The organism is Pedobacter xixiisoli, from assembly GCF_900215335.1.
Lineage (GTDB): Bacteria > Bacteroidota > Bacteroidia > Sphingobacteriales > Sphingobacteriaceae > Pedobacter > Pedobacter xixiisoli.
The window spans coordinates 980,414-1,095,756 of the sequence record NZ_OCMT01000001.1; the positions used below are offsets into that span (position 1 = coordinate 980,414).

87 protein-coding genes and 3 tRNA genes (1 of these 90 cut by a window edge) are annotated in these 115,343 nt (G+C 36.7%); 59 read left to right on the plus strand and 31 right to left on the minus strand.

What is annotated here, in order from left to right:
* Positions 1-780, plus strand: partial view of a YeiH family protein gene (locus tag CRO54_RS03785; RefSeq protein ID WP_097128867.1) — the 3' portion only. The gene continues 483 nt to the left of window position 1, outside the view; only the last 780 of its 1,263 coding nucleotides appear in the window; its start codon lies off the left edge, out of view; it ends in the stop codon at positions 778-780.
* A 98-nt stretch (positions 781-878) separates the two neighbouring features.
* Here the strand turns inward: CRO54_RS03785 and CRO54_RS03790 are convergent, their stop codons facing one another.
* Entirely contained in the window at positions 879-1,442 is a 564-nt protein-coding gene (locus tag CRO54_RS03790; RefSeq protein WP_097128869.1) for a biliverdin-producing heme oxygenase, read from the minus strand.
* Between the two features lie 380 nt (positions 1,443-1,822).
* Here CRO54_RS03790 and CRO54_RS03795 point away from each other — a divergent pair, with 380 nt between their 5' ends.
* The 4 genes from CRO54_RS03795 (at position 1,823) to CRO54_RS03810 (ending at position 7,162) form a co-directional block, all read left to right on the plus strand.
* Positions 1,823-3,664 carry a carbon starvation CstA family protein gene (locus CRO54_RS03795; RefSeq protein ID WP_097128871.1) on the plus strand — a complete coding sequence of 614 codons (1,842 nt, stop codon included), beginning with the start codon at positions 1,823-1,825 and terminating at the stop codon, positions 3,662-3,664.
* Positions 3,665-3,861: 197 nt separating this feature from the next.
* Positions 3,862-4,671, plus strand: a complete 810-nt coding sequence (locus CRO54_RS03800) for a mechanosensitive ion channel family protein (protein WP_097128873.1) — start codon at positions 3,862-3,864, stop codon at positions 4,669-4,671.
* Positions 4,672-4,761: 90 nt separating this feature from the next.
* On the plus strand, positions 4,762-5,397 hold the full coding sequence (locus CRO54_RS03805; RefSeq protein WP_097128875.1) for a response regulator transcription factor: 636 nt from the start codon (positions 4,762-4,764) through the stop codon (positions 5,395-5,397).
* Positions 5,375-7,162: a sensor histidine kinase gene (locus CRO54_RS03810; RefSeq protein WP_097128878.1), complete on the plus strand. Its 1,788-nt coding sequence runs from the start codon at positions 5,375-5,377 to the stop codon at positions 7,160-7,162. The genes CRO54_RS03805 and CRO54_RS03810 overlap by 23 nt, the downstream gene beginning before the upstream one ends.
* Before the next feature lie 9 nt (positions 7,163-7,171).
* Here CRO54_RS03810 and CRO54_RS03815 read toward each other — a convergent pair whose 3' ends face one another.
* Positions 7,172-7,813: a TetR/AcrR family transcriptional regulator gene (locus tag CRO54_RS03815; protein ID WP_097128880.1), complete on the minus strand. Its 642-nt coding sequence runs from the start codon at positions 7,811-7,813 to the stop codon at positions 7,172-7,174.
* Positions 7,814-7,971: 158 nt separating this feature from the next.
* Here CRO54_RS03815 and CRO54_RS03820 point away from each other — a divergent pair, with 158 nt between their 5' ends.
* The gene (locus CRO54_RS03820) at positions 7,972-8,181 is read left to right on the plus strand and encodes a DUF6965 family protein (RefSeq protein WP_097128882.1); all 210 of its coding nucleotides are present in this window, start codon (positions 7,972-7,974) and stop codon (positions 8,179-8,181) included.
* Here the strand turns inward: CRO54_RS03820 and CRO54_RS03825 are convergent.
* On the minus strand, positions 8,176-8,883 hold the full coding sequence (locus tag CRO54_RS03825; protein WP_097128885.1) for a GNAT family N-acetyltransferase: 708 nt from the start codon (positions 8,881-8,883) through the stop codon (positions 8,176-8,178). The genes CRO54_RS03820 and CRO54_RS03825 overlap by 6 nt on opposite strands.
* Positions 8,884-9,111: 228 nt before the next feature.
* Between CRO54_RS03825 and CRO54_RS03830 the strand changes: the two genes are divergently transcribed.
* Positions 9,112-9,564, plus strand: coding sequence for a ferritin-like domain-containing protein (locus CRO54_RS03830; protein ID WP_097128887.1), 453 nt, complete (start codon positions 9,112-9,114; stop codon positions 9,562-9,564).
* Position 9,565: 1 nt separating this feature from the next.
* On the opposite strand, the gene CRO54_RS03835 is transcribed toward CRO54_RS03830, so the two are convergent.
* Entirely contained in the window at positions 9,566-10,285 is a 720-nt protein-coding gene (locus tag CRO54_RS03835) for a DUF481 domain-containing protein (RefSeq protein WP_097128889.1), read from the minus strand.
* A gap of 107 nt (positions 10,286-10,392) precedes the next feature.
* Between CRO54_RS03835 and CRO54_RS03840 the strand changes: the two genes are divergently transcribed.
* Positions 10,393-10,584 (plus strand): hypothetical protein, encoded by a 192-nt coding sequence (locus CRO54_RS03840; RefSeq protein ID WP_097128891.1) that lies wholly within the window; start codon positions 10,393-10,395, stop codon positions 10,582-10,584.
* Positions 10,585-10,592: 8 nt separating this feature from the next.
* On the opposite strand, the gene CRO54_RS03845 is transcribed toward CRO54_RS03840, so the two are convergent.
* The gene (locus CRO54_RS03845) at positions 10,593-11,522 is read right to left on the minus strand and encodes a YihY/virulence factor BrkB family protein (protein ID WP_097128893.1); all 930 of its coding nucleotides are present in this window, start codon (positions 11,520-11,522) and stop codon (positions 10,593-10,595) included.
* A gap of 9 nt (positions 11,523-11,531) precedes the next feature.
* Positions 11,532-11,945, minus strand: a complete 414-nt coding sequence (locus tag CRO54_RS03850; RefSeq protein ID WP_097128895.1) for a hypothetical protein — start codon at positions 11,943-11,945, stop codon at positions 11,532-11,534.
* 410 nt (positions 11,946-12,355) lie between these two features.
* On the opposite strand from CRO54_RS03850, the gene CRO54_RS03855 reads away from it, so the two are divergent.
* The 17 genes from CRO54_RS03855 (at position 12,356) to CRO54_RS03935 (ending at position 31,502) form a co-directional block, all read left to right on the plus strand.
* The gene (locus CRO54_RS03855) at positions 12,356-15,523 is read left to right on the plus strand and encodes a PAS domain S-box protein (RefSeq protein WP_097128897.1); all 3,168 of its coding nucleotides are present in this window, start codon (positions 12,356-12,358) and stop codon (positions 15,521-15,523) included.
* Between the two features lie 96 nt (positions 15,524-15,619).
* The gene (locus tag CRO54_RS03860; protein WP_097128898.1) at positions 15,620-16,651 is read left to right on the plus strand and encodes a helix-turn-helix domain-containing protein; all 1,032 of its coding nucleotides are present in this window, start codon (positions 15,620-15,622) and stop codon (positions 16,649-16,651) included.
* A gap of 103 nt (positions 16,652-16,754) precedes the next feature.
* Positions 16,755-19,151 carry a TonB-dependent receptor gene (locus CRO54_RS03865; RefSeq protein WP_097128900.1) on the plus strand — a complete coding sequence of 799 codons (2,397 nt, stop codon included), beginning with the start codon at positions 16,755-16,757 and terminating at the stop codon, positions 19,149-19,151.
* A gap of 280 nt (positions 19,152-19,431) precedes the next feature.
* On the plus strand, positions 19,432-20,145 hold the full coding sequence (locus CRO54_RS03870) for an HAD family hydrolase (RefSeq protein WP_097128903.1): 714 nt from the start codon (positions 19,432-19,434) through the stop codon (positions 20,143-20,145).
* Positions 20,120-20,980 (plus strand): phosphoribosyltransferase family protein, encoded by an 861-nt coding sequence (locus tag CRO54_RS03875; RefSeq protein WP_097128905.1) that lies wholly within the window; start codon positions 20,120-20,122, stop codon positions 20,978-20,980. Before CRO54_RS03870 ends, CRO54_RS03875 begins: the two co-directional genes overlap by 26 nt.
* Positions 20,949-21,503, plus strand: coding sequence for a TerD family protein (locus tag CRO54_RS03880; protein ID WP_097128907.1), 555 nt, complete (start codon positions 20,949-20,951; stop codon positions 21,501-21,503). Before CRO54_RS03875 ends, CRO54_RS03880 begins: the two co-directional genes overlap by 32 nt.
* A 3-nt stretch (positions 21,504-21,506) precedes the next feature.
* Positions 21,507-22,115, plus strand: coding sequence for a TerD family protein (locus tag CRO54_RS03885; protein WP_097128909.1), 609 nt, complete (start codon positions 21,507-21,509; stop codon positions 22,113-22,115).
* 1 nt (position 22,116) lies between these two features.
* Positions 22,117-23,205: a toxic anion resistance protein gene (locus tag CRO54_RS03890; RefSeq protein WP_097128912.1), complete on the plus strand. Its 1,089-nt coding sequence runs from the start codon at positions 22,117-22,119 to the stop codon at positions 23,203-23,205.
* A gap of 242 nt (positions 23,206-23,447) precedes the next feature.
* Positions 23,448-24,212 carry a hypothetical protein gene (locus tag CRO54_RS03895; protein WP_205943947.1) on the plus strand — a complete coding sequence of 255 codons (765 nt, stop codon included), beginning with the start codon at positions 23,448-23,450 and terminating at the stop codon, positions 24,210-24,212.
* A gap of 1 nt (position 24,213) precedes the next feature.
* A complete protein-coding gene (locus CRO54_RS03900) occupies positions 24,214-24,768 on the plus strand; it encodes a TerD family protein (RefSeq protein ID WP_097128914.1) in 555 nt (184 codons plus the stop codon).
* A 27-nt stretch (positions 24,769-24,795) separates the two neighbouring features.
* A complete protein-coding gene (locus CRO54_RS03905; protein WP_097128916.1) occupies positions 24,796-25,455 on the plus strand; it encodes a TerD family protein in 660 nt (219 codons plus the stop codon).
* A gap of 3 nt (positions 25,456-25,458) precedes the next feature.
* Entirely contained in the window at positions 25,459-25,872 is a 414-nt protein-coding gene (locus tag CRO54_RS03910; protein ID WP_097128918.1) for a hypothetical protein, read from the plus strand.
* A 10-nt stretch (positions 25,873-25,882) separates the two neighbouring features.
* Positions 25,883-26,518, plus strand: a complete 636-nt coding sequence (locus tag CRO54_RS03915) for a vWA domain-containing protein (protein WP_097128920.1) — start codon at positions 25,883-25,885, stop codon at positions 26,516-26,518.
* A gap of 11 nt (positions 26,519-26,529) precedes the next feature.
* Positions 26,530-27,579 carry a TerY-C metal binding domain-containing protein gene (locus CRO54_RS03920; protein WP_097128922.1) on the plus strand — a complete coding sequence of 350 codons (1,050 nt, stop codon included), beginning with the start codon at positions 26,530-26,532 and terminating at the stop codon, positions 27,577-27,579.
* Positions 27,579-28,973, plus strand: a complete 1,395-nt coding sequence (locus tag CRO54_RS03925) for a PP2C family serine/threonine-protein phosphatase (RefSeq protein ID WP_097128924.1) — start codon at positions 27,579-27,581, stop codon at positions 28,971-28,973. The genes CRO54_RS03920 and CRO54_RS03925 overlap by 1 nt, the downstream gene beginning before the upstream one ends.
* A gap of 9 nt (positions 28,974-28,982) precedes the next feature.
* Positions 28,983-30,503 carry a helix-hairpin-helix domain-containing protein gene (locus CRO54_RS03930; protein ID WP_097128926.1) on the plus strand — a complete coding sequence of 507 codons (1,521 nt, stop codon included), beginning with the start codon at positions 28,983-28,985 and terminating at the stop codon, positions 30,501-30,503.
* Positions 30,504-30,518: 15 nt separating this feature from the next.
* Positions 30,519-31,502, plus strand: coding sequence for a TerC/Alx family metal homeostasis membrane protein (locus CRO54_RS03935; RefSeq protein ID WP_097128928.1), 984 nt, complete (start codon positions 30,519-30,521; stop codon positions 31,500-31,502).
* Between the two features lie 382 nt (positions 31,503-31,884).
* Here CRO54_RS03935 and CRO54_RS03940 read toward each other — a convergent pair.
* Positions 31,885-31,957: transfer RNA gene (locus CRO54_RS03940), tRNA-Lys, on the minus strand.
* 223 nt (positions 31,958-32,180) lie between these two features.
* Here CRO54_RS03940 and CRO54_RS03945 point away from each other — a divergent pair.
* The 4 genes from CRO54_RS03945 (at position 32,181) to CRO54_RS03960 (ending at position 36,608) form a co-directional block, all read left to right on the plus strand.
* On the plus strand, positions 32,181-32,747 hold the full coding sequence (locus CRO54_RS03945) for a UbiX family flavin prenyltransferase (protein ID WP_097128930.1): 567 nt from the start codon (positions 32,181-32,183) through the stop codon (positions 32,745-32,747).
* A gap of 111 nt (positions 32,748-32,858) precedes the next feature.
* Positions 32,859-34,181 (plus strand): tRNA (N(6)-L-threonylcarbamoyladenosine(37)-C(2))-methylthiotransferase MtaB, encoded by a 1,323-nt coding sequence (mtaB, locus tag CRO54_RS03950; RefSeq protein WP_097128932.1) that lies wholly within the window; start codon positions 32,859-32,861, stop codon positions 34,179-34,181.
* A 474-nt stretch (positions 34,182-34,655) separates the two neighbouring features.
* On the plus strand, positions 34,656-35,810 hold the full coding sequence (locus CRO54_RS03955) for a prolipoprotein diacylglyceryl transferase (protein WP_097128936.1): 1,155 nt from the start codon (positions 34,656-34,658) through the stop codon (positions 35,808-35,810).
* Between the two features lie 3 nt (positions 35,811-35,813).
* The gene (locus CRO54_RS03960; protein WP_097128938.1) at positions 35,814-36,608 is read left to right on the plus strand and encodes an inositol monophosphatase family protein; all 795 of its coding nucleotides are present in this window, start codon (positions 35,814-35,816) and stop codon (positions 36,606-36,608) included.
* A 217-nt stretch (positions 36,609-36,825) separates the two neighbouring features.
* Here the strand turns inward: CRO54_RS03960 and CRO54_RS03965 are convergent, their stop codons facing one another.
* The 4 genes from CRO54_RS03965 to CRO54_RS03980 form a co-directional block, all read right to left on the minus strand.
* The gene (locus CRO54_RS03965) at positions 36,826-37,374 is read right to left on the minus strand and encodes a NifU family protein (protein WP_097128940.1); all 549 of its coding nucleotides are present in this window, start codon (positions 37,372-37,374) and stop codon (positions 36,826-36,828) included.
* A gap of 135 nt (positions 37,375-37,509) precedes the next feature.
* Positions 37,510-38,856 carry an adenylosuccinate lyase gene (purB, locus tag CRO54_RS03970; RefSeq protein WP_097128942.1) on the minus strand — a complete coding sequence of 449 codons (1,347 nt, stop codon included), beginning with the start codon at positions 38,854-38,856 and terminating at the stop codon, positions 37,510-37,512.
* Between the two features lie 126 nt (positions 38,857-38,982).
* Positions 38,983-39,180: a hypothetical protein gene (locus tag CRO54_RS03975; RefSeq protein WP_097128944.1), complete on the minus strand. Its 198-nt coding sequence runs from the start codon at positions 39,178-39,180 to the stop codon at positions 38,983-38,985.
* Between the two features lie 158 nt (positions 39,181-39,338).
* Positions 39,339-39,977, minus strand: coding sequence for a DUF4142 domain-containing protein (locus CRO54_RS03980; RefSeq protein WP_097128945.1), 639 nt, complete (start codon positions 39,975-39,977; stop codon positions 39,339-39,341).
* 154 nt (positions 39,978-40,131) lie between these two features.
* Here CRO54_RS03980 and CRO54_RS03985 point away from each other — a divergent pair, with 154 nt between their 5' ends.
* Positions 40,132-41,667, plus strand: a complete 1,536-nt coding sequence (locus CRO54_RS03985) for a L,D-transpeptidase family protein (protein ID WP_097128947.1) — start codon at positions 40,132-40,134, stop codon at positions 41,665-41,667.
* A gap of 6 nt (positions 41,668-41,673) precedes the next feature.
* On the opposite strand, the gene CRO54_RS03990 is transcribed toward CRO54_RS03985, so the two are convergent.
* The 10 genes from CRO54_RS03990 to CRO54_RS04035 form a co-directional block, all read right to left on the minus strand.
* Positions 41,674-42,450, minus strand: a complete 777-nt coding sequence (locus CRO54_RS03990; RefSeq protein WP_097128949.1) for a murein L,D-transpeptidase catalytic domain family protein — start codon at positions 42,448-42,450, stop codon at positions 41,674-41,676.
* Positions 42,451-42,767: 317 nt separating this feature from the next.
* A complete protein-coding gene (locus CRO54_RS03995; protein WP_097128951.1) occupies positions 42,768-45,422 on the minus strand; it encodes a zinc-dependent metalloprotease in 2,655 nt (884 codons plus the stop codon).
* A gap of 320 nt (positions 45,423-45,742) precedes the next feature.
* Positions 45,743-47,914, minus strand: a complete 2,172-nt coding sequence (locus tag CRO54_RS04000; protein ID WP_097128953.1) for a S9 family peptidase — start codon at positions 47,912-47,914, stop codon at positions 45,743-45,745.
* Positions 47,915-47,951: 37 nt separating this feature from the next.
* The gene (locus CRO54_RS04005) at positions 47,952-49,817 is read right to left on the minus strand and encodes an LTA synthase family protein (protein ID WP_097128955.1); all 1,866 of its coding nucleotides are present in this window, start codon (positions 49,815-49,817) and stop codon (positions 47,952-47,954) included.
* Positions 49,818-49,897: 80 nt separating this feature from the next.
* Positions 49,898-50,575: a DUF4412 domain-containing protein gene (locus CRO54_RS04010; protein WP_097128956.1), complete on the minus strand. Its 678-nt coding sequence runs from the start codon at positions 50,573-50,575 to the stop codon at positions 49,898-49,900.
* A 23-nt stretch (positions 50,576-50,598) separates the two neighbouring features.
* Positions 50,599-51,375, minus strand: a complete 777-nt coding sequence (locus CRO54_RS04015) for an enoyl-CoA hydratase/isomerase family protein (RefSeq protein WP_097128959.1) — start codon at positions 51,373-51,375, stop codon at positions 50,599-50,601.
* A gap of 3 nt (positions 51,376-51,378) precedes the next feature.
* Entirely contained in the window at positions 51,379-53,466 is a 2,088-nt protein-coding gene (locus CRO54_RS04020) for a ComEC/Rec2 family competence protein (protein ID WP_097128961.1), read from the minus strand.
* A gap of 143 nt (positions 53,467-53,609) precedes the next feature.
* Positions 53,610-55,652, minus strand: coding sequence for a helix-hairpin-helix domain-containing protein (locus CRO54_RS04025; RefSeq protein WP_097128963.1), 2,043 nt, complete (start codon positions 55,650-55,652; stop codon positions 53,610-53,612).
* Entirely contained in the window at positions 55,642-56,445 is an 804-nt protein-coding gene (locus CRO54_RS04030; protein ID WP_097128965.1) for a PorV/PorQ family protein, read from the minus strand. The genes CRO54_RS04025 and CRO54_RS04030 overlap by 11 nt, the downstream gene beginning before the upstream one ends.
* A 77-nt stretch (positions 56,446-56,522) precedes the next feature.
* A complete protein-coding gene (locus CRO54_RS04035) occupies positions 56,523-56,858 on the minus strand; it encodes a MerR family transcriptional regulator (RefSeq protein ID WP_097128967.1) in 336 nt (111 codons plus the stop codon).
* Positions 56,859-57,075: 217 nt separating this feature from the next.
* Here CRO54_RS04035 and alaS point away from each other — a divergent pair, with 217 nt between their 5' ends.
* Together alaS and CRO54_RS04045 are read left to right on the plus strand one after the other, a co-directional pair.
* Positions 57,076-59,709, plus strand: a complete 2,634-nt coding sequence (alaS, locus tag CRO54_RS04040; protein ID WP_097128969.1) for an alanine--tRNA ligase — start codon at positions 57,076-57,078, stop codon at positions 59,707-59,709.
* 106 nt (positions 59,710-59,815) lie between these two features.
* Positions 59,816-60,364, plus strand: a complete 549-nt coding sequence (locus tag CRO54_RS04045) for a hypothetical protein (protein ID WP_097128971.1) — start codon at positions 59,816-59,818, stop codon at positions 60,362-60,364.
* An 80-nt stretch (positions 60,365-60,444) separates the two neighbouring features.
* On the opposite strand, the gene CRO54_RS04050 is transcribed toward CRO54_RS04045, so the two are convergent.
* Positions 60,445-61,683 carry a hypothetical protein gene (locus CRO54_RS04050; protein WP_138765743.1) on the minus strand — a complete coding sequence of 413 codons (1,239 nt, stop codon included), beginning with the start codon at positions 61,681-61,683 and terminating at the stop codon, positions 60,445-60,447.
* 110 nt (positions 61,684-61,793) lie between these two features.
* On the opposite strand from CRO54_RS04050, the gene CRO54_RS04055 reads away from it, so the two are divergent.
* The 6 genes from CRO54_RS04055 (at position 61,794) to CRO54_RS04080 (ending at position 71,109) form a co-directional block, all read left to right on the plus strand.
* On the plus strand, positions 61,794-64,145 hold the full coding sequence (locus CRO54_RS04055) for a TonB-dependent receptor (protein ID WP_097128975.1): 2,352 nt from the start codon (positions 61,794-61,796) through the stop codon (positions 64,143-64,145).
* A 176-nt stretch (positions 64,146-64,321) separates the two neighbouring features.
* The gene (locus CRO54_RS04060) at positions 64,322-66,376 is read left to right on the plus strand and encodes a hydantoinase/oxoprolinase family protein (RefSeq protein ID WP_097128978.1); all 2,055 of its coding nucleotides are present in this window, start codon (positions 64,322-64,324) and stop codon (positions 66,374-66,376) included.
* Between the two features lies 1 nt (position 66,377).
* On the plus strand, positions 66,378-68,045 hold the full coding sequence (locus tag CRO54_RS04065; protein WP_097128980.1) for a hydantoinase B/oxoprolinase family protein: 1,668 nt from the start codon (positions 66,378-66,380) through the stop codon (positions 68,043-68,045).
* A gap of 56 nt (positions 68,046-68,101) precedes the next feature.
* Positions 68,102-68,440 (plus strand): hypothetical protein, encoded by a 339-nt coding sequence (locus CRO54_RS04070; protein ID WP_097128982.1) that lies wholly within the window; start codon positions 68,102-68,104, stop codon positions 68,438-68,440.
* Complete coding sequence (locus tag CRO54_RS04075) at positions 68,437-69,522, plus strand: DUF917 domain-containing protein (protein WP_097128984.1); 1,086 nt, start codon at positions 68,437-68,439, stop codon at positions 69,520-69,522. Before CRO54_RS04070 ends, CRO54_RS04075 begins: the two co-directional genes overlap by 4 nt.
* A gap of 3 nt (positions 69,523-69,525) precedes the next feature.
* Positions 69,526-71,109 (plus strand): hydantoinase/oxoprolinase N-terminal domain-containing protein, encoded by a 1,584-nt coding sequence (locus CRO54_RS04080; protein WP_097128986.1) that lies wholly within the window; start codon positions 69,526-69,528, stop codon positions 71,107-71,109.
* Positions 71,110-71,188: 79 nt separating this feature from the next.
* On the opposite strand, the gene CRO54_RS04085 is transcribed toward CRO54_RS04080, so the two are convergent.
* The gene (locus CRO54_RS04085) at positions 71,189-71,536 is read right to left on the minus strand and encodes a hypothetical protein (RefSeq protein WP_097128988.1); all 348 of its coding nucleotides are present in this window, start codon (positions 71,534-71,536) and stop codon (positions 71,189-71,191) included.
* A 244-nt stretch (positions 71,537-71,780) separates the two neighbouring features.
* Here CRO54_RS04085 and gatB point away from each other — a divergent pair, with 244 nt between their 5' ends.
* From gatB to CRO54_RS04100, 3 genes are all read left to right on the plus strand, one after another.
* The gene (gatB, locus tag CRO54_RS04090) at positions 71,781-73,247 is read left to right on the plus strand and encodes an Asp-tRNA(Asn)/Glu-tRNA(Gln) amidotransferase subunit GatB (RefSeq protein WP_097128990.1); all 1,467 of its coding nucleotides are present in this window, start codon (positions 71,781-71,783) and stop codon (positions 73,245-73,247) included.
* A gap of 82 nt (positions 73,248-73,329) precedes the next feature.
* Positions 73,330-74,445 (plus strand): TlpA disulfide reductase family protein, encoded by a 1,116-nt coding sequence (locus CRO54_RS04095; protein WP_097128992.1) that lies wholly within the window; start codon positions 73,330-73,332, stop codon positions 74,443-74,445.
* A gap of 99 nt (positions 74,446-74,544) precedes the next feature.
* Positions 74,545-75,234: a response regulator transcription factor gene (locus CRO54_RS04100; protein ID WP_097128994.1), complete on the plus strand. Its 690-nt coding sequence runs from the start codon at positions 74,545-74,547 to the stop codon at positions 75,232-75,234.
* Positions 75,235-75,652: 418 nt separating this feature from the next.
* Here the strand turns inward: CRO54_RS04100 and CRO54_RS04105 are convergent, their stop codons facing one another.
* Positions 75,653-76,768: a helix-turn-helix transcriptional regulator gene (locus tag CRO54_RS04105; protein WP_097128997.1), complete on the minus strand. Its 1,116-nt coding sequence runs from the start codon at positions 76,766-76,768 to the stop codon at positions 75,653-75,655.
* Positions 76,769-77,734: 966 nt separating this feature from the next.
* On the opposite strand from CRO54_RS04105, the gene CRO54_RS21435 reads away from it, so the two are divergent.
* The 5 genes from CRO54_RS21435 to CRO54_RS04135 all read left to right on the plus strand — a co-directional run bounded on the left by CRO54_RS21435 (position 77,735) and on the right by CRO54_RS04135 (position 83,594).
* Positions 77,735-78,832, plus strand: a complete 1,098-nt coding sequence (locus tag CRO54_RS21435; protein ID WP_097129001.1) for a slipin family protein — start codon at positions 77,735-77,737, stop codon at positions 78,830-78,832.
* A gap of 182 nt (positions 78,833-79,014) precedes the next feature.
* Positions 79,015-79,776, plus strand: a complete 762-nt coding sequence (locus CRO54_RS04120) for a nucleotidyltransferase domain-containing protein (RefSeq protein WP_097129003.1) — start codon at positions 79,015-79,017, stop codon at positions 79,774-79,776.
* Positions 79,766-80,833, plus strand: coding sequence for a DNA polymerase beta superfamily protein (locus CRO54_RS04125; RefSeq protein ID WP_097129005.1), 1,068 nt, complete (start codon positions 79,766-79,768; stop codon positions 80,831-80,833). The genes CRO54_RS04120 and CRO54_RS04125 overlap by 11 nt, the downstream gene beginning before the upstream one ends.
* 2 nt (positions 80,834-80,835) lie before the next feature.
* Positions 80,836-82,266 (plus strand): RtcB family protein, encoded by a 1,431-nt coding sequence (locus CRO54_RS04130; protein WP_097129008.1) that lies wholly within the window; start codon positions 80,836-80,838, stop codon positions 82,264-82,266.
* A gap of 143 nt (positions 82,267-82,409) precedes the next feature.
* Positions 82,410-83,594: an oxygenase MpaB family protein gene (locus CRO54_RS04135; RefSeq protein WP_097129010.1), complete on the plus strand. Its 1,185-nt coding sequence runs from the start codon at positions 82,410-82,412 to the stop codon at positions 83,592-83,594.
* Between the two features lie 114 nt (positions 83,595-83,708).
* On the opposite strand, the gene CRO54_RS04140 is transcribed toward CRO54_RS04135, so the two are convergent.
* Positions 83,709-84,566 (minus strand): hypothetical protein, encoded by an 858-nt coding sequence (locus CRO54_RS04140; protein ID WP_097129013.1) that lies wholly within the window; start codon positions 84,564-84,566, stop codon positions 83,709-83,711.
* A gap of 297 nt (positions 84,567-84,863) precedes the next feature.
* Here CRO54_RS04140 and fabF point away from each other — a divergent pair, with 297 nt between their 5' ends.
* Complete coding sequence (gene fabF / locus CRO54_RS04145; RefSeq protein ID WP_097129015.1) at positions 84,864-86,105, plus strand: beta-ketoacyl-ACP synthase II; 1,242 nt, start codon at positions 84,864-84,866, stop codon at positions 86,103-86,105.
* Between the two features lie 107 nt (positions 86,106-86,212).
* On the opposite strand, the gene CRO54_RS04150 is transcribed toward fabF, so the two are convergent.
* The 5 genes from CRO54_RS04150 to CRO54_RS04170 form a co-directional block, all read right to left on the minus strand.
* On the minus strand, positions 86,213-88,429 hold the full coding sequence (locus tag CRO54_RS04150; RefSeq protein WP_097129017.1) for an oligopeptide:H+ symporter: 2,217 nt from the start codon (positions 88,427-88,429) through the stop codon (positions 86,213-86,215).
* 86 nt (positions 88,430-88,515) lie between these two features.
* Positions 88,516-89,448, minus strand: a complete 933-nt coding sequence (locus CRO54_RS04155) for a hypothetical protein (protein WP_240775013.1) — start codon at positions 89,446-89,448, stop codon at positions 88,516-88,518.
* Positions 89,449-89,457: 9 nt separating this feature from the next.
* Complete coding sequence (locus tag CRO54_RS04160) at positions 89,458-90,636, minus strand: acetyl-CoA C-acyltransferase (protein WP_097129019.1); 1,179 nt, start codon at positions 90,634-90,636, stop codon at positions 89,458-89,460.
* Between the two features lie 89 nt (positions 90,637-90,725).
* Positions 90,726-90,905 (minus strand): type II toxin-antitoxin system antitoxin, encoded by a 180-nt coding sequence (locus CRO54_RS04165; RefSeq protein ID WP_097129021.1) that lies wholly within the window; start codon positions 90,903-90,905, stop codon positions 90,726-90,728.
* A 50-nt stretch (positions 90,906-90,955) separates the two neighbouring features.
* Positions 90,956-91,813, minus strand: coding sequence for an SPFH domain-containing protein (locus CRO54_RS04170; protein WP_097129024.1), 858 nt, complete (start codon positions 91,811-91,813; stop codon positions 90,956-90,958).
* A 141-nt stretch (positions 91,814-91,954) separates the two neighbouring features.
* Here CRO54_RS04170 and CRO54_RS04175 point away from each other — a divergent pair, with 141 nt between their 5' ends.
* The 3 genes from CRO54_RS04175 (at position 91,955) to CRO54_RS04185 (ending at position 94,284) form a co-directional block, all read left to right on the plus strand.
* A complete protein-coding gene (locus CRO54_RS04175) occupies positions 91,955-94,030 on the plus strand; it encodes an HD family phosphohydrolase (RefSeq protein ID WP_240775014.1) in 2,076 nt (691 codons plus the stop codon).
* A 67-nt stretch (positions 94,031-94,097) separates the two neighbouring features.
* A tRNA-Ser gene (locus CRO54_RS04180) sits at positions 94,098-94,184 on the plus strand.
* Between the two features lie 26 nt (positions 94,185-94,210).
* Positions 94,211-94,284, plus strand: a tRNA-Pro gene (locus CRO54_RS04185).
* A gap of 501 nt (positions 94,285-94,785) precedes the next feature.
* On the opposite strand, the gene CRO54_RS04190 is transcribed toward CRO54_RS04185, so the two are convergent.
* On the minus strand, positions 94,786-95,814 hold the full coding sequence (locus CRO54_RS04190; RefSeq protein WP_240775015.1) for a winged helix-turn-helix domain-containing protein: 1,029 nt from the start codon (positions 95,812-95,814) through the stop codon (positions 94,786-94,788).
* Between the two features lie 313 nt (positions 95,815-96,127).
* On the opposite strand from CRO54_RS04190, the gene CRO54_RS04195 reads away from it, so the two are divergent.
* The 9 genes from CRO54_RS04195 (at position 96,128) to CRO54_RS04235 (ending at position 114,878) form a co-directional block, all read left to right on the plus strand.
* Positions 96,128-98,635 carry a beta-glucosidase gene (locus tag CRO54_RS04195; protein WP_097129028.1) on the plus strand — a complete coding sequence of 836 codons (2,508 nt, stop codon included), beginning with the start codon at positions 96,128-96,130 and terminating at the stop codon, positions 98,633-98,635.
* A 59-nt stretch (positions 98,636-98,694) separates the two neighbouring features.
* On the plus strand, positions 98,695-101,838 hold the full coding sequence (locus tag CRO54_RS04200; RefSeq protein ID WP_097129030.1) for a SusC/RagA family TonB-linked outer membrane protein: 3,144 nt from the start codon (positions 98,695-98,697) through the stop codon (positions 101,836-101,838).
* A gap of 25 nt (positions 101,839-101,863) precedes the next feature.
* Positions 101,864-103,471: a RagB/SusD family nutrient uptake outer membrane protein gene (locus tag CRO54_RS04205; RefSeq protein WP_097129032.1), complete on the plus strand. Its 1,608-nt coding sequence runs from the start codon at positions 101,864-101,866 to the stop codon at positions 103,469-103,471.
* 26 nt (positions 103,472-103,497) lie between these two features.
* Positions 103,498-104,376, plus strand: a complete 879-nt coding sequence (locus tag CRO54_RS04210; protein WP_171047818.1) for a DUF5017 domain-containing protein — start codon at positions 103,498-103,500, stop codon at positions 104,374-104,376.
* A gap of 15 nt (positions 104,377-104,391) precedes the next feature.
* Positions 104,392-107,016: a glycerophosphoryl diester phosphodiesterase gene (locus CRO54_RS04215; protein ID WP_240775016.1), complete on the plus strand. Its 2,625-nt coding sequence runs from the start codon at positions 104,392-104,394 to the stop codon at positions 107,014-107,016.
* A gap of 2 nt (positions 107,017-107,018) precedes the next feature.
* Positions 107,019-110,477: a hypothetical protein gene (locus CRO54_RS04220; RefSeq protein WP_138765745.1), complete on the plus strand. Its 3,459-nt coding sequence runs from the start codon at positions 107,019-107,021 to the stop codon at positions 110,475-110,477.
* A gap of 95 nt (positions 110,478-110,572) precedes the next feature.
* Entirely contained in the window at positions 110,573-111,928 is a 1,356-nt protein-coding gene (locus tag CRO54_RS04225) for an SGNH/GDSL hydrolase family protein (protein WP_171047819.1), read from the plus strand.
* A gap of 121 nt (positions 111,929-112,049) precedes the next feature.
* On the plus strand, positions 112,050-113,000 hold the full coding sequence (locus CRO54_RS04230) for a DUF4886 domain-containing protein (protein ID WP_240775017.1): 951 nt from the start codon (positions 112,050-112,052) through the stop codon (positions 112,998-113,000).
* A 192-nt stretch (positions 113,001-113,192) separates the two neighbouring features.
* The gene (locus tag CRO54_RS04235) at positions 113,193-114,878 is read left to right on the plus strand and encodes a sodium:solute symporter family protein (RefSeq protein ID WP_097129040.1); all 1,686 of its coding nucleotides are present in this window, start codon (positions 113,193-113,195) and stop codon (positions 114,876-114,878) included.
* The last annotated feature ends 465 nt before the right edge of the window (positions 114,879-115,343 follow it).

The window sequence follows — 115,343 nt, forward strand, 5'->3', positions numbered from 1 at the left end:
TTAAAGGCAGGCTCTTTAGGTTTGATACAGGCGCTCGTAGTGGTGCTTTCGGTTTGGTATTTCGCTTTTTGGCTTTGTAAAAAGTTAAAGGTAGATAAAGAACTAACCATGATGATTTCAAGTGCAGTATCTATTTGTGGTGTTTCGGCAGCCATTGCCACTTCTGGTGCCATCAAAGGCGATCCTAAAAAGCTGTCGTATGTCATTTCAATGGTGTTAATTACAGCTATTCCGATGATGATATTTATGCCCTACATTGCACATTACTTCAATTTTAGCGAAGAAGTAACGGGAGCGTGGCTAGGTGGTAGTATCGACACCACTGGCGCTGTAGTCGCTTCTGGTTCTTTGGTGGGCGAAACAGCCTTGAAAATCAGTACTATTGTTAAGTTTTCGCAAAATGTATTATTAGGAATTGCCGCTTTTGCCATCTCTGTATATTGGACTTACACCCAAAATCCACAGGCTAAAGAAGAAGGCAGCAAACCAACTTTGAAGGTCATCTGGGAACGATTTCCAAAGTTTGTTATTGGTTTTGTGGGAGCTTCGGTATTGTTTAGCTTCTTCCTTTCTCAAGAAGCAATTGGTGCAGTAAAAGATAGCTTAAAGAATTTGCAAGGAGTATGGTTTGCTTTGGCTTTCACCAGCATAGGTCTAGAAACAAAATTCTCTGAACTATTCGATAAGAATAGTAAAAAACCATTTTATGCCTTTGTAATTGCACAATTATTCAATATTGTGATTACGTTGGTAATCGCCTATTTTTTATTCGGATCTTAATTTAGTCAAGCATTATTTAAATTAAACCAGCTAAATCTTAAACATAAAAAAAACGCCCGATTAGCTAGTCGGGCGTTTTTTTATGTTGTTGTTAATATTTAACCAGTAACCGTTACTTCGCCAAATACATCACCAAAACGTGCGAAAGTTTGGTTGGCAGCTTGCAACACTTCACTTTCTTCTTCCTCGTTTTTAGCAATGGTATTAAGTACACTCGTAAATGCAGCCCATTTTGAACCAGATGATTCTCCATAACCACTAAAAAATGAAAATCCATTGTTTAAACCTACCTTTTGAAGCATTTTAACAATGTATGGACCTCCCATAATAGAGCCTTCTAGAACATATAATGCACCCATAGCTTGGGCTAAATTCGTTACTTCTGGAGCTACAGCATTTGGTAAATCATCAATAGTGTAACCTAAAGTTTCAATATCATTTTTAATATAAGATGAATTACGGCGCTCTGCTGTATCTGGAAGTATTTGCGTGGTAATATATGGGGTAATTATATTTTCTACTGCATTGAAATAAGCGTAGAAATGCTTTAGCAGATCGGCATAATCTGCCTCATTACGAATAGATTTTATGCGAAGTACCACTTTTTTTTCTACTTCTTGGTGGGGCTTTTTAGTAGCTTCTTTAATTGTTGCGCTTAACATATGTGGGTTATAATTTTTAAAAATTGAACGATGATAAACTATTTTACTACCATTTCTATTCACTGAAAATAGTTTTATCAGGGTTTCAGAAGCAAATATCAACTAATTGATTGAATAAATTGCTTTAAAATAGAAGTGTCTTTTCAACGTCCCGTCATAGTAATTCATTAACGATAAATATGGGTATCTATTTTCTAAAATTTGAGAAAAATCCAATAATCAATTGATAAAATATTGTTACTTACATAAAAACAGTAGAAAATTAATTTCGACTTTTCGGCGAATGTTTATCTTCGCATTATGGCGAGAAACGTCAAGGGCATTAGTTATAAATGTGGTAAGGCTCTATCTAAACCAACTAAAATAGTATAAAAACCATTATGGAATTCTTGAATGGCGTAAATGCCTTAACGCTTGTATTTGTGTCGCTGCTAGTGTTTGCGATAGCTTACCGTACCTACGGTATTTTTATGGCCAATAAGGTGTTGAAACTGAATGCAAACAATGTTACACCCGCTATAGAATTTGCGGATGGAAAAGACTACGTGGCTACCAATAAAAACGTACTTTTTGGGCATCATTTCGCAGCTATTGCAGCAGCAGGTCCATTGGTTGGGCCGGTATTGGCAGCCCAATTTGGTTATTTGCCTGGCACACTATGGATATTAATTGGTTGCGTATTGGGAGGCGGTGTACATGATATGATTGTACTTTTCGCATCGGTACGCCATAAAGGCGAAAGCTTAGCCACCATAGCCAGCAAGGAAATTGGAAAGGGAACAGGTATTATAGCCGGTTTTGCAATTCTGTTCATCCTTATTTTAACCTTAGCAGGACTTTCGTTGGCTTGTATCAGTGCCATGCATGAAGCTTCTTGGTCGTTATTTACGGTAATTGCCACTATGCCTATTGCGGTAATTATGGGGCTGATTATGCGTTACAAAAAAAACAGTGTCACCATTGCGAGCATCATTGGTGGTGTTTTGCTGATTGCTAGTATCATCGGTGGGCATTCACTAATGCAGATTAAAGAAATCAGTGATATCTTTCATTGGAACATCAAGACTATTTCTATCTCCATCACCATTTACGGATTTTTAGCATCGGTTTTACCCGTTTGGCTGCTTTTGGTACCGAGAGATTATTTATCAACTTACCTAAAAATTGGAACCATTTTGATGTTGGCCGTTGGGGTAATATTTGTGCACCCAACCTTACAAATGCCAGCCATCACCGAATTTATTAATGGTGGCGGTCCAGTAATTGGCGGACCAGTATTGCCATTTATTTTTATCGTTATTGCTTGTGGCGCTATTTCTGGTTTCCATGCAGTAATTGCAACAGGTACCACGCCGAAAATGCTAAATAACGAAAAGGAAATCCTTTTTGTAGGATATGGTGCGATGTTGGTGGAAGGTTTTGTGGCATTGATGGCTTTAATTGCAGCTTGTACATTAGTGCCTGGCGATTACTTTGCTATCAATACACCTAAGGAGTTGTACGATTCTTTTTTAGCACAAAATCCTAGTTTACATGCTGTGGACTTGGCTCATTTTAGTGAGAAGATTGGCGTAGATCTGCATGGTAGAACTGGCGGAGCGGTGTCTCTTGCCGTTGGTATGGCACATATCTTTAATAAAATCCCCTTTATGGATGATGTGATGGCTTATTGGTACAATTTTGCCATTATGTTCGAGGCCGTATTTATCCTTACCGCTATTGATGCAGGCACTAGGGTTGGTCGTTTCTTCCTACAAGAAATGATAGGTACTGTAGTTCCTAAGTTCAATGATAAGAATTGGATGCCTGGAATTATCATTTGCAGTTTTATTTTTACTTTCTCTTGGGGATATTTGGTTTACACCGGAAATGTAAGTAGTATTTGGCCTCTTTTCGGTATCAGTAACCAATTGTTGGCTGCCTGTGGATTGATTGTGTGTACCACTATGCTAATCAGGCTGAATAGAAAGAAATATGCATTATGTTCGGCAATTCCGGGGGTATTTATGGCCGTCATTACTTTTTGGGCTGGTTACGAGCAAGTGGTAAATATCTATCTTCCAAAACAGCAGTACCTTTTAGCTTCGTTAGCTATTTTGGCAATGATATTGATGTTCATTGTGTTCATTAACACCTTTAAGAGATGGAGCAAGTTGCTGAAGATGGAGGGAGCATATACCGATCACTATGGAGATACGGTGAAAGAATTGGTAGAAAGATAACAGCATTTCTTCAATGTTTTGTAAGCCTCTAGCCTCAAACTAGAGGCTTTTTGCATTTCAGTTATTTATCTTCTAATTTTTACACAGCTGATTTATAGTTAGGGCTTGGTTCTCCTCTCAGCCTTAGTTAAGGTAGTTGTAAAACATCTTTGTTACTCATGTTGTTGTCTTAAACATATTTGATAAGAAAATCAGTTATGAAAGTAGATGCTAAAGATATTGATCGTTTTTACGATAAAGCTTACGATTGGATTATTCAAACAGGGCCCTCTTTATTATTAGGTTTAGTCTTGTTATTTGGCGGCATGTGGTTGATTAAAATATTTAGTCGTTTTCTGAAAAAGAAATTACTTAAAAACAAGATTAATCCATCATTGGCTCCATTTTTACTTAGTTTAGTTATTACAACGCTAAGAATATTACTCATTTTAACGGTAATGCAGATTATTGGCATACAGTTAACTTTTTTAACAGTGCTGATTGGTGGTTTGGGTGTGGCAGCTGGCTTGGCACTTTCTGGTACCTTGCAGAACTTTGCTAGTGGTGTATTGATTTTATTGCTTAAACCTTTCGTAGTTGGCAATAATATCATTGCTCAAAACCAAGAGGGTACGGTAATGTCAATCCAAATTTTTTATACCATTATAAAGACCTTCGACAATAGGACGGTAATCATTCCAAATGGAAAGCTTTCTAACGAAGTAATCATCAATATCAGTAGAGAAGGAAGTAGGCGATTGGATATCGAGATAAAGTTCAGCTACGGAATAGATTATGATAAGATTGTTGAAGTTTTTAATAAGACCGTTGACGATTTTGAAGGATGTTTAAAAACTCCGGAACGCCGTATCGGAGTATCTGTACTAGAAGAAAGTGGCTATAAAGTAACCATGAATGTATGGTTGGAGGCTCACGGCTTTATCGATAATAAATTTTTGTTTCAGCAAAAGCTGATGCAAAATCTAAAAGCAAGTGGCATAAAATTGCCTGGAACCGGAGATAAATAGAGCAGCTGTAGATTTTTCGTTTCTAAAACTAATTGTTGTAGATATTGAAACAAAATCCTAGTTTTAGACAATAGCTTTTCGCGTCAAATTATGTCCAAGCATATTGTTATTTGTGATGATCACCAGCTTTTTTTAAATGGAATTGCCGAACTATTTAAAAATACTGGACGTGATTATCGTATAGCTAAATTCAACAACGTAACCGCCTGTAAGGAATACATCAGTAATCACGCAGTTGATGTATTTATCTGCGATTTAAATATTGATAGTGCCGATGGTTTTTTATTACTTGATGAATTGAAACATCAGTTAAAGAATACAAAAAAAATTATACTCACAGCTTATTACGAAGATTTTCTTATCCAAAAGGCAAGGAGAATGGGAATGGATGCCTTCTTAAAAAAAGAAACCACTGCAGAAGAGTTGATGAATGTAATTGAAGCTGATTTGAATGGAGCGTTTTATGTCAACGGGAAAGATAGCAAAAGCGTAGGTATTTATAGAGAGATAGATGTCCCTATTATCAATAAATTCCGGATTTCTAAGCAGGAAAAAGAGGTAATTAAATTAATTATCAAAGGACTAACCAGTAAGGAAATTGCCGATGCTCTTTTTGTTAGTAAAACAACGGTAGATACTCATCGGAGAAATATCCATAAGAAACTAGAAATTACGAATAGTAGTTCGCTCATCAAGTTTGCCCATGAGAACAATCTACTTAGTTAGTTTTCTTCTTCTAGGCTTTTTTAGCAGCATGAAAGCTGCTGGTATCCAAAAAATCACTACTCGCTCTGGATATATTCTTGATAAAGGTTCGAAATGGCAATTAACCGCTATTCAAAAAAAAGAGTTTAAATTTTTTCGAGAAAAGCAAGACCTCAATATTGGATACAATAAATACGACGCCGTTTGGTGCTACTTTAGTTTCAAGAACCCGTCTTCATCGCAAACTGCAAAAACGTGGCTGTGTTTCGATAATTATCATATCGATAGTTTAACATTTTTTGATTATAAGAAGATTCGTTTACTTGGCGACCGTACCGCTAATCAAAGTCCTTTTCTTAGCACTTTAGCGTACGAAATAGAAATTGAACCGGGCGAAGAAAAAATAGTTTGGGTTCGACTTAAAAAGCAAACTTCTTTCTTCGAATTTTCTTATCATCTAGATAATTCTGTATCTCTTGAAACTAAGTCATCCAGAAAAATAGCTTTGGTAGCATTTTTTATTGGTATTGCTTTTTTTCTATTGATGATCAACGGAATCCTCTACTTAATGACCAAAAAGCGGCTCTACATTTACTACATCGGTTACTCTTTATTAACCGTGCTTTATGTAATGATATCTACCAATTTTGCTAAACATTTGCTGTTTCCACAGTTTTTGTTCTTTAGTGAAGCAAGGGTTTTTACTGGAGCGTTGTGGTACATTGCACTAAGCTACTTTTTAAGCTGCTTCTTACGCTTAAAGGAAAATCAATTTTTTAAATACAAGCTGATTTCTATTTTGTGTGGCATTAATCTTCTCCTTGTATTTCTATCTATTTTCTTCTTAGTGATTTCACCAGATTTAGATTTTAGGCCGTTTTTTGTTTTAGGTTATATCATATTTATGTTAGCTATAGTGACCTTATTCTGGGCCGCTATAACACATTTAAAAATAGAGAGGAAACAAGCAATTTATGCGCTACTTGCTTTTGCACCCCAATTGATTTGGGGCGCTTGCTTAATTCTTAAAACTTTCGAAGTTATTCCAAAATCTTTAGGAGACCAATGGATGGTTTATGCTAGTTTGTATGAAGTGTTTTTATTTGGAGTGGTGTTGTCTAGAAATTACGTAGAGGTTTTTTTGAGGAATAGCGAATTGATGCAGGAGGTAATACGAGAGAAAGAAAACTCATTGAGTGCTATCAATACTGTGCAATTAAGAGAACGTAGAAATATAGCAAACATCATACATGATAACGTAGGCAGTAAAATAGCTTATATCTTACACCTGTTTGATATGAAAAATTCAAGATTGGCAAAAGAAACCATCACAGAGCTTGCAAGTGATATCCGAGATATTTCACATAAAATTCTCCCGAAAGCGCTTGATGAAGGTGCTTTGCTTTCAAGCTTGCGAAGTCAGATCGCAATACTTAACGATGGGATCGAAAACACAGAGATTGAGCTCTTTTGCTACGATTTTCCAGAAAGAATTAATGAGAAATGGATTTACGATATCTATCTAATAGCATTAGAACTAATTAACAACGCCATTAAACATGGTAAAGCCAAACTGGTTACCATAGAGTTTTACGGATATGATGATCATTACCATTTCCAATTTACCGATGATGGGCTCGGTTTTAATGTAGATGAAACTGAAAAAGGTTTTGGTTTAGAAAATATAGGAGAACGAATACACCATTACAAAGGCGATTTTGAGATAAGCAGTGCGGTAGGCCAGGGCACAATTGTATTAATTGATATTCCGATTAAAAATAATTAATCTTTTATTCTATAAGTTGTCATAAGTCTGCTCTACAATAAAATCAATAGCCTTTTTAATTTGATTTCTTCCTTTCTTATCTTCTAAATCAATTCCACAAAACGTTGTGCTGTTATGTGCAGTGCTCATATTAAGGTAATACAAACCAGAAACGAGTATAGCACAAATAGCTCGGAAAGTTTCAGATTTGCCATTAAAATGAGGGTCTACCATACTGGCAAAAATTTGCTCACCAACATTTTCCTGCTCTTTTGTAAGCTTAGTAAGCGAATTGCGCTGCTGCGAAAGCCTCCAAAGCAGAATTTTTTGCAATTCTATGTTATGCTCCAAAGTATCAAATTGATTTTGGAACATTTGCTTTAAGAAGTCCTTGCCACCATCTTCAATTATAGAAGGAACTTTTTCTCCCTTAACGTTGCTCCAGAAATCTTTAGAAAGCACATATTCATCTAGCAATTGGTCAAAGCCGCCGAAATAACGATAGATCAGTTTCTTGTCTAATCTTGCAGTAGCAGCAACATCATTAATTTTTAGTGCTGCGTAACCTTTGGTTTGTAGAATTTCACCCACAGCATTAAGAAATTGCTCTTTGCTTTTTTCTTTGTTTTTTTCTCTAGCTGGTTTAATTTTTTCGTTGGATTTTTTTTCCATATAACTTAATGGCGCAGTTAATTGCACAAAAGTAAAAGAATTTAGGATTACTTGGATGCTATCTGATATTCAGTGACATATCGCTTTTACCTACATTGTGCAAATTTTTCATTGCGCTTAATCATCAATTGATGGAAAGTTTACTTTATTTTTGAACCATGACGATTGAAGAGCTTGAAGAGTGGTACAAAAATGCTCCTGCACCACAAATGCCCGTACATTTAGATGAAGCAAACACCGTACACGACTATGCACTGTTCGTGAATTCTCATTTCGAAGGATTAAAATTTGCGAAGGTAGAACTCACCAAATCTCCTTTAATGACAAGGCTTCTTAAGATGAAATTACTGATTGAGGCTAATTTATAGCTTTTCGTAATTCCAAAAGCTTATTTTTCTTCTGAAGGTAAAGCCAAGTTTTTCATAAAGTTTAATTGCGCCCATATTTGTAGCTGCAACATGTAGAAAAGGCAATTTTTCTTCGTTTAGTATTCCGTTGGCTACATGAGCTACCAATTGTTTGGCATAGCCGTTTCCTAAATGTTGCGGATGTGTAACTACTGCGCTAACTTCGGTAGCTCCATTTATCGCCATACGTTCTCCCGTAACCGCTACTAGTTTATTGTCTTTAAAAATGCCATAGTAGTTTCCTAATAGAGAGGTTTTGCTTCTGTAATAACCAGGCATGACCAAAGTAACTAGATCAGTCAATTCTTTTTGATGATTCTCATTTAATAACACAATTTCGTCTTTAAAATCAACTGATGCGTGCTGCAGCAATAGCATTTGGTCGCAAACTAATTCCCCAACTAGTTTTATATTTTCTGGGCGAGCATCTGGTTTGTTACCTACTACGAAAAATTTGTTTGCTAGCTCTGCATAGTCCTCTAATGCTTTTAGGTCAACCTTTTGTTCTAGGAATGTTCCAAATGGGCAATATTCTGGATTGAAAAAACGAAAGCCGCCTAAATTTAGACAGTGTTGTTGGTGTGTTTCTGCTAAGGAACTCCAAACTGGATTATCAAGTTTATTAATTATAGTTTGGTCTAATCTAGGATATTTTGTAGTCATTGTTTTCTGTGTGTGATCTAGCTAAAATATACATTCAGCTACAGGTTTGGCGAAACAACTCATTAATATTACACCACTCGGACAAGAAGCCTGCGTATGTTTTCGCTAACCTAATTTTTATTTATTGGCTGATTTTTATTACAAATAAACTTTAAGTTCTTACAGTTGTTTATTTTCAAAAGCATCTGGTGCTGAAAACGAAAATCAAGCATCTCTAATTTGAAAATTATGACGACAAAAATTCACTTATTAAACGAGCTTATTGAGCTTAATAACGACAGAGCAGCGGGATTTCACAAAGCGATAAAAAACATTGATGATGAAATGGATAACGGAGATTTAAAAGTGCTTTTTGAAGAATTCGCCTTGCAGAGCGATAAATTTGCGGAAGAACTGACATTGATTGTCGCAGCTAATGAAGGCGAACCAGAAACTGGAAATAGTGTAACAGGCAGTTTGCATCGTGCTTGGATTGACGTGAAATCGTTATTTGGTGGTACTGACCGAGAAAGTATTCTTTCTGAAGCGGAAAGGGGCGAGGATATCATCAAAAACGCCTATCATTCAGTTATACAACAGAATAGGCTTAGCGGAATTGCTCATGATACGGTAAGTGCTCAGTCTGTGCAATTAGATAAGTCTCATGATAAAATCAAGGAACTGAGAAATTTGGCTCGATAAATCAGAAGTATTTGTCGAGCGTAATGCCGTAGGTAAGGTTTAGGTTTTCGCTTCGTGTGATATTCATTCGGTTATAATTGAGAGAGGTGGTTAAGCTAATCCACTTCTTCAATTGTATACCCAATTTGTTTGTACTGCGAATAATGTAATCATCGCCTTTGGCAAAAGAATTTTGAATGAAATTACTTCCTTCAAACAAAATCAATTCCTTTATCTTAATTCGATACTGCAGTCGAAGTGAGTTTCGATAGGTATCGTATTTGGTGTCCGAAAGCAAGTTACTCGTATCATATACTACACCATCGCTAATATTAACATAGAAATTTTCTTTATCTATAATATTGTAGGCAATACCCAAACCTGCTTGTACTTGGTGGTTGATTTTTAATGAATAGCTGGTGGCATAATTCAATAATCCCCAGTAATAAAAGTGAGGTAGGCTCTTGTAAAGGTTAAAGTTAAGTGTAGACGAAAAGTCATTGTTGCTTAGCAGACTGTTTTGCTTGCCATATAGCCAATTGGTTGCCGAATTGAGTACGATGTCTTTTTTCTTAATGCCGAAGTTTAAACCATTGTTTAGCAGGTAAGCATTTCCAGTGCTGGTTTCATTTAAAGAGCCCGTTGCGGTAAGTGCTACGTGGTAAAAGGTACTGTCGTTATATTGCGCTTTCATGATGACGCAATTAAATACGATAATTAAAACGAGTATCCATTTCTTCATGTTTTAAAAAACAGTTAAATGGGCTAAAGGTTCATTTTTTGGGTTTTTCGCTCCAACAAAGTGTGTTTTCGGTTGTTTAGATTTCATCACTCAAAATCATTACTAACATGGAAAAGAAAAAAATAATCTCTGGACAACGGCCTGAAGGCACCACCGATAAGTCTTACGAAATGAACGGCAGCCATACGTTTAGTTCTCCTTCTGAGAAAATAAACATTAAAAGTTCGGAAGAGTTAGCTGACCATTACGACCGCGACGAAACCTGCAACAGTAAATACGATAAGGGCGAAAAACACTAACGTTTGCCTTATTCAACAGGTTTATTGCCAGTTTCAATTTCTACCTGTTTAGTACTTACCGCATAATGCGAAGGTCTTATTTCTGAACCGTATGCAATGGCGTAAGCTTTGGTGAATTCTGCTCCAAAATAAAGGATGATAGAAGAATAGTAGGTCCAAAGCAGTAAAATAACCAATGACCCAGCTGCGCCATAGGTACTGCCAACATCGCTTTGCCCAATGTAAATAGATATGGCAAACTTGCCAATCATGAACAATATTGCGGTTACCAAGGAACCTAAAATCACATCACGCCACTTAATCTCGGCATCGGGTAATACCCTGAATATTACCCCAAATATTACTGCAATCACTACTAAAGTTACTATTTGGTTAATGATATAGAAAAATACCACAGAAACATCAGAGAAGCGTATTTCTAGTTGTTTGCTGAAACCATCTAATAGGGAAGTTACTACTAAGGAAACCAATAAAAGAAAACCTAAACTAATGATAACAGAGAAGGACAGGAATCTATTTTGCAGCAGCTTTAACCAACCTCTTTTAGGTTTCGGCTTAATGCCCCAAATAGTATTGATAGAATCCTGAATGTCTGCAAATACTGTGGTAGCACCCACTAAAAGGGTAACGATACCAATGATAAAGGCAATATTTCCTTTGTTACCTATGGCAGCTTTCTTAACAATTTCTTGTAACTGTAAAGCAGTTTCTTTTCCCATAAAGCCGCTCAGTTGCTGATAAATCTGTCCTTCTGCAGCCTCTTGACCCAGAAAAATTCCACATAGTGATATAATCACAACCAATAATGGAGCCATAGAAAAAACAGTGTAGTAAGCTAACGAACCGCTTAACTTAGTTACATTATGGTCACTAAAACCACTAAAAGTAGCTTTCAATACTTTAAAAATGCCCTTAAAAGTTAATTTGTTTTTTTTCATAGGATACTTTTATCTAGCGTTTCTGTAAAAATCAAATGATTTCCTTTTGTCTGCTAAGTTTTCTTCATTTGCTGCTCTTCGTTTTTCAAAATATCTGGCAATGGTTAAACCTGCAAAATAATTTTCTACCTTTTTACGCTTCCATAGCACAAGTAATGCAGCTAAGGTTAGGGTAAGGGTAGCAGCTAAAAATCCTAAAACGTGACTCCCAAAGAATACTGATAAGGAGAAAGATAAGGTAATGCTGGTAAGAAAGATAACTAGCAGCAAGCAAACAACAATCGAAGCATTGGTAATTAAGTCGGCTAAAAGTTTAAAAATAGCAAGTACTACTTTGTACTTTTGTGCTTGTATTCTTGCTTTAGCGTGGTTTTTTGCGGTATTCCAATAATTAACGAAAAGTTGTCGTAGTTTTTTCTGCATAGTATTAAATTGAATAAGTCTAACCCTGTAACCGCAAAAAATGTTTGTAAAAACTTCATTTTGAAGAAATGAAGATGGTTTTAGGTCGAGTCAGATAAGGTTTTTTGAGCTCAGGCTTTTGCTTTTGAACAATAAATTTTCGTTGTAATAATTGGTCTATTTTTTGCTTTTTAAAACTATATGGAATGATTGCCTCTAAAATCACAAACAGTTTAACGAGGTTCATTTCAATACATTTGGATTTTTTTAGAAGTTTTAAGTGCGTAATCAGCTCTATAACAATGTCAAAAGCTTTTTACTTTTGAATATTAATGTATTTGGTTGAATAATAAAAGTTAAGTAACTAGTTATACATGATTTGTTTTTAAGTCTAAAAAAAGACACGCTTTATTAACCGTAAACCAGCAATCTTGAAAAATAATATTAACATCTCTACAACTACCGAGAAAATTAACTTCCCAAGTTTGCTATCTGCCTACAAAATTATAGGGACTGCTAACGAAGAAGAATTCGATCGAATTGCTAAGCTGGCCTCAATTGTTTGCTCAACTCCAATTGCGTTAATTTCTTTTGCAGATACACAAAGGCACTGGTTTAAATCAAAAATTGGAATTCAATTAAACGAAGTTCCTATTGAATTAGATTTGTTTAATGATCTGAAAACAAAAGAAGTATCTGAATTTAGCTTAGACGATGACTGGCAAAGTAAGCGAGCGCTAGCAATCCCAGAAATTGCTGATATCCGTTTTTATGCTGGCTATCCTTTAATAGATGCCGAAGGTGTTGCCTTTGGCACATTAACCGTGATGGATTATCGTTCAAGAAGCCTAAATAAAGAACAACGTACAGCGTTGGGCTTACTTGCTGAAAGCTTAATGACGCTACTGCTCGAACGTAAGAATAAAGAAGACTTAAGCTCTTTTGAGAAACTTTTTGAACTTTCTGGAGACATGTTGAGTTGGATTGGTGCAGATGGTTTGTTCAAAAAGGCAAATCCAGCTTTGCTTGATATGGTTGGCTTAACCCAAGAGCAAATGTGTGCGATTTCTTTGTTTGAGTTCATGCATCCAGACGACCACGAACATGCAATGACTTATCTCGAACGCATCAAGGCTGGAGAATCTGTAGTGAAATTTATATTTCGTGGAAAACATAAGACTGGAGAATATCGCTATGTACAGTGCACATGTAGTCCAGACCCCGAATCTGGTCAGTTTTTTACCTTGGCTCGTGATGTTACACAGGAAGTTTTAAAAGATAAGCAGATTGAAGAAAGCGAAGCAAGATTTAGAACTGTATTTGAGGGGTCTCAATCTATGATTGCTACCCACGATTTGGATGGAACTTTGCTGTCCCTTAATCCCGCAGGTGCGGCAATGCTAGGTTTTAATGCCGATGAAATAAAAGATAAGACGCTTTTTGATGTTTTTCCTTCCACAGAATGGGAGCGGTTACGCACATATTTGGAAGCTATTGCTATAGACGGAAAACGCCAGAACCAGTTGACTTTCAATTTGCCTAACGGCGATAGAAGAAGCATCATTTTTAATCATTTACTGCATTTATCTGCCAAAGGCGACAGGTATGTGATTTCTAATGGAACTGATATTACAGAAAGGTACCTGATTGAAAAAGAACTTGAACTGGCTAGGAATATGTTGGAAGAAACAAGTTCTGTCGCTGGAATTGGTGGATGGCAACTTAACGTCGAAAAACAGCAGCTTCACTGGAGCACCATCACCAAAGACATTCATGGCGTACCACAGTCTTATGAGCCTACTTTGGAATCTGCCATCCATTTTTATACTGAATCAAGTAGAGAGTTGATCCAAACTGCTGTAGATGCAGCAATGAAAGACAATAAAAAATGGGATTTAGAATTACAGATTACCACTGCGCAAGGTAAAACAATATGGGTTAGAGCGTTGGGGAAAGCTGAATTCGAAAATGGTGTCTGTAAAAGACTTTACGGTACTTTTCAAGATATTGATGAGAAAAAAACAATACAGCTGGAGATGCAAAAATCCCAGGCGATACTGTCTGCTTTTGTGCAACACACGCCAGTAGCAGTTGCTATGTTAGATAAACAAATGAATTACATTGCCGCCAGTAACCGTTGGATATCAGATTTTTCATTGGAAGATTCTTTTGCTTTAGGGAAATCTTACTACGAACTTTTCCCTACACTTTCTGATGAAGCAAAAGCTCGACACCAACGTGTATTGGCAGGTGCTTTAGAGGCATCTGCAGAAGATAAAACTACACTTGCTGATTTTGCTAAAGTTCGTCACGTAGCTTGGGAAATGCGACCTTGGTTTGAGTTTGATGATGCTATTGGTGGCATGATGATTTCTGCACAGGATGTGAGTGATTTGGTAGAGCAACGAGAGGAAATAAAAAAGGCAAAACTAATAGCTGATGATGCTAATAGAGCTAAATCTGAGTTTTTGGCCAACATGAGCCATGAAATTAGAACGCCACTTAACGGTGTGATTGGTTTCAGCGATTTACTTCAAAAAACGGAACTTTCCACAACTCAACAGCAATATGTCAGCATTGTTAACCAGTCGGCATCGGCGTTGTTAACTTTGATAGACGATGTATTGGATTTTTCGAAGATAGAAGCAGGGAAGTTGGAATTGGATATCGAGCCTTGTGATATCGTTGAAGTAGCACATCAGGCAGCAGATATTCTCACTTATCAAGTGCAGAAAAAAGGATTGCAGATGAAACTGGGCTTAGCCGATGATTTGCCAAAAACCGTGCTTGCAGATGGGAGTAGGCTGAAACAGGTCTTACTCAATTTATTGTCTAATGCTTCGAAATTCACAGAAGAAGGAAGTATAGAACTAGATGTAGCTTTACAATTTGCTACAGCTACCGAAGTTACACTTCGATTTTCAGTTCATGATACGGGCATAGGTATCAGGAAAGAGCACCAACATAAAATATTCGATGCTTTTACACAGGAAGAGCGTTATACGGCCAAACGTTATGGAGGCACTGGGCTAGGTCTATCGATCTCGAATAAATTATTGGCAATGATGGGGAGCAAGCTGCAATTAGAAAGTGAATTAGAAAAGGGGAGTATCTTCTTTTTCGATTTGAAGCTTCCGTTGGCTAAATCTTCAAAAAAACCGGATCGTGTTGATATGAAGTTTAACTTGGATAAACAACAAACCATCGATAGTTTAATGGGAAGTAAGCTTCACATATTAGTTGCAGAAGATAATGCCATTAATATGATGTTAACTGCAGCCATGTTAAATAGAATTGTACCAAATGCACAATTAACGAAAGTAACTAACGGAAAAGAGGCGCTGGAAGCTTGTAAGTTGAGCATGCCCGATTTAATTTTAATGGACTTGCAAATGCCCCTAATGAATGGCTACGAAGCTACAAACGAAATACGACAGCTGGAAAAAGGAAATACAGTGCCTGTAATTGCGCTAACAGCAAGCCATACTATGAATGAAGTAGATAAATCAAAGAAAAATGGAATGAACGATTTCATAGCAAAGCCCATCGTTGAGAAAACTTTTTCGGCGGCAATCTTAAAATGGATTAAAAAAGACTAATATATTTTATATTCGCTTCATCATTTAATTTCTCGTTGAAGATTGAAATATTGATTACGTTTGTGAACCCTTAAATAACTATCTCACCTTTTGCTAATGACTGGATATCATCAGTTGCTTTTCTTTTTTAGTGCTTTGGGCGCTTTTAATGGCTTTTTACTTTCGATTTACTTCGCCGTTAACGCTAAAAAGAAACATTTTGCAAACTATTTTCTGTCTCTCTTGCTGTTGGTTTTAAGCGTTCGAATTGTCAAGTCGGTATTTTTTTATTTTAACCCCAATGTTTCTAATGTTTTTATCCAAATTGGACTTTCTGCCTGTGCACTAATCGGACCCTTTCTTTTTTTATACCTTAAATCTTACACTACAAATGAAAAAATAAATTGGGTAAAACATATATTGCCTTATGCCTTCATCGTTACCGTGTTGGGTGTTGTTTATCCTTACTTTGAAAATAATAACTTGTGGGTTAGATGGATTATTAATGGCATATACGCACAGTGGTTCATTTACATCGCTTTTTCCTTTAAATACATCCGCCCAATTGTTAAAAAAATAAAGGAAAAAGAAAGTTTAAAGAAGATAGATGTTTGGTTCCTTAGCATTTATTTAGGCATTGCATTTATATGGCTAGCTTATGCAGTTGCAACTTACACCTCCTACATCGTTGGCGCTTTATCATTCTCATTTATACTCTATTTAGTTATTTTACTTTTCATTTTTAGAAATAGTAAAGAATCTACTTTCTTAATAGAAAAGGAACGGTATAAAAACAAAGAAATCGATAAGGAAACAATGGCTTTAATTGACCAAAAACTTTCTATTATTATTGAAAAAGAATTGTTCCTTAATTCAAATTTCTCGCTTGAAGATGCTTCCAAAGAACTAAAGGTGACGAAACATTTGTTGTCGCAATATGTAAATGAAGTACTAGGGAAGTCTTTTTCCAATCTGATTAAAGATTATAGAATCGAGAAAGCGAAACGTTTGTTAGAAACCGAGAAAAACTACACCATCGAAAGCTTAGGCTACGATAGTGGATTCAATTCTAAATCAACTTTCTTTACTGCATTTAAGAAAAACACAGGCTTAACGCCAGCAGAATATCAAAAAGCACACTCCAAATAAGTTCAATTTTATAAAGCAGAACTTCAATTCTATCAACTAGAAATCTTTAAAATATCGGCTCATTGATATTTGCACTCATTATTAAAAAGATAAAATTTTAAAAATGAGAAAAGCGTTTTTATTGATGGTGTTTATGGTATTTGCTTTCTGCAATGCATTAAATGCTCAAATTAAAATTTCGGGCAAAGTACTTACGCTCGAAAAAAATCCCTTAGAATATGCAGAAGTTGCGCTGCTGTCTGATAAAGCTATACCACTTGTAAGTCACATAACAAATGAGAATGGAGAATTTGTGATTGACTTTAAAAAAGGGGTCTACAAATTAGAAATTCGCCAATTTAAACAGGTGCTATATACAAAAGATATAGAACTGAATTCCGATTTTGATGCAGGAACTATCACAGTTGATGTTACAAGTATTTTGGGAACCGTTACAATTTACAAAAAGAAAGAACTAGTAGAAAGAAAAATTGATAGGCTCGTTTTTAATATAGAAAACACGATTAGCGCTGTTGGCGGAGATGCGTTAGACGCATTAAAAATAACACCTGGAGTATCGGTTAGAAACGAAAATATCACCATCGTTGGTAAACAATCAATTAGGGTAATGGTTGATGATAAGATATTGGAGCTTGGAACGGAAGATTTGGCAAGTTTCCTAAGGTCAATTCCAGCAGATAATATCAAAAACATAGAAGTAATTACTACTCCGCCTGCTAAATATGATGCTGCAGGTGGCAGTGGGCTTATTAATATCAAATTGAAAAAGGCGCAGTCAGATGCTTGGAGTCTATCTTTAGGAAGTACTTATCTGCGAAGATACAATGAGGGGGAAGGAGCTGTAACAAGTAACTTCATGTACAGCAAGAATAGGTTAAGTCTTTCGTCTTCATTTAATTATAGAGACGGCGGCGAAACATTTGATTATCAGGATTACAACTCTTTTCCAGATGATATATGGAATACAAAACAAGTGTTTAACCGGAAGTTCAAAAGATTTAACGGCGTATTAGGAATGCAGTATTCGGCAACTGATCATTGGATGTTAGGCTTTCAATATATCGCTAACTTGAATAAAACACATACCAACCGACCTGCAAAATCATCAGTTTTTAATTATAATAACGATATACCTTTTAACGAAATCTTATCACTTAATACTGCCGGCCAAAAGCCGCAATTTAATTCTATAAATTTATTTAATGAGTTTAAGCTTGATTCTGCTGGGAAAAAGATAATCCTGAATTTAGATTACTTTAATTATGCAAATAATGATACAAGACCATATGAAGGGACTTCAGTAATGAATAATCCTTATGCTATTCAATATTTCAAAGGAATTAATGATAATGAGCAAAAAACCAATAATTATTCAGGTAAAGTTGACGTCGAATTGCCAACAAAATTCGCTAATTGGAGTACGGGAGCAAAGGTTTCTGTTTCTAACACAGCAAACAACATCTCTGCTTTTAATAGCGGTTTGGTAAATAGTCCGATAACGAGTATGCCACAAACGAGCCATCAATTTAATTACAATGAAGATGTGCAGGCACTTTATTTTTCTGGGAGCAAGAAATTAAAGAATAATTTAGAAGCTCAGATTGGGCTTAGAATGGAAGCTACGCAAACGAAGTCTTACAATGGAAATTCAAATCAATCTTTGAGTTACAATTACGCCAAGCTATTTCCTACTGTTAATTTAGCCTATGCTCCGGCTGGAAATTCAACTTATAGGTTTAGCTACGGCAGAAGAATAGCTCGACCTAATTTTGCAGAACTGAATCCAAATGTGACCTACATCACCCAATTTCTAACCATAGAGGGTAATCAAGTGTTAAGACCTTATTTTATAGATAATTTCGAATTTATTTATTCTTACAAAAAACTTGAAAGTAAGTTATATTACAGCATAGAAAACGATGTATTTAACCAATTAGGATTACCGGATGTAAATACCAACCGCATTCGTTTGATTTATAAAAACATCTTTAACCTGAAGAGATATGGTTTTTCAGAATCGTTTACCTTCGATAAAATTAGCTGGTGGAACAGTACCAATATGCTAAATGTGAATTATACAACTGTACAAACTATCGATTCGTCAGCAAAGGGTGCAGATGGTTTTACTTCATTTTTCACCACTAATAACGACTTTACTTTAAATAAAGCTAAAACGGTATCCTTTAATCTAGGTTTCGATTATTATATGTCTGGTGCATACGGCATAGATAGAATCAAACCATTTACTTCCACTTCGGTTGCTATTCAGTACCTGTTGCTCAATAAAGATTTAAGGATAAACCTAAGAGCCAATGATATTTTCAGATCAGACAGATTTAGGTTCAGCTCAACTGTGAACGGGGTTCATAGAAGTTCTAACTATTATTTTGATACCAGATTGTTTCAATTGTCGGTAAACTACAAATTCGGCAGTAATAAAATCGATGTTAAAAAGAGGCGAACTGGAAACGAAGAGGAGAGGGCAAGGACTGGAAATTAATAGAAATAAATTAAAATATAACAAAAACGAAAAGCTTTGCAGAAATGTGAAGCTTTTTTTGGTTTAGGTAAGGAATGAAATATAACTCCGTCCTAAAATCCGTTGTTTAGCAAATACTTGGCACAGTTGCAGGAATGGTATCTACGGTGACTTTTCGCCTAAAATCCTTTAATTTTAAACTTAATTAGAGATTTGTGGTTTAAGAATTTATAAAAACTTAAACTAATTAAGTTGCTAAGGGAAGTATTAAATTTTATATTTACGCTTATTTGAACGTATAATGTTTAACGAACAGCTATTACAAGATTTCAGTAAATACAGACATATTTCATTTGATTTATGGCTTACGCTCATTAGGTCAAATCCAGAATATAAACCTAAAAGAAACCAGCTTTTTAGAGATTTTTTTGCGATAGATAAACCTATCGAGGAAGTTGCCGCTGTCATTAGAAAATTCGATATCCTTACCAATGGTATCAATGAAAAGGTAAATCGAAATTTTGATACTTACGAAATCTATTGCTTAATTCTCGATGCCTTAGAGGTCAAATTGGAGAGTTATCAGCGTCAACAACTAGAAGATTTTTACAAACATACCGAAGAATTGATGATGCAGTACAAACCATTACTGCTAGACGATAACTTGCCTAAGTTTTTAAAGCAATTGCACGATGATGGCAAAACCATGAACATCTTGAGCAATACCGCTTTTATTAAAGGCAGTTCATTGCGCCACATTATCGCACATTATCAACTCGATAGCTATTTCGCATTTCAGGCTTTTTCAGATGAAACTGGCTTTTCAAAACCTGGGCTAGCAATGTACGAATACGCCTATCAAAATATCAAACTATTAGCGCCAATAGAAAAGCATGAAGTACTCCACGTGGGAGATAATGTAGTGTCCGATTATAACGGAGCGCTTGCTTATGGATTTGATGCTTATCTAATCACACACAAAACAACAGATGAATCTAAGTTACAGCCGCTATAAAATTACCGACAAAAATAATTGTCCTTTCTCAGAAAGCGAATACAGTAAGTTTAAGTTTGGAGATAGTGCTATCGCCAGAAAATTTGCCGACGAATTATTCGATGGTTTCATTGCAGAACATAAAGACCTCATTTTATCGAATGAAGAAATTGTAATTCTGCCAAGCCCTTATCATTCTATACCTACGGCATCAAATTACCTTAGTTTCTATTTTAAAACTAAAATGAATACCTTTCTTTATGAGCATAACAGAAAGGCATTGGTAGAATCTAAAATTTATCGAAATCAAACCTATACCACCGATTATGGTAATCTAGATTATGAACAAAGGGTAAAACTAATTGCCAATGATACCTATTACATCGATAGAAATTTTATAGATGGCAAGCTGTGTCTGTTTTTAGATGATATTAAGATTACCGGTAGTCACGAGCATATCGTAAAAAAGATATTGGAACAGTACAATGTTCAGGGAAAATTTGTATTTATGTATTATGCTGAACTGAAAAATAGCGATATACACCCTAATATTGAAAATTATTACAATTATTTTTACGTTAAGGATATTGAAAGTCTAAGCACAATTATTAACGCTCAGTCATTTGTGTTCAATACCCGTACGGTAAAGTACATTTTAAAACTAGAAAAAAGTGAGTTGTTGCTGTTGGTAGCGCAAGTTGAAGATACGTTGTTAGAGCAACTTTTTCATCTGGCGGTAAGCAATAATTACCATACCATAGCAGATTACCAAGAAAATCTCGCTTATATTAACCAAAGTATAAAAAATAAAATAACGCATAATTATGGCTATCAATTTACAGAAGGGTCAACGTGAGACTCTTAATGCACCAAAATTCACGATAGGTTTAGGATGGGATACTAACGCAACTTCTACAGGAGCTGCTTTTGACCTTGATGCATCGGTATTTATTCTTGGCGAAAACAAGAAAATTATTGCCGATGAGTTTTTTGTGTTTTACAACAACCTTAAATCTCCAGATGAAGCGGTAGAGCACACCGGAGATAATCTTACAGGAGACGGCGATGGTGATGACGAGCAAATCAATGTTGATTTATCTAAAATAGATCCTAGGGTAACTGAAATCTGTATTGTAGTGACTATTCACGATGCTGACGCTAGAAAGCAAAACTTTGGGCAGGTAAGAAACTCATTTGTACGTATTGTAGATTCTGTTACTGGTAACGAATTGGTGAAATACGAATTGGAGGAAGATTTCTCAATTGAGACTGCGGTTGAATTCGGCAGGATTTACAAAAGAAACGACGAGTGGAAGTTTGAGGCCGTAGGTGCTGGCCAACGTGGCGGATTAGAGCAATACGTAACTAAATACAACTAAAACATGGCTATCAATTTAGAAAAAGGACAGCGCATTAACTTAGAAAAAAGTAATGGTGCTAAGTTGCAAAGTATATGTGTAGGTATCAACTGGGGTGCTATTGTAAAAAAAGGTTTATTCGGAAATAAAAAAGAACCGGTAGATCTTGATGCAAGTTGTGCAATTTATGACGAGAACAAAAGAAATTTAGATACAGTAAGCTTTAGACAGTTAAAATCTAGAGATGGTGCCATTAAACACAGTGGTGATGATTTAACAGGCGATCTTAATGGTGACGATGGCTTGGACAATGAAGTAATTACGCTTGATTTGAGCAAGTTAAACCCTGCAGCAAATTATGTAGGTTTCTTCATCAATAGTTTTCGTGGGCAAGATTTTAAAGATATCCCTTTTGCTTCGATTAGAATTTATGAGGGCACACCTACCAGAGTTAACGAAGTTTTTGCCAAATACGATATAGCAAACGATAGTGCTTTTGCAGGTAACGTTTCTATGGTTTTAGGCGTGTTTTACAAAAGAAACGGCGATTGGAAATTCAACGCTATCGGTCTTCCTACAGCCGACAGAAACTTGGAACAAACTGTAGTAACCATTCAACAAAACCATTTATAACATGGAAAATAATGAACTTAGCTTAACTGCTACCGCATCTCCGATAGACAAAGAAGGAAATGTAACTTTAGAGAACATCAAAGAAGCAGACTTAGCGACTTATAAAAACATCTCTGATAAGCTTTCGGAAAAGGATACAAATTCTATTCTGAACTTTGGTGCCGAAATACAGAATTCTATTTCTCGTCAGAGTGATACCTTTTTAACCAACGTTAGAGCGCAACAAGGTGGGGAAGTAGGAGGGTTAATCAACGAACTATTAGCCGAGTTGAATTATATCGACGTTAATGAGCTTAACCAAAATGCGTTTCAAAGGTTTATCTCAAATGTTCCTTTTCTTAAAAGGTTGGTTGTTGACGTAAAGAAACTGTTTCAGAAATACGATAAAATTACCGCTAACGTAGACAAGATTAGCAACAAGGTTAAAGCAGGGATGATTAACTCTGTGAAAGATAACACCTCGTTGCAAACCATGTTTGATAGCAATGTTAGCTTAATTAAAGAGCTTGAAAATTACATTGTAGCAGGTCAGTTAAAGTTTAAAGAACTAACTGAAGAGCTAGCGGTAATGGAAGGCAATCCGGCTAACTATCAAGATTATGAAATCGCTGATAAAAGAACTTTCATCAATAGGTTAGATAAAAGACTGGCTGACATGAAGATTGTTCGTTTCATCCTGTTACAATCTTTGGCGCAAATACGTGTGGTGCAAAACAACAATACTTCTATTGCAGAAAAAGCACAGAGTATTTTAACCACCACCATGCCGGTTTGGAAAAACCAGTTGACTTTGGCTGTTGCATTGCAAAGACAGAAGCAAAACATTGAAGTACAGCGAAAAGTTTCGGAAACTACCAATACCATTTTGCGTAAAAATGCCGAAATGTTGCAACAAAACAGCATTGAAGTAGCCAAAGAAAATGAGAACACGGTGGTATCTTTAGAGACATTGCAAATGACTACCAAATCGTTGATAGATACACTTAATGAAGTGAAACAAATTCACGAACAAGGCACGCAAAAGAGAAGAGAATTAGATGCCGGATTACAAAGTTTAGAAGCTGAATTAAAAAAGGGAGTAGTTAACTAAAAACTCCCGTATGGTAACATGAGATGGTGGAAGGGTTGGAAGAAATATATGCTCAGATAATTAAGGACAGTGCCAAAAGGCTACGGGTTGTAAAAATGTTATCCAACTTTTTTAACCATAAGGATCTCTTTGCAGTTTACATTCGCACAAAGGTGATTCATAACCTTTTTGAGTCTAATAAAAATCTAGATATAAATAAGCTGGAACTGTTTCATATACAATATACCAGTAGCTTAATTGAATTGTTCCAGAAACTTAAGAAATCTAAAGAGCAGCAATATTTATTAATTACCGATGAGATTTATATCAACGATGATCTCATCAAAAAACTAGAACAGGAGACAGAAGGCAGCAATTTTCAAATTGCGGCTAAAAAGCATGGTACGCTTATGTCTAGCAAACTTCGGGAGATTTATACCATGCTAGATGCTGGCACTGCTTCTCCCACGTTTGGCTGGGGCGACATCATGGTGTTTTCTGCTCGTAAGGGTAAGGAGTTTTTTAGAGAGTTGCCAGGTGGCGAAGCTTTTTTACAACTCACAGAATGCGCTGGAAAAAAGACCTATCAAGCAGAGTATGCTGTAATTGAGAAAAAGCTAATAGGTAAACTTAATAAGCTGAATTTCAGAGTGAAGTTTGCCTGCGGCTTAAGGTTTGAAAATGAATATGTAGAGGTTTTTGATTTTGTAGACTCGAACGATCAGTTTATATTTATTAATAGTATTAAAACATTTTACCTGCTCGACGAGATAATGTCTGAAGGTTTAGATTTATCGAGAAACAGTTCTGATAAGGCAACAATTGTATTTGAATTGAGAAGCAAAAATGTTTTGTTGCGAGATAAGTTGACTACCGTTAAAACATCACTTCCCGAAAGTGTAGAAGAAGTGTTAGCAGGTTATCTGGCAAAGATATCGGGAGTTGATTTTCTAGAAGAACTGCAAAATGTAGACGAGCAGACCAATATTTTACGAGCAATGTTAAACATCAATATCAACACAAAATAAAATGGCAATAAATTTAGAAAAAGGACAAAGACAAAATATCAGTGCCCCAAAGTTTACCGTAGGTTTGGGTTGGGACGCTAATTCAAGCAGTACTGGCGAAGCATTTGATTTAGATGCATCTGTATTTGTTTTGGGTGCAAATGGCAAATTAATTAGCGATAGCCACCTCATCTTTTACAATAACCTAAAATCACCAGATGAGGCGGTAATACATGCAGGAGATAACCTAACTGGAGCAGGCGATGGCGACGATGAGCAGGTAATTGTAGATCTATCAAAAATTGCAGATGCCGTAAATGAAATCTGTTTCGTTGTAACCATTCACCAAGCAGAAGCTAGAAGACAAAACTTTGGTCAGATCAGAAATTCATTTATCCGTATTGTAGATGGCGCTAACAATGCTGAATTAGTAAAATACGAATTAGATGAAGACTTCTCTATTGAAACTGCGGTAGAATTCGGAAGACTTTACAAAAGAAATAACGAGTGGAAATTTGAAGCGGTAGGTTCGGGATTAAAAGGAGGACTTCAAGATTTCTTGAATAAATACAACTAAACTTAACCAAAATAAACAGATACTACTATGGCAATTAATTTATCTAAAGGTCAAAAAATCGATCTTAAAAAAAGTACGGGCGAAACACTTACCAATTTTTGTGTTGGCGTTAACTGGGGCGCAATTGAAACAAAAGGTTTCTTAGGGCTGAGCAAAAAAGTACAAAATATAGATCTTGATTTAAGCTGCATACTTATTGATGAGAACAACACTATTTGTGATCATTTATATTCGCCACTTTACCGTGTAGAGGTTTTACAGCAATTTGGTTTGCCAAAAGGTAAGCTGGTTACTGTCGATAATGCAATGAGACACACAGGAGATGATTTACAGGGAGACTCTGGTGGCGACGATGGCTTAGACAATGAAATCATCACCGTAGATTTAAGTAGAATTTCACCTAACGTTGCGCAGATATTCTTTTTCTTAAACAATGCGGGTAGCGAAGATTTCTCACAAATTCCTTACTCAAAAATTAGAATGTACGAAGGTACACCTACTCATGTAAAATCTGAGTTTGCGTCTTACAATGTTTCTGCTGAGTCGCAATATGTGGGTAAACAATCTATCATTATGGGTAAATTGTACAAACGCAACAACGAATGGAAATTTAGTGCTATCGGCGATCCAACAGAAGATACTTTCTTAGGTCAGACGATACATCGTATTGTTCAGTCTTATTTGTAAGCGATGAAAATCAAGAATATCGATGGCTTAAGTGTATCAGAGATACAAGCCATTGTAAACGACGGAGGCAGGTTTGTGTTTTTTCCTTACACTGTTTCCGTGGTTCTTGCCACTTTTAAAAGAGCTTCGTCTATCTACCTCATCAGACCTTATGAAAAATCTATCAAGTACTCTTACAAGCATGTAATTACCAATGCTGTGGTAGGTTGGTGGGGTATTCCTTGGGGGCCGATCTATACCATCGGATCAATTTATGATCACATGAAGGGTGGCAAAGATGTAACAGATATTGTGATGAGCGAACTGTTACAAAACGATCCCGAAGCAAATACCAGCACTTACAATATTGGAGGTGTAGTATCATCTAACGCGGTACAAAGAGACGATCAACCGCCAACGTATAATATTCCAAGGTAAACGATAAGCTATGAGAAGACTACCAGTTTATTTTCTACTTGATACTTCTGGGTCTATGTATGGCGAGCCCATACAGGCGTTAAATAATGCGCTGAGCGGAATGATAAACACCTTGCGTAGCGATGCGCAGGCGTTGGATTCCCTTTGGATCAGTATCATCACGTTTGATAGAGAAGTAAAAGAAGTTGTGCCGCTTACAGAGTTGGTACAATTTCGCCTACCAGAAATTACCTGCCCGCAAAGCGGACCAACCAATACAGGCGCCGCTTTAGATTTTGTGATGAACAAAGTTAGACAAGATGTAATTAAAGGATCAGATACGCAAAAAGGAGATTGGAAACCGTTATTGTTCCTTTTTACTGATGGAAAACCAAGCGACATTCAATTGTACCACGAAAAAACAGCCGAAGTACGTGCTTTTGATTTTGGTGCTGTAGTGGGTTGTGCTGCTGGTCATTTGGCAAACGATGCCATGTTAAAGCAGCTAACCGACAATGTAGTTCACCTCGATTCGGCCGATAGCCAAACGCTTAAAACGTTTTTCAAATGGGTAAGCGAAACCATAGAGCAAGGCAATAAAAGTCAGGGTACGGGCGAAGTTTCAAAACTACCACCACCACCTAGCGAAATTACCGTAGTTATTTAACAGAACAACCTATGAGAAGGCTTCCAATATATTTTCTTATCGATATTTCTGAGTCGATGGTTGGCGAACCTATACAGCAGGTAGAAGAGGGATTGGCGAGTATCATTCAAGCCCTAAAATCTGATCCTTATGCTTTGGAAACCGTTTGGGTATCCATTATCGTATTTGCGGGCCAGCCTAAAACTTTGGTGCCCTTGCAAGAGATCGTGAATTTTTATCCACCACGTTTTCCAATCGGGAGCGGAACTTCGTTAAGCAAAGGGCTAGGGCATTTGATGTATGAGCTTCGAAACAATATCGTAAAAACTACTTATGATCAAAAAGGCGACTGGAAACCCATCATCTTTTTATTTACAGATGGTGTACCTACAGATGACACCACTGCTGCCATAGGCGAGTGGAAACGCAATTGGCAACGTTCTACCAATATGATTGCCATTTCGTTCGGCAACGAAGCAGATGGTGCCTTATTGGGGCAATTGACCAATGAAGTACATCTATTCAAAAATACGAGCCCACAATCTTATAAAGAGTTCTTTAGATGGGTATCTGATTCTATTAAAACCAGTAGCGTTAGTGTAGAGAGCAATTCTTCGGGCTTTGAATTGGCTAAAACCAATGGCGATACCATTTCTAAAATAGATTTATCAAAAGCAGCAGATAAAAAGCCTTTGGTAGATGATAATTTCGTGGTACTTGCTGCAAAATGTCAAAACACTAATCGTCCGTATTTAATGAAATATACCAGAAACCTCAACGAAGGTGATTTTGGAGGGATGAAACTCTTGACCAAATCTTATCGCCTTGCAGGAGCATTTCCGGTAGATAATTCGTATTACGAGCTGGCAGATGACAAAGTAGAAAACAGAATTCATAGCGACGAATTGATAGGTGCTCCCAACTGTCCTTGCTGCGGTAATCCTTACGGTTTAGCAGTTTGTGCTTGCCAAAAAATACATTGCTTAGGCGAAGAGTTAGAAAGCACTTGCCCTTGGTGTGGCACTAAAGGCAAATATGGCTTGGGTAACGGTGGTTTCGATATTTCAAGAGCCCAAGGCTAATGGACGAAACAGACAGGTACATACGGGCACTTTTGCAACAACAAGGCATTAGCATTGACGAAAATCAAAGTGAATTGTTTCGGGCATTTGTAAATACAGAAGCAAACATTAACAGCGTAAAAAATATTCGGCTACTTCAACAAAACATGACAAAAGATTGGAAAATAATAGCTCGGCGAGCAGAAATTAATGCTTTGCAGCTAGCTTTTCCAAATGGAATAGCAGGCAAGCCCTATCAAACTAAATTCGACTTTAAGCAATATGGACTGGAAGACATTACCTCTTATGGTTTAAGCGGGTTTGAAAATACTGGTTTGGCCTATGATGCTAATTCAAAAACAATTAGCGGTACGCCTAAAACTAGTGGAGATATCGCAATGCTTTTTAGTTATAATTTTGAAGGCGAAGATGAAAATAGCCCTTTAAACGAGAAGAAAGTAACGATTATCATCAACCCAGATCCTAAATCGTTATGGAAAGATATTCCTAGTGATACGAATGATATTTATGCAAAGGCAGATAATGTAGCTGAAACAGCTTCTCTTTTAGATTTTACCTTACTTGCGGCTTCAAAAAGAGGTCGCTCACATGCTAATAAGGGTAGTTTTAGAGATGATGATTATGCTTACGCTGAATTGCAAAATGGTTGGGGTATTGTAGCCATCTCAGACGGCGCAGGCTCTGCCAAGTTTTCACGCAAAGGTTCGCTTTTGGCATGCAATGCTGTGGTCGATTATTTTACCACGCACTTTAGCTTAGAAAATGTTGCGTTATTGGATGAAGCCATCACCATTTATCAAACAGATACTTCCATAAGAGCTAAGTTGCTCGATATTGCCGGAGCACATTTATCAGCGGCAGCTAAAAAAGCTTATGCAACAATTAATGATTTTGCGCTGGATGCTAATGCATCAGTTAGCGATTTTCATGCAACCTTAGCTTTTGTACTGGTAAAGAAATTTGCAAATGGTTATGCCTTTTTAAGCTTTTCTGTAGGCGATTGTCCAATGGCGCTCGTTAATAAATCTTTTGAATGGGTAAAGCCACTCAATAAGCTAGATGTGGGCGAATACGGCGGCGGAACGAGGTTCATCACCATGGAAGATATTTTTACGAAAGAAAACTTTGAAGAACGTTTTAATTTCGAATTTACAACTGATTTGCCATACCTGGTTTTAATGACAGATGGTATTTACGACCCGAAATTTGAAGTTGAAGCTAACCTGGCGAAAACTGAAAAATGGAAACTCTTTTTCGAAGATTTGGAAGGAAATAATAGTGAAGGGATAAATGCGCTATCAAAAGATGCTGATAACCAGAGCAACCTATCTGATTGGATGGATTTTTGGAGCCCAGGTAACCATGATGATAGAACTTTAATTGTTTTATCTTAGCTTTTGATGATGAATATAGTAACCGTGAGGTCGGTGAACGACCCAAATAAGACATATCAGTTTAACGATAATGGCGAACCGATGAGGGGAGGGATAAAGGATGTTTATTTCAGTCCTGATAAATCTTACGTGGTGGCGCTGTTTAGAGATAAATTGGATGAGAATCAGAAAGAACGGTTAAAGAGAATTACCAATTATTATCGTCCACAAATACAAAATAAAGAAGCTGCAGATTATTTTCTGGAGGAGGTTTTTCGTTGGCCAGCAGATGTGGTGGAGCATAGAGGTTTAACAGGCATCATCGTTCCAACGTATAAAGGGAAATTCTTTTTTAAGCAGGGACACGAAACAGGAGATTTAATTAAAGGCAAGGAAAAGAACGGAAAATGGTTTGCTGCGGCTAAGTTCAGAAACGAGCAGTTTCCGTTAAGAGTGGCGAAAGCAGAGTTAGGTAACTGGTTAAGCTACTTTCAAATCTGTGTTAACTTGGTGCGTGGCGTTAAAAAAATGCATGCCATGGGCTTGGCACATTCTGATCTTTCTTACAATAACGTGTTGATAGACCCGATAGAAAAATCGGCTTGTATGATAGATTTAGATGGGCTGGTAGTACCTGGTCTATTTCCTGCGGAAGTAATTGGCACTGCCGAGTTTATTGCGCCAGAGGTATTGGCAACAAAACACTTGGACAAAGCCGATCCAAATAGGGTATTACCAAGTAGATTGACAGATTTACATGCATTGCCTGTGCTGATTTATATGTTTCTATTACATCGCCACCCATTAAAAGGCGGTAAAGTACATAACTTAGATACAGAAATGGACGACTTGTTGTCGATGGGAAAAGGGGCATTGTTTATTGAGCATCCAACAGATCATAGTAATAGACCAAAAGTCAATCGTTTTTCTAAATGGGATTTACCATGGAGCGATATCAATAAATTACCATATTCCATTACCGGTCCTTATTTGACAGAGATGTTCAATAGGACTTTTATAGAAGGATTGCATCATCCACAAGAAAGACCACCTGCCGAAAGCTGGGAACAAGCTTTGCTTAAAACAGTTGATCTAATGCAGCAATGTACAAATCCGTCTTGTAGTGAAGGTTGGTATGTGTTTGATAATTCTACAGAACCTAAATGTCCATTTTGTGGTACAAAACATAAAGGAACGTTACCAATACTCGATTTTTATTATGAATTTAGTCCGGGAGTTTGGAAGCCTGATAATTCGAGGTTAATGGTGTACAATAATCAGTATTTATTTAACTGGCATGTAGACCGTAACGTGGTAAGAAATGAACGTTTAGATCCTAAAGATAGAGTGCCTGTTGGCTATTTTACCTTTTACGAAGGGCAATGGGTTTTGGTAAATCAGAAACTGGAACACATGAAAGATTTAACAGTGAATAAGGATGTGCCAGTAAATGAAATGATAGTACTTACACAAGGGAAAAAAATCCTACTTTCTACAGAAGAAGGTGGAAGACTAGTATTGATAACAATAACAAATGAAAAACAATCTTAAATTAACCAAAAAATAATGGACAATCTAATCAATCACCCTGGAATAATTGCAGTATTTTCAGTGGTAATTTTAATTATGCTGCTACTAGATTTGGGCATTTTCAACAAGAAAAGCCATGAGGTGTCTAACAAAGAAGCCATCACTTGGTCGTTAGTATGGATAAGCCTTTCAATGATTTTTAGTGGGGTAATCTACTACTTTATGGGCGTAGAGAAGTTCTCTCAATTTCAGTCGGCCTATTGGATAGAAAAAGCCCTTTCGGTAGATAATCTTTTCGTGTTTATTCTCGTATTTGGTTTTTTTAATGTACCTAAGCATTTACATCATAAAGTACTATTTTGGGGTATTATTGGTGCATTGGTACTAAGAGCTATCTTTATTTTCAGCGGTGTGGGCTTAATTAAGCTTACCTATCTTCCCGAAATGGTAATTCTAGGCTATACCCTTAAAATTAATGTTGTACTTACACTATTCGGTATCTTCTTAATTTACGCAGGTATTAAATCTTGGTTTGCAGAAGATGACGATGACGAAGAAAAAGATTTCAATAAAAGCCCTGGTGCTAGGGTGGTACACAAGTTTTTTAAGGTAAGTTCTAATTACGATGGAGATAAGTTTTTTACGATTGAGAACGGAAAGAAACTAGCTACGCCTTTATTGGTTGTAGTTGGTGTTATTGAATTTACCGATTTACTTTTCGCAGTAGATTCTATCCCTGCTATTTTCGCTATTGCACCAGACGATCCGTTTATACTTTATACTTCAAATATTTTCGCGATTTTAGGCTTGAGAGCACTTTATTTCTTATTAGCTAACTTCATCCATTTGTTTAGCAAACTTAAGTTCGGTTTGGCCATTATTCTTGCTTTCATTGGTGTTAAAATGGTGATTTCTCCAATTTATCATATCGAATCAATTCATTCACTATTGGTAGTAGCTGGCGTGTTAATTTTGTCGGTACTCGCATCAGTGATGTTTCCAGAAAAAGCAGAAGAATAATTACCTGCGGATAGGTACTTCGTGTTATAAGCGATGTAAATAGGTTTATAACATATTTTTTGAGGTGAAAAGAATTATATCCTCATGTTTGTTCAGATATAATAGAACTGATAACTAATTTATGATCCCGAAAAAGAATTTAGTTTTTACTGAATCTTTTCCGGGATTCTTTTTTAATTACTTCCAGATTTTAGAAATATTTGTGTTTTACACTACAGCGCTGTAGGGCATAAGGCAGGTTTTAGAGCAAATTGCTTAGTTTATTTTAAGGGGTACTCACCGAATCACTCACTTTTTTTATGGGAATTCGTGTAAGTTTTGGTAAAATCCTAAAAGGAAAAACCCTGCTAATCGTGCGATTGCAGGGTTTTTTAGATCTTTGTGATCCCGCTGGGATTCGAACCCAGGACCACTACATTAAAAGTGTAATGCTCTACCAGCTGAGCTACGGAATCTTCCTTTTTTGAAGAACTTCTTCGTTCTAAGGAGGTGCAAATATAGAAATAGGTTTAATTACCTGCAAATAAAAAATAGAGATAAGTTGTACTTCGCTGATTTAGAGCGTAATTATTTATTTCGCACAATTAGAAACTCTAATTTTAGGGCTATAAACGATGATTTTATCTAACTAATACGGTTTTTTGAAGCTAGCTAGTGCATCAGGTTGTATATTTGTATATGCTAAATAAAAAGAAAATCGTAGTTGCCATTACAGGAGCCAGTGGTTCAATTTATGCTAAACTCTTGTTAGACAATTTGAAAGCACTACAGTCGCAGATAGATAAAGTGGGCATTGTAATGTCTGATAACGCAAAAGAAGTTTGGCGTTACGAATTAGGTAATGACGATTATGATAGCTACGGTTTCGATTTCTATGCAAAAATGGATTTCAATGCACCTTTCGCATCAGGTTCGGCAAAATACGACACGATGATCATTGCACCTTGTTCTATGGGCGCATTAGGACGTATCGCTCACGGTATCTCTAACGATTTAATTTCTAGAGCTGCTGATGTGATTTTGAAAGAACGAAGAAAATTGATTGCTGTAGTTCGTGATACCCCTTTCAGTTTGATTCATTTAAATAACATGAAGGCATTAACAGAAGCTGGAGGAATTATCTGTCCTGCTAATCCGTCTTTTTACAGTTTGCCAAAAACGATAGAGGAAGTTGCTCAAACGGTAGTAGACAGAGTTATTGATTTAGCAGGTTTAGAAAAAGAGAGTTATCGCTGGAACGACTAAATAGTTTAATAGTGGAAAGTTAAAAGTATTGTTAACGGTTTGTCAAACGCTATGCAACTGACAACTGTTAACTGATAACTAAAAACTAAATTCTTATCTTTGCATCCTCAAATGAAGAAAGTAGCTTTTTATACGCTTGGCTGTAAGTTGAATTTCTCGGAAACGTCAACAATTGGTAGATTATTTACCGATGCAGGCTACAGTGTGGTAGAATTTACGGAGGCGGCAGACGTTTACGTAATCAACACTTGTTCTGTAACTGACCACGCAGATAAGAAGTGCCGAAAGGTAGTTAAAGAAGCGCTTAAATATGCTCCAAATGCTTACGTAACTATCGTAGGTTGTTACGCACAGCTAAAACCTCAAGAAATTGCAGAAATTGAAGGGGTGGATATGGTTTTAGGCGCAGCAGAGAAATTCCGTATCGTTGAATTTATTACCGATTTAACTAAGCAGCCAAAAGCGGTTGTGCATCAGCAAGATATTGAGAAAGTAAACCATAACTTTATTGCCGCTTATTCTATTGGTGATAGAACCCGTACTTTCCTAAAAGTGCAGGATGGTTGCGATTATCCATGTACTTATTGTACTATTCCTTTAGCACGTGGCAATAGCCGTAGCGACACTATTGAAAGCGTATTGCAAAAAGCACAACAAATTGCAGCTAGTGGTGTAAAGGAAATCGTACTTACAGGTGTAAATTTGGGTGATTTTGGCATCAGGGAAGGTCAACGTGAAGACCGGTTCTTTGATTTGGTAAAAGCTTTAGATGAAGTAGAGGGAATCGAGAGAATCCGTATTTCTTCTATAGAACCTAATTTGTTAAGCAACGATATCATCGAATTTGTAGCTACTTCAAAAAGATTTGTACCGCATTTCCACATTCCTTTGCAATCTGGTTCTAATAAGATTCTAGGTTTAATGAAACGTCGCTATCAACGTGAATTGTACGTAGACAGAGTGGCTAAAATTAAAGAATTGATGCCTAATTGTTGCATAGGTGTAGATGTGATTGTTGGTTTTCCAGGCGAAACGCAGGAAGATTTCTTAGATACTTATGAGTTCTTAAACGGATTGGATATTTCTTATTTGCACGTATTTACCTATTCGGAGCGTGAGCAAACGGAAGCTGCTGTAATGAAAGGTAAAGTTGCAGGCAGTACTCGTTTCGAACGTAATAAAATGTTGCACATACTGTCGGATAAAAAACGTAGGGCTTTCTATCAATCTCAAATAGGTAGCGAAGGCCAAGTGCTTTTTGAAGATGACCAAAAGAACGGTTTTATGCATGGTTTCACCAAAAACTATGTAAAAGTGAAAGCTAAATACGATCCATTGATGGTTAACGAACTTAAAAATGTGAAGTTAATAGAGCTTACGGCAGAAGGAGAGGTAGAAGTAGCTGAAATGGAGACCGTTTACGCTCACCATTAAAATTTACGTTTTTTAATCATTAAGTAATGAAGAAAATGAAGTTTTAATGAGCCTCAATCTTTGATGTGTAATTTTTAGTCGACATATCTTTTTTTTAGAAAAGCAACCTAGTAGCTTATGGCAAAGTTAGTCCTGCTTTCACTTCAATCTTTTTGTTTTCACCCATCCCGCAAACCTCATAGGTTTCCTCTGCTCGATGTCTGTTAAACCTATGAGGTTTTTTAGTGACAAAAAGTATTTTTCGTTCAATTAGGTTTATGAAAATAAACTGATATATAGAAACTGCCTTTCAAACCCGATAGGAGCGAACATCCCCGATATTATCGGGATAAAGCGTATAGCGGGACTGCCGAAATAGGAAGCGAATAACTTTACTTTTTCAAATCCTAAAAATGACTTCAATGAGCTTTAAAAAGCGATCAAAAAGAGCAAAAGAATAGGCAAATTTTATATATTCGCCTAAACTTTTAATGTATGTTTCCAACCGTATCCCATTTTATTTCTTATTTGTTTGGCATAGAGGTACCTCTACCGTTTAATACCTTTGGCGTATTTGTGGCTTTGGCATTTGTTGCAGGGTATTGGGCTTTTAGCAAGGAGTTAAAACGTAAAGAAGCTTTGGGTATTTTGAAGCCAGTAAAGCACGTGACCACCATTGGAGAGCCTGCTTCTATAGGCGAGTTAATATCAAATGCTTTATTTGGATTTTTGATTGGATATAAACTCATTTATGCTTTAGCAAATTACAAATTGTTTGTAGCGGATTCGCAAACTGTATTGCTATCTACTAAAGGAAATTTATTGGGAGGCTTGGCTTTGGCGGCGCTATTTGTGTATTGGTCGTACAAAGAGAAGGAAAAAGTGAAATTGCCCTCACCTAAAAAGATAGAGGTTACTGTTCGTCCTCACGAGTTGATGAGCAGCATGATTGTTTGGGCGGCTGTTTGGGGCTTTTTAGGTGCTAAAATATTCGATAATCTAGAGCATTGGGATACATTTATACAAGACCCAATTGGTGGTTTGCTTTCATTTAGTGGTTTAACCTTCTATGGAGGTTTAATTTGCGGTGGTGCAGCGGTATTATACATTGCTCATAAAAATGGCATCAAACCTTTACATATGTTGGATGTTGGCGGACCGGGAATGATGTTGGCCTACGGCGTTGGTCGTATTGGCTGTCATTTGTCTGGTGATGGTGATTGGGGAATTGATAACTTAAACCCGAAGCCATTTAATTGGTTGCCAGATTGGTTGTGGGCGTATACTTATCCCAATAACGTAGCTGGAGAAGGTAATCCTATTCCTGGCTGCGTAGGAAGATTTTGTAACGAATTGCCGAATCCTGTTTATCCAACACCTATTTATGAGGTTATTGCAGCTTTATTGATTTTCTGGTTTTTATGGAAAATTAGAACTAAAGTAAACATCCCTGGTATGATGTTCGGTATTTATTTAATGTTTAGTGGCGTGGAGCGTTTCTTAGTGGAATTAATCAGGGTAAATTCTAAATATACGGTTGCCGGTATTTCTTTTACCCAAGCAGAGCTGATTTCTCTGATTCTCTTTATCGCTGGTGCTTTATTGGTGTCGAATGCTTTAAAAAACAAAGATAAACTCGCAAATTACTAGCCAATGAATTACGAATTATTATGCAATAAAGTAATTGCTATTGCGAGACTTACTGGGAATTTCATTAGAAAGGAATCCTTGGCTTTTGATAGTAATGCCATAGAATATAAAGGTTTAAACGACCTAGTTTCTTACGTAGATAAAACTGCTGAGAGACAACTGGTAAAAAACTTAAAAAAAGTGCTGCCAGAATCTGGTTTTATCACAGAAGAAGATGAAACGGAGAATACGTACGATAAACCTTTTACGTGGATTATTGATCCTTTGGATGGTACTACCAATTTCATTCATGGTATCCCGACTTTTTCTATCAGCATTGCTTTGTATGAAGGAAAAGAACCTGTATTAGGCGTGGTCTATGAAATTAACAGGGGAGAAATGTTCTACTCTTACAAAGGTGCCCCAGCTTATTTAAACAACAAAGAAATTAGGGTTTCCAAAGCAAGCGATTTATCCCAATGTCTATTGGCGACGGGTTTTCCTTACTATCAATTCGATAAACAGCCAGAGTATATCAAGTTATTTACAGAGATGATGCAAAGATGCCACGGATTACGCAGGATAGGTTCTGCTGCTGTAGATTTAGCTTACGTAGCTTGTGGTAGATTCGACGCCTACTTTGAATATAACCTTAATTCTTACGACATGGCTGCTGGTGCTTTTTTAGTAAAGCAAGCCGGTGGCACTTTGGTTAATTTTTCGGGTGGCGATGAATATCTTGAAACTAGAGAGATCGTAGCAACCAATGGATTAATTACACAAGAAATTCTAGATACGATTAAGAAGCATTTTAACTAAGTTTTACTCGTTGTTTTAAGAGCAAAAAGACTTACGAAGTTTAACTTATTTTGTATGATTCTTGTTAATGTAAAGTTAAGGGCTTCGCCGTTTAAAAACTTCGTAACTCTTTTTAATTAATATTTTAGGATTGCTTCGCACCTCGCAATGACGACACGCATAGGCAAAAAAAAATCCGGAACGTTCAGTTACGGATTTTTATATAAGCTTTGTACTCTTAAAGTGCTTCAGAAACTACATCTTTCACTTCTGGTACCATACGTTGCAATAAGTTCTGTATGCCCGATTTTAAAGTAATGGTACTTGATGGACAACCACTGCAAGAACCTCTTAATTCTACTGTAACCACACCTTCGTCGAAAGATTTGTAGGTAATCGCACCACCGTCTTGCTCAACTGCTGGACGAACGTAGTCGTGTAAAATTTGTTGTATCTTGATTTCAGTTTCGGTGCCTTCAAAGTTTGGAGCTTCTTCGGCAGCATCTTTAATTTTAAGTTCTGCTTCTACTGCACCTTTTACGAACTCTTTTAAAATAGCTTCAATATCGCCCCATTCTGCATCTTCAGTTTTAGTGATAGTTACAAAATTACTTGCGAAGAAAACACCATTCACAAAGTTGAATTTGAACAACTCCTTTGCAAAAGGTGAGCTTTCAGCACTTTCTTTAGTTGCAAAATCTTCGCTACCGTTAATTAAAAGTTTATTTACCATAAACTTCATCGTAGCTGGATTAGGCGTTTGTTCTGTATATACGTTAATAGTCATGTCTAATAGAATTTATATTACAAAAATATACAATTGCGATCCCAATTGTTGTCTATTTTAGGTCATTAATTTTAGGGGTCAGGTGTTAGTTGCTTGTGACCAGTCCATATTCCTAAAAACTAAACAACCAACAAACTAGTAAATTCCAGTATAGCTAAATGGTGTAATTTGCTTCAATTCAGCTTTAATAATGTCGTTAACTTCTAAACCGTCAATAAACTCAACAATAGTTTCTGCAGTGATTTTTTGGTTAGTTCTAGTCAAAGCTTTCAGCGCTTCGTAAGGGTTAGGGTAAGCTTCTCTACGTAATACCGTCTGAATTGCTTCCGCAACTACGGCCCAGTTGTCTTCCAGATCAGCATTGATGGCCTGTTGGTTAAGTATGATTTTGCCTAAGCCTCTTAAAGTTGAGTTAATTGCAATTAATGTATGTGCCATTGGTACACCAACGTTTCTAAGTACTGTAGAGTCTGTTAAATCTCTTTGTAAACGAGAAATTGGTAATTTAGCAGCTAAAAATTCAAATAACGCATTTGCAATTCCTGCATTTCCTTCGGCATTTTCAAAATCGATTGGGTTTACCTTATGTGGCATAGCCGATGAACCAACTTCTCCTTCTTTAATTTTTTGTTTAAAATAGTTTTTAGAAATGTAAGTCCAGATATCACGGTCTAAATCTATAATGATGTTATTGATACGCTTTAAAGCATCGCATTGAGCAGCGAATTGATCGTAATGTTCTATTTGTGTAGTGTGTTGCGCTCTACTCAACCCTAAAGTTCCATTAACAAATTGATTAGAAAAATCTACCCAATTTATCTGAGGGTACGCAATATGGTGAGCATTGAAGTTTCCTGTTGCACCGCCAAACTTAGCGCCGTTAGGTATCGTTTCCAAATTAGCCAATTGAACTTTTAAGCGCTCTACAAACACCATAAATTCTTTCCCTAATTTGGTAGGCGAGGCTGGCTGACCATGGGTGTGAGCTAATAATGGTACGTTGTTCCATTCGTTAGCAAGTTCCGCCAATTTTTCGATTAATTGTTTAATAGCAGGGTAGTAACTTTCTGTTAAGGCTAGTTTAAAAGTATATGGAATAGCAGTGTTATTGATATCTTGAGAAGTTAACCCAAAATGGATAAATTCTTTATAAGCCTGCAAGCCTAGTCCATCAAATTTACCTTTGATGAAATACTCTACAGCCTTTACATCGTGATTAGTTACACTTTCTGTGTCTTTTACGCTTTGCGCATCAGCTTCGTTAAAATCTTCATAAATTTTTCTTAGCTGAGCAAATAGGTTTTTATCGAAACTCTCTGTACCTGGAACATTTGCTTCTACTAAGGCAATAAAATATTCTACTTCTACCAGTACTCTGTATTTGATTAATGCATATTCAGAAAAATAGTCGGCAAGTTTAGCAGTAGTTTTTCTGTAGCGGCCATCAATAGGAGAGATAGCTTGTAATGAAGATAAGGTCATATTTTATTGATTTTTATAAAGATGTGCAAAGTTAACATTTGTTGACTATTAACATAGCCGAAAAAAGTTTATAAACGAAAAAAGCCCCGATTATATCGAGGCTTTTCTTATACTTTACGTATTTGACTAGTGTTTTGCAGTTGTATCAACAACAGTAGTATCAGTAGTAGTTTTAACAACTGTATCAGTTACAGTAGTATCAGCAGTGATAGTAGTGTCTGAAGCTACAGTATCAGTAGTTTCTGCTTTTTTCTCAGAAGAACAAGCAACTACAGTTAAAGATAAAGCTAATGCTAAGAAGCCAAATTTGAATAAGTTTTTCATTTTAATTTTCGTTTAAACTTTTTTAATTAATTAATTACTGATTAATACCTCTATCTAAAAAAGGTAACCCTGAAAAAATTAAATATTTTTAAATAAGTTTTAAGTTATTGATAATCAATTTATTAAAATTATATTTTTTTGGTAAAAAAAATGGTTACCTATTTAATGGCTACTTCGCCAGGCCTTGTACTTTGCGAACCTGTCTCGTTGGCTTCATTAATTAATTTAGTAGTTTCTGCCTGTTGCGCCTTAATAACGGTAGATGCATTTTTTGCGTAGTTCGTTAAATCTGTGTTGGATAGATTTTTAGCCTCTTCGAACAAAGTGGTATAGGCAGCTTGAAAGGATTGTAGCTTTTGTAAGATTTGCTGGTCTAGGGTTGGAGACGAAAGTTCTTTTATCGAATTGATTTCTTTCTGTTGGGTGTCAGAAAGCTTTCTTTCCAGTAGCACGCCCTTTCCCTTTGCAATCATTTCTATGTCATCAGTAAGTTTTATGTAGCTGGGGGCGATCTTCTTTGCAAAAGATTTTAAACCGGCGTGCTTGCTTTTAGCGGCTAAGTTGGTTAATTCTGAAACGTAAAGGTTTTGCGAGTGTACTGAAAGTATAAAGGCTTTTTCTGCACCGTCCATGTCAATGTCTGCAGTGTTTACCTTTGCCTTATTCGTATCATCAATTGTTGAGTCTACCTCTTCAACTGATTTATCACGATGTTCTCTTTCTGGAGAACTGCAAGAAGTTGCGAATAACAACGCTGTTGTAGCGCCGACAATCATCATTTTATTTAGGTTAATCATAACTTTTAGAATTAATGTTTTCCTTATAACCAATTATAATTCATTTTGATTGCCAAATATCAAAATAGTAGTCTCCAGCTGTCCTAAAAGGATAATTGTTGCGTGGTTAATTAAAATAATCCAAACAAAATGTCGAAATTTTAATTAAATAAATATGAATACACATCGAACCTCCATTAATGGCTTGTCTATTTTTATCGTAGCACTTTTAATAATTATCATTGGATTTTCTGCTTGTAAAAAAAGTGAATCAGAAGTGGGAAAACTTGCTTTTAAAGTTTCAGGAAATAAGATTTTTAAAGAAATAAATGACGAAGCTTTTGCTGAAAAATTAAAAACAGTTAGCAAAGAAAAATCAATGGATTTTAAAAACCCGAAATTTTTGACAGCATTTTATGAAAAACATAATTATGCGCCTGTGCTTTTAACAAAGATTTTAAAAGATAATCAGTTGGATAGTGTTGTGTCTGTTTTGAATAGGGTGGATGCTCATGGTTTAAGTTCTAAGTTGTTTGATGGAGAGCAGATCAAATCGACATATGAAAAAATTGCTCACAAAAATAAAATTTCGGACTTAGGAGAAGCATATAGCGTACTTGTGGATTTGGAGCTTTCTTTGGCTAATGCGATCACTAATTATAGTAATGCCATGCAATTTGGAGTGGTTAGCCCTAGGAGGATATATGCGCAGTATTATACCAAAACAAAACGCCCTGATGAAAAGAGTTTTTTTGAGGCATTAGAAGCGATAGATCCCACGAAGTTTTTGGATAGCGTACAGCCGAAAGATAAGCAGTATGTCGCATTGCAGAAAGCGTTAAAATCTCAGAGAACATCTACTAGTGCTGGTGGAGAGGAAGCAGAACGCATTTTGATAGTTAATTTGGAGCGTTTACGCTGGCAAAATAAACCGAGCGAGGATAAGTACGTTTGGGTTAATATTCCAGATTTTAGTTTAGATGTAATTGAAGATGAAAAGTCTACCTTACGAATGAAAGTATGTGTTGGGGAGGGTAGAAATCAAGATTATAAAGATAAATTGATCGAGTATGACGAGTCGGGATTGAAAAAAGATCGTCCTTTTAATAGAGAAACTCCACAGCTTAGTAGCTTAATTCACAGTGTGCAAGTTAATCCAGTATGGAACATTCCCGAAAGTATCGCTAATAATGAAATTACCAAATACGCTGCCGCCGATCCTTACTATTTGGCCAATAATAATATTGACGTGTATCTAAATGGAAAAAAAGTAGAAGATCCAGAAACAGTTAATTGGGCTGTTGATGGGGCAGGTAAAAAGTACAAATTCAAGCAGCGTCCTGGTGAGGATAATTCACTAGGCAAGATCAAATTTCTTTTTGATAACCAAAGCAGTGTTTATTTGCACGATACACCTAATCAACAAGCTTTTAATCAGCAGGTAAGAGCTGTAAGCCATGGTTGTGTAAGAGTAGAAAAGCCTTTAGAGTTGGCACAAGCATTATTTGGTAATGGTGCTACTTACGAAGGAATTAAAAAAGCTATGCAAACAGGAGAACCGAAAGTAAACGACATCGCCTTGAAGAATAAAGTGCCTGTATATCTAAGTTATCTCACTTGCTGGCAAGATGATACTGGTAAATTGCAATATCGTAAAGATGTATATGGTTTAGATATCGTGTTGTATACACACTTAATACGATTAAAGTAGATTGCTTTAATCCATGTGCGTAGTTTGATAGTCGTTGGCAAAACTTGCTGCTAAAGTTTCATTTAAGTATTTGGATTGATAGTTTTCTACCGATTTGTTGATGAATAGTACAGTTTTATCTTCAATAGTATTGATTACTTTATCTGCCAATTCTGGAGCTACAGCTGGGCAGCCTTGACTACGTCCTAGACGACCTAATGCTTTGATGGTTCCATTGCTTACGTAAGGAGCACCATGTACTACTATGGCTCTGCTTCGAGCGTTTGAGTTGAAACCTTCGTCCATTCCGTCCAGTTTTAATGATTTTCCGTGAATACCTCTGTAAACTTCTCCCGTAACATAAAAACCTAAGCTGCTGGATAAAGAATTGTTGATGTTGGAAAAATTGGTTGCTTCATCGCCACCGCTGTTTTGCCCATGTGCCACCCAAGTATTTAAAAGCAATGCTTTTTTGTTCAAATCGATGATATAAAGTCGCTTTTTAGTGCTTAGTTGATCAAAGTCTGCGATAGTTAAAATTCCTTTCTCAGAGGTATGACCAGAATATCTGAGGTTGTAAAAGCCTGTCAGTGCTTTTTCGAAAACCGGCAGTGATAAACCAACTTCTTTTAAATGCAAATCTGCATAAAGTGTGTTAATATAGCTGTTGTAGATACTGTCCGCAGCCAAAGGTGCTTTAGTAGCATTTTTAGTTTCGAAATCCGTATTCGGTTTACGTGCTGAAGCTAATAATAATAAGAGTGCTAATCCTGATACGCTTAATCCCAAAAGGTTCTTTCTCACTATATCTATTTATATTAAAGGTTACGTAAGCGGTTTAATCTATAGGCTGTGATTTTTTTGTTTGTTGGTACAAAAGTAAGATTTGAATTTGTTTGTTTATAATATAGATTCTAATTCTTGCTATTTTATGACATTCCTTTTTTTTCTTTAATATGATGATTCAGCTTGTTTTATCTAATTCTGTCTCTCTAACGCTTTAGTGTTGTTCTTATTGTTCTAAAACAATTAATTGGTTTGAAAGTGGGATTTTTGTTTTAAAAAAAAACACTCCGTAAGTTTTACCTACGGAGTGTTTAAAGAATTAACTTTAAAAGTTACTACTTAGCCGACGATGTAGAAGTTGCTTTGTCAATTAAGAATGTCAGAGCAGTTCTGTGGGCTTTTGTTTGTTCATCTGTGCTTGTAGCTGTAGCTAACTGACTTTTAATTTTAACTAAAGTAGCCAATGCAGCAGCTTTACTTGCATTATCGTAACCACCAGGGGCAGCAACAATAGCAGCGGCAGCTTTCACATATTCAGTCTGTAAATTTTGACGGAATAAGTTTACGTTTCCTTTTAAATCAGCAACAAAAATATCATTAGTCAAATCGTTCATCACGCTGGCTACCGAATAAGTGTTACCGTATAAGCCACTGTTGTTAATTCTGCTCAACGTAGTTGGATGTAATAACTGAGCCAAAGTGCCTAACTGTAAAGAAAGGAAAGTACTTTGAGGCTTGATGTCTTCAGTAGCGCCGAAGAAACCAAATCCTCTACGCTGAATTTGAAGGTAAGGGAATAAAGCTTTATCAGCATCAAATGCATTAGGTGAAAATACATATGTGCTCAATAATGCCAACGCTTTCTTTTGGTAAGCTTCTGGTACTGGTGTAAATGGTGCAGTTTTAGTTTCTTGACCTACAAAACTACGATCTACGTAAACGCCACCAATATAGCGACTTAAAGCAGCGGCCATACTTGCACGTTGACCATTAAGTTGATTGTATTTAATTCTTAATTCCTGATAACTTTGATTAGGTTTGCTAAATCTGTCTTTTAACTTAGGGATCATGCTATTGATTAATTTAAAGCGGTCTTCGCCATAAACAACCATGTCATTAGTTTGATCATTAACATTAACTCTAGGATCGATACCTCCACCTGGACTACGCATATCATCTGCGTCGTTACCGAAAGCTAATTGTGGATCAGTACTTCTGCTCAAAATTTTGTTTAAACCAGCCTCTTCTTCTTTTTCGCTGAAAGGAGTGTAGCCATATTCAATAGCCCATAAATCGTAAGGACCAGCTTTAGTGGTATAGTAATCACCCTGTTTGCTACGATCGCTGCTTACATTGATAGCAGGGTAATCCATTACAGAACCTTGTAAACCAATTTTACGTGTTAAGCTTTTGTCATTCATTTGAGCTGGGCTCAACATCTGACTAGCTTTCATATTATGGTTCAGGCCTAAGGTATGGCCCATTTCATGCATAATTAGATAGTACAAGAATTGCTTATGCATTTCCTTAACAGTAGCTGCTCTTGCTGCTTCAGATACATTCGCATCTAAAACCTCGATAGCAGCCAAACCAGTTTGATACTGCATGCTTAGCTCTTGTGCTAAAGAACAGAAAGCCAAGTGGTTTTTATCGCTATGATTGTGTGCGCCGTGCTGAGTTTCCGCTACAGCTTGCACAGGATTTTCCCAAGGCAGATTCAGTGCCATAGACGGACCTCCGTTGTACAATTCATCCTGCACTGCGGTACCCGCACCTGATTTCCATTCTACAGTAATATCAGCACCCAAAATTTGTCCGGTTAAAGGATTATAGAAACTTGGGCCGATAGCACCATAAGAAGGATAGGCAGAAGAAACCCAACGAATCACATTGTAAGAAATGTCAGAAGGATCCCAAGTAGCATTATCTGGCATTTGTTTCATGACAACTGCATTTTTAAAACCAGCCTTTTCAAATGCTTCATTCCATTTTTCGCCTGCTTCTTTGATGATTGAGCGATATTCTAATGGCGTAGTATTTTCAATCCAGAAAACAATTGGTTCTACTGGCTCACTCAATTTAGCATTAGGGTTTTTCTTTTTCAAATCCCAGCGACTGATGAAGTCTTTATAAGGTGTAGCACCTACAGAAGTCAAGTTATCAACTTCGGCTCCAAAATAACCTACTCTAGGGTCATCTTTACGAGGTCTGAAGTCATTCTGTGGTACTTCCAAGAAAGAGTGTTGCATTTTTACACGAACATATCTTGCGTCGGTAATATCTTTACCACCTCCGTTTAAAGGCATCGGATTGTCGTAAGCTAGGTCTACCACCACATCAGTATTACCGTTAAAAGATTTTACTGCCTGATATTTTGACTTAGCAGCATTTAAACTTCCTAAGTTGAACATGGCACCAGGAGGCAATCCTGGAGGGGTAGTGGGTTTAACAGGATCTAGTTTATCACTCAAAAACAAGCCATCTACAGCAATTAAATAACCGCCATCATCTTTAGCACTAAACTTGTCAGCAAAAAACACCGCATCAGAAACGTCTACGTTAGCAGCTTTACTCACTGGATTAGCCGGATCATAATAGAAAGCCGTATTTTTTTCTAAAAACTCAACCTTGTCATCCATCTGTTTGATGTGAAATAATTTGGTGGATCTAATCATGTTCTGGTTTAAGAACAATCTGGTTGGTCCGCCCATAGAGAAACTCTGGTAGATAAAATCTTTACCTAACTGGTCTTTCTTTACATACAATTGCAGACTACCGGTAACGGTATCTTTGTAAAGAGTAAACAAACCATCAATTTTTTTGCTCGATTTGGTCTTGTCGGCAACTGTTGCTTTTGGTGGGGTTGGAGGAGTGGTAGGAGCCACTTTTTTAGTGGTGTCGGCAGGTTTGTCTGCTTTTTTTGTTTCCTGAGCATTAGCGCTGAAAGCGAATAGCGCCGCCGCGGGAATTAACCATAAATGTTTCTTCATTTTTAAGTTAGTTAATGTGTACTGGTTGATTAGCGTTGGTTGGAACGATTGATTCCTTCCTGTTAATTTTTAGCAAGTTAATTAATTGAGACTAAATATTAGATATTAGACGGGCTGAAAAGAGAAATGTTGCAGCTATTTATGAGATTAGCTAATAGAATTTGTAACTAATTATATAAGAAATCTTTACGTGCTATTTTGTTATCGGAGTTGTCAATCTGAGTTTATGCAAATGATTTGTGAAAGCTTTCCCTCAAAAAAAATGGCTGAAAGATTAAATCATTCAGCCATTTGTAGTTTCTTTTGCGATTGGTAAGTGCCTACCTTCCTCCTGGAGGACAATTCTCTTTTAAAAACTTCGTAAAAATTAAAGCCAAGTGCTCTCTAGTACCTTCACCTTCTGCAATGCCATGCGTACGATTTGGATAACTCATCAACTGAAAAACCTTTTTGTGTTTAACCAATTCATTAATCAACATTTCGGCATTTTGGTAGTGCACATTATCATCTCCCGTACCATGAATGTACAATAGATTTCCCTTTAAGTTTTTTGCATGCGTAATTGGCGAACCTTTCACGTAAGCATCAGTGTTAGGGAAAGGAGTTCCCATGTAGCGCTCTTGATAAATATTGTCGTAAGTTAATTGATTCGCTACAGCTGCTACTGCAATACCTGTTTTGTAAATTTCTGGATATTGGAATAGTAGATTTAGGGTAGAAGAGCCTCCACCACTCCAGCCATGTACTGCAACACGATCTTTATCCATAAACGGATACGTTGCCAATAGCTTTTTAGTAGCCATTGCCTGGTCACGGATATTGATTACGCCAATGTTCTTGTAAATTGCTTTTCTCCAAGCTGTGCCTTTGGGAACAGGTGCACCACGGTTATCCATAGAAATATAGATATAACCATCTTTAGCCAAGTCTCCCGCATATAATCCTGTTTTTCCGGCTCCCCAAACGTCTGCTGCCGTCTGTGAGGCGGGTTCTCCGTACACATAAAATAAAACCGGATATTTTTTCGTAGCATCGAAATTGTCTGGTTTTTTCATCCAACCATCCATTTCTACACCATCTTCTGTAGTTACTTTAAAGAATTCGACTTTGTTTTTAATGGCTTGTTGCTTACCTAGTTGATTGGTGATACTTCCTTCCATACTTAATGGATTGTTTGTAGTAAAGTTCATCCATTCGGTAACTGGCGCAATAGTAGAGCTGTTATAACTATGGCGAGCAAAAAGTCCGTTAGGAGAAATAGAATAGCTGTGCGTACCTGGTAAAACAGAAGGTGTAACCATTTCTAATTTACCTTTGCCATCTAATTTTGTTTTATATAGATATTTCTGGGTGGCATTATTTGGAGATGCCATAAAATAGATAGTGTTGCTTTTCTCATCAACCAAATTCAAATCAATTACATCATAATTTCCTTTGGTTATCAATGTTTCTTTTTTTCCATCCTTGCTTATGCGATAAAAGTGGTTGTAGCCATCTTTTTCAGTTTGATAGATAAACTCTTTGTTGCCGTTAAGCCAAATGAATTGGTCTTGTGCATCTATCCAAGACTTATTGGTTTCTTTATAGATTTCGGCAATTGCTCCAGTAGTGGCATTAGCTACAAACAGCTTGCTTTCGTTTTGTTCACGATTTAATTGTTGCAATATAATTTCATTGGTATTAGGAATCCAGTCCATACGAGGGATATAGTTTTGGATAGCGCTACTTGGAACTGCTAACCAATTTGTTTTTGCAGTAGCAATATCTACTACACCAATTTTGCAAGCAGATGGGTCTTGACCAACTTTTGGATATTCTACAGGAACATTGAATGAATAGATAGAATCCGTGTTGTTAATCATCAGGAAGTTTTTGATTTTAGTAGCATCGATTTGCCAGTAAGCTATTGATTTACTATCTGGCGACCACCTGAAACCGTCCAAACAACCAAATTCTTCTTCGTAAACCCAATCGAAAGTTCCGTTAATCATTCTAGCAGTTCCGTTGGTTGTAAGAGCCTTGATGTTTCCACTTGCTAAATCTTCTACGTACACGTTATGCTCACTCACGTAGGCTACTTTTGAGCCATCAGGTGAAAACTTTGCAAACATTAAAGATGACACTGGTTTGCCTTTCCCAATTTGTTTTAAAGTATTGTTGGTGATGTCTGCAACCCAATAATCGCCACGGCTATCTTGACGCCAAACTCTTTTAGTATTAGTGTAGATTAGTGCTTTGGTGCCGTCATCAGTTAATTGAAAACTTCTTACTTTAAGTGGGCTAGAAGCATTGCTTGGAGTTAATAATTGACTGCTAATGATAGTTTTTCTATCATTTTTTGGCAAAGTGATAGTCACGATTTCTCCGCCAGTGTTTTGGTAGTAACTGTTACCATCTTTGGTCCAGTTGATACCGCCTCTTTGCGCTTTTGCATTGCTAGCTCCAAAAATTGAAACTACTGCAAGAGCAATAAATAATTTGGTGATTTTCATTTGGTTATAAATAGTTAAGTTGTTGTAAGTATTTGTTTTACAGGTTGATAAAATATTGGTAAGCCGACTGAATGTATGATTTTCCTGAATTTAAGATTGCATTGGTTTGCTTAGCATTTTCCGGATTACTATTGTAAAGCACACTTTTACCAACATTGTCGAAGGTTACCGTATGTCCATTATCGATAAATCCAAAACCATTATCCCAGCTAAAATAAGCAAAATGTTTGCTGTATGGATTTAAAAGGTTTTTACTCCATATAAACTCGGTACTCTTCATTTTTAATTGAGCCAATAGCGTTGCTGCTAAATCTTGTTGGCTGCCAGTTTTATCAAATGCTTGTCCTCTAAAATTTTCTTTAATTACTTCTCCGTAAAATATCATCGGGATGTGATAACGTTGAGGTTCGTAAATTTCATGGTCCATTTTTGGAAGCGTATGCCCATGGTCAGCTACGAAAATAAATAAGGTGTTTTTGTACCAGGGCTGTTTTTTAGCTTCACTTAAGTAACTTCCAATACACGAATCTGTATAAAAGGCAGTGCTTTTAAACCGCTGTACGTTATCTGCGCTACCAAATTTATAATTAACTGGTAATTCAAAAGGTTCGTGATTAGTTAATGATAAAATGGTGGAGAAAAAAGGTTGCTTAGTCGCATTGGCATCGGTTAATTGCCTGTTAAAAACAAGACCATCGTAAGCACCCCATTTAGAGTTCATGTCTTTTTTATCAAAGGTATTTCTATCTGTAAGTTTGTTGTATTGATGACCCAAGATAAATGCCTTGTAGTTATCAAATTCAGATTCCCCACCATAATAAAATGAGGTTTGATAACCATTTTGATGCATTTTCTGACTTATTGCCGGGATTTTCTGCATCTTTTCTGGCCATTTTACAATGCTGCCTACACCTAAAGTTGGAAAACCAGTTAACGAACCGATTAGGCCTTTATCTGTACGATTGCCCGTTGAGTAAATTTGGCTAAACGAAACTCCATTTTTTGTTAAGCTATCTAAAATCGGAGTAACTCCATCTTCGCCACCTAAAGATTTAACTAAATCTGCGGTAAAGCTCTCTAAGATGAAAATTACTACATTGGGTTTATCTGTTCTTAAAAAGGAAATAGTGGTATCTTTTTCTACATGATATAAATTACTTACCTCTAAGTCAGCTTGTTTTTGGTCTAAGTAGATGTACGGGTTTTTCTTCACCTTGCCACTAGCCAAAATACTCGACATTAAGTTCCACTCTGTGTTTAATGAAGCATGGTTTAATATCTGATAATTAGAGTAGAAAGCCATGCTTTGGGAATTTGGAGCAGTTGCGGTTCCGCCTCTAATAAGTAGAAAGTTAAAACCTAGTACCAAAATTGCAATAATTAGCTTTGCCCAAACTGGTGTTTTGGTAAACTGTATTTGGCGTTTAATGAGGATGAAATTCAAGTAAAATCCTACTGCTAATAAAATCAGGAGTACAAATAAAGTAAGGAAAATAGGGGAAGAAGCGCTTGATGCTAAAGACTCGTTCGGCGTGCGAATAGCAAATTCTATGGCACGGGCATTTACCTTGCTTCCCCATTCGCGGTAAATGTTAAAGTTGATGATTGAGATGAAACTGAAAAGCACAATCAATACGCCGTTGTAAATTCTTACCCAGTTAAAGGCAATTTTTTCTCTGTTAGTGAAATACCAGAAAGTGTACACCAATACTGGAATAGCCGCAATGTAAGCGGTCATCGATAGATCTAGCCTTAATGCATGGTAATAAGCCGCAAATTTTTCGGAAAGAGGAATATCTCTGAGTTTAACGTGGAAGATAAACATGAAAATGAACCTATCCACTGCGAAATAGAGTAGCCAGAACAGAAAGTATCTGGCGAAAAAAATTAGACTTTTAAACATGGGCGGCTAAATTACTAAAAAAGCAGAAAAAAAGCCCACGACTTCAATCGTGGGCTTCCAATATTTATTTAATGTTGACCTTATTCGCCACCACCTTGCATAGCCATTATTTCTTGCATGGTTTTAAGTTCGTAACCACTAGGTACTTCTAAAGAGAATGGACCAACTTTATCTTCAGATACATTTTTAACAGTTAAAGTCACTTTCATTCCATTTTGGAAAGTAGTGTATTTTACCAAAGCACCTTTGATATCTTTAAATTGTTGACCAGCAAAACCAGTAGGAAGCTCGATGTCTGTAGTAGCCCATAATTCGTAAGTGCCACCTTTATCATCTTTGTAACTGTATTTTTCTGCGTTGTAGTTACCTACTTTTTGTTTCTCACCAGTAGCTTTAAAATCACTTAATTTTGGAGCAGCTTCCTCAGCTTTTGCTACTTCTTCTTTAGTCATTTTAACCGCATATTGCATTTGTGCCATTGGAACATCAATTAGCATTAAACCTGTTTTTTCTACAAAATCCTGTAAAATTCCAATGGAAGCAGGACCTTGTTGCATATCCATACGCATTACATTGCCACTAAATTTTACTTTTTGCTCCTTAGGCAACTGAGAAGCTAATGCAGCTTGTTCTGCTGGTAATGAGTACTCTACACCGTAAGTTACTGTGCCTTGAGAAATTTTCTTTTGAGCATTGGCAATAATTGCCGAACCTAATAAGATAGTTGCTAAAAAGCCTGTTTTTACTGATTTAAACATCATATTGTTTTAGTTATAGTTTTTTACCACTTAATTTTTTCCTTTGCCAAGAAAGATGAAATTCCTTTTTTGAAATCATCACTTTCTCGTGTTTTGGCGTTTACTTTAATCGCATTATTCAAACAACTATCGAGCCAAGTATTACTAGTTTGGTTGATGAGTTGCTTGGTTAAAGCTAGCGAATTTCCCGAAGTATTATCACTCAAATTTACTGCGAATTCACGCACAATTTGATTGATTTCTTCACTTTTTGTTACATAAGTAATCAAATTATATTTCAGGGCTTCCTCTGCTGTGAACAAATCTCCACTGAGCAATAGTTTCTTCGCTAAAGTTTCTCCTGTTTTTTGTACCAAATAACAACTTACAATAGCGGGTACAAAACCTAATTTTACTTCTGTGTAACCAAATTTAGCTTCTGGTACAGCAAAAATAATATCGCAAATGGTAGCTAAACCGCAACCGCCAGCAATAGCATGACCTTCAACCTGTGCAACTACAACCTTAGATAAGGTACGAATGGTCTCGAAAAGTTCCTTTAATGTTGTAGAATCTTGAATGTTCTCTTCGTAAGAAAAATGCTGGAGCTGCTGCATATAGTTCAAATCTGCACCGGCACTGAAAACATCGCCATTGGCTTTTAAGACTACTATTTTTACATTTTCATCACTTTGTGCACTTAAGAAAGCTGCTGTTAATTCAGCAACCAAAGTTGGATTTAATGCATTTCTTTTGTCGGGTCGGTTAATGGTAATCTCCGCAATGCGTTGCTCAACCTGATATATTACTAATGATTCCATAAACTAATTAAACTTTAGCGTTACTGCCTTTCGCTTTTTTAATGCATGAACGGTTACTTTTAAGCTATCGGCTTGTTGCCCAAACTTAGCAATTATATAATCTTTATTGCTGGCATCTAAAATTAAATTCGAAAACTCGATTTCTTCTTTTAAAAACTCCATTTTTTGTCTCGGGTTGTTATGCATCCAAAGGAAATCAAAGCTATGTTTTTGACTCAATTTTTTAGCATTAAATTTTTCATCTATCAATAAAAATTGTTTTCCTTTATAGTTGATTTGGTGGTCTTTCTTTATAAAATGTTGAGATTGAAAATCCGTATCCCAATTAATAAACTGAATGGTTTTAACTTGTTTTTGGTCTAAAGCAGGCTTTACGAAGAATTCGAAGTTTCTATCAGTTGAATTTAAATCGGTAAGCAAAATACTTTCATTACCATCGATAAATGCCGCTGCGTAATTTTTTCTCAAGCTAAAAAAGATGAGCTCTTGTTGCTTGGTAGACATTATTTTTTGGTAGGCAAAAGTAACTTGAATAACTAGCAGTATAATTGCGCTGCTCAACAGATATTTCTTTTTATACTGGATTAGTGCTATGGTAAGTAAGATCATAAATAAACACAATAACAGCAACTGCCATTTATTGAGCCATATTTCGGTGATACCAGCATAAGGGAGTTCCGAAATCCACTTTAATCCTTTGTTGATAAATACAATAAGCCACTCAAAAGCAGGTGCTATAAAATGAACTTTTAGTAATAAGATAGCAATACCTACGTACATTAATATTGTAATTGGTATAAGGATAAAAAGGTTGCTAATGATAAAGTAAACTGGGAATTGATGGAAATAATAGATGCTCAACGGGAGTGTAGCCAACTGTGCCGCCAAACTCATGGCAACAGTTCCCCATAATTTATCTAGCCATTTATTTTTGAAATAACACCATTTATAGATTTTAGGTTGATAATAAATTAGCCCAAATACGGCTAAAAATGAAAGTTGAAAACCGACATCCCAGACTAAAAATGGATTGTAGGCTAATAAGCCAAATGCAGTAAAAGCTACAATATTGTAACTGTTGCTACTCCGTTTAAACTGTTTGGCTAAGATAAAAGCTGTAAGCATAATTGCCGATCTTAACACAGAAGGAGAAAAGCCAGTTAAAAGAGAATAGTACCAAATTAAGCTGCAAATGAGTATAACTTTAAAAACGCGACCCGCATTCTTCTTATCGAGGAAAGACAGCAGCCAGTTTAGCATAATGTAAATAATACCTACATGCATACCCGAAACAGATAGGGCGTGAATAGTTCCTGTTTTACTGTAAGCGGCTAAAGTTTCCTTGCTTAAATCGGCACGATAGCCTAAAATTAAGGTTGAAGCTACTGCAAAAGCTTCATCATCATGAATAAGTTTTCTGTAAATCTCTACTTGTTGCTTTCTAACTTTTAAGGCATAATCTATGATCGGATTTCCTTCACTTTCTAGAAGTTTTATTAATTCATCTTGTCGTATAAAGCTTTGATGATAGATGTTTTTAGCAGCTAACCATTGTTTGAAATCAAATTCTGCAGGATTGTAAGGTGGTTCTACCGGAAGGTAATTTGCTAAAATCAATAATTCGTCGCCATAGCTTAGATGGATAGGAGATAGACTGTCTACTTTTAGTGCGATAAGTAAATTTCCGCTACATTTTTCTGCTACATTATTTAAATATCCATCCGTAACTGCAACTTCAAATCTTAAAATATCATTCGTTTGTTGAGGTTCGCTATTTATCCAAACTTTTAATTGATGATACTGCTTATGGGCATAATAGTTTTTACGAAGGAAGTTGGTATGAAATAGTGTAAGGAATATTCCTAAAAAGAAAAACAGGAGATAATAGAGGCTGGCAATTGGTTTTTTATAGTTCCAAGCTTTGAGTTTCTTGTAGAAGGTATTAATTAAGAGTGCAGCGATTGATAATGATGCCAAAACTATTGCGGCTACTCTTAATAGTTGTTGGTTCTGTAAATAGTAGCCTAAGATGATGCCGCCAATCAACGGCAAAAGTATCTTGACAAATACTATTTCTGCTCTAAATATCAAATTGGTTGGTTAACTGTTCAAATTGTATAAATGGTTAATTGTTGATGGCTTATAGTTGATAGATTATTTTTTTTTAGACTACTGACCATGAAATCATCAACTATAAGCTAGCTGGTTACTAATCGCTGATCCCTAACTCTAAATTAAAACTGATACCTTAATTGTACTCTCATTTCAGATTTCATCTTTCCTTGTATTTCGTCTAATCCAGAGCCTACAGTTTCTACGTTTTCGTAATTATAGAGTGCATACCTGCCCCAGACATCTAATTTCTTTGCTAATCTGTATTTTAAGTTTGCATAGCCTCTAATGCCTTTGCCATTGTATAAACCGAAAGTAAAGTTGTATAATACATCATCTTCGTAAGCATAAATACGGCTGTCATAAGAAGCGGTATTGAAGTACGAGACTCTGATGTTTCCAGAAATTCTGGAAGAAAGTGGACTATAACTCACATCTTGATAAGCTAAATAACCAAACTCCGAATTTGCATTTCCTTTTTTAAACTGCACAATCTCTACACGGTTTTGGAAACCAAGTGATTTGCCTACTACCCATTTAACTTCTGCACGGTAGTTTTCTTTCTTTACATCATCAAGGTAATTGAATGGAACTGTTAAGTTAGTGTTCTGCTGTTTGATTTCAGATTTGAATCTTAATATCGCTTTAAAAGTTTTACTTGGGCTATAGGTAACTTGTCCTAAAAATTCATAGCCGTCAGAAGGGGCATCAACCCTAAAACGTAACCAAGGAAATTTGAAATAATCGCCGTAAAACTGAATGCTCCAAACTTTCGATGGATTGATATTTAAACCAGCATACAGCCCTTTTTCATTAAATGCTTCACTAGCTTCGGCAGTTGCCTGATTAAAGAAGTTGTGGTAGTTTTTTTGGTAGTTTCTATGTAAAACCACAGCCGAAACCGTTGATGATAAACTCACCAATGCACCGTTTACGTAAGCTAAGCCTGCATCTATACCTTTTCCAAATTCACCAAAAAAATAGAAGTTTTTGTAAGTATAACTATAATGTGCACCTACGTTGGCCAATTCTTTTCCAGTAAAGTTAAAATGTTGGTATAAGCTAGAGCCTGGCACAAATAATCTATTGAAAGAAGTGTGATAAGCTATAGCGCCAATATTTAGTGCGTTGTTTCTGTATTGTAAAACGCCACCATAAACAATCTGCTCAGTACTGTTTTTATTGTTGATTTCTGTTTGCGTTCTATGTAAACCTGTTTCGTTAATTGTACTAAGCGTCTGTTCGCCGTCAATGTTAGTACTTAAAGATGCATCCAGTTTTCTGTGAGATACAAAAGGACTGAAATCTATATTTTTAGTAATAAGTATTGTTGTAGCGATGCCTCGTAAAAAAGAAAACTCGTTGGCAGAAGTATAAGGTCTTAAGCCTACATCACGTTTAACGACGCCTGTAACGTCTGGAGATTTACCGAAAGCAAAACCCGACCAAAGCGTTAATGCTTGACCAAATTGCATGGTATAATCTCCCAAAACTATTTTTTTAAATCTTCCTGTATTTAATATCGCTAAGTGTCCCGACATAAAGTCGAATGGTTTTTGTTTCGGACCGTTAAAAAGGTGCTCGCCCGCATCTTTCTCAAATACTAAAGATGCTGAAATACGGTTTGCGTAGGTGTAACGATACCTTAACAAATATCGGTCTGGAGTGCCTAAATACCTACTTCCCGGTAAATCGGTGTAGCCTTTTGTTTTTTCGAGTACTTTGCCATAACGTATGATTAAATCGTTGTTGCCATATTTGGTTAGGTTGGTGGCGGTGATTTTATCTGCCATAGCTGTTTGGTCTAAAGTTGCAAAAGGAATTAATCTTTGGATGGTTTGTAAATCAAATTCTGCAATACTTTGTAGCTCTAACAAATCGATTAGTTTGCCATTCTTCCTAATATGCTCAAACAAATTACTGATTTGAAGAGGCGATAAGAAAATCAAAGTCTTTAATTCTTCGGCATTGGTATTATTAAGGTTTATAGGGTGTTTACGATAGTAGGTTAAGCGGTCCTGTAATTCGGAAAGGTCATAGTCTTCTGGCAGATTTTCGGCGATGCTTTCTATTAAATCTTTAATTAATTGGTCTTCTTGCGTTTGTGCTGTTGCTGAAAATCCAATTAGCAAAAAAGCAGTAATGATGATAAATCTAAAGCGCATAAGACAAGCCAATTTGAGGGGTGTAACCAATTTGAGGATGACTTTCTACTGCTATGTCTAAAATCCATTTTTGATAGTTTAAGCCAATACCAAAATATTGTTTGAAAGGCTTGGCACTCAATCCGCCGCGTAAACTCAATAATTCGTAAAATTTATAATCAACACCTAATGCAACATCAAATTTGCGTTCTAAATCTTTGGAAACATTAATAGCTAATAATACTTTATTGGAAGGAGTATAGCTAGCTCCAAAATGAACAGCAGCTGGAATATAAGTCTCAACATTAGTGGCTTTATATTTTTGTGAAGAAGGATTGTTCACGAAAACTCCCAAGCCAATTTGCTTACTCAACGAATAATTTACTCCAGCGTCAACCGAAAAAGTTGTGGCGTTGCCATAATTGGTAATCTTAATTTGATGAATATTGGCTTTGACACCTATAGCAAGGTCATCTCCAAATTTTTTCGCAAAACAAAAGCCAGCTTTAATTTCGTTGAACTCACTAATTCCATATCGATTGATGCTAAGGCCTGCGAAGTTATTGCCAAACGGATGTACGAATGCAAAGCTTTGTTCACTAAGCTCATCACCAAATAAATAGCGAGCGTAGTTTAAAGCAACCATTGAAGATTTTAAGCCTGTGATTCCAGCAGGATTGGCATTTAAACTCCAAACATCATTTACGGCAGCGCTGGCATTGGCCATAGCTTTAAGTCTAGCACCTTGGTTATATTGGGCAAGGGCATCCGTAAACAGAAAAGTTAGGATAAGGGTTAATAGATTTTTTGTCATACATAGCTTAGATACACCAATTTAAGGCATTGCAACTAAGCTTTGAAGAAAAATCAAAAGAAGTTTAGAGGTTTTAGCTATATCTCGTCGTTAAGTTTCAAAAGAAAACCCTTCAAACGTTCTAGCGAATCAATAATTTTTTGATTTTCCTTCACTTCACCACTGTTACTCTTCATGTGCTCTTTTGCTCCTTTTAGGGTAAAACCTTTATCATCTACTAAATGAAAAATAATCTTTAAGTTCTCGATATCTTCAGGGGTGAAAAGACGATTTCCTTTTTTGTTTTTCTTGGGTTTAAGAACTTCAAATTCCTTCTCGTAAAACCTAATCTGTGAAGCATTTACATCAAACATTTCGGTCACTTCGCCCATGGTATAATACATTTTATTGATTTCTCTTTCTTTGTATGGCATGTTTGATACTGATTATTAAACGATTATAGAATTTACTTAAAGTGTTCAAATGTAAACTGATTTTAGCAGAAAACCACAATAAAATTATAATTTTGTTCCTCATTAAATTATTACCACTAAGACACAAAGAACACAAAGGGATTTTGGTTAAGACGATGGGATTGTTAATTCCCTAAAACCTAAAACCTAAAACCTAAAACCTAATACCTTATAAAAAATGACAGCAAAAGAAATAAGACAGACCTTTTTGGAGTTTTTCAAAAGCAAACAACATCATATTGTACCCTCAGCGCCAATTGTGGTTAAAAATGATCCAACATTGATGTTTACCAATGCCGGAATGAACCAATTTAAAGATTTGTTTTTAGGTGAAGCGGCTGTAAAATATCCACGTGTGGTGGATACGCAACGTTGTTTACGGGTTTCGGGTAAACATAACGATTTGGAGGAAGTTGGTATTGATACTTATCACCACACCATGTTCGAAATGTTGGGCAACTGGAGTTTTGGCGATTATTTCAAAAAAGAAGCGATTGCGTGGAGTTGGGAGCTATTAACTGAAGTTTACAAAATTCCTAAAGACCAATTGTACGTTTCTGTTTTTGAGGGCGATGAAAAAGAAGGCTTGCCAATGGATACCGAAGCATTTGAGCTTTGGAAGCAATTTGTACCAGAAGAACGTATCGTTTTAGGTAATAAGAAAGATAATTTTTGGGAAATGGGAGATACGGGCCCTTGTGGTCCGTGCTCTGAAATTCACGTAGACTGCCGTACCGCTGAAGAGCGTGCCGATGGAAAAGGAAAATCTTTGGTGAATGCAGACCATCCTCAGGTAATTGAGATTTGGAACAACGTATTTATGCAGTTTAACCGCTTAAAAGACGGTTCTTTAAATCCACTTCCGGCACAACACGTAGATACGGGGATGGGTTTTGAGCGTTTGGTGCGTGTATTGCAAGGTAAAACTTCAAACTATGATACTGACGTTTTTCAACCGTTGATCAATTTTATTGCAGAAAAATCTGGATTTGAATATGTAGGTAGCGCCGAACCTGGAGAAAAAGGTTGGAACGAAGCGGTGGCAATGCGTGTAATGGCAGACCACATTCGTGCTATTTCTTTCGTAATTGCTGATGGTCAGTTACCTTCTAACAATAAAGCTGGTTACGTAATTCGTCGTATTTTACGTAGAGCGGTGCGTTATGCTTATACTTTCCTGAACTTAAAAGAACCATTCTTAAATCAGTTAGTTCCAGTATTAGCAGAGCAATTTAATGGTGTATTTGATGAGTTATACTTGCAAAAAGATTTTGTGCAAAAAGTAGTTTTAGAGGAAGAAGTTTCTTTCTTGAGGACTTTGGCTACGGGTATCCAGCGCTTCGAAAAATACGAAGGCGGTAAAATCATTGATGGTAATTTCGCTTTTGAGTTATATGATACTTTCGGTTTTCCGATAGATTTAACCGATTTGATGGCTCGCGAAAAGGGACTTTCAGTAGATATGGAAGGCTTTAACAAAGCCTTAGAAGAACAGAAAAATCGTTCTCGTGCAGCAACAGCTATCGATACTGGAGACTGGGTGATCGTTAACGAAGACAGAGAAACTGAATTTGTAGGTTACGATTTATCAGAGATAGAAACTGAAATTGTTAAGTATAGAAAAGTAACAGCTAAAGGTAAAGAGCAATATCAAATTGTGTTGGCTCAAACGCCTTTCTATGCAGAAAGTGGTGGTCAGGTTGGTGATACAGGTAGGTTGGAAGACCACAGCAGACAATTTTGGGTGGAAATTACCGACACTAAAAAAGAAAACGGTGTAACTGTACACTTCACAGATACTTTGCCAGCAGATTTAGAAGGCAAGTTTTGGGCTGTTATCGATGAAGAAAAACGTAAAGCTTCAGAAAACAATCACTCGGCTACGCACTTATTACATGCGGCAATGAAGCAAGTTTTAGGTACGCATGTCAATCAAAAAGGTAGTTTGGTGAATTCGGATTACCTGCGTTTCGATTTTTCTCACTTCGCTAAAGTAACTGATGATGAATTGAACCAGATCGAAGATATCGTTAATGAGAAAATCAGAGAGAATATCCTATTAAAAGAACAAAGAAATGTGCCATATCAAGAAGCAATTGATAGTGGTGTAACCGCTTTGTTTGGCGAAAAATATGGTGATTTTGTTCGTGTAATCACTTTTGATGACCATTTTTCGAAAGAGCTTTGCGGCGGAACTCACGTAAAAGCTACAGGTCAAATTGGTTTCTTTAAGTTAACTTCTGAATCTGCGGTTGCGGCAGGTGTACGTAGGATAGAAGCGATTACTGGCGAACGTTCTGCTGCTGTGATTCGAGAGCACTTCGATTTAGTGAAGAACTTGAATGCCTTATTGAACAATCCTAAAGATTTTGTTTCTGCCTTAGGTAAGATCATAGATGATAACAGTGCCCTAAAAAAAGAGATTGAAAAAAGTATCACTGAAAGAGCGGTTGCTTTAAGAACTGATTTAGAAGCACAAATACAAAATATTGATGGCGTGAACTTTATTGCAACTACTGTTGATTTGCCAAATGCTGATGCTGTGAAAACTTTAGCTTATGCTGTAAAAGGTGCTGTGCAGAATTTATTCTTAGTGTTAGGTGTGGTGGTAGATGGCAAGCCTCAACTTACCATAGCTATTGATGACGAATTGGTAAAAGAAAAAGGCTACAATGCAGGGCAGATTGTGAGAGAATTAGCTAAAGAAATACAAGGTGGTGGCGGTGGTCAACCTTTCTATGCAACTGCTGGCGGTAAAGATGCCGCTGGTTTGGATAGAGCGATTGAGAAAGCGAAATCATTTTTGAAGTAAAAAACACGGAAATTGTAGCATTTTATCTTTTCTAGTCGTATTGTAAAAGTAGAAAGCGCTACAATTTTTTTTTGTTACATCACCATTAAATAAACGAACACATTAAATGAAAAAAAATCTATTAACACTAATATTATCATTCTCGGTAATATCAGTTTTTGCTCAAAAAGATAGCACAAAAGTAACTGATAGAACAGTTGGAAGAAATGAAATTAGACTTAACTTGTTAAACACTATCATTGGCATACCAGAAATAAGCTATGAGCGAATATTTAACGATAACAGTGGCGCTGGTCTGTCTATTTTGTTTGGGATAGATGACAATACAGATTATAAACTTGGAGCAATACCTTACTACAGAGTTTATTTTGGAAATAATAACAAAATGGGTACAGGTTTTTTCATCGAAGCAAATGCTGCAGTGATGCAGGTTGAAGATGATAGGATTTATCTAACCGATCCTAACGGTTATGCTTATTCATATAGAGAGACTAATGTGACTAGCTTTGGTTTAGGTGCTGCTGCCGGAGGTAAATTTCTTACCAAAAACGGATTTGTAGGAGAGGTTTACTTGGGTGCTGGTCGTTTTTTCAATAAGAAGAATTATGTAGAAGCTTACCCGAGAATAGGTATTACCATTGGTAAAAGATTTTAAAACTACAAAGCCCCGATAATTTCGGGGCTTTGTAGTTTTAAAATTTAAGTGTATTTCATTACTGGTAACTGAAAATAAGGTTAAGACTGTTTGCTATATTTAATTTCTACATTACCATTAATTGGATTGTTATTAAAATCGACACCGCTATAAACTCCCGAAAAATCGTTTTCAGGTTTAATTAAGTAGTACATTTTAATGTATATGCTGACTTTTTGTATGTATGAAACCCCTAATACTTCAAAATCTAAATATGCATTTTGTCCTCTATTAATTAATTTAACAATATCATTTTCAATAATTACATCTGGGTTTTTGCTTGAGATATTGTAATTAAGGGAATCAATACTGAGTTCGAGCGTATGAAAATCCTCACTATCACCGTGAAACTTAAATTGGTAGTCTCCTGATAAATTGGAGAACAAGGAAGCGAACGGGCTTGTATTCGAAATTTTTGAAGAAATGCTTGGTAAATGACTTTCAATAATAATTCGTTTCCCCTTAAGTTCTTGTGTAAGCAAAGGATTGATTTGACGGGTAGAAAATTCATTTTCCATTTCTGTCTTACTGGCGAACTTTTTTAAGATGATCTTGCCAGCAATAGTTCTGTTATATTTATCAAACCCAGAGTACGTACCTATTAAGTAATTTCTCTCTGTAGAAGTAGATTTTCCGACAAAAAAAACAAAGTTTGCACCTTCTTTTTTTATATTATTTGAAACGTATTTGGTATGCATAAACATTAAATCTTCGCTTATTTTAATGTCGCCATAAAAAACATATTCTGATTTGATGTCGTTTTCATCAAAATAAACAAAGCGAAATTCCATATTACTCCAATTGTTGTAAATTGTTAGTTTTCCTTTGTTCATTTTTTGATCTTCACCGTAGTAATAGCAACAATAATAGAAATCCTCATTAGATTGCGCAGTTTCAATAAGTGCAAGCTGTGCTTTCATTTCTAGTTCATCAAAAATTTCATTTTCTAGAAAGGATTCTATCCTGTCGTAATTCAAGTAGTTCAAAAAAGCATATTTGTATTCTCTGTTGAGTCTAATGATTGGTTTCCCTTGTTTTAACTCTCTGTTTTTAGTGTATAGGTATTTTCCATTGATGTATCCTTTCGTTATTTGTTCAAATTCATTTTTTAAACTAGGCTTTAAAGGATCGTAATTTGCAAAGCCAAACAGTTGCGAGTCGCTGATGAAATCCACTTTGTGTTTATTGTTAAACTTATTCATAATCGCTTTTAGCAACTTATCAAAGCAATATTTGGAGAGAATTAATTGGTCCGATACTAATGTTTTATCGTTTTCCATTGTTTTCTTGTTTTTGTCATAGGAAATATTTGTTAGGTATAAAGTAATCGTAAAAAAAAAGATTAGTTAACAATTACAATAGCTTTAATTTAAAATTAATCTATTGTAAAATGAAAAAAATCACAATTCTCTTATTCTTAATTTTTCCAATTGTTCTCTTCGGACAGAGGGCTATCAAAGGAAATGTAAAAGGAGCCGATGGCAATTTAATTGGTGTATCAATAAGTACAAAAGATAATAGCCAAGGTACACTTACAGATTCACAGGGAAATTTTAAACTCACAGTCTCTGATAAAGCTACAACACTAGTGTTTACCTTTTTGGGATATGTTACCAAGGAAGTGGTACTTGATCAAGAAAAAGAATATCAGGTTTTTCTAGATAAGGAAACAAAACAGTTAAAAGAAGTAGCTGTTAAAGGCTTCTCTGGAGTTATTGGTCAGGCAAGACGTAGATTAGAATCTGTCCAGTCTGTACCAGAATCTGTAGTTACACTTACCTCCCAAGAAATAGAATCAAAGGGAATTGTGAACGTCCAAACTTTTGCAAACACGATTCCTAACGTGAACTTCACCACTTCGCAAGGGGTTGGAAATAATTTTATTACCGTTAGAGGGATTTCCCATATAAGAAATGGAGAATCGCCGATAGCATTTGTGATAGATGGTGTTACCTTGCCAGACGCTAATTTAATTAATCAAGAATTGTTTGATTTGGCGATGATAGAAATTGTTAAGGGACCACAAGGTGCATTGTATGGTAAAAATGCGATAGCAGGAGCAATTAACATTACTACAAACCAGCCTACCAATGACTTTAGTAACAAAATTTCTTTGGGCTACGGCAGTGGAAATTTATTTAAAACGCAGCTTTCTTTTTCTGGCCCCATTATGAAAGATAAGTTGTTTTATAGGGTTTCTGGTTCTTATAGAAAAGGAGATGGTGTAATTAAAAACACCTATTTAAATAAGCCTGTAGATTATATTGAAGATTTATCGTTGAGAGCCCAAATAAAAGCCAACCTGTCGAATAAAATAAATGCAACAGCGACGGGACAAATAATTAATACAAAAGCTGGTGCAACGTATTATGCAGCTGGGGTTACAACTCCTAATTTTGGGGCAGATGATTTTAATAACCAAGCAGTTATTGCCGACCAATTTGGAACTTCGAAATTGAAAGGGAATTATGGAAATTTAAAGGTGAATTTTGATTTAGAAGGAGTAACACTTACATCATCCACAACTTACAACAAAAGCGACAGAAATCACACAGGTGATTTAGATTTTACCTCTGCCGATATTCTTAGGCAATTTCAAAATAGTGACTCTAAAACTTTCAATCAGGAAATCAAATTAAGCTCGAAAAATAAAGAAACTACCAAGTTAACATGGGATTTAGGGGCATTCTACCAAAACTCTGCAAAATTATTGTATACTCAAGCAACTGCTGATTTTGGTTTTTTTGCCCCTCCTTACGCCCCAACAGGAGCTCAATCTACTTTGGCAGTTTCCGATTTTACCAATACTTATTCAACACTTGCAGCTTTTGGTTTTGTAGACTATAAAGTGACGGATAAATTTACAGTTTCTGCTGGTCTTCGTTACGACAACGATCATATTAAACAAGATAACAGAACCCTTAATACCAAGCCAGATAAAACCGATTCGCAGTTACAGCCGAAATTATCTCTGTCTTTAAAAGCTACAGAAAATATGTTGCTGTACACAAACTATGGGCGAGGTTATAGAAGTGGCGGATTTAATCAGGCAAATACCGTACGTTTTAACGAAGGTTACGAAGCAGAAATCACCAATAACTATGAGTTTGGTATCAAGAATAGTTTTCTGAACAACCGTATCATTTTAAACCTATCTACTTACTATATCGATTTTAAAAATCAGCAACAATACGCCCTGCTAATTAATGGGTCTGGAAATATATTGATAGGAAATTTTAATTTTCCAAAAAGCGAATCGTATGGTTTTGAAGCAGATTTTAAGATAAGAGCAACAAATTACTTAGATATTTTAGCTAGTTATGGACTTAGTAAATCGATCATTCTAGAAGGAACATCAACCTATAGCGTGGGAGCCAATAACTCTTTTAATGTTGCAAAAAAGAATACGCCATTGGTTCCTCAAAATAGTTATGTTCTAGCGCTAGAATCTAATTTCAATTTAACAAAGAAAGTATCTTTCAATGGTAATCTTACCTTGAGGGGAACTGGCAAAATCTATTGGCATGAAGATAACCGAGCAATATCATCCGCTTACAATCTTCTTAGCTCAAAAGTTGGGATAGCCGTTAATGGTTTTGCGGTAAACGTGTTTGGAAATAACATCTTAAATCAAAAATACATCACAGAATATTTCGGACAGGATTTTTCTAATGGCTCTGGAGATTTAGCTTGGAAGGGACAACCTGCTGTTTTTGGAGTTGATTTCAGTTATAAATTTTAGTTGAAGAAGCGTATTGAAATCAATGTTTTTCAAATAGCCAATTTGATTTAAAAACATTCAAAAAATAACGATTACCATATACTGATTGATGCGTAAAAGTATATGGTAATCTGTTCTATAGCATTTAATCGCTTATCAATGATTGAAGCTATCAAGTAAATGATTAATAAATAAATATGAGAGTAGCTACAGATATCGGTGGAACCTTTACGGATTTAGTATGTCTTGAATTTGATAAGACAACGGGAAAGCCAATAGGTTTGAAAGTTTCAAAAACAGATACCATTCCCTCTAACTTTGAAGAAGGAATTTTAAATGCAATAAATAAGCATGGTTTAGATTTAGACAAGGTAGGTTTTTTTGCGCATGGCACCACCGTAGTAATTAATGCACTTACTGAGCACAAGGGAGCTAGAACTGCTTTAATAACCACCAAAGGGTTTAGGGATGTTTTAGAGATTGCAAGGTCTAACCGCCCTGATTTATTCAATTTCAACTTTATAAAACAACCTCCATTTGTACCTAGGTACCTCCGTTTTGAAGTTGAAGAGAGAATGAACTATAAAGGCGAAATAATTCAACCTATCAGCTATGAAAACATAGCTTCAATTGTCCGTACTTGCAAAGAGGAACAAATAGAAGCTTTAGCCGTTTGTTTTTTACATTCTTATAAAAACCCAGCGCATGAATTGGCTTTCATTCAAAAAATAAAACCTTTACTAAACGGAGTCGAAATCATCGCTTCTCATGAAATAACTAGAGAATGGCGAGAATATGAACGTACAAGCACTACGGTTTTGTCAAGTTATGTATTGCCGCTTACCAAAAATTATCTGGTAAAACTGGAGCAGAAACTGAAACTAAATGGTCTGAAGAACGCTCCGTACATTATGCAGTCTAATGGTGGAATCACTACTATCAAGGATATCAAAGAAAATCCTATTACCATTGTTGAATCTGGACCGGCAAGTGGCGTTTATGGGGTTATAGCTTTAGGCAATGTCATTAATAGAAAGAATATGATTGTCTTAGATATTGGTGGCACAACGGCAAAATGTGCATTGGTTGAAAATGGACAAGTAAAAATTACTACTAATTATAAAATTGACCATTCCAAAACTAAAGCGGGTTATCCAATCCAAACACCAGTAATAGATATTGTAGAAATAGGAAATGGAGGTGGCAGCATAGCTTGGGTAGACACTGGTGGAAAAATGCATGTGGGACCTAAAAGTGCAGCAGCAATGCCGGGGCCAGCTGCTTATGGAAGAGGAGGAAAGCACTTAACTACAACTGATGCTAATGTGATTTTGGGTCGCATTCATCCAGATTATTTTTTGGGAGGAGAACTTACCCCTAATTATAAAAGTATTGATGAAGCTTCGAAAATGCTCTGTGAAACCTTCAATACTAATAAAGAAGCCATTGCCAGAGGCATTATAAGGATTGCAAATGCAAACATGATTAATGCACTAAAGCTTGTTTCGATTAACAAGGGCTACGATACTAGAGATTTTTCTTTAGTAGTAATTGGGGGTGGTGGTGCCATGCATGGAGCAGATTTAGCTAGAGAACTTCAGGTAAAAGAACTGATAGTTCCTAAAAATGCAGGTGTTTTTTCGGCGGTTGGAATGTTGATGTCTGATTTGAGAAGGGACTCGATACGAACCAATGTGGTGGTATTAACCGACAAAACAAAAGTGAAAATCCAGGATACGTTCTTGGATATGGAGAACGATGCCATCAAAAAGTACGAAAATGATGGGTTCGAAAAAGAGCAAATTGAATTTTCATATTATACTGATTTGCGTTACGCTGGACAAGAACATTATGTAAAAGTGCAAATACCGCTTTCTATTAATATTATACTGGATGAGATGATCAAGGATTTCCATGAAGCGCATCAGAAGCAGTATTCATTTAGACTAGACAATAAAGTAGAGCTGGTGAATTTTCATTTAGTTGCCCAGGTTAAGGTAGATAAGCCTGACTTCCCGAAAATAGAAACTAAGGGAAAACTAGTGTGTGATGCCATTTTTGAATTTAAAGAAGTGGATTTTGATGATTTAGGAATACATCGTACCGCATTTTACAATCGTGATTTATTGGAACCCGATATGCTTATCAACGGTCCTGCGATAATAGCAGAAAATGCCACTACAACCTTAGTTACACCGCTACAAAAACTATTAGTTGACAGCTATGGAAATCTAATCATAACAATGCTATAAAATGAAAGACTTTACATTAGAAATCATACAAGATTCATTAATTGCTGCAGGCGATGAAATGTTTAAAACATTAGAACGCACCAGTATGAGTCCAATTATATACGAATCTTTGGATTATGCTGTTGGGATTACCGATAGCAAGGGTGAGTTACTGGCTCAAGGAAATGGAATTACTGCATTTTTAGCTGCACTTGATTCTGTAGTGAGAAGTACATTGGAAAAATATACTGGAGAAAATTTATTGAAAGAAGGTGATGTCATTATTGCGAATACGCCTTATGCCGGCGGAGGGACACATCTTTCGGACGTATCTGTGGTATATCCTGTATTCTATCATAATGAATTGGTTGCTTTTACGGTTAATAAGGCGCATTGGACAGAATTAGGGGGTACTTATCCAGGTTCTGTTTCTACAATAGCTACCGAAATTTTTCATGAGGGAATACATTTTCCTTTTATAAAGATTAAGAGTAAAGGAGAACTTAATCAGGCGGTGATAGATATCATTAAAGCCAATGTACGTTTGCCCGAAAGTACGCTGGGTGATTTATTTGCAGGTATTGCCGCTGCCGAAGTTGGAGCAAGACGGGTCATCTCAATTATAGAAAAGTACGGGTTAGAAGTTTATAAGGAAGCTGGAGTTTCATTTTTAAATTATGGAGAGCGTATGAGCTTAGAAGCGCTCAAATCAATCCCGAAAGGTACTTACTTAGGTGAATCTGCGGTAGAAAATAATGGTTTTGGAGACGGCCCTTTTCCTGTTAAAGCAAAAGTAACCATTACAGACAGCAAGTTTACCGTGGATTTTAATGGTTCGCACCCGCAAGTTAAGGGAGCTGTAAATTTATCTTTTAATGGATTGATAACTGGATGCAGAACTATTTTTAAAGCCATAACAACCCCCGAAATGGATGCAAATGGTGGAGCTTTTAGACCTATGGAAGTTCTTTGCGAACCTGGTACGATAGTAAGCGCCGAGTTTCCGGCAGCTGTATCTATCTATTATGAAACCTTAATTGTTGCGATAGATTTAGTCTGGAAAATATTGGCTCCATTAATACCAGATAAGCTACCTGCTGGACATTTACGCTCTGTTTGCGCCACATTTATATCAGGCATACATCCATATACTAATGAATTTTATATTCAGGCAGAACCGCTAGCTGGTGGCTGGGGCGCTTCAAAAAGCCACGATGGAAATAGAGGGCAACTTTCTTGCGGAAGTGGCGAATCCTATAATATTCCTGTTGAAATTAGGGAAATGCGCTACGGAATAGAAGTGCAACAATATGCATTTCATAACGAAGGTGGGGGTTATGGTAAATTCCAGGGAGGTAATGGGCAATACATCGATTATAAAATACTTTCGGATGGAGCTTCTTTAACGGCGGCGTTTCTTGGTGCCGAAACCAAAACTTGGGGTATTGATGGTGGCCATGATGGTTCCTATAATTATTTTAAGATCATTCGGGTTAATGGCGAAGAAGAGCGTCACAGTTTGGGTACCAATATCAATCTCAAAAAGGGAGATATCGTACGTTGTGTTACGGCAACTGGTGGCGGTTATGGAAAGCCAGAAAATCGACCTAAAGAACAAGTTCTGTTAGATATTAAAAATGAATATATCACCATCGAACAAGCTAAAGAAGCGTATCAAATATCAATATGAAATTCTGGGCGATATATTAAGAGCCTTAAGCGTTTACAACATGCTGAAATTAAAAAATGGAAATAAAGAAAATCAGCTATGCAGCTGAAAATGAGCATTACAATAAAGAACTTTTTTTGATTCAGGAAGAAGGCTTGTCTATGACATTCGGAACCGTTTTTTTAATGAAGGGTACCAGAATACCTGAGAAAGGATTTTCTAAACATGAACAGCATGAAATTTCTGTGATTCAGCAGGGTAAAATTGAAATGCTTAATGAAAACGGGACGATAAAAGGGTATTTAACTGCTGGAGATGTAGTATTTATTACCGCACTCGAAGCGCAAGCAGGAAATGTGCTAGAAGAAACCCAAATTATTTACACACTGTTCGGTAAAAAGGGAAAAAACAAATGAAAAAAATAACAATCGAAGACCTCGAATATATCTCTTTAGGTTCGACCATATTGGGAACTGGAGGTGGCGGTAATCCTTACATCGGTAAGTTATTGGCGAAACAAGCAATTCAAGCTTATGGCGACGTAACGTTAATAAAAGCACATGAACTAGATAACGATGCATTAGTAGTACCTGTCGCCGCTTTTGGCGCTCCTATGATTCTCGTCGAAAAGCTGTTTTCTGCAGAGGAATTTTATAATGCTTTCGATATGATGGAAAATTATCTGGGAAGAAAAATTGATGCTGTTATGCCTGTAGAAGCGGGTGGGCTCAATGGTATAATTCCATTTGCTGTTGCTGCAAAAAAAAGAATTCCAATTGTTGATGCTGATGGTATGGGACGGGCATTTCCTCGTTTAGAAATGACAACTTTTACCCTTCATGGAATTCCCGCATCTCCAATTACGCAAGCAGACGAGAAAGGAAATAGAAATTTATATCATACTATAGATAATACTTGGGGCGAAACCTTAGTTGGAGCTACGACTATACAAATGGGTGGCAGTTGTGCTGTTACCTGTTATTCAATGAGTGGTGCCGAAGTTAAAAAATCCGCTGTACACGATACCATTTCGTATGCTAAAATACTGGGAGAATCAGTGCTGAATGCGAAAAAAAATCAGCTAAATCCAATTTCAGCTTTAATGCAACAGACACAAGCTTTTAAACTCTTTTCAGGAAAAATATCCAATATTTCTATGAAGACCGAAGGTAGATGGAATACAGGCATTTGTGAAATAGACGGATTGGAAGAAGATAACGGTTCGAAAATGGAAATAGATTTTCAAAATGAATTTCTAATTGCAAAAAAGAATGGTGAACCAGCTGCCATTACACCCGATTTAATTGTGTTGTTAGATGCTGAAAATGCACACCCAATTACGGCAGAAACTATTCAATATGGTACCAGGGTAATTGTGATTGGGATTAAAGCTGATAAGCAATGGCGTACTGCTGCTGGAATTGTGCTAGGTGGTCCGGAGAAGTTTGGATATACAGAGAAATTTATCCCAATAGAATTATTAAACGCTAAACAATAACGTATGTTTTATAAGATAGGAGTAGATGTAGGTGGAACTAATACCGATGCAGTATTGGTTTCTAATGCAGATGAAATTATAGCTAAGACCAAACAAACAACTACATCAGATATCAGTAGTGGTATCGAAAATGCCATTAGTGAGGTGCTTTCACAAAGCAAAATCCCTAAGGAATTGATTAAATATATCATGCTAGGGACAACCCATTGTACAAATGCTTTGGTAGAAAGAAAAGAACTCAATAAAGTGGGAGCAATTCGCATCGGCTTGCCGGCCGGTAGTGCTATTCCTATAATGACAGATTTTCCAGAAGACCTAAAAAAGATGCTAGAGAAGCATTGTTATATGGTAAATGGGGGATATGAATATGATGGGCGTCTCTTAAATCCTTTGAATGAAATGCAAATTAAAGCGTGTCTTCTAAAAATGAAAGGAGAAGTAGAATCACTTGCTATTACTGGGATATTCTCAAAAATTAACGCTGACCAGGAAATACAGGTTAAAGATTGGGCGAAAGAGATTTTAGGAGATGACATTAAAGTTAGTTGTTCATTTCAAATTGGAGGATTAGGCTTATTGGATAGGGAAAATGCATGTATATTAAATGCTGCACTACATGGAGTCGCTCTTAAAATGGTTCATGCTTTCAGAGCCACAGTTAGTCGCTTACAATTAAATGCTCAACTATTTATCGGACAAAATGATGGTACTTTGATGTCTTTGGAACAAGTTCAGCAATTCCCTATCCATACCATTTCATCAGGGCCTACAAATAGCATTAGAGGAGCGGGCTTAATGTCGAAAGTGAAGAACGGTATTGTGATAGATGTTGGTGGCACCACTTCTGATGCAGGTGCATTAATTAATTTTTTTCCTAGAGAAAGTACCCAGGCAACTGAAATAGGAGGTGTTCTAACTAACTTTAGAATGCCCGACGTGGTATCTGTGGGTATCGGAGGAGGAACAATTGTGCGATTCGACCATGATGTTTGTACGCTTGGTCCTGATTCCGTTGGATTTAGATTAAAAGAAAAGTCAATCGCTTTTGGCGGAGATACACTTACACTTTCCGATTTCTTTATAGCCGACAACCAGCTGCAATTAAATGATGTGCTGCAAAAGAGAGAGCTTGTGGCAAAAATCAGCAGCACTTTGCTTATCTCTTACGAGCAGGCATTGGAACTTGTGAAAACAGAGATTCAACAAAAAATAGAAAAGCTGGTTGATGCACTGAAAAACAATGCCGACGAGGTTTCTGTAGTGGGCTGTGGAGGAGGTGCATTCCTATTACCTAAAAAAATCGCAGGCGTTTCCGAAGTGCTTTTTCCTCGAGATATGGAGGTCGCAAACGCATTTGGAGTTTGTATCGCAAAAATTAGCAGCGAAGAAGAAATTGTTATTAATACCATGTGTGCTGATGAAAAGGAAGAAATGCAAAAACTTTTAGATAAGGCAAAAAGTAACCTATTATCGAAGGGAGCCAAACAAGAAACCATTGCAGTACTTATAAAAGAAGCTGTTCCGTTGGCGTATTTGCCTGGAGCGATGTTACTTAGGATAAAGCTTTTTGGTGATTTAAATAACTAAAAGTACTATCAGTTTTAAAAGCTATAATGCTTTAAATTATAAAACTACAAAGCCCCGAGATTATCGGGGCTTTGTAGTTTTAGTGTCTTCCTCTTCCATTACCTTTATGATGTTTGAAAGATTTATTATGATGTTTATAATGAACTTTCTTGTTGTAATGATGCCTAGGCGGAGCACTGTAGTAATGTCTAGTTTTTACCGTTCTGTAATGCTTACTAGGTCTATAATTGTTTCTTTCTACGTAAACATACCTTGTAGGTGCGGGTGCGTAATAAGTACGATGAACAACTGGTCTAGCATAGTAGTCGGTATAATAACCGTACCTGGGCTGCGCACCAATATTGATATTTAAACTTACTTGAGCGTTGGCTGTTTGCAATGTCGCTGCTACTATAGCAACGGTAAACATCAGGATTAATCGTTTCATATAACTTAGTTTTCTGTGTGTATTAAAACCTATACGAATACCGTGCCATTGCAAACTAACATTTTTCTCTGCTACATAATTGATACATTAAATGCTGTGACTTATCTATAGTCGTACAGATATTTCATTTACCTCGTTAATTTGTTTAATATCTGTGTATATGTAGCTAAAAACCTAGTTTATATTAGGATAATCGCTATATTTGAAAAGCTAAAAAGGACGCACCACGCAGTAATTTCAATTAATGAGTACAACCACTATTGCAAAAGATACTAGCAGTTTCGAGCTCGTTTCGGGTTTAGAAATCCATGTTCAGTTAAATACACAATCCAAAATATTCTGTTCAGACAGTGCTGCTTTTGGCGCTGGACCAAATGAACATATCTCTACCGTTTCCTTAGGTTTGCCAGGAGCTTTACCGAAATTAAATAAGGAAGTCATTGAAAAAGCGATGCGTATTGGTCTGGCTTTAAACTGCGAAATCAATCAATACAACTTCTTCGATAGGAAGAATTATTTCTATGCAGACTTACCAAAGGGATATCAAATTACACAAGACAACAGCCCGATTTGTAAAAATGGCTATTTAAATGTGCGTTTGAGCGATGGTTCTGAAAAGAGAATTGGCATTAACCGTATCCATTTAGAAGAAGATGCTGGTAAAAGTATGCACGATCAGGACGATAATTATTCTTTCGTGGATTTGAACCGTGCCGGTGTTCCCTTAATCGAAATTGTAACCGAACCAGATATTAGAAGTTCTGAAGAAGCTGCTGCCTTGCTTACAGAGATTAGGCAGTTGGTACGTTTCCTAGATGTTAGCGATGGCAATATGGAAGAGGGTTCGCTGCGTTGCGACGCCAATATTTCTATCCGCGAGAAAGGAACAACAACTTATGGTACCAGATGCGAGGTGAAGAACGTAAACTCTATTCGTAATGTGCGCAGAGCGATGGATTTTGAATTTGGAAGACAAGTAGAAGTGGTAGCAGCAGGAGGAGAAATTATCCAAAGTACTTTAAACTTCGATGCGGATAAGGGGACTACCTCGCCGATGCGTAGCAAAGAAGAAGCTAACGATTATCGCTACTTCCCAGATCCAGATTTGCCGCCAGTAGTAATTGATGATGAATGGTTAGCTAGGGTTAAATCGGCCATGCCAGTTTTACCAAAAGAGCTTGCTCAAAATTTAATAACCGAACTTGGTATAAGTCTTTCAGAGGCAACTTTATTAGCAGACGATAAGGGATTGTATCAATATTACATCGATGCTCAAGAGCATGTTCTTCATAAAAAAAGCTTATTAAATTGGTTGCTGGGCAGCATAAGAGCTATTTTAAACGAAAAACAAATCGATATAACCACTTATACTGTAAAGCCCCTGCAAATGGCCCAAACTATCAATTTGGTTGATGAGAAGAAGATTTCGCAGCAAAATGCTATCCAGATCTTATTGCCTGCACTAGAAAAAGATGCAAATGCCAGTCCAGAAAAATTAGCTAAACAACTTAATTTACTGATTGTTGAAGACGTGGATGTTATTGCTGGATTGATTGATGAGGTTCTATCAAAATATCAACCGCAGGTAGAAGCATACAAAAAAGGAAAGAAAGGCGTTTTAGGTTTGTTTGTTGGCGAAGTAATGAAGCTAGCTAAAGGCAAAGCCGATGCGAAGAAACTAAATGAATTGATTCTAGAAAAGTTAAAATAGGTTATAAGTTATACGTGATAAGTTTTACGTATCTAGGCAGCATGTCTAAATACTAAATACTCACATCTCAATACTAAAAAGAATGAAAAAAATAAGCATAATACTATTAGTAGCAATCAGCATAATCACAGCTTGTAAAGATAAATCAAAATTTACCATAAGTGGAAAATTGACTAATGCAGAGATGAAAAACAAGGTATATCTATATGGTATGGCCAGCAACAGTATGGTGCCATTAGATTCTACCAACCTATCTGCAAATGGAGAGTTTAAATTTACCAATACTAAGCCCGAAGCAGATTTCTTTAGGGTTAACTACGCAAATAACGAATATATTGTAATCGCTAAAAATGGTGATGAGATAGAAATTACAGCAGATGTAAATGATAAAAACCAACATTATACTATAGAAGGTGCGGATGATGCAACTAAACTTGCGGAGTTTAACGACCTGAAAATAAAACATCAACAGAAAATATTTGAAGTTAGCCAACAATTTGAGCAGAAAGTTGCTGATGCTCCGGATAAACGCGACCAATTATTGCAAGAACTTTCTCCAGTTTATAATAATGCCTTAAACGAGCTTAATCAAGCTATCATCAAGTTTGCTTTAGATAACAACAAATCATTGGTAAGCTTTTATGCCATTAGTTTGGTTAATCCGCAAGGCAACGAAAAAGCAATGGTAGATTATGCAGAGAAAGTGGATGCAAGCTTGAAGCAACACTCGGCGGTAAAGAATTTTGTAGAGAAAGTTTCGAGGTTAAAAGCGGTACAAGTAGGCCAGATAGCTCCTGATTTCACTATTCCTAGCATTGATGGTAAAGAGGTGAAGTTGACCGATTACCGTGGTAAATATGTATTGCTAGATTTTTGGGCATCGTGGTGTGGACCTTGCAGAACTGAAAACCCGAACGTAGTTAAAGCTTATCAAACCTTTAGAAACAGAAATTTTACAGTGCTGGGCATATCCTTAGATAAAGACAAGAATGCTTGGATGCAGGCTATAAAACAAGATAATTTAACTTGGGACCAGGTAGGTGAATTGAAGGCTTTTGAAGGTGCTACGGTGAAGTTATATCAGGTTGAGGCTATTCCTAGCTCATTTTTGCTAGACCCACAAGGTAAAATCATAGCTAGAGACCTGCGAGGCGAGGAGTTAGAAGCTTTCTTAAACAAAACCTTAGCTAAACTCTAATTCTATGTTAACACATGGTGTAGTCTTAACAATTTGTTAACTTAGGTTTAACTAAATGTTGCAATTGTATACTTACTTTCGTAACAAATTAAAACTATAATGAGTACAGCTAAACAGAAGATTTTAATTGTTGATGACGAACCAGATATTCTTGAATTGATTGAATACAATTTGAAGAAGGAAGGTTACCAAGTTTATTTGGCAAGCAATGGTCAAGACGGAATTAATGTAGCTAAAAAGGTTCAGCCTGATTTAATCATCTTAGATATTATGATGCCTAAGATGGATGGTATTGAAGCTTGTCGCTTAATGAGAGCTATTCCGGAGTTTAAAAATACGTTTATGGTGTTTTTAACTGCTAGAAGTGAAGAATATTCTGAAATTGCTGGTTTCAACGTGGGTGCTGATGATTATATCGCGAAACCAATTAAGCCAAGAGCATTAGTAAGCCGTATCAATGCAATTCTACGTCGTAATGTGAGCAGTGATGATGTTTCTGAAAATAAATTAGAAATTGGTGATTTGGTGATAGACCGCGAGTCTTACCTAGTTTATCAAGGTGGTGAGAAAGTCGTTTTAGCGAAAAAAGAGTTCGAATTACTTTATTTGCTAGCCTCTAAGCCTGGTAAAGTTTATACCCGCGAAGCGATATTGAAAAACATTTGGGAAGACTCGGTAGTGGTTACCAATAGAACTATTGATGTACACATCAGAAAACTGAGAGAAAAGTTAGGAGAAACTTACGTGTCAACCGTAAAAGGAGTAGGTTATAAGTTTGAACTTTCTTAAAATATTGAAAGCCTCGATGTAAATCGAGGCTTTTGTTTTTAACCTTGCCGTCATTTCGACTGAAGCGCAGTGAAATGGAGAAATCTTTCGAAATGCCTTTGTGAAATACGTCATGCCCAACTTGATTGGGTATCGTAATGCGTTAGAAAAATATATAGCAGAAGTACAATAGCTTTAAGATTAGCTTTGCTGAGCACTTCGTGGTTCCGTATTCTTGTATCGTGTGGATACAATTTCATTTGTCGTCATTCCCGCTTAGGCGGGAATCTTAAAGCGTTAATTTGGATACGCTATTGCATTACGATACCCGCTTTCACAGCCTGCTCCGATATTATCGGAAGGTATGACGGCATTTTTAAGGGAAGTGCACAAGTTGTGTCACACGATACGTATTCGTGGGAATGACGACCGGCAAAATTTACAGTTCCAACTTCCATTGTTGTTGCACCTTTTCTTTTTCCTTTTTTTCAAGAGGGACAGTGATTTGAGGTGTTGTCTTTTCTTTTTTGTCTTCTTCTTGTTCGTCGTAATAAAGATGTTGAGCTCCCTTTAACCTACGTTTAATTCGTTGAGCCAATATCTTTGGTCCTAAAACCTTTACACACTCCCCAAAACCAAGTATTTCTCGCTCCAATTCATAATTCAGTACCACATCAATTCTGAAAATGGTAGTTTTTTCTTTTTCTGCAACAAGTTCCTGCGTGTGATGCAATGGTTTGGTGATTACATAAGGAGCATTTCTGTTGTCGAATTCTAAAATTACTTTGTGTGCTCTGTCGTTGCTGCTTTTGGTTACGCCAATTAAATCACTATAATAACGTTCAAAGTCAATCCCCTCATGAGCTTTAAAGGGCTCATTTGGTAATTCCTGAAATTCGATAATCCTATCCAATGCCAGATTTAAAAGCATTCCACCTTTTTTAGCTTTAACGATCACAAACCAACGGTTTCTATATTCCTTCAATAAATATGGATAATAGATTAAATGCTGAGATTGCTGTGCCTTAAAAGATTTATACTCTATTAGTAAAGCTGATTTTTTCAAGATAGCCTGATACAGTTTCGGGATGTAATCCATCCCTTTCAACTGATTATTGCTTTCTAATTGGATATAATTACCACCTTCATGGGTTGATTTATGAAGATTGTTTTCTAAGCGGGTAATCATGTCGCTCATTTCGTCGAAGTAGTTGAAGGCATTGAACTGCTTTAAAACCCCAACAATTTCTTTCATTTTATCTACATCGGCGTTGTTTATTGGAGCTTTGGTGATACTGAAACTATCATCTTCATAAGTGTAAAATCTTTTGTCTTTTACGATAATAGGTGCGTTGTAGCCTAATTTATCGCTGCGCATCAATTGAATGTCTGCCTGTATAGTGCGTTTACTCACGCCAGAAGTAATTCCTTCTAGCTCGTAAAGTGTTTCAGAAACCTTTTCGATCAAACTTTCTAAGGTCCATTTTTTATAACGGTTTCTTAAACAATCGTCGATGGTTTTATATCTAATTAATGCGAGCTTATTTGCAGCCATTTCGCTATGGTTTTATTGTTATTCAGAAATATAGGCATAAAGCTAAAATAATTTTGTTAAAACTCTATTTTAACTGCGCATTATATCTGCGTATTAAAGCTATTTATTAGCTGTTTTGAGTTTTATTTTTAATTTATTTTATTGTAAATCAATTAATTGACTTTTTATTCTGAAAAATATTTTATTGCGCAAATATACTGCGTATAGGTGCTTGCATCTTTGTAATGTCGCTGGTCGATAACAGTTCTTTGATTAAATATAAAATAGATATAAAGAAATTCCGATGTAAAAATCGGGATGGCAAATTAAAGTTTAAACCTATCCTTAGTTGAGGGTTTCAAAAGGCCCCAAAGTATGAGTTGCATTGCATCATCATATGCTGATAGGAGAATGATTTTTGTCCAATTTGTGTGTCGTGGGTTCGAATCCCACTTCCGAGCAATCGGAGTAACTCAGGGGTAGAGTAACAAACCAAATGCAGGTTCGAATCCTGCTTCCAAAACCATACTTTGGAATAGCATAATGGTTGATGCAATGGATTAGGGTTCCATCTAAAAAGAAGAGATACTTTAAATTTCTCAAACCAAAAGCATTGCAAAAGCAATCGGCTTGTAGAGCTTGCAAAACCTCGAAGAGCAAATTTGCCTTTTGCTTTGTAAGTAAAAACGAAAAAGGTGCTGATTTAACAATCAAATCATCGTGCAGTAGAAAGCCATATCCAACGGATGTCGCCGAAGCTAAAATTTGATTTCATTCTTAAAAACAACCCAACACAATTTACTTCCGCAGAAAACAGATGAATGTTTTTGCAATGCTTTTTTAAAATGTAAAAATAGCTTGTAAAACAGATGCTGAACTAAATTCAGCATGACGGATTTTCGAAGGTTCGTCACCCTGAATTTAGTTCAGGGTCAGTTAAGCGGGCCGGAATATAAAAAGTAAAACAAATTTTAAACATCAAAAAACATGAAAAGAATTACAATTAACACCAATTATGTTGGATTGGTGTTTAAAAACGGAGAATTTAAAAGAGTATTAACAACAGGTACTTACTGGTTGGGTTTCGGTGAAAATGTGACTTTGTACGATAAAAGCAAAGATTACGATTTCTCGACCGCAGAGTTAGATGTGTTATTGTTAAATGCTGAGTTTGTGAACTTAATTTACTTGGTAAGTGTAGCCGATAACGAATTGACCTTAGTTTACCAAAACAAGAACTTTAAAAACGTTTTAAAAGCTGGCAGATATGTGATTTGGAAAGGTTTATCGACTTATGAGTTTTTAACTGTGGATATCAGCAAAATAGAAATTGAAAACACCATCGATAAATACTTATTTGAGAAAGGTGCGTTGTTCAACTTTATCAGAATGTATAAAATTGAAGCTTATGAAAAGGGCATCATGTTAATTGATGCAAAATTCGATAGGATTTTAGAAGCTGGAACTTATTTGTACTGGAAAAACAATATCACAATTGACGTTTTGAAAGCTGATTTGAGGCAATTGAACATGGAAATTGTTGGTCAAGAGATTTTAACGAAAGATAAAGCGCAATTGAGGATGAATTTTACCATCCAATACAAAGTGGAAGATGTGGTTAAAGCCTTGTTGATGAACAAAGATTTCGAAAAGCAATTATATGTTACAATGCAATTGGCTTTAAGGGCGGCTGTAGGTTTAATGACTTTTGATGAGTTAATGGAGAGCAAAGAAAAAATTGGCACATCAGTTTTGGAAGCTACCGTTAACAAAGCCGAAGAGTTGGGTGTAAAATTAGCTGATGCTGGTGTGAAAGACATCATTTTGTCTGGCGAGATTAAAGACATCATGAACCAAGTGTTGGTTGCCGAAAAAAGAGCACAAGCTAATATGATTACGAGGAGAGAGGAGACGGCATCGACCAGAAGTTTGTTGAATACCGCAAAATTGATGGAAGATAACACTATGTTGTACAAATTGAAAGAGATGGAATACGTGGAGAAGATTGCAGAGAAAATCAATACCATCAGTTTATCTGGCAGCGGACAAATTGTAGATCAGTTGAAACAGATTTTTGTAAAGTAATAGGCTAAAAGTACTTAATTCCTCCCTCTTTAATTCTCCCTCCAAAGGGAGACACGTTATGCCTAAGCGATATGCTTATCCCCCTCTTTGAGGGGGCAGGGGGAGGAAATGCTCTCAAAATAAATTAAATTTAGACGCCCTCGACAAGTGAACGATGCTTGTCGAGGTTAGATTAGGAAACAATGAAAACAACGATAATAAATAAGTTAAAGGAAATAGAAATAACCAATAATATAAAAATATTATTTGCTTGTGAATCTGGTAGCAGAGGTTGGGAATTTCCTTCACCTGATAGTGATTATGATGTAAGGTTTATTTATGTTGGACCACTTAATTTCTACCTTTCAGTTTTAGAAAAAGATGACCATCTTGGTTTTCCAATAAATGATGAGCTAGATATTTATGGTTGGGATCTTAGAAAAGTATTAAAGCTTATCAAGAAATCCAATACTACACCTTTTGAGTGGTTGCAATCGCCAATAGTTTATAGTGAACAGGAAAATTTCAAGAATGATTTGTGGCAGCTTTGTCAGTCTTATTTCTACAGAAAGACAAATATTAACCATTATTTAGGTATTGCTCATGGCGCATTGGCAACGATCGTTAATGAAGATGAAATAAAAATAAAGAAACTATTTTATGTGCTTAGACCACTGCTTTCTGCAAAATGGTGCTTAGATAAAGAAACAATTGCTCCAATGACAATTGGTCCATTATTAACGCTAATGCCAGAAAATTTAAAAGTAATGGTTGAGGAATTAATCGCTTTAAAGGCAGAGTTGGCAGAGAGTTTTATGGTAAAAATAGATTCAAATTTGAAAATATATATTAACGAGCAGTTTGAAATATGCAGGAATGCTGCAATGAAACTTCCAAAAGAAAGCTTTGAAGCCGAAATGCTAGATACATTCTTTAGAAACACAATAATGAGTTATGACAATTAAAGAACTAAAAGATAGAAATCTATTATTATTCGAATGTTTAAGTGGAAGCAAAGCTTATGGCTTAGATACACCTCAATCAGACACTGACATTAAAGGAGTCTACTATATGCCAAAGGATATGTTTTTTGGATTAAAATATATTCCTCAAGTGAGTAATGAAACTAACGATGAGGTTTATTATGAAATAGGTCGTTTTGTCGAGCTTTTGATAAAGAATAACCCTAACATAGTTGAAATTTTAGCTACTCCAAATGATTGCGTGATATATAAACATCCACTTATGGACAGATTACAAATTGATTTAGTTTTATCTAAGCTATGCAAGGAAACCTTTGGCGGTTATGCACTTACTCAGATAAAAAAAGCTAAAGGGTTAAAAAAGAAAATCGTTAATCCAATGCCTAAAACTAGAAAATCAGTTTTAGATTTTTGTTTTATAACGCAAGCTTATTCGTCTGTTAAAGCAAATAAATGGCTTAAGCAACATAACCTATCAAATGCAAATTGCGGATTGTCAAAAATCCCAAATGGAAAGAATTTGTATGCGTTGTTTTATAGTGAAGGTAATGATTTTAGCTATAGAGGAATAGTAAATAAAGAATTTGCTAATGATGTTTCGGTATCGTCTATACCTAATGGGGAGAAAGAGATTGCTTACGTATTCTTTAATAAGGATAGTTATTCAACCTATTGTAAGGAACATAGTGAGTATTGGGACTGGGTTGGAAAACGTAATGAAGATCGATATCGTCTTAACAAAAAGCATGGTAAAGATTATGATGCAAAAAACATGATGCATACTATTAGATTGCTACAAGTCGCATTGGAAATTGTTAGAGATGGTAAGCTAAATGTGAAGAGAGCAAATAGAGATGAATTGTTGGCAATAAAAAGAGGAGAATTTGAGTATCAAGAGGTGCTGGAAATGGCAGAAGTGCTGATGCAGCAAATTGAGAAAGAAACGGTTTATAGTAAGTTAAAGGATAATCCTGATGAAAAAGAAATGGAAAACATACTTATCGAGATTAGAGAAGAGCTTTACAACAAAAGAGATTAAAAATGAAAACAAACGTAACAGGAGCTAACCTTTTAGCAATTGGTTACTCCGAAGGTAAAATAGTGGGCTTGGCTTTAGATATTTTGAAGGAAAACTTTGCAGAAGTTGATGAAGCAGAATTATTAGCCTTATTTAAAAAATTAAAAGATTATCCAGAAAGTTTTTTGGATGACCCTATATTGGCCGAATTAGCAAAAGCAATGATTGAAGACGCTTTGCCAAAAACAAAAGATACGATTGATTTGCTAGCACAAGCTGATGCGAAAGATTATAATATTTTTGGTGAAAGCTACATTGAGGAAGGCGCAAGAAACCAAATGAACATTGCTATGAAACTGCCGATTACCGAAGCAGGTGCGTTAATGCCAGATGCTCACCAAGGTTATGGTTTGCCAATTGGCGGGGTATTGGCGACTAAAAATGCTATCATTCCTTATGGTGTTGGTGTCGATATTGGTTGTAGAATGGCTTTGAGCATTTTTGATATTCCAGAGAAACATTACTTTGGTAAAGATGACAAGTACAAAAGGGAGTTAATTGCTTTTACCAAATTTGGTGCTGGAAGAGAATTTAGAGGACTGGAAAGAGCAGATCATGAGGTGATGGAAAACGAAGCTTTTAATGGTACACCATTTTTTAAAAATTTACATGGAAAAGCTTGGGCGCAATTAGGTACTTCGGGCGGCGGAAATCACTTTGTGGAATGGGGAATTATCGAATTTGCTGAAAGAGATGAGGTTTTGAACATCGATAAAGGTAGGTACGTTGCTTTACTAACGCACTCAGGTTCTAGAGGTTTGGGAGCAACTATCGCTGGTCATTACACTAAATTGGCTAAAGAGATTTGTAAATTACCAAAAGAGGCAGCGAACTTGGCTTACTTGGATTTAAACTCTGCAGAAGGGCAAGAATATTGGATTGCTATGAACTTGGCTGGTGATTATGCATCCGCTTGTCACGAGGTAATTCATAAAAGATTGACTAAAGCAATTGGTGCAAAGGTTTTAGCTAAGGTAGAAAACCATCATAATTTTGCTTGGAAAGAAACTTTAAATGGCGAAGAAGTGATTGTGCATAGAAAAGGTGCAACTCCGGCAGGAAAGGGCGTAATGGGGATTATTCCGGGAAGTATGACTGCGCCTGGCTTCTTAGTTAGAGGTAAAGGGGAAGTGTCTTCGATTAATTCGGCATCGCATGGTGCGGGTAGGTTAATGAGCCGCTCTAAAGCCATCCAATCTATCACTAAATCTGATATGAAAGCCATTTTAAAAGACCACGGTGTTACCTTAATTGGTGCGGGTTTAGACGAAGCGCCAATGGCCTACAAAGATATTCACCAAGTGATGGCTGCACAAACCGAATTGGTAGATGTAGTTGCCAAGTTTGAGCCTAAGATGGTGAGAATGGCCGATGATGGGAGTAGGGAAGATTAACTTATGTACAAACAAAGACTCGATGATTATCGGGGCTTTGTTTTTAGCAGTTTTATTTCTTTTTCGTCTATATTTATACATTGTTATCGCAGAAAATTATTAGAAACAATTCGTGCTGGAACAAATTTTGAAATATACGTACCATGAACAATCCTAGCCGTTACAAATTAAACACAACTTCATTTAAAAACTATTGGGAAAAGGGCATCGGTGTAGCATTGTTAAAGAAACTAGAAAGAAAACCCGATTTAAAAGATGCGGAAAGGTTTTTGCCTCATCTTTTCGAATTTGATGGGAAAGCTGATGAGTTAGTTCAACAATTACACCAAAAAATGGGTTTCGTAAAAGGGCAAAAACTAGTTGATGACTATATCTCTGGAAAAAATATCTTTGATAAAGAAACTGAAAATCAATTAAAAACATTCTTCGATGATTTAGATACATCACCTAGTTGGCTGGATTTATCACTACTAAAATTAGGTTCCGAGTTTAGTCAGCGAAGTGGCATTTCTGGTTTAATCGTTTTACGAGATTATTGTTTGATGGGCGGTTATGAATCGGCTGCTATTAATAAGCCTTTGATTTACACTGGAGCCCTAAAGAAAGGTGCGGCAAAGCGATTAACAGATACCACTGAATTTTGGGTAGATATTACGGGTGATGATGCACTTTTAAATAACGGTATTGGATTTAAAGCAATTATTAAAACTAGGATGATTCATTCTTTTTCTAGAATTAACATCTTAAAATTAACCGATTGGGACAGTAGTAAACTTGGCGCTCCATTAAACCAATGGGATATGTTGGCGACTAATTTAGGTTTCTCTCTGGTTTATTTGGTTGGTTTACGCAGACTTGGATTTAAGCCTAATGAAAATGAAGTAAAGGGATTATTTCATTTTTGGAAGTACATTGGTTATTTACTGGGTATTCCACTTAATTTATTGCCTAATACTGAAGAAGAAGCTATTGAGTTGCTTTATTATTGGACAATGACACAGCCAGAAGGTGATGAAGATACCATTGCATTGGCTAAAGCTTTATACGAAGAGCCGATTTTGGCGAATTACCCCACCACTAAATTTGGTAGACAAATGATGCAGGAATTTCACCTGTTCTATAATTACTATTTACTAGGCGATTATTCTTGTAATCTTTTGCAGTTGCGTAAAACGTTTACCGGCAAAATTGCTTACCTGAACGTGGTGAAAAATAAGATACAAGCTAGAAATACGCATAAAGAGCATTACCGTAAAAAGGCAATTGTAAAAGGAAGAGCCGAACATTTAGAGGTAAAGCGGATTTATCTAACGTATAATTCAAAATAGTTTTCGTTCTTACGGTTACGCATAGCTGACCATGCAAAATAACTATGAGCCTATATTCGCTCTAAAAAAATGAACCTTAAAATAAATAGTAACGTATTTACACGTCAATCTTTTTTAAACTTCGAGATTTGTGATCCTTAAATTGGTAAACAAGTTCTTCTTTTTTGCAGTAACTCTACCTTTTTTATCTACTGCATTGTCTACATTAATTACGTTGATATACTTTGCCTGTTCTCCTGGCAGTTCGAAAACCACAACTTCTGCAAAGTTCTGTTGGTCTACCAACTCTGGATTATGTTTTAACAAATCTGTGTTTTTATTACTTAAGGCAATTAAAAAATCATCTTTGCTATGAATGTAATTGATGCGATTTATTAATTTTCTTCGCTCCATCCACTTGTCATAAGTTTCGGAAAACGGTTGTGTTACCTGTCCGTTGCCTACTGCGAAAATTATTCCTCCCATAATGACTAAGAATTCGCCGAACCAAATAAACCAAAGCATTCCACCAGAAACTGTAGAACTGCCTTTGATACGGAAAGTGCCAATTTCGTTTAGGTATTTAATCTCGTCAAATAAAACAATTGGGTGTGTAAATAAATAGAAAGCATCTTTGAACAGATTACCAATGTCTGTACCACTTAACTTAAAAGTGAAGCCATTGGCACTATACATGAGTGCATCAAAAACTATCCATTGAAAATAAAATGCCAACAGACCACAAAACACAGCTATGGCAATGGCAACTTTAAAGTTCCTGATTTTACCAATTTTAATACCTAGGTCTATAAAAAAACCTAAACCCATTCCCAATAGAAGCGCACAAATCCCGTTAAACCAAATATTCGGAATCAATCTCACTAAAATGATATAAATAATGGGTAAAATAAAGGAGGCGAGAATGCCGAAAAGAATCGTTTTTAAAACACCTGAAGGTGATGCAATACCAGATGGAACGTATTTGTCTGCCATAAATTTGAAGTAAATTTTTATGAATGAATTTTTGAATATGGATGAAACAATTGGGATGCCAAGATTCTCAATTTTTAATGAAATAACCTTAGTGAGGGCTGGAGATGTATATTCGCTGGCTTTCGGTTTATATTCGTTTAATAAATAAATTAGAAAATAAAGACATTTTAATTCATATCAAATGCGAACTTTGCGCCCTTGAAACAAATAAAGCTTATTCTATGGGGTTTCCTTTAGCATAAGCTCGTTAATACCATTGAAAAACAATGGGGATACATTAATAAAACTTAACACAAAATGAAAAGAGTTGTAGTTACTGGTTTGGGAACAATTAATCCATTAGGGCATAATGTTGCCGATTTTTGGACAAATATTGTTGAGGGTAAAAGTGCATGCGAAACGGTTACAAGGTTTGATGCTTCTCGCTTCCGTTCTCAAATGGCTTGCGAAGTGAAAGGATTTAATCCTGCTGAGCATTTGGATAGAAATGAAATTAAGCGTACAGATTTATTTACGCAATATGCTTTATATGCGGCTGCACAGGCAATGGAAGATTGCGGTATTGATTTGACTACTATTGACCCATTTGATTTTGGTGTGATTTGGGGAAGTGGACAAGGTGGTATGCAAACTTTTGAGACCGAGGTAGAAAATTATGTAAAAGGAGATTACAACCCACGTTTTAATCCTTTCTTTATTCCGAAGCTTTTGGTGAACATGGCTTCTGGTTTAATTTCGATGAAGTTTGGTTTGCAGGGTATTAACTACACGCCAGTTTCTGCTTGTGCTACTGGTAACAACGCCATTATGGATGCTTTTAACTACATCAGAATGGGGAAGGCCAAAATGTTTGTAACAGGTGGTTCTGAAGCTGGTATTACGCCAGCATCTTTCGGTGGTTTTGCCGCATTGAAAGCCATGTCGCACAGGAACGATGACCCACAAACTGCAAGTAGACCGTTTGATAAAGATAGGGATGGCTTTGTGATGGGAGAAGGTGCGGGCGCTTTGATTTTAGAAGAGTACGAGCATGCTAAGGCAAGAGGTGCTAAAATTTATGCAGAAGTAGTTGGTGCAGCTATGACTGCGGATGCTTATCATATTACTTCACCACATCCAGAAGGAATTGGTGCAGCTAAAGCGATGAATTTGGCTTTAGAAGAAGCTAATGTAAAACCAGAAGAGTTAGATTATCTGAATCTTCATGCAACGTCTACTCCAGTAGGCGATTTAGCTGAATTAAATGCAGCTCACTTGGTTTTCGGTGCATCTGAAAATTTACACATCAGCTCTACTAAATCTATGACAGGGCATTTATTGGGTGCTGCAGCGGCGATAGAAGCAATTATTGCGATTAAGAGTATCAATGATAATGTGGTACCTCCGACAATCAATGTTTCAGAACCAGATCCAGAAATTCCTGCTGGAATGCAATTGGTATTTAATAAAGCTTTGCATAAGGAAGTTAAAACAGCAATGAGTAACGCTTTTGGTTTTGGCGGACATAATAGTACGGTTGTATTTAAAGAGTTGGTTTAGTTTCCTAAGACTTACGAAGTTTGATAAAATTGGTAAGTCTATATCTCGTATAAAACAGAAAAGCCCCGAATTAATTCGGGGCTTTTCTTGTATAGTAAGTAGTGGAACTATTTCACACCGTGCATTAGTTTTTTAACTACTGGTCCTAAAACAAACGCGAATAGCGATGCACCAAGAGACACAGCCGTCAGCATCCAGAAGAAATAGCTGTAACCTTTTTCGCCAGCTACACTTTCAGATACTTCACCAAAAATACCGGCTAATTTGTTACCGATGGCTACTGCTAAATACCAAACACCAAACATGATGGCAATCATTCTTCCTGGCACCAATTTACTCACATAAGAAAGTGCTACCGGAGATACGCAGAGCTCTGCCATAGTATGGAATAAATATACAAACACCAACCACATCATACTCACAGAAGCAGATTTAGCACCAGCTGGAATAGAAGCTGCGCCAACTGCTACAAATGCCATTCCTATTGCTAAAAACAACATGCCAATAGCATATTTATTATTAGCTGAAGGATTACGTTTGCTACTCCACCATTTCGAGAATAAAGGAGCTAATGTGATAATGAATAATGAATTTAAAATGTTGAACCAACTAGCGTTGATTTCCGTAGCGGCAACTTTAGAAACAATAGTCGCTTTAGTAGGAGAAACTTGATTGTTATCGTATTTAATATTGTGGGTAACTAAAATCTGTTTTGCATCGCCTACTTTTAAACCATCTTTTTCACCTTTAGCAAGTCTGATTTCTCGTTTAATGCTTGCTCCAGCGGTAGTGGTAAATTCAACTTCTGCGTAACTCACCAATGTGCCAAAAGCACCAGGTTTTTCTTTATCAGCTATATTGGTAATTTTTCCGCTGAAAACATCTCCAATGTAGTTTTTATCCGCATCAACAAGAGCGTTGTTTTCGATAGTTGCCTTTTCGCTTGGCGTGTAAAAAGAGGTGTTTTCAACATCAATAATTGCTACTTGTTCGTTATCCTTATAAGATTCTGAAGAAACTACTTTTCCCGTGTTCACAACACCATTAGCATTTTGGTACTGAACATTGTAGGAAGTAGATTTATATTCGTTTACTACCATCCAAATTGCAATTCCCCAGATAATTAGAAAACTGAAACCTAAAATGATATTTGATAGCTTATACTTGCCGAAGGTTTGTCCGAAAAGTTTAAATAATACCCAAGTAATAATGGCTAAAGGACCAAGTGTGATTAAAGAGTTAACAAACTTAAATACTGTTCCTGCTGTGCCTTCTAAAATTCTTTGTGTATAATCTTTTGCAAACAATGTTAATGAACCTGGTGCTTGTTCGAAGATAGACCAGAAAATCATGGTAATAACCGCAAAGAACACAATAGCAATCATTCTATCTTTAAGTACTTTATCATATCTAGAAATTCTAGATACCAACAAAATTAAAAATAATACAAGTGCCGTTAAGATGATGAAGTTACTTCCATCGATTCCGAATAAGCTAAAGCTAAAAAGATTTGTCGTTCCTTCTGATATTTTATTAACTGGGTCGTTTAATATCCATGCTAAACCTAAAACAATACATGCTACTATTAATACCATGTGAAAGCTTGTAAATGGATTAAGTTTACCGCCTTCTTGTGTAGTAGAAGCAGCAGCAGCTTTTTCAGCCGGAGTAGCTTTTACAGGCTTAAGGCCAATGTTTCCAAAAATATCTTGAGCAAACCAGAACTGTAATAAACCAAACAACATGAAAATACCTGCTACACCGAAGCCCCAGCTCCATCCAATTTTCTCGCCTAAATAGCCGCAAAGCATGATTCCGAAAAATGCACCAGCATTTACGCCCATGTAGAAAATGGTATAAGCACCATCTTTCTTCTCAGGAAAATCTTTGTACATTTCTGATACGATAGAGGTCATATTTGGTTTAAAGAAACCACTACCAAACACTAAGAAAAGTAGACCAGCGTAGATAAAAAATGAAGTCTCTAGCGCCATAAAAGCGTGGCCTAAAGTCATTAGCAGGGCTCCAACAACTACCGCCCAACGTATACCAATTACTTTGTCTGCGAAATAACCACCTAACATGGTGGAAAGGTATACTAATGCCGTGTATGTTCCAAATATGGCAAGTGCGTGTTCTTTTGGCCATCCCCAGCCGCTGTCTAATACGGAGGCGGTAAAGAATAATACCAATAAAGCTCTCATTCCATAGTATGAAAAGCGCTCCCACATCTCTGTAAAGAAAAGGACAAATAACCCAGATGGGTGTCCTAGTACTTTACTCTTGAAAAAATCATTTTGATTTTCTGCAGTACTTGTTTGCATAAATTATTTAATAAGTTAGTCTTAGTTTTTTTGTAAAAAAAATTGGGTGCAATATAGGCTAATACATTTGTATTTTATCAACAATATTAATGTTTACGCTTCGGGAATAGCGTAGTCGCTTTTCTTGGAGTGCTATAAAGTTCATCTAAACTAGAAGCATCATTTCTTAGTTCTACATTTTCCTTAAAGTATAATCTGGGATAACTAATTGAGTAGCCGTCGAAACTGGAATCGGAAACATAATACTCAGCTTTGCCTTCCATATTGCTTTCATAGGGTGCCAAATGGTCGAAAACAATCATGTTCGCTTGTTTGTCGAAAGTCAAGGTCATGGAGTTTTGCTTGTTATATTCGAAAACAATTCTATTCTTGTTCGTCGGTTTTTTCTTGATTTCGAAGATGCTCTTTCCAAAAATAACTTGGTCTTTGTCGAAAGACAGCACTTCAATTACCTTTTTAGTCGTCTTTGTACTGTTGCCTTTCCATCCTAATAAGATGTAATAAGGATTTTTGCTTGGATAGGTTACAGGAATTATTTCGTAGTACCTAGCTCCGTACCAATTCTTATGATTGGTAATTGAGTTGTCGTCTAAAATGTTCTGCGTATCGTCATTTAACGGAATTAGTTTTAATGAACCATCTTTAGTAGCCATTTGAATGGTTCCGTAAAATTTGTAACTGCCATCAGCAAAAGGCAACGACCAAGTAATTATTCTAAATGATAAATTTGGTGACTTCAAAAACGAAACATTGTTGGCTAGCGAATCGAAATTAAATTGGAAGGAGTGAGGAGTTTTAAGTGCGCCAATTAGCTTTTTGACAAACATCGTATTGTATGCCATGCGTTCTACATCATCTTTTACGGTAATTGTAGAATCACTGTAAGTAGATAAACTATCTTGAGCTAGATTAAGCTGGCTTACGGTTTCGGGTGTAAGTAATACCTGTGCATTTAACTTTAAACACGTCGACCCAAATATCAATATCAAAAAAAGCGCCCTTAAAAATTCCTTCTGCATTTAAATTCGTTAACGAAGATTTTCTATAACTATTGCACTAGCACCACCGCCACCATTACAAATTCCGGCTACACCAATTTTACCGTTATTTTGTTGTAGCACAGATAGCAACGTAACCACTATTCTAGCACCAGAAGCGCCCAGTGGATGTCCGATGGCTACCGCTCCACCATTAATGTTTACTTTATCTCCATTTAAGCCCAGTTCTTGGTTGTTTGCTAAAGAAACCACAGAAAAAGCTTCGTTAATTTCGAAATAATCAACTTGTTCTTTGGTGATGTTGGCTCTTTGTAGAGCTAATGGGATTGCTTTGGAAGGTGCTGTGGTAAACCATTCTGGAGCTTGTTGGGCATCGGCATAAGCTAACACCTTAGCCAGAGGCTTTAAGCCTAGTTCTTTTGCTTTATCAGCGCTCATTAAAACCAAAGCCGCTGCCCCATCATTTAATGTAGAAGCATTTGCTGCCGTAACTGTTCCGTCTTTTTTGAAAACAGGTTTTAAACTTGGTATTTTATCAAATTTAACTGCTGCAGGTTCTTCATCTTCATTAAATAAAGTGATGTTGCCTTTTCTATCCTTTATTTCTACAGCTACAATTTCATCTTTAAATTTTCCATTCGCTTGTGCATTTTGTGCTCTTTTGTAAGACTCGATAGCAAAATTGTCTTGGTCTTCACGAGTGATGTTGCAAGTCTCTGCGCAAAGCTCAGCGGCAGAACCCATGTGGTAATCGTTGTAAACATCCCACAAGCCATCTTTCACTAAACCATCAGTAATTTGTCCATGACCTAAACGATAACCATTTCTGGCTTTGTCTAAATAATAAGGAACATTACTCATACTTTCCATTCCGCCAGCAATAACGATGTCATTTTCTCCTAAAGCGATACTTTGGGCAGCTAGCATAATGGCCTTAGTACCAGAAGCACAAACTTTATTAATGGTGGTGGTAGGCAAATCTGGTAAATCTGCAAATTTAGCTGCTTGTGTAGCTGGTGCCTGACCTAAACCAGCAGATAATACATTGCCCATGTAGACCTCTTGCACTTGTTCTGCCTTAATACCTGTCTTTTCGATAGCGCCCTTAATAGCGATACCGCCTAACTGTGTGGCAGTAAATCCTGATAGTGAGCCGCCAAAACTACCAATAGGAGTTCTAACCGCTGATACGATAACTACTTCTTTCATTTTGTATGTGATAAACTAATATTTGGTTGGCGGCAATTTAGCTAATATCTCCTAAATAAGGTATGAAAGTCAATTATTATTGCAAAAAACTAAGGGGTTTCACTGTCTTTTTTGCTGGACTTTTTCTTTCGTGCTTTTATCGCTTCGTTAAGAAGATATTCTATTTGTCCATTCGTACTTCTAAATTCATCGGTAGCCCAATGCTCTACTTCTTTAAGCAATGCAGGGCTTATCCGCAATACAAATGCTTTTTTCTCTTTGTCCGACATTGTGGTGATCTATCTCATTACTTTCGTGTTCAACTTCAGTTTAGAGAGGGTTAATTGTATAACGTCCCGGTGTTAACCACAGGTTGTGCATTTCTATCACCGCACAATACCACTAATAAGTTGCTTACCATGGCAGCTTTGCGTTCTTCATCTAGCTTAACTATCTCTTTTTCAGACAATCTTTCTAATGCCATTTCTACCATTCCTACAGCTCCTTCTACAATCAGTTTACGTGCTGCAATTACAGCTGCCGCTTGTTGGCGTTGCAGCATAGCACTAGCAATTTCTTGCGCATAAGCCAAGTGCGATATTCTTGCTTCAATAATTTCGATACCAGCTCTAGAAAGACGCTCGTTCAATTCTTCTTCCAGTAAATTATTTACTTTTTCTGCACCATCTTTTAAGGTGATTTGTGCATTTTCATCCTCCAAGCTATCGTAAGCAAAGCTGTTAGCTAGATGTCTTACAGCCGCTTCACTTTGGATATTTACATATTGTAGATAGTCTTCAACAGCAAAGCTCGCTTTCGCAGTTTCTTTAACCTGCCAAACAATTACAGCTGCAATTTCAATAGGATTGCCCATTTTATCGTTTACTTTCAACTGTTGGCCATTTAAATTTCTAGCTCTTAGGGATAGCTTCTTTTTGGTAGTTAGGGGATTTACCCAAAAGAAACCTTCTGATTTTACAGTTCCTACATATTTTCCAAATAGAGTCAATACTTTAGATTCATTTGGGTTAACGATAATTAAACCAGGCAATACAAGGATGAAATCTATGACTAGCACAGCAGATGCCCATGCAAATTGCCTAATCGCAAAAAGGTAAATGCCCCCAATCAGTAGTAATAAAAAGATGGCTAAGGTTAGGTAACCCGAAGGTGGTTGTATAATTTTTTCCGTTTTCATAATGATATTATTTTGATATCAATATTAGTCAGAAAAAATGAAATTTAAAAATCCTTTTGATAAGTAATGCTATTCTATTAGCTAGTTTATAGCCTAATGAAGAAATAAATCTTAATTTTGATTTAACTAAAGGATTATATTTTGGCCAAGATTAAAAAGAATTCGCATAAATTACTTTACCGTAAGTACTCTTCCAACCTCAAATATGTGATGATGGCGGTTTGTGTGCTGGTAGTTACACTTTATCTGCCCAAGCAGCCTCGTTTCCGCTACGAGTTTGAAAAAGGAAAAACTTGGTTAAACAAAGATTTAATCTCGCCTTTTAGTTTTGCAATTTTAAAAACCCCTCAACAAGCAGAAGCTGATAAAAAAGCCGTTGTGGAAAATATATTGCCAATTTATCAATTTAAGGAGGATGTTTTCAAAGATCAGAGCGAAGCTTATTTAAATGAATTTGACGTAAAATGGAAGTCGAATACCTTGGATGAGGCAGAAAAGGAAATCAATAGGCAGCGTTCGCACCAACTATTGAAAGCGATTTATAACAGGGGGGTGATTGATATCAATCCTAAACACCAAAAGGGCAATAAGTATTACGACTTTTCTTTATTGAAAAATAATGTTTCTACTAAAAGTAATTCTCAAGACGTTTTTACAGTAGAAACAGCTTTGGCGTTTATCAGAGATAACTTGAAATCTAATGATGAAAATGTAAGAAAGACAATTATAGACCTTTCAGAAAGTCACGTAAAGCCTAATTTGGTCTTTGATGAGGCGCTGACTGCGACAGTTCAGGCCAATGCTTTAAATAGTATTTCTACTACCAAAGGCATGGTGCAAAAGGGAGATCTGATTGTTGCTAATGAAACAGTGATAGATGAAGAAGTTTATCAAAAGCTGGTGTCGTTTCGAGAAAACTACGATGCGCAGACAAAAAGCGTTGGCGATGATAAGCTGGTTTTTCTAGGACAGGTACTCTTGGTTGGTTTTATTGTAACCTTGCTAATGGTATTCCTTTTCTTATTTAGAAAAGATATTTACGCAGATAACCGACAGCTTTCACTGTTATTGCTGGTTATTACTTCGATGCTTTTGGTACTTACTTGGGCAATTAAATTCAATCTATCCAATCTATATCTAATTCCATTCTGTATTGTTCCTATAATTATCAGGATATTATTCGATACCCGATTGGCTTTAAATCTGCACTTGTTGGTCATACTGATAGCAGGTTTCTTCGTGCCTAACAGTTTTGAGTTTGTGTTTTATCAGACTACTGCTGGTATGGTGGCTATTTATAGTATCAAAAATTTGGTAAAACGTGAGCAGTTATTGATTTCTGCATCGTTTATTTTAAGCGCTTACTTTATCTCTTTTGTTGGAATCGCTTTGTTAAGAGAAGGTTCTTTTGGTCACATAGAATGGACTAACTTTCTGCCGTTTGTATTTAGCGTACTATTGTCATTACTTGCTTATCCTTTGATTTACGCATTTGAAAGAGTTTTTGGTATCACTTCAGACGTTGCTTTAATTGAATTGACCAACACCAATAATAAATTGCTTCGTGAGCTTGCTTTTAAAGCCCCTGGAACATTTCAGCACTCTTTACAGGTGGCTAACCTAGCAGAAGCTGCGATATTCAAAATAGGAGGGAATGCGCTATTGGTAAGAGCAGGTGCTTTATATCACGATGTGGGTAAGATGGAAAACCCCCAGTATTTCATCGAAAATCAAACTGGCACTAGTCCGCATGACAAGTTACCTTATGAGCAAAGTGCGCAAATTATCATCAGACACGTTCATAAAGGAATTGAGATCACAAGAAAGTATAAGTTGCCAGAATCGGTTATTGATTTTATACGTACACATCACGGAAATACTCGTGTAGATTATTTTTACCAATCATTCTTAAAGAATTCTCCAGAAAAATTTATTGACGAAAATATTTTCCGTTATCCAGGACCGATTCCATTTTCGAAAGAAACTGGTGTGTTAATGTTAGCAGATTCGGTAGAAGCAGCCTCAAGAAGTCTTAAAAATCCGGACGCTCAACACATAAATGACCTAGTTGAAAGGATAATTGACTACAAATTGGAGCAAAATCAATTAGATAATTGCGATTTAACGTTAAAAGATTTAGAAACTATTAAACTGATATTCAAGACGATGCTAATGAGTATCTATCATGTTCGCGTAGATTATCCAAAAACAATGTAATTTTTTTTTGAAAATATGAACGAATAACTATATTTGCAACCTCGAAACGCAGTAATGCTCATCGAAAGGAGAGGTGCCTGAGTGGCCGAAAGGAACAGTTTGCTAAACTGTCGTACTGGTAACGGTACCGCGGGTTCGAATCCCGCCCTCTCCGCAGTAACGAAGTTTGTTACCAAAGTTCGGGATGTAGCGTAGCCCGGTATCGCGCCACATTTGGGATGTGGAGGTCGTAGGTTCGAATCCTGCCATCCCGACTTCAGAGGACAAATTGAATTAATTTTCGATTTGTCCTTTTTTATTTCCTTTTAATTCGTTTTTAATTATCTAGATTAGATACAACACAAGTTTTTACTAGTGGTTCGATACTGTGTTCATCGAAACTCAGTTTTTCGGAATATATTTGAGTTCCATATAATTCACCTTTTTTTTAAGCTTCATTTAACTTTAATGACGTTTTTGTTAGCTTAGCTGATTTAAAAACACGTTAATGTTTTTTGTTAGTTTGGAGAGTATTGGTTGCATTTTAAACTGCTTTTTATATTCCAAGAGCAGTTTAGAAACATTTGTTATTAGAAATTAGCTTGTACGAAAAAATGGACCCAATATTATCTTTGAGACGAGTTCATAAAAGCTAAATGACACGTTCGGTGTAACGAAATTGGATTATTCTCTTGCTTAAATCTACTTATTGTATTAATTGAAAATGCTAAATTGTTAAAAAAACAAATTTAATTGCAGTGCACAACTAATCAGCTTTACAGTGAATTTCTTAAGATAACCTTCGCTGGATCACGCATCTTAACCACTTCCTTTTTCAATATGGCTTTGGCTGTTTCTTCACCCATTTTATTGAAATCTGTACTGATTACAGTAATTCCATCTTCTAACACCTCTTTTACCGCAGTGTCATTGTAAGAAAGTAAACCTATATCCTTACCAAGCTTCCAACCCTTTTTACGAGCTATTTTAATGAGTGTCACATCATCCTGATCATATCGACTAAAAGTGATGTACGCATCTCCCTTTTTAGCAAATGAAGCATCTATTTCGTTTACAATCGTGTGTCTCTTCGAATTAAGTTTCGAGAACAATTCAAAGCCAGCTATCACCTCTTTGGCATGAAAGGCTTCAAGTGGGGCAACGAGTACCAGTCTTGAATACTTTTCTAGCTGTGGAAGCAATTCTGTAAGAGATTCCTGGATGTCTGTTCTGTAGTCCTGATAAATGCAGGTGTAGTCGCCATCTAGATTTTTTTCTTGGTAGTCAATAATTATCCTTTTTTGTGAAGGAATACGATTTAGTACTTCTGCTGTATTGCCGTGCAAAAAAGTGGTAATTACGAAGTGCGTATAATTAGGGAGGTTTTCATCAATTAATTTCTCGAAAACCTTAAAATTATGGTGATGAAAATAGACATCTACATCAGCTTTATCTTTAATGGTCTCCAGAAAAGAATGATATATCCGGTCTCTTAAAACATTCATTTTATCAAGAATCAAACAAATGCGATAGGGGTGGTACTGTTTTTTCTTTTTTACATAATAGCCCTTTCGATACTCAGCCTCAATAATTCCCTTTTCTAACAAATAGTTTAGACCTTTTAACGCCGTTTCCTTACTGATTTTCAGTTGCTCTGTCAATTGATTTAATGAAGGCAAGCGATCATTTATTTTCAATTTGTTGGTTTCTATCAGATGGTTGATATGCTCAGCAAGCTGAAGATATTTCATCCTGTGTGTAGAAACGTTTGGATTAGCTGCTGTTGTCTTTTTAGTTGGGCTCACTGTTTTAGGTTTTTCAATACAAAGCTAAAGGATATTTCTGAAAAAAAAATCCATACCATACCAAACTAATAATAAAAGAGATAGAACTGGTTTTGGTTGTTGAGATCTAACGATAGGAATAAAAAAATAAAATGTTTGATAATTGATAATATTTTATAAATTTGCTCAGCCAATTAAACCAAACCAAACCAAACCAGTTTTCTAATTGGATAAACCAAATATAATGATCAATTTATCCTGCTTCCTGCTTTAATAGTTAGCGTTGTTTGAGATTGAAGGATCTTTTGAAAAGAAAATATAAATTACTTTATCCATGATAAAATCAATTTCTTTTAAGTCGGGAGTGCTATTACTTGCTGCCATTTCTTATGCAAGTTCCACGTATGCGCAGATATATGCAAACAAGAAGGCTCCTGTAGAAGATAGGGTAAAATCCTTATTGTCTAAAATGACGTTGGAAGAAAAGCTAGACTATATTGGTGGGTACAAAGGTTTTTATCTTAGACCAATTGAGAGGTTAGGTTTGCCAGAGATTAAACTCACTGATGGTCCTGTAGGTACACATAAAGACGGAAAATCTGTAGCTTATCCAGCAAGTATTTTATCGGCAGCTACCTGGGATACCAACTTAATAAAGAGGTTGGGTAAAGAGCTAGGAAGAGATTCTAGGGCTCGAGGTGTACATATATTATTAGCTCCTGGAGTTAATATCGTTAGGGCACCTATGGGTGGTAGAAATTTCGAGTACTTTAGCGAAGATCCATTTTTGAATTCGAGGGTTGGGGTGGCTTACATTCAGGGTTTGCAAGAAGAAAGGGTAGTAGCTACCGTAAAACATTACGCTGCTAATAATCAAGAGTGGGATCGTAATAATGTAAGTTCTGACATTGATGAACGTACTTTGCACGAAATTTATTTGCCCGCATTTAAGGCAGCAGTACAGGAAGGCAAAACGGGTTCGGTAATGAATAGTTACAACCCTGTTAACGGCGTTTATACTACCCAAAATAATTATCTTAACAACGAAATTCTTAAAGGAAAATGGGGTTTTGATGGTTTTATCATGTCAGATTGGTCATCAACTTATAACGGTATAGAAGCAGCAAAAGGAGGTTTAGATCTAGAAATGTCTCGAGCGGTTCATATGAATAAAAAAGATATGGGCCTGGCTATAAAAAATGGAACATTAAAAGAGGAAGTGATTGACGATAAAGTTCGCAGGATTTTGCGTGTCATTTTCCGTTTCGGTTTTTACGATAACGAGCAGCTAGATACTACTATACCAAAAGATAATCCAGATGGTGCCAAAGTATCACTCGACCTTGCTAGAGGCGGGGTAGTTTTATTAAAGAATGAAGGTAATATATTGCCCTTATCTAAGAACATTAAAAAAATAGCGGTTATTGGTCCAAATTCAGATGTTTACATGGCGGGCGGAGGTAGTTCTTATACCTTTCCTTTTCATTCTGTAACTACTTTGGCTGGGATAAAGAAGCACTCTGAAAATGCAGAAATTATCCATTCTGTAGGTTTACCTGTACTTTCAGATTTAGTTGCCAAGTCAGTTTTTTATACTGAAGAAGGCTCTGCCGTTTGTGGACTAAAAGCAGAATATTTTAACAACATAAAGTTGCAAGGCACTCCTTTTAAAACAGGAATTGACACCATAGTTAGTATTAATAACGGTTGGCATGTAGCTTCTGATCGTAGGGGATTTCCTTTCGACCATTGTTCTGTACGTTGGACCGGTATTGTAAAACCACAACAATCTGGTAAGTATAAATTTACGGTAAGAGGGTTTGATGGTTTTAGATTGTACATAGATGATAAAGAGGTAATCAATCTTTGGAGAGAACAAGGAATTACTACAAAAAGTGTAGCTCTCGACTTAGCAGCGGGTAAAGAACATAAAGTTAGGTTAGAATATTACGCCAATTCGCATCCTGTAGATATCAGCTTTGCTTGGCATTTAGATAAGTTAGATTTTTCTGAAGCTGTTAAAGCAGCATCTAGTGCTGATGTTGCCATTGTATGTGTGGGCTTTAATGAAAGTAGTGAACGTGAGGGGAATGATCGTTCTTTTGAGTTGTTAGATTATCAGGACAGCCTGATTAACGTAATTACCAAAATTAATCCTAAAACTATTGTGGTTTTAAATGCTGGTGGTAATGTGGCTATGGAAAAATGGCTGCCTAAAACCGCAGGATTATTGCATGCTTGGTATCCAGGACAGGAAGGTGGAGATGCTATTGGAGAAGTACTTTTTGGCGTAACTAATCCTAGTGGTAAGCTTCCGGTAAGTTTTGAAAAAAAATGGGAAGATAATCCTGCTTTCAATAATTATTACGATCCAACAAACAGTAAACGAGTTAAATATAACGAAGGTGTTTTTGTAGGCTATCGTTATTACGATACTAAAAATGTAAAACCAATGTTTCCCTTTGGTTTTGGCTTATCTTACACCACATTTAAATACAGCGATCTTAAAGTGAGTGTAATCCAAAAAGGTAAATCGCCGCAGGCTACGGTAACTTTTAATGTCAGTAATACTGGAAATTACGACGGCGCCGAAGTAGCACAACTATACATTAGAGATGTGGTAAGCCCAGTGCCTAGACCATTAAAAGAACTTAAAGGCTTCTCTAAAGTTTTTTTGAAAAAGGGTGAAACAAAGACCATCACGATAGAATTGGATGAATCGGCTTTTGCCTATTATAAAACCAATCTTAAGAAATTTGGATATGATCCGGGTGCATTTGAAATCCTTGTTGGTTCATCTTCAGCGAATATTAATTTAAAGAAAGCAATAGTTTTAAAATAGACTGCCTTAGTAAATAGGCAAAGTTTTTAACCAAATATGTTTTACTAACCAAATATGTAATGAAATTTTATGTTGTTTTAATCTGTGCTGTCTTGGGTTTTAAGAACGCAAACGCACTAAAGCACCTCAAAGCTAATGTTGCACCCGCACCAGTTTATGTTACGGGTACTGTAACCGACGATCAAGGTGAAATATTACCGGGAGTGAACGTTAGATTGAAAGGAACGAACAGTACAACGCAAACCAATAGCGACGGGACTTTTAAGTTTTCCATTCCTGAGCTAAAAGGTACGTTAGTATTCTCTTATACTGGCTTCGCAACTAAAGAAGTTGCCATTACAGCTGCTACTGTTTATCGGGTAAAGCTTGTCAAAGACTTAAAAGTTTTAGAGGAGATTGTAGTGATTGGCTACGGTACTTCTACCAAAAGAGATTTAACAGGTGCTGTAAGTCAGGTTAGCATGGAAGATTTACAAAAAGCACCAGTGGCCTCGCTAGAAGATGCGTTAGCTGGTAGGGTTGCAGGTGTTCAGGTTACTGCATCTGATGGTCAACCTGGGGCACCCATGCAAATTTCCATCAGAGGAAATAACTCTATTACACAGAGCAATTCGCCTTTATACGTCATTGACGGATTTCCAATCGAAGACCCAACCAATAATATCATTAATCCTGCTGAGGTAGAATCTATTGATATCTTAAAAGATGCTTCGGCAACAGCAATATATGGTGCAAGAGGAGCTAACGGCGTGATCATCATCACTACTAAAAAAGGAAAAATCGGGGATCCTACCATTTCCTATCAGAATTATTTTGGATTTCAGCAAAACCTTAAGCAACAGGAGTTGCTGAGCCCTTATGAGTTTGTTAAATATCAGCTAGAATTTAATTCGACAGTTTACACGCCTATATATTTAAAAGATGGAAGGGATTTGGAGTATTACAGAGGTGTGCAAGGTATCAACTGGCAAGATAAAATATTTAGAACAGCTCCTATGCAAAACCATTTTTTGTCTATTAATGGAGGTACAGATAAAACTAGGTATTCTATTTCTGGTTCTGTTTTAAATCAAGATGGAATTATTGTCAATAGTGGTTTTAACAGATATCAAGGTCGAGTGATATTAGACCAAACCATTAACCCTAAACTTAAAGTAGGTATCAATCTTAACTATTCGAGCACAAAAACGTATGGTACCATTGCTACAGAGCAGAACGGCAGTGCAACAGCTAGCTTAATGTATAGCGTTTGGGGGTATAGACCTATTACTGGCGATGGCTTAACCGATGAACAATTGGTAGATCAACCCTTCGATCCAGATGTAAATCCTACTGCCGAATATCGTATCAATCCGGCCATATCTACTAGAAATGAATACAACCCCTCTTTTGTAAATGCAATACTTGCTAATGGGTATGCGGAATATAAATTCATGAAATATTTCACTTTTAGGGCATCGGGTGGGGTGACTAAAAGAGACACTAGAAAAGAAATATTTAACAATTCAAATACGAGGTCGGGCAACCCGCTTTCGAGTAGTAACGGTATAAATGGTTCTGTTATTAATTATGATGTCAATAATTATTTGAATGAAAATACTTTGAATTTTAAACGAAATATCAATAAAGTACACAACATTAATGCACTTGCTGGTTTTACGCTTCAACAGATATCTAGTTTCAGCTCTGGCTTTGCAGCTACGCAAGTACCTAATGAATCGTTGGGTATTAGCGGGATAGAAGAGGGAATTCCCAGCCGTGTTTATTCTACCAGTTCTAAATCGGCATTAATGTCGTTTTTAACAAGGTTGAATTATAGTTACAAGTCTAGGTACTTGTTTACGGCTTCATTTAGAGCAGATGGTTCTTCGAAGTTTGCTACTGGAAACAAATGGGCGTATTTCCCTTCGGGCTCTTTTGCATGGGTAATGAGCGACGAATCTTTTATGAAAAAGATTAAACCTGTTTCGAGTGCTAAAATTAGAGCCAGCTACGGTTTAACTGGAAATAATAGAGTGACTGATTTTGCGTATTTGTCATCTTATCAAATTATTTCTAACTCAGGTTATAACTTTAACAATGGGCCTTTAAATGGATCTATTCCAAATCTTTTAGGAAACAAAAATTTAAAATGGGAAACTACCGCTCAGGCCGACATTGGTGTAGATGTAAGTTTGTTTAAAAACAGGATTTCTGTAACGGCCGACTATTACGATAAAAGAACCTACGATTTGCTGATCAATTCTTCATTAGCTCCTTCTCAGGGTTTTCTAAATGGTGTAAGGAATATTGGCAAAGTAGGTAACAAGGGCTTTGAATTTACCTTGAATACTATTAATGTGAAAAATAAGAATTTCTCTTGGAACAGCAGTTTTAATATCTCATTCAACCGCAATAAGGTTTTGGAATTAACTGAAGAAGATCCATCTATATTATCTAGGATCAACTGGGGGAATTTCAATAATGCCTATCCGTATATTGCCATTCCAGGACGTCCGATAGGACAGTTTTATGGTTATGTTTGGGATGGTGTTTATCAGTATAGTGATTTTAACCAGTTGGCCAACGGAAGTTATGTGTTAAAAGATAATGTGCCTAATAATGGCCAGTCTAGAGCAACCGTGCAGCCTGGTTTTATAAAATATAAGGATATTAACGGCGATGGGCAGGTAAACGGTTACGATCAAACAATTATTGGAGATCCTAATCCGATTCACACTGGTGGTTTTTCTAATAATTTCAATTACAAAGGATTTGACCTTAATATTTTCTTGCAGTGGTCTTATGGTGGTGAACTACTTAATGCCAATCGCATAGAATTTGAAGGTGGTGAAAATAGAAATTCTCTAAATATGTTTGCTTCTTATGCCAATCGTTGGACACCAGAAAACCAAACTAACGAACTTTATAAAGTATACGGACAAGGACCACTGGTTTATTCTTCTAGAACGATTGAGGATGGTTCGTATTTGAGATTAAAAACTGTTTCATTAGGTTATTCTCTTAACCCATCTCTACTTAAAAAGATAAAAATTAAAAACTTTAGGGTTTATGCTTCTGGTCAGAATTTACTTACATGGACCAACTATTCGGGGCTAGATCCAGAGGTTTCAACGTATGCTTCGGCGCTTACTCCAGGTTTCGATTGGTCGGCCTATCCGAAAGCAAGAACAATCATTTTTGGAATTAACCTTACACTATAAATCATAATCACTTAAAAAATTGAACATGAAAAGGATTATTTATTTGATGTGCATCTTACTGATCTTGCCATTCACTTCCTGCAAGAAATTTTTGGAAACAGAACCTTCTGATTTTAAAACGCCAGAAAATCATTTTAATACCGAAAGCGAACTAAATACTGCCTTGGTTGGAGTGTATAATAAGCTAGCTGATGAAAGAACTTACCGCAGAGGTTTGTTTACCTACTTGGCTATTAGCGATGAGTTTTTTTATCGTAATGTTTCTACGGCTTCTATCTATGTGTTAGATTTTGATGCGGCACACGTTGATATTGGCAGATTTTGGGAAGCGCTTTATCAAGGTATAGATCGTGCTAATACATTGCTAGAGAATATAAATAAGCCCGTAATGGATGAGCAGAAACGAAACAATATACGTGGTGAAGCATTATTTTTAAGAGCGTACTACTATTTTTTATTGGCTGATAATTTTGGAGGAGTTCCGTTGAAATTGACTTCTACCAAAATTCCAACAGAAACGCCATTGCCTAGAGCACAACTTAAAGATGTGTATACACAGATTTTAAAAGATATGACGGAAGCCTATCCTTTAGTGCTCGATATTAAAAAAGATCCGCTAGATAAAACAGATACGGGTATCGAATATAGTGAGAGAATAACGAAATCTGCAGTTGCAGGCATACTCGCAAAAGTTTGTTTAACTATGGCAGGTCAGCCACTAAATGATCAATCTAAATATAGCGAAGCTTTGAAATGGTCTGAATTGGTAATCAACTCTGGTAGACACGTATTAAATTCGGATTATAAGCAAATTTTTATCAATGCCGCAAAAGATCAACAAGATACAAAAGAATGTATTTGGGAGATTGGTTTTTATGGCAACAATACAGGTAATTTTATGCAAGGTGGTACTTTGGGAATTAGTAATGGCATTACCAGTACAGATTTGGTTGATCCAGGCTATTCAACAGGAAGCATTAATACCACGGCACGTTTATACAATTTGTACGATGCTACAGATGTGCGACGCGATTGGTGCATAGCTCCATTTAGATACACTACCACTAATAACGTAACCACTCAAACTGCTTGGACAAGTGCCCAGATTTACGATCGTAACATAGGTAAGTGGCGAAGAACTTACGAAAGTGTAACGCCAAAAGTAAAAGATTTTAATTCGGTTAATTTCCCTGTGTTACGCTATTCGGATGTGTTATTAATGTATGCAGAAGCTGCCAATGCTATCAATAATGGTCCTAACGCTTTGGCAGAAACCTACCTGAATCAAGTAAGAAGAAGAGGGCATAATAAACCAGTAACAGTATCAGATCCTACGATAGATGTATCAGTTGGCCTATCTTCAGTTAGATTTTTGGAAGAAATTCAAAATGAAAGAGCTAGAGAGTTTGCTTTTGAGGGGATGAGACAGCATGACTTAAAACGCTGGGGCATTTATGTAACCAAAATGAACACTTTAGCTACGGAGATTACCGCAGGTGCGCCAACTAACTGGAGATATGCAGCTTCAGCAGGTAAGAATACTTCGGCCAGAAATCTTCTATTCCCAATTCCAAACTCAGAAGTGGTACTTAACCCTGGTATTGGCATTAATGATCAAAATCCTGGTTGGTAAAATTGATGAATACAAATATTAGAAAAATGAAACATTTGATTTTTACTATAAGCGCTTTGCTGTTTTTGCTATCGGGATGTGCTAAAGATAAGGTAGAACAACCTAGATTCGAAGTGCGCACTGCTGCCTTAACTTTTAAAGTTGGCGAAGAAATAACATTTAACTTTTCAGGAAACCCAGATAACATTACCTTTTATTCTGGGGAAGATGGAAAAAAATACGAACACCGTAACCGTACTTCGTTGCCTGGTAAATTACAACTTCAGTTTACGTCTTTGTTAGATAGAGGTTTGAGACAAAACCTTTCGTTAATGGTTACGTCAGACATTACTGGCGCCATTAATGCAACTACTGTTAGCGCCGCAAAATGGACTGACGTTTCTAGCCGTGCTGTGTTTTCTACAGGTGCAGATAATACACCATCGGGTGCAATTGATTTATCCGATTTTTCTGATCTTGGAAAACCCATCTCCGTTGCATTTAAATACACGGATGTGAAAACCACTGCACAACAAAACCGTTGGGTAATCCGTACTTTTAACGCCAATTCTGTTCGTGGTACTTCAGTTACTCCATTAGCTGTAATGGCTGATGCAGGTTGGGTGGGCATCAACTATAAAAATCCAGCGGCAGTATGGACCATTACAAGTGCTCAACTGCTAATGTACGGCGGAGCAGCTAACTCAGATGATAATGAAGATTGGGTAGTTTCTAAACAGCTAGATCCTAATTTCATCAAATCGGATGTAGGGTTTGTAGTTAAAAATATCAGTACACAAACATCAGATTTTACTTATAAATTTAATAGCGCAGGCATATATAAAGTTACTTTCTTAGCGTCAAATAGATTAGGCGAATCTGCCAAAGAAACAGTTAAAGAAATCACACTTAATATTGTTCAATAAGATCCACTTCTCGTTATGACTTTCAAGAAAAAATATGCTTTTTATATAGGTCTGTTTAGCTTTCTTTCCATTATAACTATCGGTAATATTGCTTGGCAAAGCGATAACGATATGGTGTTGAAAGGATCGAAACTAGATCTCCGTTGGAAAAAAGATGACAAAGGATGGCGCATTGTAAATATTGCAGTTAAAGGTCAACAGAATTGGGTACCGTTACCCAATCCGGATGGAAAATATACATTGCTCTATACGGCAGTTAAACCAGATACGGTAGAAGCTCCGTTGTTTGATAAGGATGGCAAAAAGTCTAATTTTCCAGAACCTATTTACAAGTACATCACTTCTCACTGGAGTCAGGTAACGCAATCGGTGCAGCTAAATACTGCCGGAGAAGCGCTTCATTTCTATCCAGATCGGGTAGCAAAAAATAAGGACCAGTCTTTGAGTTTTGCTAAAGAAACGGGAACCGCAAACATCAATGCCTCATGGCAAATCGATCCAAAATTTCCTACAGATATTACAGTTAAAATAACACTAAAAGCCAATAAAGACGGGTACTATTCTATCGCAAGTCCAACTGTGGCTACGGTTTCAAATGACCAACTGTCTTGGGGTTTAATGCCAGGATATTTTCAGGGCGCAACCGTAGAAAAAGACTTGGTGAAAGCTTATGCCTACGGACAAGGAATACCAGATAGACCAATTGTACTGAGAGAACGTACCGCTAGTACACTTTCGCCATTAATCAGTTCTAAAAATGGGGTGACCATGGCTGTTATTCCAGAACCGGGCACAGGCAGAAACCCTTGGAGCAAAGATAAAAACACACACAATGAATGGCGGCTTGGTCTTTCGTTGATGAATAGAGAGGCCAAGCTTTCGCCAACGGCTTATCATCCCGTATTGGGCCAAAAAGGATCATTCCTTAAAAAAGGAGAGACAACAAACTTTACTTTTAGATACTCGCTTCAAGCTGCAGACTGGTATACTGTATTTAAACATGCCGTTTATGATATTTATCGCTTTAAAGACTTTTTAGACTTGAAGCAAACTTCTCAATCGCTAACAGATCGCATTTTGGCCATGCATAAATACGTGGTTGATGATAATACCTCGATGTGGCGTACTGAACAGTATAAAAACCTAACGATTGGTGCACAGGCTTATCTTGGCGGGGTATTGGGTTCGGATAAAGATGCAATGAAAAACTCAGATTACGGCGCCATGTGGATGCTTTCTAATATCATGAAAGACTCTGTTTTACAAAAGCAACGTTTACCCTTTGCCCGTAATTTTAAACTGCTTCAACAAGAAGAAAAAACAGGTTTTTTTGAAGGATCTGCTTCAGGGCAGTATTATTTATCCAAAAGCAAAAAGTTTACCGAAGAGTGGGGACCATACGTAGAACCTATTGGCTTAACTTACTACACCATGATGGATATCGGCAATATCTTATTGTTTGAACCTAACGATGCCGAATTAAAAGATAAATTAAGAAAAGGCGCAGAGCGATTGCTGGCTTGGCAAGGCCAGCAAGGCGAATGGGCGGTAGCTTACGATCATGCATCAGAAAAACAACTCTTTACAGAACTTCAGGATTTACGCCCAACTTTTTACGGATTGTTGATTGCCTATCGAGTTTTGGGTGATCAGAAATATTTAACAGCTGCCTGTAAAGGTGCTGATTGGTATATTAAACAAGCGGTTGATAGCGGCCATTTCTTAGGCGTTTGTGGTGATACTAGATTTGTTCAAGATTTTGCTACAGGACAGAGCATTCAGGCATTGTTAGATTTGTATGAGCTCACCAAAAAAGACCTTTATCTAAAATCGGCAATTAAAGCTGCGAAATTTTATACTACTTCTATTTATACGCATCCAATTCCTACAAAAGAAGTGAAAACGGTAAAAGGCATCAGTCGCCAAGATTGGGAAATAAGCCAAGTTGGTTTAAGCTTTGAACATGGTGGAAGTATTGGCTCTGCAAATTCTCTTGGACCGATTTTACTGGCCAGTCACGCTGGTTTATTTGTGCGTATTCATGAGCTTACGAAAGACCCTATTTATTTAGATATGGCTAGAGCTGCTGCATGGGGCCGCGATGCTTTTGTAGACAAAAAAACAAGTGTAGCTTCTTATTACTGGACCGCTATGAATGCTGGGCCAGGTTCTTTTCCTCATCATGCTTGGTGGCAAATTGGATGGATTACCGATTACCTTTTGTCGGAAGCAAAGTTTCGTTCTAATGGTGAAGTTTCCTTTCCAAGAGGATTTATTACCCCAAAAGTAGGGCCGCACCAAAGTTATGGCTTTGCAAAAGGGAAAATATATAGCACGCCTGTTTCATTAATGCTTAGTGATGGTTTGCTTAAAGCAGACAGTCCTTACTTGGATTATATCGAAGCCATCAATACAGATCAGAAGAAATGCTTTTTGGTTTTGCTCAATAACAGCAACAAGCCGTTAACTACAAAAATCCATATCAATCCCGAGAAAATTCAGGGGGCTTCGGTAAACAAAATTAAAAGTGCTGTATTTCTTAATGCTGATTCGAAAAAGCAAAAATTAGCCGCTGCCGATCAAACTTGGAATATCGAAATTGAAGCTTATGGTTTAAAAGTGATTGCCTTAAATTATTGATGATGAAACAAATGGTTAATGTTGATAGAAAGTGCTTTAAAATAAGTTTTACCATATTGTTGGCTTGCTTTTTCGCTGTAAATACTTATGGGCAAGCACCGACAAACTATCTGATAGAAGCCGAAGATTTTCAATTCCTGGGCGGATGGGCTTTTGGTAAAGAAGCAGGAACAAATGTTTCTGGAAAAGGAGCGCTCATTGGATCTGCTGCTGCTGAGCCTGCGGCTGATGCATTCACGGTGATTAAAGTAGCCAGCAAAGGCAATTATTTTGCGTGGACCAAATCAAGAGATTACGCTGAAAATAAACCAGGAACAAGAAAATATCTTTTGATCTGCAACGATGAACCATTGACTACAGAATCTGGTGCTCATTTAAAAGAAGGTTATCGTTGGGAGAAAGTAGGCAAAGTGACGTTAAATGCAGGCGAAAATCTGCTAAGGTTAAAAAACACGAAGTTAAGTTTTGCCCGCTGCGATGCTATTTTTTTTACCACCGATGAATCTTTTGATCCCAATCAAAAAGAACAATCGCTCAGTAGCTATTATTTAAAACCTGTTCAGGTTGCCCAAAGCCAGGCCCAAGTAAATATCGCTACACCAATTCGCTTCACTAAAAAAGAAAAAGTACTTGGCACCTTAACCAACGGCAAGCTAAAACTGACCCTACAAGAAGTCTTTGACGCTAAGACAAACAAAAAACAGATCGTTATACTCTCTCAAGTTTTTCAGGATAACAAATGGGTGAGCCTTAGCCAAAATGTAGAAGAAAATAGGATTTTCCTGTTAAGGGCTAAGAAACCTAAAATTGAATTTGGACCCTATTATGCCTCGTGGAAAAATGCATCGAGCATCACCACCTTTTCTGCAAATGGAAAATCTTATCAGGTAATGGATCCAAATGGTGCTAAAAATCCATTTTTCTCAGGCGATTTGCTTTTATGCAAACCAACATCCTTTACACAGGTTTCGTCCGAAGAAATTAAAATCACCTATTTAGCCGAAGATGGAAATGAGATAAAAGGCACTTGGAAACTAAAACCCGAGTCGGCCAATTACGAATTGAGTTTGGAGTATACAGCTAAAGAAGAAGGTTTTTACAGCTTTGTGGTTTCGGCGTTTCAAGGTGTTTCGGCCAATAGCGTAAAAAATGTGCAGTTACCTCCCATGTTCAATTATACTCGTATTCCTCAGGAACCGCTGTTGGTGCCTAGCGCCATGACTCCCCAACCTTTGGCAATTGTAGAAGTAGCTAGCACAGGCAAACCTTTAAGTTTATTTGTGTCGGGCGTAGCCGATGAGTTTCCCTTAGATTGGGCAAAAGACGTGAGCTCACGCATGGGCTTTTCAATAAAAAATGAGTTAAACGAAGTACAGCCTGTGGCTTTTGCGCCAGTGTTGGGCTTAAGCGATTCGAAATTGCTGAAAGGCGCAACTTTAAAAAGAAAATTTAATATTGGTGCTGTTTCCGGTAATTGGAACGAAGCTTTGGTCTATATCTCTACCCATATTTATCAGGTAAAGGATTATCGTTTACAAGATTCTACCTCCTTAACCAATGCCGCCTTTAACATCATCGATCTGATCAAAAATGAGGATGCTTCGGGATGGAACCCAAAGCTGAAAGGTTTTTATGACATAGAAGCCGATCCTAAAATTGCGCCAACCGTAGCACAATCATCGCCTTTGGCCATTATTTCAGCTTCGGTAATTGGTAAAGATGAAGATTTATACTTAACCAGAGCGCTACCAACTATAGAGTACACGTTGTCGCGTAGTGCATTCAGATGGGCAACTGGTGTAGGCGCACCATATAATGCTACAAAGCAGTCGCTCGAATTAAATCCTTACAAAAACGTACAATTTAACACGGCTTATTTCGAATCACTTAATCAATTGCTAGGACACAAAAACCCTTGGTTGTTACAAGTTGCCATGCCAGATCAGTTACCCCGCAAACTTTCGGGCTACTCGGTCAACCTACCCGCATGGACACAAGAATTAGCCGCCTATCGCCTTACAAAAGATAAAAAATGGCTTAATGAAGCTGTTTCACATGCCAAAGACTTTGTACAAAATGAAGTGTATGGTGCCAAAAGCAATTTGCTTACTGCTCAACCGTTTTATAACACCTCGTTTTATCCGTACTGGTGGGATTTGATGGACCTTTATGAAGTAACTAAAGATGCTTCGTTTGCACAGGCAGCAGAGTACGCATCTTTTTTTACCATTGCGGGAATACGTTCCTATCCAACGGTTGAAGAAAAACCGCAATTGATCCACGAGGGAAACCAATATGAAGGCAATACCAATTTATGGTGGAAAAATGGCGATAAATTTCGTTTAGGATTTCCTCGCCGTACTGGCGATGTGAAAGAAAAAGAAGTCCCGCAGTCATTAATTTCTCCTGTGGGGCTTGGCTTGGAGCAACCTAGTACCTTCTTTTTGCCGAATAAAAATGTTCGCCATATTTTTATGTCAACCTGGGCGCCGCATTTATTAAGAATGGCAGAATATAATAAGCGTGATATTTTTGAAATATATGCTAGAAACTCAATTATCGGACGTTTTTCTGGCTATCCAGGTTATTACGCCACAGGTTTTACTGATCTTACTTATCGGGCCGAATATCCCTACAAAGGCCCAGATATCAATTCAATTTACTACCATCATATTGCTCCGCATTTGGCTTTTACCTTAGATTTTTTAGTGACCGAAGCGGTACAAAGATCACGGGGGCGAATCAGTTTTCCTTGGGGCAAGCAAGAAGGTTTTGTTTGGTTTAACAACCGAATTTATGGTGGTGGAAAAGGAACCATTTACGACGATAGCAATGCCAGTATTTGGCTAAAAAAAGGCTTGGTGAGCATTGATATTCCCGAAATCAATTACCTTACTGCGAAGTCTAAAGATCGTTTTTGGGTCATCTTATTAAACGAATCTAGCAAACAGCAGCAGTTTAATCTCACGCTCAATGCCAACGAAATAGGGATTGAAAATACAGAGATTAAGCTTTATCAGTCACAAAATCCTGAACAGGCAGGTATAATGTCTGTTGACAATAAAATAAAAGCAACTATTGCTGGAAAAGGTTTAGCAGCCTATTCTTTCCAGCTTAAAACGAATACGGCAGAAAAGGAGCTTTTACCGGTAAAGGAGGGGATGAAAGAAATCAATCTTGGCGCTCCTTGGGGTACTTTGTATGCTTTCAGAATTCGTTCACCATTTGGTTGGGATTCTATTTATACCTATTTGAGTACTTCGCCATTAACGGGTGCAGAGGCAGAATTAATCATTAATGATGACGCATCTACTGCGGTTAAATGTTTGGCTTATCCTTACGAATGGTCCTTTAATAAAATCGATCCACATCAGCCTGTGAGCGTCAGTGTGAACTTGAAAAGCAAAGATAAGAATGAAGTACGTCAGGTTCATTTGATTTTAGAAGGTGTAAAACAATGAAATCACAGATGAAATTTGCAATGTTTTGTAAAAGCGCTTGCTTGCTAGTGGGATTGGTGCTCTCCCTAGCTTGTAAAGCGCAAAAAAACACACAGATGAGTAAAGAAACTCAAGAACGGGAACGCCTTATTGCCGCCAGTCAGGCGGGGGCATTGCCCTTATTTTTTGACCCTTTAGTACCCGCAACACCTACAGTTACGCCTGGTACTTTTAGTAATGCCAACGATTTCTTGGTAAGAAAAGGACTGCCTAATTTTTTTAACAAGGCGAAAAAGAAACAACCGCTAGTGATAGGATATATAGGTGGAAGCATTACCCGTGGCATTAATTTGTATCGCATGCAATCGGCCAAGTTTATACAAGAAATGTATCCTAATACCAAAATGCAGTTTATTAATGCAGGGATATCAGGTACGGGAACTGATTTGGGTGCCTGTAGAATTCAGGAGCAAGTATTGCAGTACAAACCCGATTTGATTTTTGTAGAGTTTGCCGTTAACAATGCTTTTGCAGAAGGAATGGAAGGTATCATCCGCCAGATATGGAAAGCCAACCCCCAAACGGATATTTGTTTACTGTACACCATTTACAGCGGCCAGACCAAGACTTACGCCAGCGGAAAAATTCCTCCAAATATTCTCGGCCTCGAAAAATTAGCCGACTACTATCAAATACCTTCGGTACACATGGGCCTTGAAGCCAGTATGCTCGAAAAAGAAGATAAGCTCCTTTGGAAAGCACCTGCAGAAACCCAAACAGATAAGATCATTTTCTCTAACGATGGTACACATCCCGTGGAAGCAGGAGGGAATTTATATGCACAGGCAATTGCACGATCGTTCGTTAAAATGCAAGACTATGCCGAAAATAAAAATCACGAATTACCAAAGCCATTATTGGCAGATAATTGGGAAGAGGCGAAAATGCTTGCCCCATTTGTTGCTCAGTTTAGCAAGGGCTGGACTAAGTTTGATCCCAATGGGTTGGCAGATTTTAAGCAGTTTGCAGGTTGGTTCCCTTATGTAATGAAAGCCGAAAAACCTGGAGAATATTTCACGTTTAAATTTAAGGGCAACATGATCGGCTTTTTTGATATTGGTGGCCCAGAAGTGGGGCAGCTCACTTTAGAAATTGATGGGATGAAAGCCACTATCCAAAAACAGGCAGGAACATTGGTATTAAAAACCCAAACAGAAAATAATACCGAAGACCTGATCAACAGGTTTAATTTCTATTGCAATAATAGGTATAGGGGACAGGCAGAGTTTTTTGAATTGGCGGACGGAATACATACGGTGAAGTTTACGGTATCTGATATTATACCCGACAAAAAGCAGATTTTGGGAGAAAGCCAATCAGCTGATATTACCGCTAATCCAGCTAAGTACAATAAAACGGTGGCTTACATTGGTAAAATATTGATCAAAGGTGAGATACTTCCTATGAATTGATTTTGAAAATTAGAAATAATTCATAAATTTGATTTTTAACCATACCAGACCAAACCAGTTTGCTATTCATTGATGCCTTCAATAGACAAGCTACGTATTGAACTCGAAAATTATTACATAAATGAACTACACTAAAATGATCGCACAAAAGATTGAGCGTGCCAAAAAGATTTTATTTTCGGTAATCGCCCTCATGCTGTTAAGCAATGTCTCATACGGCCAAACCAAAAGCGACACCCTCCGCATATTTCTGATTGGCAATAGCTTTTCTCAAAATGCATCAGCTTACTTGCCTCAAATCGTTAAAGAAAAAGGAAAGCATTTGGTCATTGGTAGGGCCGAATTAGGCGGTCATTCATTGGAGCAACACTGGAAATACGTGGAGGCGGCAGAATCCAATCCTGAAAGTGTGGAAGGCAAACCATATAAAGGAAAATCTTTACGTACGCTCCTGTCAGAAGGGAAGTGGGATATTGTAACCTTACAACAAGCTTCTTACCTTTCGGCAGATAAAGAAAGTTACAATCCCTATGCCCAAAAGCTTTACGACTTTGTTAAGTCTATTCAGCCAAAAGCAGAGGTGGTATTACATCAAACTTGGGCCTATCGTGCTGATGCAAAAACTTTTGGTAGGGTAGCTGCTGGACAGTTGGCGCAAAATCAGGCAGAGATGTGGCAAAAATCTAGAGAGGCCTATCACGCAGCAGCCAAGCAATTGAAAGTAAGATTAATCCCAGTAGGAGATGCTTTTGAGGAGGTTGCTACGGGTAAGGGGTATGCTTATCAAAAAGATACCGCATTCGACTTTAGCAATCCAACGTATCCTAATCTTCCAAATCAAATCAACTCGTTGAACATGGGGTATTCTTGGAAAAACAATAAGGAATTTACTTTTGATGCCAACCATGCTAATGAAGCTGGACGATATTTAGGTGGATTGATTTGGTATGCTTTTCTATTTAAAGATTCTCCTGAAAATATCCAATTTGTACCGAATAAAGTTCCTGCAGATTTTGCAAAGTATTTGAGGAAAGTGGCTGCACAAACCATTAAGAACTCAAATAAGAAATAGTTTACGAGAATTGTGGATGTGATAGAGATAACTTTTTGTAAATCCCGTCATTGAAGGGAAAAGTCTGTCCCGATTTTTCGGGATGCAATCTTAAAGAGGTTGTTTTATTACCTAGCGATTGTTGTAGGATTGCTTCGTACCTCGCAATGACGTTATAACGCCTAACTTTTAAATATCAATACTTAATTAAGAATGAACTCGCTAATAGATACCTCCGTAATAGTTGTTTTTTCAATATTTATCCTCATCATCGGTTTGTTATTTTCACGAACTGGACGCAATCTAAAATCATTTTTTGCAGGTGGTGAAGCAGTGCCCTGGTTCATCGGTGGTTTATCACTGTTTATGAGTTTTTTTTCAGCGGGTACTTTCGTTGCATGGGGTTCAATTGCTTACAATCATGGTTGGGTTGCTGTTACTATTCAGTGGACTATGTGTATTGGAGGCTTGGTAACAGGTATTTATCTCGCTCCAAAATGGAAAGCAACTGGAAGCTTAACAGCGGCAGAATTTATAAAAGATAGACTTGGAGAGAGTGTTCAAAAGAGCTTTATCTATATTTTTATGCTGGTATCCCTGTTAATTAAAGGTTCTGTATTGTATTCAGTATCTAAATTAGTTGGTTCTTCTCTTGAGTTTCCATTAGTACCTGTAACTGTTGTGCTTGGCATATTGATGATTGCTTACACAGCCGTAGGAGGCTTATGGGCGGTAATGGTAACTGATATTTTGCAGTTTGTTATTTTAACGGCAGCGGTTCTGCTAATCATTCCTTTGGCATTTACAGAAGCCGGCGGCGTACAGAATTTCTTAACTAAAGTTCCCGATGATTTTTTTCAGCCCGTTAACGGTGAATACACTTGGGGATTTATTGGTGCTTTTGCCCTATATCATATTTTTTATATTGGCGGAAATTGGACTTTTGTTCAACGTTATACCAGTGTGGATACGCCAAAATCTGCTTCTAAAGTAGCCTTTCTTTTTGCTGGCTTGTATATCCTGAGCCCAGTGTTGTGGATGTTGCCGCCAATGATATATAAAACTATTAATCCTGGTTTATCTGGTATAGAAACCGAAAATGCTTATTTAATGGTTTGTAAGCAAGTACTGCCAGCAGGCCTAATGGGTTTGATCTTAACTGGCATGTATTTTTCTACTTCGGCCTCTGCAAATACTGCGTTAAATGTGGTTTCTGCAGTGTTTACCAACGACATCTATAAAGGCAATATTAACCCTAAAGCAAGTGATGAACAGTTAATGAAAGTGGCTCGTACTTCTTCTTGGTGCTTCGGCTTTGGGATGATCGCTATTGCCTTAATTGTACCTTATATTGGTGGAATTGTGGAGTTTACTTTAAGCGTTGGCGCCATCACTGGTGGTCCGTTGTTAGCGCCTCCAATTTGGGCTTTGTTCTCTAAACGAATCACGGGAAAGGTAACTATTTTGGTAACCATGATCAGTTTGGTTATAAACCTAGTATTTAAAATCGTACTACCGCTAGTGTTTGATTATAAATTAAGCCGTGCAAGTGAAATGTTGCTAGGTGTATTATTGCCATTTGCCTTATTGGTGATTTACGAAGTCTATGCCGCCTCAAAAGGGCTGATTAGTAAAGAATACTTGCAATTACAGGAGCGTAAAGCCGTACGTAAAGCAACGGTGGTGCAAGTAGATGAAGCGGAACTTGCTGAAACTAGAAAGCAGAATAAATTTGGATTACAGGTGATTTCGTTTTCATTAGCATTCATTGCTTTGTTGCTATATGTATTGTGTGCTTTTACTACAAAAGCGACCGATATGGTTGCGATAATTGCTACAATTATTCTATTGAGTGCATTGATTCCTTTTAGAGCTTCTAGAAAAGCAGTGGTAAGCTAATAATAAGTCGTTATTGAAATACTTCAAAGCCTGGTTATTTGTAAATAGCCAGGCTTTAAAGCATCAATAGATATGTTTGGGCATAGCACCTACCATTCATCAGAGCGTCATCCCGATTAGGCCTACGTGTGGACACAAAATTTGTTGTCAGTGTTTTCTTCCCCCTGCCCCCTCAAAGAGGGAATATGCAAAATGCTTAGTGCTATGTGTCTCCCATCGGAGGCGGATTTAAGGGGGAGGAATGAGATATGTCCATACAATAGGCGTAGGCTGGAATCTTAAAGCAATTTACATGTTAGCGCCTCTTCTTGCCTTAGTATATTGCATAAAGCCATTCATCAGAGCGTCATCCTGAATTTATTTCAGGATCTTAAAGGGTTATAAAACCTGCTATTGTTTTACGATCCCGAAAATTCGGGATGACGGCACATTCTCGCGTAAGCGGGAACCACGAAGTGTTCATCG

What these genes read in the sequence shown, in the direction of transcription:
- CRO54_RS03790 (WP_097128869.1), bottom strand. Translation starts at nt 1,442, where the DNA reads ATGTTAAGCGCAACAATTAAAGAAGCTACTAAAAAGCCCCACCAAGAA.
- CRO54_RS03795 (WP_097128871.1), top strand. Translation starts at nt 1,823, where the DNA reads ATGGAATTCTTGAATGGCGTAAATGCCTTAACGCTTGTATTTGTGTCG.
- CRO54_RS03800 (WP_097128873.1), top strand. Translation starts at nt 3,862, where the DNA reads ATGAAAGTAGATGCTAAAGATATTGATCGTTTTTACGATAAAGCTTAC.
- CRO54_RS03805 (WP_097128875.1), top strand. Translation starts at nt 4,762, where the DNA reads ATGTCCAAGCATATTGTTATTTGTGATGATCACCAGCTTTTTTTAAAT.
- CRO54_RS03810 (WP_097128878.1), top strand. Translation starts at nt 5,375, where the DNA reads ATGAGAACAATCTACTTAGTTAGTTTTCTTCTTCTAGGCTTTTTTAGC.
- CRO54_RS03815 (WP_097128880.1), bottom strand. Translation starts at nt 7,813, where the DNA reads ATGGAAAAAAAATCCAACGAAAAAATTAAACCAGCTAGAGAAAAAAAC.
- CRO54_RS03820 (WP_097128882.1), top strand. Translation starts at nt 7,972, where the DNA reads ATGACGATTGAAGAGCTTGAAGAGTGGTACAAAAATGCTCCTGCACCA.
- CRO54_RS03825 (WP_097128885.1), bottom strand. Translation starts at nt 8,883, where the DNA reads ATGACTACAAAATATCCTAGATTAGACCAAACTATAATTAATAAACTT.
- CRO54_RS03830 (WP_097128887.1), top strand. Translation starts at nt 9,112, where the DNA reads ATGACGACAAAAATTCACTTATTAAACGAGCTTATTGAGCTTAATAAC.
- CRO54_RS03835 (WP_097128889.1), bottom strand. Translation starts at nt 10,285, where the DNA reads ATGAAGAAATGGATACTCGTTTTAATTATCGTATTTAATTGCGTCATC.
- CRO54_RS03840 (WP_097128891.1), top strand. Translation starts at nt 10,393, where the DNA reads ATGGAAAAGAAAAAAATAATCTCTGGACAACGGCCTGAAGGCACCACC.
- CRO54_RS03845 (WP_097128893.1), bottom strand. Translation starts at nt 11,522, where the DNA reads ATGAAAAAAAACAAATTAACTTTTAAGGGCATTTTTAAAGTATTGAAA.
- CRO54_RS03850 (WP_097128895.1), bottom strand. Translation starts at nt 11,945, where the DNA reads ATGCAGAAAAAACTACGACAACTTTTCGTTAATTATTGGAATACCGCA.
- CRO54_RS03860 (WP_097128898.1), top strand. Translation starts at nt 15,620, where the DNA reads ATGACTGGATATCATCAGTTGCTTTTCTTTTTTAGTGCTTTGGGCGCT.
- CRO54_RS03865 (WP_097128900.1), top strand. Translation starts at nt 16,755, where the DNA reads ATGAGAAAAGCGTTTTTATTGATGGTGTTTATGGTATTTGCTTTCTGC.
- CRO54_RS03870 (WP_097128903.1), top strand. Translation starts at nt 19,432, where the DNA reads ATGTTTAACGAACAGCTATTACAAGATTTCAGTAAATACAGACATATT.
- CRO54_RS03875 (WP_097128905.1), top strand. Translation starts at nt 20,120, where the DNA reads ATGAATCTAAGTTACAGCCGCTATAAAATTACCGACAAAAATAATTGT.
- CRO54_RS03880 (WP_097128907.1), top strand. Translation starts at nt 20,949, where the DNA reads ATGGCTATCAATTTACAGAAGGGTCAACGTGAGACTCTTAATGCACCA.
- CRO54_RS03885 (WP_097128909.1), top strand. Translation starts at nt 21,507, where the DNA reads ATGGCTATCAATTTAGAAAAAGGACAGCGCATTAACTTAGAAAAAAGT.
- CRO54_RS03890 (WP_097128912.1), top strand. Translation starts at nt 22,117, where the DNA reads ATGGAAAATAATGAACTTAGCTTAACTGCTACCGCATCTCCGATAGAC.
- CRO54_RS03900 (WP_097128914.1), top strand. Translation starts at nt 24,214, where the DNA reads ATGGCAATAAATTTAGAAAAAGGACAAAGACAAAATATCAGTGCCCCA.
- CRO54_RS03905 (WP_097128916.1), top strand. Translation starts at nt 24,796, where the DNA reads ATGGCAATTAATTTATCTAAAGGTCAAAAAATCGATCTTAAAAAAAGT.
- CRO54_RS03910 (WP_097128918.1), top strand. Translation starts at nt 25,459, where the DNA reads ATGAAAATCAAGAATATCGATGGCTTAAGTGTATCAGAGATACAAGCC.
- CRO54_RS03915 (WP_097128920.1), top strand. Translation starts at nt 25,883, where the DNA reads ATGAGAAGACTACCAGTTTATTTTCTACTTGATACTTCTGGGTCTATG.
- CRO54_RS03920 (WP_097128922.1), top strand. Translation starts at nt 26,530, where the DNA reads ATGAGAAGGCTTCCAATATATTTTCTTATCGATATTTCTGAGTCGATG.
- CRO54_RS03925 (WP_097128924.1), top strand. Translation starts at nt 27,579, where the DNA reads ATGGACGAAACAGACAGGTACATACGGGCACTTTTGCAACAACAAGGC.
- CRO54_RS03930 (WP_097128926.1), top strand. Translation starts at nt 28,983, where the DNA reads ATGAATATAGTAACCGTGAGGTCGGTGAACGACCCAAATAAGACATAT.
- CRO54_RS03935 (WP_097128928.1), top strand. Translation starts at nt 30,519, where the DNA reads ATGGACAATCTAATCAATCACCCTGGAATAATTGCAGTATTTTCAGTG.
- CRO54_RS03945 (WP_097128930.1), top strand. Translation starts at nt 32,181, where the DNA reads ATGCTAAATAAAAAGAAAATCGTAGTTGCCATTACAGGAGCCAGTGGT.
- mtaB (WP_097128932.1), top strand. Translation starts at nt 32,859, where the DNA reads ATGAAGAAAGTAGCTTTTTATACGCTTGGCTGTAAGTTGAATTTCTCG.
- CRO54_RS03955 (WP_097128936.1), top strand. Translation starts at nt 34,656, where the DNA reads ATGTTTCCAACCGTATCCCATTTTATTTCTTATTTGTTTGGCATAGAG.
- CRO54_RS03960 (WP_097128938.1), top strand. Translation starts at nt 35,814, where the DNA reads ATGAATTACGAATTATTATGCAATAAAGTAATTGCTATTGCGAGACTT.
- CRO54_RS03965 (WP_097128940.1), bottom strand. Translation starts at nt 37,374, where the DNA reads ATGACTATTAACGTATATACAGAACAAACGCCTAATCCAGCTACGATG.
- purB (WP_097128942.1), bottom strand. Translation starts at nt 38,856, where the DNA reads ATGACCTTATCTTCATTACAAGCTATCTCTCCTATTGATGGCCGCTAC.
- CRO54_RS03975 (WP_097128944.1), bottom strand. Translation starts at nt 39,180, where the DNA reads ATGAAAAACTTATTCAAATTTGGCTTCTTAGCATTAGCTTTATCTTTA.
- CRO54_RS03980 (WP_097128945.1), bottom strand. Translation starts at nt 39,977, where the DNA reads ATGATTAACCTAAATAAAATGATGATTGTCGGCGCTACAACAGCGTTG.
- CRO54_RS03985 (WP_097128947.1), top strand. Translation starts at nt 40,132, where the DNA reads ATGAATACACATCGAACCTCCATTAATGGCTTGTCTATTTTTATCGTA.
- CRO54_RS03995 (WP_097128951.1), bottom strand. Translation starts at nt 45,422, where the DNA reads ATGAAGAAACATTTATGGTTAATTCCCGCGGCGGCGCTATTCGCTTTC.
- CRO54_RS04000 (WP_097128953.1), bottom strand. Translation starts at nt 47,914, where the DNA reads ATGAAAATCACCAAATTATTTATTGCTCTTGCAGTAGTTTCAATTTTT.
- CRO54_RS04005 (WP_097128955.1), bottom strand. Translation starts at nt 49,817, where the DNA reads ATGTTTAAAAGTCTAATTTTTTTCGCCAGATACTTTCTGTTCTGGCTA.
- CRO54_RS04010 (WP_097128956.1), bottom strand. Translation starts at nt 50,575, where the DNA reads ATGTTTAAATCAGTAAAAACAGGCTTTTTAGCAACTATCTTATTAGGT.
- CRO54_RS04015 (WP_097128959.1), bottom strand. Translation starts at nt 51,375, where the DNA reads ATGGAATCATTAGTAATATATCAGGTTGAGCAACGCATTGCGGAGATT.
- CRO54_RS04025 (WP_097128963.1), bottom strand. Translation starts at nt 55,652, where the DNA reads ATGCGCTTTAGATTTATCATCATTACTGCTTTTTTGCTAATTGGATTT.
- CRO54_RS04030 (WP_097128965.1), bottom strand. Translation starts at nt 56,445, where the DNA reads ATGACAAAAAATCTATTAACCCTTATCCTAACTTTTCTGTTTACGGAT.
- CRO54_RS04035 (WP_097128967.1), bottom strand. Translation starts at nt 56,858, where the DNA reads ATGCCATACAAAGAAAGAGAAATCAATAAAATGTATTATACCATGGGC.
- alaS (WP_097128969.1), top strand. Translation starts at nt 57,076, where the DNA reads ATGACAGCAAAAGAAATAAGACAGACCTTTTTGGAGTTTTTCAAAAGC.
- CRO54_RS04045 (WP_097128971.1), top strand. Translation starts at nt 59,816, where the DNA reads ATGAAAAAAAATCTATTAACACTAATATTATCATTCTCGGTAATATCA.
- CRO54_RS04050 (WP_138765743.1), bottom strand. Translation starts at nt 61,683, where the DNA reads ATGGAAAACGATAAAACATTAGTATCGGACCAATTAATTCTCTCCAAA.
- CRO54_RS04055 (WP_097128975.1), top strand. Translation starts at nt 61,794, where the DNA reads ATGAAAAAAATCACAATTCTCTTATTCTTAATTTTTCCAATTGTTCTC.
- CRO54_RS04060 (WP_097128978.1), top strand. Translation starts at nt 64,322, where the DNA reads ATGAGAGTAGCTACAGATATCGGTGGAACCTTTACGGATTTAGTATGT.
- CRO54_RS04065 (WP_097128980.1), top strand. Translation starts at nt 66,378, where the DNA reads ATGAAAGACTTTACATTAGAAATCATACAAGATTCATTAATTGCTGCA.
- CRO54_RS04070 (WP_097128982.1), top strand. Translation starts at nt 68,102, where the DNA reads ATGGAAATAAAGAAAATCAGCTATGCAGCTGAAAATGAGCATTACAAT.
- CRO54_RS04075 (WP_097128984.1), top strand. Translation starts at nt 68,437, where the DNA reads ATGAAAAAAATAACAATCGAAGACCTCGAATATATCTCTTTAGGTTCG.
- CRO54_RS04080 (WP_097128986.1), top strand. Translation starts at nt 69,526, where the DNA reads ATGTTTTATAAGATAGGAGTAGATGTAGGTGGAACTAATACCGATGCA.
- CRO54_RS04085 (WP_097128988.1), bottom strand. Translation starts at nt 71,536, where the DNA reads ATGAAACGATTAATCCTGATGTTTACCGTTGCTATAGTAGCAGCGACA.
- gatB (WP_097128990.1), top strand. Translation starts at nt 71,781, where the DNA reads ATGAGTACAACCACTATTGCAAAAGATACTAGCAGTTTCGAGCTCGTT.
- CRO54_RS04095 (WP_097128992.1), top strand. Translation starts at nt 73,330, where the DNA reads ATGAAAAAAATAAGCATAATACTATTAGTAGCAATCAGCATAATCACA.
- CRO54_RS04100 (WP_097128994.1), top strand. Translation starts at nt 74,545, where the DNA reads ATGAGTACAGCTAAACAGAAGATTTTAATTGTTGATGACGAACCAGAT.
- CRO54_RS04105 (WP_097128997.1), bottom strand. Translation starts at nt 76,768, where the DNA reads ATGGCTGCAAATAAGCTCGCATTAATTAGATATAAAACCATCGACGAT.
- CRO54_RS21435 (WP_097129001.1), top strand. Translation starts at nt 77,735, where the DNA reads ATGAAAAGAATTACAATTAACACCAATTATGTTGGATTGGTGTTTAAA.
- CRO54_RS04120 (WP_097129003.1), top strand. Translation starts at nt 79,015, where the DNA reads ATGAAAACAACGATAATAAATAAGTTAAAGGAAATAGAAATAACCAAT.
- CRO54_RS04125 (WP_097129005.1), top strand. Translation starts at nt 79,766, where the DNA reads ATGACAATTAAAGAACTAAAAGATAGAAATCTATTATTATTCGAATGT.
- CRO54_RS04130 (WP_097129008.1), top strand. Translation starts at nt 80,836, where the DNA reads ATGAAAACAAACGTAACAGGAGCTAACCTTTTAGCAATTGGTTACTCC.
- CRO54_RS04135 (WP_097129010.1), top strand. Translation starts at nt 82,410, where the DNA reads ATGAACAATCCTAGCCGTTACAAATTAAACACAACTTCATTTAAAAAC.
- CRO54_RS04140 (WP_097129013.1), bottom strand. Translation starts at nt 84,566, where the DNA reads ATGGCAGACAAATACGTTCCATCTGGTATTGCATCACCTTCAGGTGTT.
- fabF (WP_097129015.1), top strand. Translation starts at nt 84,864, where the DNA reads ATGAAAAGAGTTGTAGTTACTGGTTTGGGAACAATTAATCCATTAGGG.
- CRO54_RS04150 (WP_097129017.1), bottom strand. Translation starts at nt 88,429, where the DNA reads ATGCAAACAAGTACTGCAGAAAATCAAAATGATTTTTTCAAGAGTAAA.
- CRO54_RS04155 (WP_240775013.1), bottom strand. Translation starts at nt 89,448, where the DNA reads ATGCAGAAGGAATTTTTAAGGGCGCTTTTTTTGATATTGATATTTGGG.
- CRO54_RS04160 (WP_097129019.1), bottom strand. Translation starts at nt 90,636, where the DNA reads ATGAAAGAAGTAGTTATCGTATCAGCGGTTAGAACTCCTATTGGTAGT.
- CRO54_RS04165 (WP_097129021.1), bottom strand. Translation starts at nt 90,905, where the DNA reads ATGTCGGACAAAGAGAAAAAAGCATTTGTATTGCGGATAAGCCCTGCA.
- CRO54_RS04170 (WP_097129024.1), bottom strand. Translation starts at nt 91,813, where the DNA reads ATGAAAACGGAAAAAATTATACAACCACCTTCGGGTTACCTAACCTTA.
- CRO54_RS04195 (WP_097129028.1), top strand. Translation starts at nt 96,128, where the DNA reads ATGATAAAATCAATTTCTTTTAAGTCGGGAGTGCTATTACTTGCTGCC.
- CRO54_RS04200 (WP_097129030.1), top strand. Translation starts at nt 98,695, where the DNA reads ATGAAATTTTATGTTGTTTTAATCTGTGCTGTCTTGGGTTTTAAGAAC.
- CRO54_RS04205 (WP_097129032.1), top strand. Translation starts at nt 101,864, where the DNA reads ATGAAAAGGATTATTTATTTGATGTGCATCTTACTGATCTTGCCATTC.
- CRO54_RS04210 (WP_171047818.1), top strand. Translation starts at nt 103,498, where the DNA reads ATGAAACATTTGATTTTTACTATAAGCGCTTTGCTGTTTTTGCTATCG.
- CRO54_RS04215 (WP_240775016.1), top strand. Translation starts at nt 104,392, where the DNA reads ATGACTTTCAAGAAAAAATATGCTTTTTATATAGGTCTGTTTAGCTTT.
- CRO54_RS04220 (WP_138765745.1), top strand. Translation starts at nt 107,019, where the DNA reads ATGAAACAAATGGTTAATGTTGATAGAAAGTGCTTTAAAATAAGTTTT.
- CRO54_RS04225 (WP_171047819.1), top strand. Translation starts at nt 110,573, where the DNA reads ATGAGTAAAGAAACTCAAGAACGGGAACGCCTTATTGCCGCCAGTCAG.
- CRO54_RS04230 (WP_240775017.1), top strand. Translation starts at nt 112,050, where the DNA reads ATGAACTACACTAAAATGATCGCACAAAAGATTGAGCGTGCCAAAAAG.
- CRO54_RS04235 (WP_097129040.1), top strand. Translation starts at nt 113,193, where the DNA reads ATGAACTCGCTAATAGATACCTCCGTAATAGTTGTTTTTTCAATATTT.